Annotated in this window: 96 protein-coding genes, 8 tRNA genes, 3 rRNA genes, 4 pseudogenes and 1 riboswitch (2 of these 112 running past the window's edge); of the genes and pseudogenes, 71 read left to right on the top strand and 40 right to left on the bottom strand. The window is 72.1% G+C overall.

The window, feature by feature from the left end; genetic code table 11:
• The 5 genes from NLU66_RS13560 to NLU66_RS13540 all read left to right on the top strand — a co-directional run.
• A protein-coding gene (locus NLU66_RS13560; protein WP_259360169.1) for a hypothetical protein crosses the window boundary here: on the top strand, positions 1-821 show its 3' portion. 46 nt of this gene lie to the left of the window's left edge; 821 of the gene's 867 nt are visible here — the last part of the coding sequence; its start codon lies off the left edge, out of view; the stop codon is at positions 819-821.
• Positions 822-847: 26 nt separating this feature from the next.
• Entirely contained in the window at positions 848-2,083 is a 1,236-nt protein-coding gene (locus NLU66_RS13555) for an alanine racemase (RefSeq protein WP_259360168.1), read from the top strand.
• A 41-nt stretch (positions 2,084-2,124) separates the two neighbouring features.
• Positions 2,125-3,450, top strand: coding sequence for a D-arabinono-1,4-lactone oxidase (locus NLU66_RS13550; RefSeq protein WP_259360167.1), 1,326 nt, complete (start codon positions 2,125-2,127; stop codon positions 3,448-3,450).
• A gap of 23 nt (positions 3,451-3,473) precedes the next feature.
• Entirely contained in the window at positions 3,474-4,391 is a 918-nt protein-coding gene (locus tag NLU66_RS13545; RefSeq protein WP_259360166.1) for an inositol monophosphatase family protein, read from the top strand.
• A 77-nt stretch (positions 4,392-4,468) separates the two neighbouring features.
• Positions 4,469-4,541 (top strand) — tRNA-Ala (locus NLU66_RS13540).
• 47 nt (positions 4,542-4,588) lie between these two features.
• Here the strand turns inward: NLU66_RS13540 and NLU66_RS13535 are convergent.
• The 4 genes and pseudogenes from NLU66_RS13535 to NLU66_RS13520 form a co-directional block, all read right to left on the bottom strand.
• Positions 4,589-4,774, bottom strand: coding sequence for a hypothetical protein (locus NLU66_RS13535; protein ID WP_259362618.1), 186 nt, complete (start codon positions 4,772-4,774; stop codon positions 4,589-4,591).
• Between the two features lie 183 nt (positions 4,775-4,957).
• Positions 4,958-5,044, bottom strand: a pseudogene (locus NLU66_RS13530) (hypothetical protein); the annotation flags it as partial.
• A 76-nt stretch (positions 5,045-5,120) separates the two neighbouring features.
• Positions 5,121-5,786: pseudogene (locus NLU66_RS13525) on the bottom strand (DDE-type integrase/transposase/recombinase); the annotation flags it as partial.
• An 89-nt stretch (positions 5,787-5,875) separates the two neighbouring features.
• On the bottom strand, positions 5,876-6,475 hold the full coding sequence (locus tag NLU66_RS13520) for a hypothetical protein (protein ID WP_259360165.1): 600 nt from the start codon (positions 6,473-6,475) through the stop codon (positions 5,876-5,878).
• A 71-nt stretch (positions 6,476-6,546) separates the two neighbouring features.
• Between NLU66_RS13520 and NLU66_RS13515 the strand changes: the two are divergent.
• Positions 6,547-7,706: pseudogene (locus tag NLU66_RS13515) on the top strand (IS3 family transposase); the annotation flags it as partial.
• A gap of 631 nt (positions 7,707-8,337) precedes the next feature.
• On the opposite strand, the gene NLU66_RS13510 reads toward NLU66_RS13515, so the two are convergent.
• Complete coding sequence (locus NLU66_RS13510) at positions 8,338-9,027, bottom strand: TIGR02391 family protein (protein WP_259360164.1); 690 nt, start codon at positions 9,025-9,027, stop codon at positions 8,338-8,340.
• A 124-nt stretch (positions 9,028-9,151) separates the two neighbouring features.
• On the opposite strand from NLU66_RS13510, the gene NLU66_RS13505 reads away from it, so the two are divergent.
• On the top strand, positions 9,152-11,134 hold the full coding sequence (locus NLU66_RS13505; protein WP_259360163.1) for an SIR2 family protein: 1,983 nt from the start codon (positions 9,152-9,154) through the stop codon (positions 11,132-11,134).
• Between the two features lie 282 nt (positions 11,135-11,416).
• On the opposite strand, the gene NLU66_RS17745 is transcribed toward NLU66_RS13505, so the two are convergent.
• Positions 11,417-11,644: a hypothetical protein gene (locus tag NLU66_RS17745; protein ID WP_416232197.1), complete on the bottom strand. Its 228-nt coding sequence runs from the start codon at positions 11,642-11,644 to the stop codon at positions 11,417-11,419.
• 376 nt (positions 11,645-12,020) lie between these two features.
• Between NLU66_RS17745 and NLU66_RS13500 the strand changes: the two genes are divergently transcribed.
• Complete coding sequence (locus tag NLU66_RS13500; protein ID WP_259360162.1) at positions 12,021-12,734, top strand: hypothetical protein; 714 nt, start codon at positions 12,021-12,023, stop codon at positions 12,732-12,734.
• Here NLU66_RS13500 and NLU66_RS13495 read toward each other — a convergent pair.
• Positions 12,731-13,075 (bottom strand): helix-turn-helix domain-containing protein, encoded by a 345-nt coding sequence (locus NLU66_RS13495; protein WP_259360161.1) that lies wholly within the window; start codon positions 13,073-13,075, stop codon positions 12,731-12,733. The two genes, NLU66_RS13500 and NLU66_RS13495, sit on opposite strands and share 4 nt — an antisense overlap.
• A 312-nt stretch (positions 13,076-13,387) precedes the next feature.
• On the opposite strand from NLU66_RS13495, the gene NLU66_RS13490 reads away from it, so the two are divergent.
• Positions 13,388-13,717: a hypothetical protein gene (locus NLU66_RS13490; RefSeq protein WP_259360160.1), complete on the top strand. Its 330-nt coding sequence runs from the start codon at positions 13,388-13,390 to the stop codon at positions 13,715-13,717.
• Between the two features lie 58 nt (positions 13,718-13,775).
• On the opposite strand, the gene NLU66_RS13485 is transcribed toward NLU66_RS13490, so the two are convergent.
• Complete coding sequence (locus tag NLU66_RS13485) at positions 13,776-14,951, bottom strand: Mur ligase family protein (protein WP_259360159.1); 1,176 nt, start codon at positions 14,949-14,951, stop codon at positions 13,776-13,778.
• Positions 14,952-15,239: 288 nt separating this feature from the next.
• On the opposite strand from NLU66_RS13485, the gene aqpZ reads away from it, so the two are divergent.
• Positions 15,240-15,980: an aquaporin Z gene (gene aqpZ / locus NLU66_RS13480; RefSeq protein WP_259360158.1), complete on the top strand. Its 741-nt coding sequence runs from the start codon at positions 15,240-15,242 to the stop codon at positions 15,978-15,980.
• Here aqpZ and NLU66_RS13475 read toward each other — a convergent pair.
• The 8 genes from NLU66_RS13475 to NLU66_RS13440 all read right to left on the bottom strand — a co-directional run bounded on the left by NLU66_RS13475 (position 15,950) and on the right by NLU66_RS13440 (position 23,558).
• The gene (locus NLU66_RS13475; RefSeq protein ID WP_259360157.1) at positions 15,950-16,450 is read right to left on the bottom strand and encodes a DUF6314 family protein; all 501 of its coding nucleotides are present in this window, start codon (positions 16,448-16,450) and stop codon (positions 15,950-15,952) included. The genes aqpZ and NLU66_RS13475 overlap by 31 nt on opposite strands.
• Positions 16,451-16,454: 4 nt before the next feature.
• A complete protein-coding gene (locus NLU66_RS13470; protein ID WP_259360156.1) occupies positions 16,455-17,927 on the bottom strand; it encodes a bifunctional hydroxymethylpyrimidine kinase/phosphomethylpyrimidine kinase in 1,473 nt (490 codons plus the stop codon).
• Positions 17,924-18,583 carry a thiamine phosphate synthase gene (gene thiE / locus NLU66_RS13465; RefSeq protein ID WP_259360155.1) on the bottom strand — a complete coding sequence of 220 codons (660 nt, stop codon included), beginning with the start codon at positions 18,581-18,583 and terminating at the stop codon, positions 17,924-17,926. The genes NLU66_RS13470 and thiE overlap by 4 nt, the downstream gene beginning before the upstream one ends.
• Positions 18,584-18,588: 5 nt before the next feature.
• A complete protein-coding gene (gene thiM / locus NLU66_RS13460; RefSeq protein ID WP_259360154.1) occupies positions 18,589-19,407 on the bottom strand; it encodes a hydroxyethylthiazole kinase in 819 nt (272 codons plus the stop codon).
• Positions 19,398-19,492: riboswitch (TPP riboswitch) on the bottom strand. It overlaps the preceding gene by 10 nt.
• Positions 19,493-19,572: 80 nt before the next feature.
• Complete coding sequence (locus NLU66_RS13455; protein ID WP_259360153.1) at positions 19,573-20,769, bottom strand: MFS transporter; 1,197 nt, start codon at positions 20,767-20,769, stop codon at positions 19,573-19,575.
• On the bottom strand, positions 20,766-21,443 hold the full coding sequence (locus NLU66_RS13450; protein ID WP_259360152.1) for a GntR family transcriptional regulator: 678 nt from the start codon (positions 21,441-21,443) through the stop codon (positions 20,766-20,768). Before NLU66_RS13450 ends, NLU66_RS13455 begins: the two co-directional genes overlap by 4 nt.
• A 169-nt stretch (positions 21,444-21,612) precedes the next feature.
• Positions 21,613-22,737 carry a Gfo/Idh/MocA family protein gene (locus NLU66_RS13445; RefSeq protein WP_259360151.1) on the bottom strand — a complete coding sequence of 375 codons (1,125 nt, stop codon included), beginning with the start codon at positions 22,735-22,737 and terminating at the stop codon, positions 21,613-21,615.
• Positions 22,734-23,558: a sugar phosphate isomerase/epimerase family protein gene (locus NLU66_RS13440; protein ID WP_259360150.1), complete on the bottom strand. Its 825-nt coding sequence runs from the start codon at positions 23,556-23,558 to the stop codon at positions 22,734-22,736. The genes NLU66_RS13445 and NLU66_RS13440 overlap by 4 nt, the downstream gene beginning before the upstream one ends.
• A gap of 118 nt (positions 23,559-23,676) precedes the next feature.
• Here NLU66_RS13440 and NLU66_RS13435 point away from each other — a divergent pair, with 118 nt between their 5' ends.
• The 3 genes from NLU66_RS13435 to NLU66_RS13425 all read left to right on the top strand — a co-directional run bounded on the left by NLU66_RS13435 (position 23,677) and on the right by NLU66_RS13425 (position 25,213).
• A complete protein-coding gene (locus NLU66_RS13435) occupies positions 23,677-24,372 on the top strand; it encodes a TetR/AcrR family transcriptional regulator (RefSeq protein WP_259360149.1) in 696 nt (231 codons plus the stop codon).
• A gap of 177 nt (positions 24,373-24,549) precedes the next feature.
• Complete coding sequence (locus NLU66_RS13430) at positions 24,550-24,864, top strand: DMT family transporter (protein WP_259360148.1); 315 nt, start codon at positions 24,550-24,552, stop codon at positions 24,862-24,864.
• Position 24,865: 1 nt separating this feature from the next.
• A complete protein-coding gene (locus tag NLU66_RS13425) occupies positions 24,866-25,213 on the top strand; it encodes a DMT family transporter (RefSeq protein ID WP_259360147.1) in 348 nt (115 codons plus the stop codon).
• A gap of 31 nt (positions 25,214-25,244) precedes the next feature.
• Here the strand turns inward: NLU66_RS13425 and NLU66_RS13420 are convergent, their stop codons facing one another.
• Genes NLU66_RS13420 through NLU66_RS13410 form a run of 3 tightly spaced genes read right to left on the bottom strand, consistent with a single transcriptional unit; the run spans position 25,245 to position 27,104 of the window.
• On the bottom strand, positions 25,245-26,129 hold the full coding sequence (locus tag NLU66_RS13420) for a formate/nitrite transporter family protein (RefSeq protein ID WP_259360146.1): 885 nt from the start codon (positions 26,127-26,129) through the stop codon (positions 25,245-25,247).
• Positions 26,126-26,728 (bottom strand): cation transporter, encoded by a 603-nt coding sequence (locus NLU66_RS13415; RefSeq protein WP_259360145.1) that lies wholly within the window; start codon positions 26,726-26,728, stop codon positions 26,126-26,128. The genes NLU66_RS13420 and NLU66_RS13415 overlap by 4 nt, the downstream gene beginning before the upstream one ends.
• Before the next feature lie 40 nt (positions 26,729-26,768).
• Positions 26,769-27,104 carry a hypothetical protein gene (locus NLU66_RS13410; protein WP_259360144.1) on the bottom strand — a complete coding sequence of 112 codons (336 nt, stop codon included), beginning with the start codon at positions 27,102-27,104 and terminating at the stop codon, positions 26,769-26,771.
• 142 nt (positions 27,105-27,246) lie between these two features.
• Between NLU66_RS13410 and NLU66_RS13405 the strand changes: the two genes are divergently transcribed.
• Entirely contained in the window at positions 27,247-27,975 is a 729-nt protein-coding gene (locus tag NLU66_RS13405) for an alpha/beta fold hydrolase (RefSeq protein WP_259360143.1), read from the top strand.
• Positions 27,976-28,010: 35 nt separating this feature from the next.
• On the opposite strand, the gene NLU66_RS13400 is transcribed toward NLU66_RS13405, so the two are convergent.
• The gene (locus tag NLU66_RS13400; protein ID WP_259360142.1) at positions 28,011-28,418 is read right to left on the bottom strand and encodes a hypothetical protein; all 408 of its coding nucleotides are present in this window, start codon (positions 28,416-28,418) and stop codon (positions 28,011-28,013) included.
• 145 nt (positions 28,419-28,563) lie between these two features.
• On the opposite strand from NLU66_RS13400, the gene NLU66_RS13395 reads away from it, so the two are divergent.
• From NLU66_RS13395 to NLU66_RS13380, 4 genes are read left to right on the top strand one after another with little or no spacing between them, the layout of a single operon-like run.
• Entirely contained in the window at positions 28,564-29,616 is a 1,053-nt protein-coding gene (locus NLU66_RS13395) for a hypothetical protein (RefSeq protein WP_259360141.1), read from the top strand.
• Between the two features lie 58 nt (positions 29,617-29,674).
• A complete protein-coding gene (locus NLU66_RS13390; protein WP_259360140.1) occupies positions 29,675-30,493 on the top strand; it encodes a hypothetical protein in 819 nt (272 codons plus the stop codon).
• 41 nt (positions 30,494-30,534) lie between these two features.
• Positions 30,535-31,083, top strand: coding sequence for a LysR substrate-binding domain-containing protein (locus tag NLU66_RS13385; protein WP_137771019.1), 549 nt, complete (start codon positions 30,535-30,537; stop codon positions 31,081-31,083).
• Between the two features lie 43 nt (positions 31,084-31,126).
• Entirely contained in the window at positions 31,127-31,618 is a 492-nt protein-coding gene (locus NLU66_RS13380; protein ID WP_259360139.1) for an S-ribosylhomocysteine lyase, read from the top strand.
• On the opposite strand, the gene malQ is transcribed toward NLU66_RS13380, so the two are convergent.
• Together malQ and NLU66_RS13370 are read right to left on the bottom strand one after the other, a co-directional pair.
• The gene (gene malQ, locus NLU66_RS13375; RefSeq protein ID WP_259360138.1) at positions 31,605-33,725 is read right to left on the bottom strand and encodes a 4-alpha-glucanotransferase; all 2,121 of its coding nucleotides are present in this window, start codon (positions 33,723-33,725) and stop codon (positions 31,605-31,607) included. The two genes, NLU66_RS13380 and malQ, sit on opposite strands and share 14 nt — an antisense overlap.
• Positions 33,726-33,747: 22 nt before the next feature.
• Positions 33,748-35,352 carry a dolichyl-phosphate-mannose--protein mannosyltransferase gene (locus tag NLU66_RS13370; protein WP_259360137.1) on the bottom strand — a complete coding sequence of 535 codons (1,605 nt, stop codon included), beginning with the start codon at positions 35,350-35,352 and terminating at the stop codon, positions 33,748-33,750.
• 49 nt (positions 35,353-35,401) lie between these two features.
• Here NLU66_RS13370 and rsmI point away from each other — a divergent pair, with 49 nt between their 5' ends.
• The gene (rsmI, locus tag NLU66_RS13365; protein ID WP_259360136.1) at positions 35,402-36,253 is read left to right on the top strand and encodes a 16S rRNA (cytidine(1402)-2'-O)-methyltransferase; all 852 of its coding nucleotides are present in this window, start codon (positions 35,402-35,404) and stop codon (positions 36,251-36,253) included.
• 90 nt (positions 36,254-36,343) lie between these two features.
• Here rsmI and rpmF read toward each other — a convergent pair whose 3' ends face one another.
• Positions 36,344-36,514, bottom strand: a complete 171-nt coding sequence (gene rpmF / locus NLU66_RS13360) for a 50S ribosomal protein L32 (RefSeq protein WP_137771014.1) — start codon at positions 36,512-36,514, stop codon at positions 36,344-36,346.
• A 243-nt stretch (positions 36,515-36,757) separates the two neighbouring features.
• On the opposite strand from rpmF, the gene NLU66_RS13355 reads away from it, so the two are divergent.
• Genes NLU66_RS13355 through NLU66_RS13345 form a run of 3 tightly spaced genes read left to right on the top strand, consistent with a single transcriptional unit; the run spans position 36,758 to position 39,533 of the window.
• Entirely contained in the window at positions 36,758-37,714 is a 957-nt protein-coding gene (locus NLU66_RS13355; protein WP_259360135.1) for a TatD family hydrolase, read from the top strand.
• On the top strand, positions 37,711-38,595 hold the full coding sequence (gene rsmA, locus NLU66_RS13350; protein ID WP_259360134.1) for a 16S rRNA (adenine(1518)-N(6)/adenine(1519)-N(6))-dimethyltransferase RsmA: 885 nt from the start codon (positions 37,711-37,713) through the stop codon (positions 38,593-38,595). Before NLU66_RS13355 ends, rsmA begins: the two co-directional genes overlap by 4 nt.
• Positions 38,592-39,533, top strand: coding sequence for a 4-(cytidine 5'-diphospho)-2-C-methyl-D-erythritol kinase (locus tag NLU66_RS13345; protein ID WP_259360133.1), 942 nt, complete (start codon positions 38,592-38,594; stop codon positions 39,531-39,533). The genes rsmA and NLU66_RS13345 overlap by 4 nt, the downstream gene beginning before the upstream one ends.
• 37 nt (positions 39,534-39,570) lie before the next feature.
• On the opposite strand, the gene NLU66_RS13340 is transcribed toward NLU66_RS13345, so the two are convergent.
• From NLU66_RS13340 to NLU66_RS13330, 3 genes are all read right to left on the bottom strand, one after another.
• Positions 39,571-41,379, bottom strand: coding sequence for an ABC-F family ATP-binding cassette domain-containing protein (locus tag NLU66_RS13340; protein ID WP_259360132.1), 1,809 nt, complete (start codon positions 41,377-41,379; stop codon positions 39,571-39,573).
• Positions 41,380-41,454: 75 nt separating this feature from the next.
• Positions 41,455-42,015: a MarR family winged helix-turn-helix transcriptional regulator gene (locus NLU66_RS13335; RefSeq protein ID WP_259360131.1), complete on the bottom strand. Its 561-nt coding sequence runs from the start codon at positions 42,013-42,015 to the stop codon at positions 41,455-41,457.
• Between the two features lie 37 nt (positions 42,016-42,052).
• A complete protein-coding gene (locus tag NLU66_RS13330; RefSeq protein ID WP_259360130.1) occupies positions 42,053-42,700 on the bottom strand; it encodes a TetR/AcrR family transcriptional regulator in 648 nt (215 codons plus the stop codon).
• A gap of 143 nt (positions 42,701-42,843) precedes the next feature.
• Between NLU66_RS13330 and NLU66_RS13325 the strand changes: the two genes are divergently transcribed.
• The 3 genes from NLU66_RS13325 (at position 42,844) to NLU66_RS13315 (ending at position 45,459) form a co-directional block, all read left to right on the top strand.
• Positions 42,844-42,915 (top strand) — tRNA-Gln (locus tag NLU66_RS13325).
• A 58-nt stretch (positions 42,916-42,973) separates the two neighbouring features.
• On the top strand, positions 42,974-44,482 hold the full coding sequence (gene glmU, locus NLU66_RS13320; RefSeq protein ID WP_259360129.1) for a bifunctional UDP-N-acetylglucosamine diphosphorylase/glucosamine-1-phosphate N-acetyltransferase GlmU: 1,509 nt from the start codon (positions 42,974-42,976) through the stop codon (positions 44,480-44,482).
• Positions 44,479-45,459 carry a ribose-phosphate diphosphokinase gene (locus NLU66_RS13315; protein ID WP_259360128.1) on the top strand — a complete coding sequence of 327 codons (981 nt, stop codon included), beginning with the start codon at positions 44,479-44,481 and terminating at the stop codon, positions 45,457-45,459. The genes glmU and NLU66_RS13315 overlap by 4 nt, the downstream gene beginning before the upstream one ends.
• A gap of 103 nt (positions 45,460-45,562) precedes the next feature.
• Here the strand turns inward: NLU66_RS13315 and NLU66_RS13310 are convergent, their stop codons facing one another.
• Positions 45,563-46,114 (bottom strand): hypothetical protein, encoded by a 552-nt coding sequence (locus NLU66_RS13310; protein WP_259360127.1) that lies wholly within the window; start codon positions 46,112-46,114, stop codon positions 45,563-45,565.
• A 320-nt stretch (positions 46,115-46,434) separates the two neighbouring features.
• Between NLU66_RS13310 and NLU66_RS13305 the strand changes: the two genes are divergently transcribed.
• The 12 genes from NLU66_RS13305 (at position 46,435) to NLU66_RS13250 (ending at position 60,336) form a co-directional block, all read left to right on the top strand.
• On the top strand, positions 46,435-47,058 hold the full coding sequence (locus NLU66_RS13305) for a 50S ribosomal protein L25/general stress protein Ctc (protein WP_259360126.1): 624 nt from the start codon (positions 46,435-46,437) through the stop codon (positions 47,056-47,058).
• Between the two features lie 117 nt (positions 47,059-47,175).
• Complete coding sequence (pth, locus tag NLU66_RS13300) at positions 47,176-47,790, top strand: aminoacyl-tRNA hydrolase (protein ID WP_259360125.1); 615 nt, start codon at positions 47,176-47,178, stop codon at positions 47,788-47,790.
• Positions 47,787-51,359 carry a transcription-repair coupling factor gene (gene mfd / locus NLU66_RS13295; protein ID WP_259360124.1) on the top strand — a complete coding sequence of 1,191 codons (3,573 nt, stop codon included), beginning with the start codon at positions 47,787-47,789 and terminating at the stop codon, positions 51,357-51,359. Before pth ends, mfd begins: the two co-directional genes overlap by 4 nt.
• Positions 51,360-51,383: 24 nt before the next feature.
• Complete coding sequence (locus NLU66_RS13290; protein WP_259360122.1) at positions 51,384-52,223, top strand: MazG nucleotide pyrophosphohydrolase domain-containing protein; 840 nt, start codon at positions 51,384-51,386, stop codon at positions 52,221-52,223.
• Between the two features lie 66 nt (positions 52,224-52,289).
• The gene (gene eno / locus NLU66_RS13285; RefSeq protein WP_259360121.1) at positions 52,290-53,582 is read left to right on the top strand and encodes a phosphopyruvate hydratase; all 1,293 of its coding nucleotides are present in this window, start codon (positions 52,290-52,292) and stop codon (positions 53,580-53,582) included.
• A gap of 30 nt (positions 53,583-53,612) precedes the next feature.
• Positions 53,613-54,323 carry an FtsB family cell division protein gene (locus NLU66_RS13280; RefSeq protein WP_259360120.1) on the top strand — a complete coding sequence of 237 codons (711 nt, stop codon included), beginning with the start codon at positions 53,613-53,615 and terminating at the stop codon, positions 54,321-54,323.
• On the top strand, positions 54,320-54,910 hold the full coding sequence (locus NLU66_RS13275) for a DUF501 domain-containing protein (RefSeq protein ID WP_416232159.1): 591 nt from the start codon (positions 54,320-54,322) through the stop codon (positions 54,908-54,910). Before NLU66_RS13280 ends, NLU66_RS13275 begins: the two co-directional genes overlap by 4 nt.
• Positions 54,907-55,866 (top strand): exopolyphosphatase, encoded by a 960-nt coding sequence (locus tag NLU66_RS13270; protein ID WP_259360119.1) that lies wholly within the window; start codon positions 54,907-54,909, stop codon positions 55,864-55,866. The genes NLU66_RS13275 and NLU66_RS13270 overlap by 4 nt, the downstream gene beginning before the upstream one ends.
• Before the next feature lie 62 nt (positions 55,867-55,928).
• Positions 55,929-57,305 (top strand): NAD(P)/FAD-dependent oxidoreductase, encoded by a 1,377-nt coding sequence (locus tag NLU66_RS13265; protein ID WP_137770999.1) that lies wholly within the window; start codon positions 55,929-55,931, stop codon positions 57,303-57,305.
• A 218-nt stretch (positions 57,306-57,523) separates the two neighbouring features.
• Positions 57,524-58,279 carry a glucosamine-6-phosphate deaminase gene (gene nagB, locus NLU66_RS13260; protein WP_259360118.1) on the top strand — a complete coding sequence of 252 codons (756 nt, stop codon included), beginning with the start codon at positions 57,524-57,526 and terminating at the stop codon, positions 58,277-58,279.
• Positions 58,280-58,399: 120 nt separating this feature from the next.
• Positions 58,400-59,887 carry an NCS2 family permease gene (locus tag NLU66_RS13255; protein WP_259360117.1) on the top strand — a complete coding sequence of 496 codons (1,488 nt, stop codon included), beginning with the start codon at positions 58,400-58,402 and terminating at the stop codon, positions 59,885-59,887.
• Positions 59,884-60,336, top strand: coding sequence for a MarR family winged helix-turn-helix transcriptional regulator (locus tag NLU66_RS13250; protein WP_259360116.1), 453 nt, complete (start codon positions 59,884-59,886; stop codon positions 60,334-60,336). Before NLU66_RS13255 ends, NLU66_RS13250 begins: the two co-directional genes overlap by 4 nt.
• Before the next feature lie 106 nt (positions 60,337-60,442).
• Here NLU66_RS13250 and serC read toward each other — a convergent pair whose 3' ends face one another.
• Entirely contained in the window at positions 60,443-61,600 is a 1,158-nt protein-coding gene (gene serC / locus NLU66_RS13245) for a phosphoserine transaminase (RefSeq protein WP_137770995.1), read from the bottom strand.
• A 159-nt stretch (positions 61,601-61,759) separates the two neighbouring features.
• Between serC and NLU66_RS13240 the strand changes: the two genes are divergently transcribed.
• From NLU66_RS13240 to rrf, 4 genes are all read left to right on the top strand, one after another.
• Positions 61,760-62,506, top strand: a complete 747-nt coding sequence (locus tag NLU66_RS13240; protein WP_259360115.1) for a demethylmenaquinone methyltransferase — start codon at positions 61,760-61,762, stop codon at positions 62,504-62,506.
• Between the two features lie 579 nt (positions 62,507-63,085).
• Positions 63,086-64,604, top strand: a 16S ribosomal RNA gene (locus tag NLU66_RS13235).
• A 354-nt stretch (positions 64,605-64,958) separates the two neighbouring features.
• Positions 64,959-68,022, top strand: a 23S ribosomal RNA gene (locus tag NLU66_RS13230).
• Positions 68,023-68,139: 117 nt separating this feature from the next.
• Positions 68,140-68,256 (top strand): 5S ribosomal RNA (gene rrf, locus NLU66_RS13225).
• The 16S, 23S and 5S rRNA genes sit together here, the layout of an rRNA operon.
• Before the next feature lie 417 nt (positions 68,257-68,673).
• On the opposite strand, the gene NLU66_RS13220 is transcribed toward rrf, so the two are convergent.
• Complete coding sequence (locus NLU66_RS13220) at positions 68,674-69,585, bottom strand: hypothetical protein (protein WP_259360114.1); 912 nt, start codon at positions 69,583-69,585, stop codon at positions 68,674-68,676.
• 81 nt (positions 69,586-69,666) lie between these two features.
• Between NLU66_RS13220 and NLU66_RS13215 the strand changes: the two genes are divergently transcribed.
• The 12 genes and pseudogenes from NLU66_RS13215 (at position 69,667) to NLU66_RS13160 (ending at position 83,668) form a co-directional block, all read left to right on the top strand.
• On the top strand, positions 69,667-70,749 hold the full coding sequence (locus tag NLU66_RS13215) for a hypothetical protein (protein WP_259360113.1): 1,083 nt from the start codon (positions 69,667-69,669) through the stop codon (positions 70,747-70,749).
• Entirely contained in the window at positions 70,746-71,768 is a 1,023-nt protein-coding gene (locus NLU66_RS13210) for an HAD-IIA family hydrolase (RefSeq protein ID WP_259360112.1), read from the top strand. Before NLU66_RS13215 ends, NLU66_RS13210 begins: the two co-directional genes overlap by 4 nt.
• A pseudogene (locus NLU66_RS13205) lies at positions 71,711-72,439 on the top strand (TlyA family RNA methyltransferase); the annotation flags it as partial. The gene NLU66_RS13210 and the pseudogene NLU66_RS13205, both read left to right, overlap by 58 nt.
• Positions 72,440-72,646: 207 nt before the next feature.
• The gene (locus NLU66_RS13200; RefSeq protein WP_259362595.1) at positions 72,647-73,591 is read left to right on the top strand and encodes an NAD kinase; all 945 of its coding nucleotides are present in this window, start codon (positions 72,647-72,649) and stop codon (positions 73,589-73,591) included.
• Between the two features lie 13 nt (positions 73,592-73,604).
• Entirely contained in the window at positions 73,605-75,320 is a 1,716-nt protein-coding gene (gene recN / locus NLU66_RS13195; protein ID WP_259360111.1) for a DNA repair protein RecN, read from the top strand.
• Positions 75,317-76,486, top strand: coding sequence for a putative cytokinetic ring protein SteA (gene steA / locus NLU66_RS13190; protein ID WP_259360110.1), 1,170 nt, complete (start codon positions 75,317-75,319; stop codon positions 76,484-76,486). Before recN ends, steA begins: the two co-directional genes overlap by 4 nt.
• A 15-nt stretch (positions 76,487-76,501) precedes the next feature.
• On the top strand, positions 76,502-77,542 hold the full coding sequence (locus tag NLU66_RS13185; RefSeq protein WP_259360109.1) for a copper transporter: 1,041 nt from the start codon (positions 76,502-76,504) through the stop codon (positions 77,540-77,542).
• Positions 77,539-78,342, top strand: a complete 804-nt coding sequence (locus tag NLU66_RS13180; protein WP_259360108.1) for a hypothetical protein — start codon at positions 77,539-77,541, stop codon at positions 78,340-78,342. Before NLU66_RS13185 ends, NLU66_RS13180 begins: the two co-directional genes overlap by 4 nt.
• Positions 78,339-80,129 carry a murein biosynthesis integral membrane protein MurJ gene (gene murJ, locus NLU66_RS13175; protein ID WP_259360107.1) on the top strand — a complete coding sequence of 597 codons (1,791 nt, stop codon included), beginning with the start codon at positions 78,339-78,341 and terminating at the stop codon, positions 80,127-80,129. Before NLU66_RS13180 ends, murJ begins: the two co-directional genes overlap by 4 nt.
• A complete protein-coding gene (locus NLU66_RS13170; RefSeq protein WP_259360106.1) occupies positions 80,126-81,220 on the top strand; it encodes a glycosyltransferase in 1,095 nt (364 codons plus the stop codon). The genes murJ and NLU66_RS13170 overlap by 4 nt, the downstream gene beginning before the upstream one ends.
• 65 nt (positions 81,221-81,285) lie before the next feature.
• Positions 81,286-83,031 carry a CTP synthase gene (locus NLU66_RS13165; protein WP_259362594.1) on the top strand — a complete coding sequence of 582 codons (1,746 nt, stop codon included), beginning with the start codon at positions 81,286-81,288 and terminating at the stop codon, positions 83,029-83,031.
• Positions 83,024-83,668: an NUDIX domain-containing protein gene (locus NLU66_RS13160; protein ID WP_259360105.1), complete on the top strand. Its 645-nt coding sequence runs from the start codon at positions 83,024-83,026 to the stop codon at positions 83,666-83,668. The genes NLU66_RS13165 and NLU66_RS13160 overlap by 8 nt, the downstream gene beginning before the upstream one ends.
• 12 nt (positions 83,669-83,680) lie before the next feature.
• Here the strand turns inward: NLU66_RS13160 and NLU66_RS13155 are convergent, their stop codons facing one another.
• From NLU66_RS13155 to msrB, 3 genes are all read right to left on the bottom strand, one after another.
• Complete coding sequence (locus NLU66_RS13155) at positions 83,681-84,928, bottom strand: HRDC domain-containing protein (protein WP_259360104.1); 1,248 nt, start codon at positions 84,926-84,928, stop codon at positions 83,681-83,683.
• On the bottom strand, positions 84,928-85,554 hold the full coding sequence (locus NLU66_RS13150; protein WP_259360103.1) for a DUF3000 domain-containing protein: 627 nt from the start codon (positions 85,552-85,554) through the stop codon (positions 84,928-84,930). Before NLU66_RS13150 ends, NLU66_RS13155 begins: the two co-directional genes overlap by 1 nt.
• A gap of 141 nt (positions 85,555-85,695) precedes the next feature.
• Positions 85,696-86,133 carry a peptide-methionine (R)-S-oxide reductase MsrB gene (gene msrB, locus NLU66_RS13145; RefSeq protein ID WP_259360102.1) on the bottom strand — a complete coding sequence of 146 codons (438 nt, stop codon included), beginning with the start codon at positions 86,131-86,133 and terminating at the stop codon, positions 85,696-85,698.
• Positions 86,134-86,304: 171 nt separating this feature from the next.
• Between msrB and NLU66_RS13140 the strand changes: the two genes are divergently transcribed.
• A complete protein-coding gene (locus NLU66_RS13140) occupies positions 86,305-87,660 on the top strand; it encodes an alpha/beta hydrolase family protein (protein ID WP_259360101.1) in 1,356 nt (451 codons plus the stop codon).
• 25 nt (positions 87,661-87,685) lie between these two features.
• On the opposite strand, the gene NLU66_RS13135 is transcribed toward NLU66_RS13140, so the two are convergent.
• Positions 87,686-88,438 (bottom strand): dihydrofolate reductase family protein, encoded by a 753-nt coding sequence (locus tag NLU66_RS13135; RefSeq protein WP_259360100.1) that lies wholly within the window; start codon positions 88,436-88,438, stop codon positions 87,686-87,688.
• Positions 88,439-88,503: 65 nt separating this feature from the next.
• Between NLU66_RS13135 and zapE the strand changes: the two genes are divergently transcribed.
• On the top strand, positions 88,504-89,547 hold the full coding sequence (zapE, locus tag NLU66_RS13130; RefSeq protein ID WP_259360099.1) for a cell division protein ZapE: 1,044 nt from the start codon (positions 88,504-88,506) through the stop codon (positions 89,545-89,547).
• Between the two features lie 30 nt (positions 89,548-89,577).
• Here zapE and treZ read toward each other — a convergent pair whose 3' ends face one another.
• The 5 genes from treZ to NLU66_RS13105 all read right to left on the bottom strand — a co-directional run bounded on the left by treZ (position 89,578) and on the right by NLU66_RS13105 (position 96,473).
• Positions 89,578-91,398, bottom strand: coding sequence for a malto-oligosyltrehalose trehalohydrolase (gene treZ, locus NLU66_RS13125; RefSeq protein ID WP_259360098.1), 1,821 nt, complete (start codon positions 91,396-91,398; stop codon positions 89,578-89,580).
• The gene (gene treY, locus NLU66_RS13120) at positions 91,395-93,938 is read right to left on the bottom strand and encodes a malto-oligosyltrehalose synthase (RefSeq protein WP_259360097.1); all 2,544 of its coding nucleotides are present in this window, start codon (positions 93,936-93,938) and stop codon (positions 91,395-91,397) included. Before treY ends, treZ begins: the two co-directional genes overlap by 4 nt.
• A 79-nt stretch (positions 93,939-94,017) precedes the next feature.
• The gene (gene glgX / locus NLU66_RS13115) at positions 94,018-96,156 is read right to left on the bottom strand and encodes a glycogen debranching protein GlgX (RefSeq protein WP_259360096.1); all 2,139 of its coding nucleotides are present in this window, start codon (positions 96,154-96,156) and stop codon (positions 94,018-94,020) included.
• Positions 96,157-96,295: 139 nt separating this feature from the next.
• Positions 96,296-96,370: transfer RNA gene (locus tag NLU66_RS13110), tRNA-Val, on the bottom strand.
• Positions 96,371-96,397: 27 nt separating this feature from the next.
• Positions 96,398-96,473, bottom strand: a tRNA-Gly gene (locus tag NLU66_RS13105).
• A gap of 287 nt (positions 96,474-96,760) precedes the next feature.
• On the opposite strand from NLU66_RS13105, the gene NLU66_RS13100 reads away from it, so the two are divergent.
• The 4 genes from NLU66_RS13100 to NLU66_RS13085 all read left to right on the top strand — a co-directional run bounded on the left by NLU66_RS13100 (position 96,761) and on the right by NLU66_RS13085 (position 97,170).
• Positions 96,761-96,832 (top strand) — tRNA-Val (locus NLU66_RS13100).
• Between the two features lie 26 nt (positions 96,833-96,858).
• Positions 96,859-96,934, top strand: a tRNA-Gly gene (locus tag NLU66_RS13095).
• A gap of 67 nt (positions 96,935-97,001) precedes the next feature.
• Positions 97,002-97,075, top strand: a tRNA-Cys gene (locus NLU66_RS13090).
• Positions 97,076-97,098: 23 nt separating this feature from the next.
• Positions 97,099-97,170 (top strand) — tRNA-Val (locus tag NLU66_RS13085).
• Between the two features lie 57 nt (positions 97,171-97,227).
• Here the strand turns inward: NLU66_RS13085 and NLU66_RS13080 are convergent.
• Positions 97,228-97,935, bottom strand: coding sequence for a transporter substrate-binding domain-containing protein (locus NLU66_RS13080; protein WP_259360095.1), 708 nt, complete (start codon positions 97,933-97,935; stop codon positions 97,228-97,230).
• 82 nt (positions 97,936-98,017) lie between these two features.
• Entirely contained in the window at positions 98,018-99,907 is a 1,890-nt protein-coding gene (locus NLU66_RS13075) for a BCCT family transporter (RefSeq protein WP_259360094.1), read from the bottom strand.
• A gap of 322 nt (positions 99,908-100,229) precedes the next feature.
• On the opposite strand from NLU66_RS13075, the gene thrS reads away from it, so the two are divergent.
• The 12 genes from thrS to NLU66_RS13015 form a co-directional block, all read left to right on the top strand.
• Positions 100,230-102,230, top strand: a complete 2,001-nt coding sequence (gene thrS / locus NLU66_RS13070; RefSeq protein ID WP_259360093.1) for a threonine--tRNA ligase — start codon at positions 100,230-100,232, stop codon at positions 102,228-102,230.
• On the top strand, positions 102,227-102,787 hold the full coding sequence (locus NLU66_RS13065; RefSeq protein WP_259360092.1) for an HIT family protein: 561 nt from the start codon (positions 102,227-102,229) through the stop codon (positions 102,785-102,787). Before thrS ends, NLU66_RS13065 begins: the two co-directional genes overlap by 4 nt.
• 109 nt (positions 102,788-102,896) lie before the next feature.
• Positions 102,897-104,237, top strand: coding sequence for a PrsW family intramembrane metalloprotease (locus NLU66_RS13060; protein WP_259360091.1), 1,341 nt, complete (start codon positions 102,897-102,899; stop codon positions 104,235-104,237).
• Positions 104,238-104,324: 87 nt separating this feature from the next.
• Entirely contained in the window at positions 104,325-105,083 is a 759-nt protein-coding gene (locus tag NLU66_RS13055; protein ID WP_137770968.1) for a YebC/PmpR family DNA-binding transcriptional regulator, read from the top strand.
• Positions 105,084-105,090: 7 nt separating this feature from the next.
• Positions 105,091-105,681 (top strand): crossover junction endodeoxyribonuclease RuvC, encoded by a 591-nt coding sequence (ruvC, locus tag NLU66_RS13050; protein ID WP_259360090.1) that lies wholly within the window; start codon positions 105,091-105,093, stop codon positions 105,679-105,681.
• A gap of 26 nt (positions 105,682-105,707) precedes the next feature.
• Positions 105,708-106,328: a Holliday junction branch migration protein RuvA gene (ruvA, locus tag NLU66_RS13045; RefSeq protein ID WP_259360089.1), complete on the top strand. Its 621-nt coding sequence runs from the start codon at positions 105,708-105,710 to the stop codon at positions 106,326-106,328.
• Positions 106,325-107,413, top strand: coding sequence for a Holliday junction branch migration DNA helicase RuvB (gene ruvB / locus NLU66_RS13040; protein ID WP_416232158.1), 1,089 nt, complete (start codon positions 106,325-106,327; stop codon positions 107,411-107,413). The genes ruvA and ruvB overlap by 4 nt, the downstream gene beginning before the upstream one ends.
• Positions 107,414-107,568: 155 nt before the next feature.
• Positions 107,569-107,997 carry a preprotein translocase subunit YajC gene (gene yajC / locus NLU66_RS13035; RefSeq protein WP_259360088.1) on the top strand — a complete coding sequence of 143 codons (429 nt, stop codon included), beginning with the start codon at positions 107,569-107,571 and terminating at the stop codon, positions 107,995-107,997.
• A 48-nt stretch (positions 107,998-108,045) separates the two neighbouring features.
• Positions 108,046-109,821, top strand: coding sequence for a protein translocase subunit SecD (gene secD / locus NLU66_RS13030; RefSeq protein WP_259360087.1), 1,776 nt, complete (start codon positions 108,046-108,048; stop codon positions 109,819-109,821).
• Complete coding sequence (gene secF / locus NLU66_RS13025; RefSeq protein ID WP_259360086.1) at positions 109,818-111,068, top strand: protein translocase subunit SecF; 1,251 nt, start codon at positions 109,818-109,820, stop codon at positions 111,066-111,068. Before secD ends, secF begins: the two co-directional genes overlap by 4 nt.
• Positions 111,065-111,625: an adenine phosphoribosyltransferase gene (locus NLU66_RS13020; RefSeq protein ID WP_137770962.1), complete on the top strand. Its 561-nt coding sequence runs from the start codon at positions 111,065-111,067 to the stop codon at positions 111,623-111,625. The genes secF and NLU66_RS13020 overlap by 4 nt, the downstream gene beginning before the upstream one ends.
• A gap of 144 nt (positions 111,626-111,769) precedes the next feature.
• Positions 111,770-113,385, top strand: the 5' portion of a protein-coding gene (locus NLU66_RS13015; RefSeq protein ID WP_259360085.1) for a RelA/SpoT family protein. It continues 832 nt past the right edge of the window; the window shows 1,616 of its 2,448 coding nt (coding positions 1-1,616); the start codon lies at positions 111,770-111,772; the stop codon falls past the right edge of the window.

Here is a 113,385-nt window from a genome sequence, read left to right as displayed (position 1 = left end):
TGCTGTGGGTGCTGTACGCCCTGCCGCGCACCGCCGGCCGCCGCGACGTGATGGGCCGAGCCCGCCGGACCGAGTCCGCTCCCGTCGACGCGAAGTCCCGTGACCTCTCCGCGGCCGTCCACTCCCGCCGTACGTCCCGTGAGGTGAGTCCCCCCATGAGCCAGGACCGTCTGCTGCTGCGTCCCGCCGATCCCACCAGCCGCCCCCGCTTCGACGCGACGCCGGGGGAGCGGGTGGATCCGCTCGTCGAGGGCACCCGCCGCCGCGGCGCCATGAAGGCCGCGCTCGTGGTGCTCGGCCTCGCCGTGCTGGGCCTCACCGCCGGCGCCGTGCTCGGCGCCGTCCACTGGGTGCTCCCGCTGCTCGCGGCCGTCGTGCTCGGCGGGTACCTGGTGGGACTGCGCCGGGCCGAGCTCGAGCGCCGCACCCGCGCCCGTCGCGCCGCCGCGCTCGCCCGCCTCGAGGAGTCCGATCGCGCCGAGGCCGCCGCCCGTGCCCAGCGGCCCGCGCCCGCCGCGCCGCGCCCCGCCCCGGAGCTCCCCGCGCGCACGGCCCTCGAGGACACCGCCGAGCGCGCCCAGGAGCACGTCTCCGCCCCCGGTGAGTGGACGCCGCGGCCCGTTCCCCGCCCCACCTACGCCCTGCGCGGCGAGGTCGAGGACCTCGCGAGCCGCCACGCCGCGCACCGCGAGTCCCTACGGGCCTCGGCCGTGCCGCTCGAGCGCGACGGCGTCGAGGCGATCGAGGCGGCGGACGAGGTCACCACCGCCCCCGCGATGGACCTGGGCCTCGACGAGGTCCTCGCCCGCCGTCGGGCCTGAGCCCGCCCCACCGCCCGGGTCACCCGATGACCACCGCCGGCCCGCGGATCGCCGCGATCGCCCGCGCCCTCGACGAGGAGGGGTTCCGCGAGCGGCCGATCGCCGTCCTCGACCTCGACGCCTTCGACACGAACCTCGAGGACCTCGCCCGCCGCGCGGGCGGCACCCCGATCCGTGTCGCCTCGAAGTCCCTGCGCGTGCGTGGCCTGCTCGAGCGGGCCCTCGCCCATCCGGCGACGCGCGGCGTGCTCGCCTTCACCCTCCCCGAAGCCCTCTGGCTCGTGCAGCGCGGATTCGACGACGTGCTGCTCGCGTACCCCACGGCGGAGATCGAGGGGATCCGGCGCCTGTGCGCCCACCCCGGCGCCCTCGAAGCCGTGACCCTCATGGTCGACGAGACCGCCCAGCTGGACCTGCTCGTCGCCGCGACGAGGGACCTCCGCCCCGGGCGCGACCGGCCGCCGCTGCGCGTCGCGATCGAGCTCGACGTCTCCTACGCGCCCGCGCCCGGGCTGCGCTTCGGCGCCCACCGCTCCCCGGTGCGCACCGCCGCACAGGCCGCGGCCCTCGCCCGGGAGATCGCCGCCCGGCCCGCGCTTCGGCTCGTGGGGATGATGGCCTACGAGGGGCAGATCGCCGGGGTCACCGACACGGCCCGCGGCCCCTACGGCGCCGCCGTCCGCACGATGAAGCGGCTGTCGAGGCCCGATGTCGCCCGTCGGCGCGCCGAGGCGGTCGCGGCGGTGCGCGAGGTGGCCGAGCTCGAGCTCGTCAACGGCGGCGGCACCGGCTCGCTCGAGTCCACCGCCGCGGAGCCCGCCGTCACGGAGGTCGCCGCCGGGTCCGGGCTCATCGGCCCCGGCCTGTTCGATCGCTACCGCGACTTCACCCCGCGCCCCGCCCTCCACCTCGGGCTCTCCGTGGTCCGTCGGCCCGCGCGGGAGGTCGCGACGCTGCTGGGCGGCGGGTGGGTGGCGAGCGGGCCGCCCGGAGAGGACCGCCTGCCCACCATCGCGCACCCCGAGGGGTTGCGCTTCGCCCCGCAGGAGGCCGCGGGCGAGGTGCAGACGCCCGTCCTCGGCCCCGCCGCCGAGCGGCTCCGGGTGGGGGACACCGTGTGGCTGCGCCATGCGAAGGCCGGCGAGCCCGCCGAGCACATCAGCGGCTACGTGCTCGTGGCGGGGGCGGGCACCGACGCGGACCCGATCCGCGTCCAGGGGTGGCTGCCCACCTACCGCGGCGAGGGCGCCGCGTTCCTGTGAGCCGCTGACCTCCCGACCGTCCCGGAGCGAAGGAGCCCCGCATGCGCATGCCGCCCGTCCCGCACCGCACCTGGAGCGGCGCCCACCGCTGGGCCCCGCAGCAGGTGCTCACGCCCGGCAGCGAGGAGGAGGTCTTCGACGCGATCACCCTCGCCCGCACGCTCGGCACCACGCTGCGGGTCGTGGGCGGCGGGCACTCCTTCACGCCGCTCGCCGCGACCGACGGCGTGCTCGTCTCCCTGGACCGGCACCGGGGCCTCGTCGCCGCGGATCCCACGACGGGCCTCGTGACCCTGCGCGGCGGCACCCGGCTGTGGGAGGTCGCCGGCCTCCTCGCACCCCACGGCCTCGCCCTCGAGATCATGGGCGACATCGACCGGCAGTCGATCGCCGGCGCGATACAGACCGGCACCCACGGCACCGGCGCCGCCTTCACCGGCTTCTCCGGCACCGTGCGCGCGCTCCGCCTCGCCCTCGCCGACGGCTCCGTCGTCGAGACCTCCCCGCAGCGCGACCCGGACCTGTTCCACGCCGCTCGCCTGGGCCTCGGCGCGATCGGGGTGGTGCTCGAGGTGACGCTGCAATGCGTGCCCCGCTACCGGCTCGCGCTCACCGAGGCGACGCGCCCGCTCGCGGAGACCGTCGGCGGGTTCCTCGAGCAGTCCTCCGCCGTCGACCACCACGAGTTCTTCTGGTTCCCGCGCACCGACCGCGCGACCGTGCGCAGCAGCACGCGCCTGCCCGCCGACGCCCCCGTGCACCGGCCCGGCCGTGCCGCGGACCTCCTGCAGCGGGAGGTGCTCGGCAACGGCGCCTGGGAGCTGCTGTGCCGCGCGGCGAGCACGGTCCCGGTGCTCAGCAGGCCCGTCGGCGAGATCGCCTCCCGGGTCTTCGCCGGGTCCCCGATGACCGACGACTCAGCCGCCGTCTACGCCGCCCCGCGCCGCGTGCGCTTCCACGAGTCGGAGTGGGCGATCCCCGCGGAGCGCTTTGAGGAGGCCTTCACGGCGCTGCGCCGCCGCTTCGAGCAGGAGCGCGTGCGGGTCACCTTCCCGCTCGAGATCCGCCGCGCCGCCGCGGACGACGTCTGGCTCTCCACCGCCCACGGCCGCGACACCGTCTACCTCGCCGCGCACCGCTACCACCGCGAGGACCCCGGCCCCTACCTCCTGCTCGTCCAGCGCACCCTCGCCCCCTTCGCCGCCCGGCCGCACTGGGGCAAGATGCACTGGCTCGGCGCGCGGGAGCTTCGCGCCCTCCACCCGCGCCTCGCGGACTTCACCGCCGTGCGCGCCGCGGCGGACCCGCAGGGCCTGCTCCTCACCCCCTACCTGCGCCACCTGCTGGGAGCCGGTTCCCGTCCCTGAGCTGGACTCGTAGGCTGGCGGTGATGAACGCCGAGACCCCCGCCCCCGCGCCCACCGTCCCCGCCGTGCCCGCCCCGCAGGAGCTGCTCGCGATCGCCGTCGCCGCCGCCCACGAGGCCGCCGAGTACATCCGCTCCCTGGACCGCGACCACCTCGCCCGCGAGTACAAGACGTCCAGCCACGACATCGTCACCGAGCACGACAAGCGCAGCGAGGAGATCATCGTCGCCTCCCTGCGCGCGGCGCTGCCGAGCTGCCGGATCGTGGGGGAGGAGGGCGGCGAGCGCACCGCCGCCCAGGCCGGCCCGGAGCAGGTCAGCTTCTACGTCGACCCGATCGACGGCACGAGCAACTTCGCCGCGGGGCTGCCGCTGTTCTGCGTCTCGATCGGCGTGGCCGTCGGCGCGGGGGAGCAGGAGCGCCTCGTCGCCGGGGTGATCGACGTGCCGATCCTCGAGCAGGTCTTCACCGCGGCCGACGGCCCCGCCGCGCTCAACGGCCGCGAGATCACGCCGCGGGCCACCCACGCCGCGGCGGACGCCCTGCTCGTCACCGGGTTCCCGAGCCAGCGCATCATCGAGGAGGAGCCGGAGGTCGCCGCCCGCGCCGCGACCGATCTGCACGTGGGAGTCTCCGCCGTGCGCCATCTGGGCTCCGCCGCGATCGAGCTCGCCTACGTCGCCGCCGGCTGGGCGGACGCCACCGGCCTCGGCTCCATCAACGCCTGGGACGTCGCCGCCGGCTTCCACATCCTCGAGCGCGCCGGCGGGTCCCTGCGCACCTGGCCCGCGCTGGGCGACGCCCGGCTCCCCGCGCACCACCAGCCCGCGTACGTGGCCTGCACCGGCCAGGAGCGGATCGAGGTCTTCGACCGCCTGCAGGACGAGCTGCAGGCGGCGCGCGAGGCACGGGCCGCCGGCGCACCGAGCGCGCACGTGTGATCCTCGTCAACGGCGGCTGACCTGGTGTGCGAGCACCCTCCCGGCAGTGCTAACCTTTCCAGGTCGCTCGTTGACATGGGGCTATGGCGCAGTTGGTAGCGCGTCTCGTTCGCAATGAGAAGGTCGGGGGTTCGAATCCCCCTAGCTCCACAATGTGAAGTCTCGGGACATCGTTCGCAGATGTCTCGGGACATGCTTCACGAAGAAGGGCCCTGGTTTTCGCCAGGGCCCTTCTTCTTTGCCTGGTAGCCGCGGGTGGGGTCGATGGTGAACTCGCCGAGGATCTCCCCGCTGTCGAGGGAGGCGACGAGGACGTCGTCCCCGTGGATCAGCAGCCGCACGCGGGTTCCCTTGTTCGCGCGGCCGAGGCCCAGATGTCGCATGCGTCCGGCGTGGCGGAGGGAGACCTTGCCGTCGCCGTCGACGCGGTCGGTACGGATGGTGCTCGAGGCGGGATGGGATCGAGGCGCGGGGCGGGCTTTCGGGGTCGCCTCGTAGGTCTCTGCGGGCGTGCGTTGGCGCAGAGCGCGGTGCGGCCGCTGGGTGTTGTACCAGGTCCGGAAGGTGTCCAGCTGGTCCTGCAGTGCCGCGGTGTCGGGCTGGTGGGGGCGGGCGGAGAGCCAGCGTTTGAGGGTCTGGTGGAAGCGTTCGATCTTGCCCTGCGTCTTGGGGGTGGTTCGGTGCGCCGTTGAGCTGGCGGACGTGGAGGTCGGCCAGGGTGCTCTCGAAGGAGTTCAGCGTCTTCAGCACGCGGCGTCCCTGGGCGAAGCGGGTGGTGAAGACCATGCCGTTGTCGGTGAGCATCGCGGCGGGCGGCCCGTAGATGCCGGTCAGGTCCAGGAACGTGGCGGTCACGTCGGGCCCGGTGACCGGGGTGAACACGCGCAGGGCGAGAAGGAACCGCGCGTGGTCGTCGAGGAAGTCGAGGATCTCGACGTCGGCGCCGGTGGCGAGTTGCCAGTGGGTGAAGTCGGACTGCCACATCTCGTTGGGCTGGTTGGCTTCGAAACGGTGCCATGCGGAGCGGGGGCGCTTCTGGGGCTGCGGGATGACCAGGTTGTTCGCACGGAGGATCCGGTGGATCGTCGCGCGGGAAGGAGCAGGTTGTCCTTCGCGTTCGAGGTGCATCGAGATCGTCTCGGCGCCGGCGTCGCTGCCGTCCTGCTCGAGCTGACGGCGCAGCTCGATGATCCGTGAGACGACGCCAGCATCGGTGGCGGTGGGGCTGGAGTGCGGGCGCCGAGACCCCGGTTCGAGGGCCTCGAGGCCGCCGTCGCGATGCCGGGCCAGGAGGATCTCCACCCAGCGCCGGGAGACGCCGTAGCGGCGCGCGGCGTCGGCGGGACGAAGCCCACCCTCGATGACGGACAGCACGATCACCCGGTTCTTCACCATCACTCAGTGTGCGAACGATGTCCCGAGACATCACCCTCCCCACGCTGCGAACGATGACTCGAGACAGGTGCGAACGATGTCCCGAGACATCACCCTCCCCACGCTGCGAACGATGACTCGAGACAGGTGCGAACGATGTCCTGAGACCGGACACCCCCTAGCTCCACCAGGTAAGGCTTACTGCAATCGGCGTCCTCGTAAACGCCGTTGCCTAGGTCAAGCCAGAGTTTTTGCAAGTCAGCCAGGCCGCCCTTCGGGGCGGCTTTTGGCGTCTCAGGGCCGCTACGGCGGGCGATCTCGGCCAGAGCGGCCTGTCGCGCCTCCGCCTCAGTTCGGCCCGCCCTACGGGCCTGCCAGCCTTGCTCGGCAGCGAGCATCTCGCGGATCGGCATGCGGATGTCGTCGCCGGTGACCTCGTCAAAGGCGATGTAGAGGTGAGCGAAGAAGGTCTGGTTGAGCTTGCGCCGGAATGGATTCCTTGCGTTGCGGTAGAGCTCGTAAGGGCTCTTCAGCAGCTCGAGGTAGGCCTCGAGGTACGTTCGGCCCCGTGAGAGGTCGGCGTCGACCTTGTTGAGTTGTTCTGTCAGCTTCTCTCGTTCGCGTGCGATATCGCGGATCCGCTGCTGGGGCATGGTGTCGTCACCGGCCAGGTCGAGCAGTCCCTCCTCCTTGGTCGAGAGACGAGTCAACGGGACTGATGCGCGGGTAGGTGTCACATGATCTGTGGCGCTGGAGAGCGTTGCAGGGAAGCATGTGGACTATGCCTGCTCCCTATCCCCAGGAGTTCCGTGACGACGTCGTCCGCGTCGCCAGGAGCCGCGAACCTGGCCAGAAGCTCTCGGTGATCGCGAAGGACTTCGGGATCTCCGAGTCGTGCCTGACGAACTGGATGCGTCAGGCCGATGTCGAAGACGGTGCCCGTCCTGGAAAGACCCGCGAGGACTCGGCAGAGCTGCGGGATCTGCGTCGCCGGAATCGCCTGCTGGAGCAGGAGAATGAGGTCCTGCGTCGCGCGGCCGCCTATCTCTCGCAGGCGAACCTGCCGGGAAAAGGCTCTACCCGCTCGTGAGCGAGCTCGCCGCCGATGGGATCCCTGTCGCGGTGTCCTTGCGGGTGTTGAAGCTCTCCCGCCAGCCCTACTACCGATGGCGGAAACAGCAGGTCACCGAGTCCGAGCTGGTCGAGGCGTATCGGGCGAACGCGCTGTTCGACGCGCACCGTGACGATCCCAAGTTCGGCTACCGGTTCCTCGCCGGGGAAGCGGAAGCCGCTGGTGAGTCGATGTGTGAGCGGGCCGCGTGGCGGATCTGCCGGAACAATCAGTGGTGGTCGGTGTTCGGGAAGAAGCGCGGCAAGAACGGCAAGCGCCCGGGCCCGCCCGTGCACGACGACCTGGTCAAGCGCGACTTCACCGCCGATGACGTCAACGAGCTATGGCTGACCGACATCACCGAGCATCCCACCGACGAGGGGAAGCTCTACCTCTGTGCGATCAAGGACGTGTTCTCCGGCCGGATCGTGGGCGACTCCATCAGCGACCGGATGAAGGCCCGCCTCGCGGTGAACGCCCTGAACAACGCAGCTTCGCGACGTGGCGATGTGGCTGGTTGCATCATGCACTCGGACCGAGGATCCCAATTTCGAGCGCGGAGCTACGTGCACGCCCTGAACCGTCATCACCTCATCAGATCGATGGGGAAAGTCGGTGCTGCCGGGGACAACGCCGCGATGGAGTCCTTCTTCGCCCTGCTCCAGAAGAACGTGCTCGACCGCAAGCGCTGGCGAACTCGAGAAGAGCTGCGGATCGCGATCATCACCTGGATCGAACGTACCTACCACCGTCGTCGCCGACAGGCTCGTCTGGGCCGATTGACCCCCATCGAGTACGAGACCATCATGAACCCGACCGTCAGCCTTGCGGCCACCCTTCTGGATCTTGAGTACTATCCCTGCTCGCCAGACCTGAAGCGAATCCGAAGGGATGCTAAACGGGCGGCATGGAAGAATGTCGGCCTCTTTGAGAGGTATTCGAACCGAAGTCCTGCGGAGAGGCGTCTCTTCGTCATGTTTCACGATGAAGAGCTTAAGCGCCATCTGGAGTTCTTCGACAAGCACGCGCCAAGTATGTCTCGACGTGATCGCGAAACTCTGATCCTCAAGGCGGTCATTGGAGGCCCCTATGCTGAGCGTTATGGCAGGCTCGGCAAACGTGGACGAAGGTCGCCGCTTGGGCCGAAGCGGTTGCTCGAATATTACGACCTGAGGAAGGAGTCTTGGCAGCGCCTGGCTCCCGAAAAGACCGAGCCATCAATCGAGATGATGATTGACGCTATTCAGCTAATCGAGGATCGGGGAGAGTGGGCTCGCATTCTGGGTCTTAGTCGAATTCGACGAGGGTTAGTAATCCCTGCCAGCAGGCGGCCAAGGCAAGTTAAGGCATAAAAGCTGAAGAACTTGCGCTCGGCATCCGTTGGTCAGCCACCGTCCGATACACGCGAAAATGACAAGCTAAAGCGCGGGAACGAGGCGTAGAGCCCACCCTGAGTCGAGCTCAGGCGTTCTCTGCCCCATCGAGCCGACGGTGCAGCAGACTCGCCAGCGCCAGGTACTCGAGCGCATGCTGAGGATCCTCGTCGGTGGCGAGCTCATGGGCCTTCGGGTTGCGAATGGCCTGCATCGCTCCCCGGAAGATGGCCTGGAATCCTTCGCGCTCGTCTTCGCCGCTGCGACCGGTCGAGGTCGCGAGGTCGATCTTCGGTGATCGTCCTCCGAGCGCTTCTCCTACTAGCGCGACGCCTGACTTGTCGGCACCTGTCATGGTGCGCAGGCGCACCTCGAGCGACTTGAAGGCATCCCCGATAGCCGATGAGTAGTGGCCATCGGCGAATAAGTCACTTGAGGCCCGGACGACTTCCGGGTGTAGACCCTCGAACGAGAGTCGGCGAATTGGCGCGATCCGCTCAGGCGGAGCCTGCCCCCACACCACCTTGATATGGTGCATCTCGTCTGGTCCAAAGTCATTAACATGCACTTCCGCGGCGACCCTACGAGAGGTTCCACCGCGGGGATCAGGCAACTCAACCACGTCGCCCTCGTAGATCGCGGTGGAAACGGCGAAGAACCCGCTCTTTGACTGGATCTGGGCCTCGACATCGAGACGTGTCTCCTCGGCAGTACCTTCGTGGCGGATGATCTTCACCCGCTTGGTGCCAAGTTCTCGGAAGATGGAAGGTACGGTCAAGGCGAAACTCCTTAGGGCGAGGCGGTCTGTTGGCCAGGGTATCTCGGAGCACCGACACGCCGAGTCGCTCTCGCTATGCGTCGGCCTCGCCTCTGTTGTCGCCGCCCTTGGCTACTCTCGGACTATGGCTGAGCACTCAACAAGTCGGGATGACGCCCTCCTCTCGGCCGCCTTCTCCCTCTACTCGAACCCCGGTGCCTACGCGCTGCTGATCGGAGCTGGAGTTTCGGCATCCAGCGGGATCCCGACGGCGTGGCCTCTGCTGATGGAGCTAGTAGGCAGGATCGCTGCTCTCGAAGGTGCTGAGCCCGAGGAGCCCGACGGGTGGTATACCGAACGCTTCGGCGTTGAGCCGACCTACGAAGCGGTGCTCGAGAAGCTCGCCCCCAGTCCGCACGAGCGTCAGAAGCTCTTGCAGGGTTTCTTCACGCGGAGCGAAGAGGACGTCGCCGCGGAGACGAAGCTGCCAACGCCGGCACATCGAGCCATCGCCAGGCTGGTGCGGGCTGGTGCCGTCCGCGTCATCTTGACACTCAACTTCGACCACCTCATCGAGCAGGCGATACGGGAGGAAGGGGTGGAGCCGACTGTCATCGCCAGCCCCGGAGACATCGCGGGTATGGCTCCGCTCCACACCATGGACGCCTGCGTGGTCCACCTGCACGGGGACTACCTACACCCGACGTCGATGCGTAATACCGTCGAGGAGCTCGTCGGCTACGACGAGCAGAGTCAAGGATTGCTCGAGCGGATCCTCCAGGACTACGGTCTGATCGTTGCAGGGTGGTCCGCTCGCTACGACCCGGCACTCCGCGAGGCTATCGCCGAGAACTACTCGCCAAGATTCACGATGACGTGGATCGAGCGGAGCACATCGAGCGAGGAGGCTTCCCAGCTCCGAATGTTGAAGAAGGGCATGGCCGTCATCGCCGACGCCGACACCGCCTTCGGGCACCTCGCCGATGGAGTTGCTGCGCTCGAGGCCCGGCAGTCCAGGCATCCCCTTACCGTCCCGGTCGCAGTCGAGACGGCCAAGCGCGAGCTGGCGGGTCGTCCGGTGGCAATCGGGCTGCACGACAGAATGCGCCAGGAGCTTGACCGCCTACATAGCCGACCGGAGTTCTACGTTCGGAACCAGAGGGACGCCGACCCCTACGAGGAGCTTGTTGAGCGTGCCGAAGAGGCGACCCTGCTCCCTGCCGCCCTGCTGGCAACCTTGGCATACTGGGGGAGACCCGAGACTGATCGCTGGTGGCTCGGCGAGATCCCGCGCCTTGCTACTGGAGTTGATGGGAGTGGTGCCGTCAGGCTTCTGAATCTGCGTGTCGTGTCCGGCAGCATGCTGTTCTACGCGGCAGGGATCGCTGCCGTCGCGGCGCAGCGGTACGACCTCCTCGGCCGGCTCTTTGGAGCGCGGCGCCCCAACCGCCTGAACGGTCAGTTCGAGACGCTGGCGGCAACGGTCGATTCCTTGGCCTCGTACGAGAACCTCGAGGACAGCGCCACTCGGCTGCACCGCAAGCTCGCGCCACTACTCGAAGTGACGTTGCAGATCGGACGTGAGCCGCTTGAAGAAGCTTGGCAGACCTTCGAGCTCTTGCGAATGAGCTGGCCGGTGACCCAGCACGAGTCGTTCGTGCGCCTGAAGGGGGACTATCTGGATGCTGACCGTGAACTTCAGGAGAAGGAAAGAGCGTGGATCATTGGCGGGTCTGGTGGCACGGGTCAGCAGGATCTGCAAACAGAGCGACATGCGGCGTGGATGGAGCGTGACCGTATTCTCGGCGAGATTGGAAACGTGGCGGTAATTCATCGCCCACATATCCTGGCGAGAAAGCGCGACGCCGTCTACAACTGGGAGCCTAGTCGCTTGGCGCAGAAGCTTATTGAAGATCTTGAACTTGAAGGTGATCAGAGCCCGCTTGCGGCTAGCGGACTGTTCCAGAAGGCTAAAGATGTAGAGATTGCGTTACGAGCTGTATCAATGCACCTCGGAATCATGGCGCGCGAGGTCATGTTCGAGAGAACGCCAAGCCAGGCCGGGTTTATGCCACGGGAGATCTGGCTAGACAGCGGGTTGCCTCCGTCTCGAACGGCCTCGGCCTAAGGGTGGCTTATATGGCGCGACTGGCCATGGAAGGAATTCTCCGCCAGGGAGGATGCAGGGTCGGCCATTATTGTCAAATGATGCGCATCATGAGTTCCTCACGAGCGTGAGTTATTTCACGACTCGGATATTGCTATTAACTGAAGGGGCGTAGTAGCCGATGGGATTTGTCGAGCAGTCGCCAATCGTGGAATTGTTGACCTTCCTCGATTCGTTCCGATAGATCAATAGGCACATCTGCTCATTAGTGACGCCACAGTATCCCGGTTTTCGGACCGTGAATTAAGCGTAGTTATAGCCCTCCACGCCCGCGCTTATCGCGTTAGCTCCGGGTGTACTAATTGGATCCTTTGGTAGTTCCGAAATATATCTCGGGACGAGCTGTGACTCTAATGTAGCCCAACTTGCATCGGCTATAGTGGCCCAACTGGTGTTTATCGTGGTTTGCCCACCTACTGAACTGGGATACTTCCCATTGTCAACATAGTATAGTTCGAGCGCCTTAGCGATTGTGTTTATGTCCTACTGTCTTTGTGAATCGCGGGCGCTAGCTTGGATGTCGGTGTAGGCGACCATGCTAATTGCGGCCAGGAGTGCGATGATGACGATGACGATTAGCAGTTCGACGATGGTGAAGTCGTGGGCTTCTTGTCTTCTATTTGGGGCGCCCCCTCTGACCCCTTTTTGGTCGTGCACGTAGTGGAGATTTAAGCGTATACATAATGCATACCACTATGCGCAATGTGTCGCATACTTTCGAGTGGTGTCACGTCGTACTATTTACAACGAGGGCTTCGGGGCGGTGCGGTCGGGGGCGAGGGTGATTGGTTGGGCTGTCGGTGGTTACGAGTAGCTTCAAGTGAGCCCCCAGAGTGAGGAGACATCCATGTCGTCGAATTCCTACCCGTACCCGGTCGCGGTCGCTCGCTTCACAGAGGGCGAAGACTCTCGTGAGCCACAGAATCTGCGTGCCATCAGATGGCTCCTGCAGCAGTCCGGAGGATCGGTGGTCGTGGTGACGCCGCGAGCGGGGATCCCAAGTGAGAGCCTCGCGAGGCTGGTGGCGAAGCCCGGCGTGACGCACGTGAGCTGGCGCGGCTCCACGATGGGGTCGCTCGGGGGACACCGTGCAATCGTCGCCTGGCCGGATCGTCAGCATCTGAACGATCTGTGGGGAGTCGAGGCAGACGCGCTTGTGGTCATCGAGTGGGGCGAGCCGGAGACGAAGGAATGGATTGAAGCTGCCAATCCGGTGCAGCTGTACGCCGACCGTGTCGTGGAGCCCGCTGAGCCGGTTGGTGCGAACGATGCCGGAGAGCCACTTCCTGCAGGCGTGGAAGACGTGCTGCAGTACCTGGCCATGACAGCGGCGGAGTTCGGCACCGACATGGAGTGGCATGAAGAGCAGAAGCTCAAGGCCGACATGATGCACCGACCCGACCGGTGGAGGGTCGTCACGGTGGAACAGGTGCGGGATAGGGCTCGGGCACTTGGGCTGTCGCCGAATGATGTGGACACAATCTGCGGATACCTCCAGCGACGCAAGGATGGTCGATGGTTCCAGGTGGGCCGCTCGTACCGGGGGTTCGCATTCAACTAGAGCGTTCCCTCAGGGGAGCAGTTATCAGCGCGGACGTCCATGGGATCACGGAGGCTGATGCCCCGTCTGAGCAAGACATTGCGGATGGTGGTGGCGTCGACGTTGAGGCGTCGACCGATGGTGGCGAGTGAGTCGCCGGTGGCGTAAAGGTGTTCGGCTTGTTTGGCCTGGCCCAGGGTGAGGCCCTTTTGTCGCTTGGGCACACCCTCTCGGCGGAGAGTTTCACTGATGGTGGTGCGGTGCAGCTGGAGGTCTTGAGCGATCTGCTTCATGGTCTGCCCGGCGCGGTAGGCGTCAGCGATAGCTTCGGCTGTGTCGCGTGAGAGGCGCTTGCCTGCCACGGAGGCACGCGGAGGGCGGGGCGGACGGACAGACCGTCCCGACCCCTGTTGAGCGCGAGCTTCTGTGAGCTGGTCATGTACTTGACGGTCTGTCTCGTTTGTATTGCAGTAGGCCTGCAGGAGGCCCACATATTTTGATCACTCGAAGGGCCCCGGTTCGCCGGGGCACTTCGTCGTGCCTTCTCCTCATCGCCGCACGGACCGCGTCCGTGATCGGCACCTGTCCGGAAAAGTTCGCGGATCCCCTGGCGTGTCGGTCGCGGAGAGCGTTGGATCACAGGCGCACCACCCCGACGAGAGCAAGGAGACCCCATGACCGACGCCGATCTGACCTCCCCGTACGACCCGGACGGTGGATACGACCCCGATGGGGGCTACGACCCCGACGGCGGTTACGACCCGGACGGGGGCTATGACCCGGATGGCGGGTACGACCCTGATGGCGGGTACGACCCGGACGGCGGCTATGACCCGGACGGGGGATACGACCCTGATGGCGGGTACGACCCGGACGGCGGCTATGACCCGGACGGGGGATACGACCCCGATGGCGGCTACGACCCTGATGGCGGGTACGACCCCGATGGGGGCTACGACCCCGACGGCGGCTATGACCCGGACGGCGGCATCGGCCTCGTCTGACCCTGCTCGACCCCGTTGACGTGCGGCGCCCGCCCTCCCGGCGGGCGCCGCCGGTCGTTCAGGCTCCGTCGACCCAGGCCCTCAACAGCGCGCGGTCGTCGTGCGGCAACCGGCGCGTGCCCACGAGCTGCTCGGTCTCGTCGCCCTTGCCGGCCACGAGCACCGTGTCCCCGGGGCGGGCCATCGCGAGCGCCGCCCGGATCGCATCGGCCCGGAAGGGCACCTCGATGCACTCCGGGCAGCCGGCGCGCACCTCGGCGCGGATCCGCGCGGGCGGCTCGCGGCGCGGGTTGTCGTCCGTGAGCACCACGAGGTCCGCGAGCTCCGCCGCGATCGCGCCCATCTCCGGTCGCTTGGAGCGGTCCCGCTCGCCGCCCGCGCCGACCACGAGCAGCACCCGCCCAGCAGTGCGCTCGCGCACGCTGCGCAGGGCCGCCCGCAGTGCGCCGGGGTTGTGCGCGGTGTCGACCATCGTGCGCACGCCCTCGCGCTCGCCGATCACCTCCAGACGCCCCGGCGGCGGCGACACCCGGGCGAGGCCCTCCACGACCGCACCCGGATCCCCGCCGAGGCCGATCACGGCGGTGGCCGCGAGCAGCAGGTTCGTCACCGCGACCGCGTGCACCGTGGGCAGCACGGCCTGCCACGTCCCGTCCCCGATCCGCAGCCGTCCCCGCAGCGTGCCCTCCGCCTCGACGGCGTCGAGCAGCTCCACGTCACCGCCGCAGCCGACGGTCACCAGCTGCGCCCCGCGGTGCGCGACGGCCTCCGCGACGAGGTCCCCGTGGGCGCTGTCCGTCGCGACGACGGCGAGACCGTCCGGGCGCAGGTGCTCCGTGAACAGGCGCAGCTTCGCGGCGCGGTACGCCTCGAGCGAGCCGAGGGTGTCGAGGTGATCGCTCTCGATCCCGGTGCTCACGGCGACATCGACCGTGACGCGATCCAGCAGGCCGTCCTTGAGGATCCCGACGAACGCCTCGAGGGACACCGCCTCCGCCCCGCCGCGGGCCTCCTCCGCGATGATCCCGGGCAGGTGGTCGGGCGACCTCCGGAAGCGGGTGGGCGCGCGCGTGCCGTCGACGTGGGCGACGCCGAGCGAGTCCACGCCGGCCGCCGCCCACCCGGCGGCGCGCATCAGCTGCACCGTGGCGCTCGCGACGCTGGTCTTCCCGTTGGTGCCCGTCACGGCGCTGATCCGCGGGCGGTCCCGGTCGATCTCGAGCATCGGCAGCATGGCTGGTCCCCTCCTCGTCCTGTCCCCGGACGGCGGTCCGACGGGCGACGCCGCCCGTGCCCTCCGCCTCCCGTCCGGGAGCCATCCCATCACGGCGGGAACAGTCCGGGGGAGGGACGGACGGGATCGGGGGGATGAACGGTGAGGTCACGGACGGTCACGAAGCGGTGCCCCCCTTGTCCTGCGCCCCGGGCCGCCCTAGGTTCGAAGCGGGCCCCTCACCCACCGGCGGCACCCCGTCGGCCCTGCGACCCCCTCTCCCCGACGACTCCGCCCTGGAGGTCCCCCATGTCCGCACCGAGCACCCCCACCCTCCTCTCCCGACTCGCCGCCGAGGCCCTCGGCACCTTCTGGCTCGTGTTCGGCGGCGCGGGCTCCGCGCTGTTCGCCGCGAAGGTCCTCAGCGAGGACCAGGTCCAGCTGGGGATCGGCTTCCTCGGCGTGGCCCTCGCCTTCGGGCTCACCGTGGTCACGGGCGCCTACGCCGTCGGCCACATCTCCGGCGGCCACTTCAACCCCGCGGTCACCCTCGGCGCCTTCCTCGCCGGGCGCATCGAGGGCCGATTCGTCGGGCCCTACATCGCGACCCAGGTGGTGGCGGCGGCGGTCGCCGCGACCGCGCTGTTCGCGATCGCCTCCGGGCAGAGCGACTTCGCGATCGACACCTCCGCCGCGGGCTCCTTCGCGACCAACGGCTACGGGGACCTCTCCCCGAACGGCTACTCGCTCGTCTCGGCGCTGCTCGCGGAGATCGTGCTCACCGCGATCTTCCTGTTCGTGATCCTCGGCGCGACGGACGAGCGCGCCCCGCAGGGCCTGGCCCCGCTCGCGATCGGGCTCACGCTGACGATCATCCACCTCGTCTCGATCCCGATCGACAACACCTCCGTGAACCCGGCGCGCTCGATCGGCGTGGCCCTGTTCAACCCGGCCGCCCTCGGCCAGGTGTGGCTGTTCGTGCTCGCGCCGCTGATCGGCGCGGCGATCGCGGGTCTCGCCTACAAGCCGCTCTTCGGCGCCCGCGACTGATCCTCGCCGGCGCGGGGGCTCCCCGTCCCCGCGCCGCGCGACGCCGCGCGCCGCTCGAGCTCGCTCACGAGCAGCAGGTCCTTGTGCGGCCCCGTCACCTGCCAGGTGAGGGTCCAGCGGTCCTCGCCCGGCAGGTCGAGCCGACCCCGGTAGACGTCCGCCCCGCACAGGTGCACGAGCGGCGAGCGCGCCTGCCAGCGGTGGAAGGGCGATCCGTCCGGCAGGTGCACCGTCCAGCCGTCGTCCCCGCGCAGGATCCGCAGGGTGCGGGAGACGGGGCTGCGGCGGCCGTCCCCGCGCCGCAGCTCGCCGCTCTCCGACCAGCGCACCTCGCCGGGTCCGCACCGCTCCAGCAGCGCCGTGCCCCGCACGCTCATCCGCTCGCCGGCGGCCCGGTCCTCGATGCGCCGGCTCAGGTCCCAGGCGCCGAGGAGCTGCGTCGGCTCGGGGGTGAGGTCGGACCCGTGCATCCGCTCACCGGCCCCCGCCGAGCGGCGCCGCGAAGAAGTCCCGCTCGTGCCGCACCGAGACCAGGAAGGCGGTGCGCATCGCGGCGCGCACCTCGCTGCTCGCCCGTGCCGCGCAGGCCGTGACCAGCTCGATCGCGCGCAGCGTCTCGGCATGGAAGTCCGGATCCCCGTAGGTCGCCAGCCAGTCCCCGTAGGGATGCCCCGCCGTCCCGGCCCGGGAGAGCCGGGCGCCCACGTCGTCGTAGATCCAGAAGCAGGGGAGCAGCGCGGCGGCGAGCTCCTCGTAGCGGCCGCGCGCCGCGAGGGCCAGGAGGTGGTCCACGTAGGCGCGGGTGGTCGGATCGGGTTGGGCCGCGAAGAGCTCCTCGGGGCCCAGGCGTCCCGCGTGCAGCTCGGTCTCCGCGGCGATCGCGCCCTGGGCGGCCCCGGCCCAGAAGGCCTGCTCCTCGGCGGAGGGTGCGAGGGTCGACGCGGCGGCGAGGGCCCGCGAGTACTCCTGGAGGTAGAGCGCGTCCTGGGCGAGGTAGCGGTGGAACGCGGGGCGGGGGAGGGTGCCGTCGGCGAGGCCGCGCACCACGGGCAGCGCGTCGATCTGCGTGCGCAGCTCGGCGGCCGCCTCCCACCACTCCTCGGCGATCGTCGCCGCGGCCGGGGCATGGGTGCCGGCCGCCTCCCACAGCGCCGCGAAGTGGGAGACCGGGCCGCTGCCCCGCCCCACCTCGAGGGAGTCCGCCGCGGCGATCGCGCCCGCGAGCCAGACCTTCGCCCCGCGCACGGCGCCGGCCCAGTCCTCCCCGCGGCCGCGGAGGGTCGCGATCGCGGAGGAGAGGGAGCAGCCGGTGCCGTGCGTGTTCCGCGTCGCGATCCGCGCGCCGGGCAGTGCGGCGAGCACGCCCTCGGGGCCGACGAGGGCGTCGGGGGAATCCGGGCCGCTCAGGTGCCCGCCCTTGGCGAGCACGAGGACCTCGTGGCGGGCGGCGAGCGCCTGCGCCTGGGCGAGGGCCTGCTCCCAGGTGCTCGCCTCGGGCTGCTCGGCGAGCACGGCGAGCTCGGGGAGGTTCGGGGTCACGAGGTGCGCGTGGCGGAGCATGTCCCTCAGCGCCTGCTCGGCGGAGTCGTCGAGCAGGCGGTCGCCGCTCGCGGCGACCATGACCGGGTCGAGCACCACCACCGGAGGGCGCACCGCGCCCAGCCAGGCGGTGACCGTGTCGATGATCGTGCCGTCGAAGAGCATGCCGATCTTCACGGCGTCGATCGTGACGTCCTCGCTCACCGCCCGGAGCTGCGCGTCGAGGAAGGCGGGCGGCGGCACGTGCACCTCGCGCACGCCGCGGGTGTTCTGGGCGACCAGCACGGTCGTCGCCGCCATGCCGTAGCCGCCGTTCGCGGCGATCGACTTGAGGTCCGCCTGGATGCCGGCGCCGCCGGTGGGGTCGGTGCCGGCGATGCTGAGGACGCGGGGGACGGGACGGCTCATCGGGCGCCCTCCCAGGCGCGGCGCAGCTCCGCCGCCGCGTCGAAGGGGGAGGGGGAGGAGCAGATCGCGGAGACGACGGCCGCGCCGTCGAGGCCCGCGCGGCGCAGGTCGGGGAGGTCCGCGGCGCTGATCCCGCCGATCGCGACGGCGGGGAGAGCGGTCGCGGCGGCGACGGCGGCGACGCCCTCGACCCCGATCACGGCGGGGGCGTCCGCCTTGGTGGTGGTGCCGTGGACGGCACCGATGCCGAGGTGGTCCGCACCGGCGGCCTCGGCCTCGCGGGCCATGGCGGCGGTCTGCGCGGAGACCCCGATGACGGCGTCCGGCCCGAGGAGCCGGCGCACGAGGTGCGCGGGGAGGTCGGACTGGCCGACGTGCACCCCGGCGAGCCGCACCCCGTTCGCGCGGGCGGCGAGGACCACGTCGACGCGGTCGTCGACGATGATCGCGACCGACGGGGGCAGGGTCTCCGCGAGGGCCGCGCAGAAGGCGAGCGTGTCCCGGGTGGGGAGCTGCTTGTCACGCACCTGGACGGCCGTGACACCGCCGGCGACGGCGTCCCGCACGGCGGTGACGGGGTCGTGGCCGGCCCGCTCGAGCTGCGGGCGGTCCACGACGAGGTAGAGGGAGAGGTCGATCTCAGGAGGGGTGCTCATCGTGGTCATCGCACCTTCGCCTGGTCACGGACGTCCTGGGCGGTCAGCGCGTGGAGCCCGTCGAGGAGCCCGACGGCGAAGGAGCCCGGGTGCTCGGCGGTGCGGGCGGAGCGCTCGGCGGCGAGGGTCAGCACGGTCGTCGCGGCGACCGCGGCGACGAGGTGGTCCTCGACCACGGCGGCGAAGGCCGCGGTGATCCCGCCGAGCGCGCAGCCGGCGCCCGTGACCTTCGTGAGCAGCGGGCTGCCGGTGGCGACGCGCACCACGCTCTCCCCGTCGGTCACGAGGTCCACCGCACCGGAGACGGCGACGACGGCGCCGGTGCTGCGGGCGAGGGACGTGGCGGCCTCGTGGGAGTCGTCGGCGGAGTCGATCGAGTCCGCGCCGCGGCCGCCGGCGGAGAGCCCGGCGAGGGCGCGGATCTCGGAGGCGTTGCCGCGGATGATCGCGGGCTGCTCGGTCACGAGCCGCGCGGCGAGGGCCGTGCGCACGGGCAGGGTCCCGACGGCGACGGGGTCCAGCACCCAGGGGGTGCCGGCGGTGCGCGCGGCGGCGACGGCCTCGACCATCGCCTCCCGCTGCTCGGCGCCGGCGGTGCCGAGGTTCACGAGGACGCCGTCGGCGATCCCCGCGAAGATGCCGGCCTCCTCGGGCACCGCGACCATGGCGGGGGAGCCGCCCACGGCGAGCAGTGCGTTCGCGACGAGGTTCGTGGTGACCACGTTGGTCAGGCACTGCACGAGGGGGACCCGCGTGCGGACCTCCTCGAGGGCGGCCGCGAGGACCGCCGGGTCGGTGGGGGCAGAGGCGTGCGCGAGTGTCATGGCGACATCCCTTCGCTAGTCCGAGCTAGATCAGGTTCGACGGGTGTCATCTCAGCCCGGTCCTCGGGCACCCCGTGTCACTGCAGGCCACCGTACGTGATCGGCGCCCGCGCGGGGGCGGCGTCCGTGGCCGGGCGGCCGACGTCGCCCCCGGAGGGGAGCGCCTCAGGCGGTGCGCAGGCCGCGCCGCACGAGGAGCAGGCAGAGGGCGCAGAGCACCACGAGCATCGAGAGCGAGGCGGGGTAGGCGAGCAGCGGCAGCAGTGCGGCGAGGATCGTCGGCAGCAGGAACCCGAGGTAGGCGAGGGCGTAGTAGACGCCGGTGAGCCCGGCGAGGTCCTCTGCCGTCGCGATGCTCTGCACCTGCAGCAGTCCGGCGACGACGAGCGTGCCGTAGGCGGCGCCGAGCACCATCGCCACGAGGATGCCGAGGACCGGGCTGCCGATGGCCGTCGCGAGCACCGCGAGCAGCAGGCCCGCGCACATGGCCGCCTGGCCCACGGGCAGGGAGCGGCCGCCGGTGAGGCGGTCCAGCCGCGGCACGAAGGACTGCACGACGGCGCCGGTGCCGAGGGTGAGCACCGTCAGCGCCGTCGCGTAGAGCGTCGCGCTCTCGCCGAGGTGGTGCTGCACGCTCGCGGGGATGACCGCGTAGGCGACGCCGGCCGCGCCGAAGATCCACGGCGCCGCGGGGACCACGGCGCGGGTGAAGCGGCGGTGCCCGGCGGCGGGCACGCGGAGGTCCTGCCACCAGTGGCCGGCGGCGGGCGCGTCGGCATGACGGGTCTCCGGGGCGAGCAGGAGCAGCGGGGTCGCGAGCAGCGCGAGACCGCCGTGCACGAGATAGGGGAGGACCTCGGGGAGCGGGGCGAACTGGGCGAGCAGCCCGCTCACCCCGGCGCCGAGCGCGAAGCCGAGCGTGAGGGTGAGGGAGGGGCGGCGGGCGCCCGCGACGGCCGGGGCGCCGATCTCGTACGGCGGCGAGGAGAGCTCCTTCATCCAGGCCGTGCCGACGGACATGGCGGCGCCCACCCCGAGACCGGCGAGCACCCGGCCCAGGCACAGCAGCGCGAAGACATGGGGGCTCGCGGCGAGCAGCGCGCTGCCGAGCACGGTCGCGGCCATGCCCACGAGCATCACGGGGCGGCGGCCGTGACGGTCGGAGAGCGCGGCGGCGACGAGCAGGCCGGGGGCGAGCCCGGCGACGTAGGTGCCCAGCAGGAGGTTCGCCTGCCAGGCGGCGTAGTGGCCCACGGACTCGTAGACGTGCAGGAGCGGGGTGAAGTGGTTGCCGCCCCAGGCGAGCAGGAAGGTCGCGGGGACCACGAGCCTCCAGGGGGCGCGGATCGCGGTGCGGCTCATCGTGCGCCCCCGTCGAGCTCGTAGGCGTCCTCGACGTGCGCGCGCAGGCGCTCGGCGAAGGCCGCCGGGTCTCCCGCGGTGAGGAGCGCGGCGAGCTCCTCGTGCTCGGCGAGGAGGGCGGGCATGGTGCCGCTGCGCTCGTCGAGGACGGCCGCGGTGAGGCGGGCGAAGCGGGGGCCGAGGTCCTCGCAGATCCCGGCGACGACGCTGTTGTCCGCGGCGGCGATGAGGGCGAGGTGGAAGTCGAGGTCCGCGGCGGCGAAGGCGAGCGGGTCCTGGGCGGTCGCGGCGGCGCGCTGCTGGGAGAGCAGCTCCGCGAGCTCCTCGGCGAGGGCGGGGATGGCGTCGGGCCTCGAGAGGAGGGCGGCGCCGGCGGAGGCCTCGAGCATGGTGCGCACGGCGATCAGCTCCCGGCGCTCCCGCGGCGTGACGGTGGTGACCAGGGCGCCCTTCTTGGGGAGCAGGCGCACGAGGCCCCAGCGCTCGAGCTGCAGCATGGCCTCGCGGGCGGGGGTGCGGCTGATGCCGGTGGCCTCGGCGAGGTCGCTCTCGCGCAGCAGCTCGCCGGCGGGCAGATCGCCCTCGACGATGCGGCGGGCGGCCTCGGCGGCGGCGCGGCGGGCGAGGGTGCCCCGGTCGGGGTTCCTCCAGGGGAGGGCGTAGGCGATGTTCACGCCCCCGACCCTAGATGATGCATGCATCAAGGGATGCATTGGGGTGAGGAGTGAGACGTCGGCCGGCCGGCCGCTGCGGGCCTGCGGGCGGCCCGGATGCACCGGACCCCCGAGGAGCGGGGCTCCCCGGGGGTCCGGTGTCGAGGCGGCGGGCAGGGCCCGCCGGGTCTCAGAGGGTGCTGGCGAAGGGGTCGAAGTCCGCCGGGACCGGCGGGACCGCGCCGACCGAGCTCGCGACCGTGACGAACTCGCCCGAGGCCGCGGACTCCTCGGCCGAGAGCATGATGTCGAGCACGTGGTAGCCGAGCTCGCCGCTCGCCACATGGGGACGGCCCTCGCGGATCGCGCGGACCATGTCCAGCAGGCCCAGGCCGCGGCCCACGACCACGCCCTCCTGCGGGACCTCGATCCACTCCTGCTCCGGCGGCTTCTCGCCGAGGGCGTCGAACGGCTTCACGTAGGCGATCCGACCCTCGAACTGGTTGGGGTCGGGGACCACGAGGGAGCCCTCGGTGCCGTGGATCTCGACGATGCCCTGGCGGGCGAGCGGCGAGTCGAAGCTGACCAGGGAGGTGCCGGTCTGGCCGGCCTCGAACTGGGTGAGCACCGAGATCGTCGAGGGGACCTCGACGGGGAAGGTCTGCCCCGCGTTCGGGCCCACCTTGATCGCGCGCTCCTCGGAGGCGCGCAGGCCCACGGCGGCGACCTTCTCGACCGAGCCGAACAGGCTCACGAGGGTCGTGAAGTAGTACGGGCCCATGTCGAGCAGCGGGCCCGCGCCCTTGGCGAAGAGGAAGCCGGGGTTCGGGTGGAAGACCTCGGGGCCCTGGTACTGCATCGAGGTCTGCGCGAAGAGCGGGCGGCCGATGGTGCCCTTGGCGATCTCGCGCTTGGCGGTCTGCACGCCCGGGCCGAGCACCGTGTCCGGTGCGCAGCCGACGCGCAGGCCCGCGGCCTCGGCCTGCTGCAGCAGGGCGGCGGTGGACTCGCGGTCCAGGCCCAGCGGCTTCTCGGTCCACACGTGCTTGCCGGCCGCGATCGCGGAGGAGGAGACCTCGGCGTGGACGGCGGGGATCGTCAGGTTCACGACGACCTGTACGTCCGGGTGGTCCAGGACGTCCTGGGCCGTGCCGTGCGCGGGGACGGCGTGCTTCTCCGCCTGGGCGCGGGCGCGGTCGGTGTCGAGGTCGCCGAGGATGAGGACCTCGACGTCGGGGAAGGAGTTCAGGTTCTCGAGGTAGGTGTCGGAGATGACGCCCACGCCGATGAAGCCGACGCCGATGGGGCTGCTCATGCGACGAAGCCCCCGTCCACGAGGAAGCGGTAGCTGTTCTCGACGTCCTCGAAGACGTCGCCGGGGACGTTGTCGTACTCGATGACGGCGTACTTGACGTTCGTCGCGGCCTTGAGCGCCTCGACGGTGGGCACGTCGCCCTCGCCGGCGTGGCGCTGGTCGAGGTCCGAGGAGTTGAACTTCGGGGCGTCGGGTGCGAAGGGGTTCGAGGCCGGGGCCACGCCGTCCTTCACGTGCACGGCCACGAGACGGTCGCCGAGCTCCTCGACGAGCGCGACGACGTCCTGGCCGCCGACGAGGGCCCAGAACAGGTCCAGCTCGATCTCGACCGACGGGTCCACGAGGGAGAGGAAGCGCTGGTAGGCGGTCTGGCCGTCGAAGCTCGCGAGGAACTCCTGGGCGTGGTTGTGGTAGCCGACCTTGAGGCCGAACTCCTTGGCCTTCTCCGAGGCGGCGTTGAGGCGCTCGGCGATGTCCTTCACGCCGTCCTCGGTGATCCAGCGCTCGGTGGGGACCATCGGGTCGATGACGGTCGAGATGCCGATCTCGGCGGCGGCCTCGAAGACGACCTCGTTGGAGGGGGTGGGGATGGAGCCGTCCGGGGTCCACAGCTCGTCGGAGAGCAGCGGGGCGTGCCCGGTGGGGGAGGCGAGGCCGCTCTTGTCGAGGGCCGCGCGGATCTCCGCGGGGCGGCGGACGAAGTCGAACGCCTCGACGTTCTTCAGCCCGATCTTCGCGAGCTTGTCGAGGGAGCCGTCCATGTCCGCAGTGAACTCTGCGGCCAGGGTGTACAGCTGAACGGAGGCAACGGGAAGTGCCACGGGGAACCTGCTTTCACGCGTCATCATCGGGCGAGAACCACGCCGGGGAGGCGTGCTGGTGGAACGCTAGCACGCAAAAGCCTCCATGTGGAGGTTTTCTTTGGGTACAGTGCGGTCCATGGCAGCGAAGCACTCCCTCCCCGCGGGCCCCGATCCCGACGCACCGGCCCCCGCCCCCGATGCGACGGAGCCGGCGGACGCGGCCGCCGAGCGCGCCCCCGAGCCGATCGGCCGGCCGGGCGCGTACTCCAAGGGCGTCGCCCGCCGCCAGGAGATCCTCGACCGCGCGATCGAGGTGTTCCGCGAGCGCGGGGCCGACGGCACCTCCCTGCGCCGCATCGCGACCGCCATCGGCGTCTCCCACGCCGCGCTGCTGCACTACTTCGACTCGCGCGAGCAGCTCCTCGTCGCCGTCTACCAGCACGCCGAGACGCGCCGCGAGGAGGGGTCGGAGTACCGCAGCGGCGTGAGCGCCGCGCTCGACGCGATGATCCGCGCGGCGGAGGTCAACGTCGAGGTCCCCGGTCTCGTCCAGCTCTACTCGACCCTCGTCGCGGCCTCGCTCGAGACCGCGACCGGTCCCGCGAAGGAGTACTTCGCCCCCCGCTTCGAGAACCTGAGGGAGGAGCTCGAGCAGGGACTGCGCGCGGAGCAGGAGGCGGGCACCGTGCGGGCCGACGTCGACCCGGGGCACGTCGCCGCGCTGCTCATCGCCGCCTCCGACGGTCTCCAGATCCAGTGGCTGCTCGAGCCCTCGATCGCCCTGCGCAGCACCCTGGAGACCTTCGCGGTCATGCTCGCCCCGCCGGCCTGAGGGCTCGCGGCCGAGGTCACCGGGAGGCCCCGGCGAGGGGCGGGCCGGTCAGGCCGGTCACCACCCCTTCCGCCGCCGCGCCGGGATGGCTACCGTGGGGATCGAGGCCCCGGACGGGCCTGCGGACGAGGGAGCTGTACCCGCACCACGACAAGACGGCCACGGAGGTGACCTGTCATGTCCTGGATCCTGCTCGTCGCGGCGGGGGTGATGGAGGCCGTCTGGGCCGCCGCGCTCGCCGCCTCCCACGGCTTCACCCGCCGCGTGCCCACCGCCCTGTTCGTGGCCGGTCTCGTGCTGAGCATGGCCGGGCTCGCCGTCGCCATGCGCGACCTGCCCACCGGCACCGCCTACGCCGTCTGGGTGGGCATCGGCGCCACCCTCACCGTGATCTGGGGGTACCTCACCCACCAGGAGCGGCCCACCGTGCTGCGCGTGTCGCTGCTCGTGCTGCTCGTGGGCTCCGTGGTGGGCCTGAAGGCGGTGAGCTGACATGGCGTGGACGATCCTGCTCGCGAGCGCCGTCCTCGAGGCGGTCTGGGCGACGGCCCTCGGGGAGTCGCACGGCTTCACCCGCCTCGTGCCCACGCTCGTCTTCCTCGTCGCCCTCGCGCTGAGCATGGCGGGTCTGGGTCGGGCGACGCGCGAGATCCCGCTCGGCACCGCCTACGCCGTGTGGACCGGGACCGGGGCCGCGCTCACCGTCGGCGTCGCCATGGCGACCGGCGGCGAGGATGTCTCCCCGCTGAAGATCCTCTTCCTCCTCGGAATCATCGGTGCGGTGATCGGGCTCAAGCTCGCCCCGTCCCCGTCCCCGTCCAGGGAGTCCGAGGCGGGCTGACCCGGGCGCGGCGCGGTCCGCGCCGCGGGGATCACTCCTCCGCGGTGCGGACCAGGCAGCCGTGCCCGTCGCCGTCCGCGCCGTGCACGGCGCGCTCGCGGCGCAGCAGCTCCGCGGTGCGCACGAGCCGGGGCAGCGTGATGATCGCGAGACCGCCCAGGATGTTCAGGGGGATCACCCAGCACATCCAGACCAGCCACTGCGTGTACGGGATCGGGGCGCCCGCGTGCATCGCCGCGAAGATCACGACCGAGTTCAGGGCGCCGTGCAGCATGCCGAGCCCCACGACGAGGAAGCCCGAGAGCAGGGCGTTGGCGAGCGTCACGATGCCCTCCGAGGAGCCCTGGCCCATCCGGGTGACGAGCGTGATCGTGAACCCCGCGAGCAGGGCGAGCGCGACCGTCTCCGCGGTGGGCCCCTTCTCGAGGTAGCCGGCCGCCGTGCTCGCGAGCACGTCCTCGAAGCGGGGGAACGCGGCGACCAGGATCCAGGTGAACAGCCAGCCGCCGGCCAGGTTCGTCACGAGCGTGACGGCCCACAGCCGCAGCAGCTGGGCCCAGGTGCCGTGGCGGGCCAGGACCGCGTTGATCGGCAGCAGGAAGTCCTCGGTGAACAGCTCCGAGTGCGCGAGGCGGAGGGCGAACAGGCCGATCCCGAAGGCGGCACCGCCCAGCAGCTTCGATCCCGTCGCGTCGAGCACCGCGAGCATCGCCATGAGGCCGAGCGCCACGTCGATCCCGCCGAACAGGCCGGTGATGATCAGCGCCCGCCAGGTGCGGTGCAGACGCTCGGCGCCCTCGGAGACGGTCGAGCGGAACTCGGCGACGAGCTCGTCCTCGACCGGCTCGTCGGAGTCGCCGAGCCGGGAGCGCTCCTCGGCATCGTCCTGGCGCCGTCCTCTTCCGTGTGCGGTCATGCCCGTGCCTCCTCGTGCAGCGGTGCTCCGACGGCCCCCGGCTCCCGCCGGGCGGCCTGCCACACGTCCCGTGCGGCGTCGGCGTTCATCAGCCCGATCCCCAGCCCCACCACGATGTCGATCCACCCCGTGGCCCACCACAGGGTCGCGATGCCGGCCGCGATCAACGCGAGGTTCGCGACGGCGTCGTTGCGCGCGGAGAGCCAGGCGGCCCGGGTCAGGCCGCCCCCGCCCCGTCGGTGGCGGACCAGCAGGGCGGCGCAGCCGAGGTTCACCAGCAGCGCCCCCAGCGCGGTCACCGTCAGCGGCACCCCTCCCGGTGGGACGGGATCGAGGATCTTCGTGATCGCCATGACGATGGTGGCGATCGCCGGCAGCAGGATCACGACCGCCAGGAGGGATCCCACCCGACGTCGGCGTGCCGCGCTCCAGCCCAGCGCGATCGCGATGAGCAGGTTGATCGCCGTGTCCTCGAGGAAGTCCACGCTGTCCGCGAGGAGCGACACCGAGCCGATGGACAGGGCGACGACCGCCTCGACCCCCACATAGGCGAGGTTCAGGGCGGCGACCAGGAGGACCGTCCGGCGCAGCGAGCTCACCCGCACATGGTGACAGCTGCCGGGGCCCGATGCGCGCACCTCAGATCGGGATCGGGGTGAAGCGCCCGTGCGCCCCGCGCGTGAGCAGCAGCGCATCGAGCGGGGCGACCTCGGCGCCGCTCACCTCGAGGTGCTCGATCACGGCGGCGAGCGCGGTGCGCGCCTGCTCGTCCTGCTCCTCGCGGGAGCCGTCCTCGACGAGGAAGCGCAGCACGATCCGCCCCACGCGCCGGCCGTGCACCAGCGGGGCCTCGACGTCGGTGCGCTCGACGACGTGGCGGCTGCCGAGCGCGAGCGCCGCCTGGTCCAGCAGATCCGGGGGATGCACCCCCGGCCGCAGCGCGCCGAGCGGGACGTGGAGGCGATAGCTGGGCATGCGGCCAGCCTAGGGGCGCGGTGGTGCAGCGGAGTCCGCCCCGCCGCCGGCGGCCCGGCTCCGGGCCGATGTCGAGGCGCGGCCGGTACCCTCCACCTCGGGCGGGAGCGCCGCCCCGCCGTCGGCCCCCGGGAAGGTCACCATGACGCGGAGCATCGTCCTGATCCATGCCGTGCGCTCCTCGCGCACCATGTGGAAGGGGCAGACCCGCCGCCTCCGCGAGCGCGGGTACACCGTGATCGCCCCGGACCTCCCCGGTCACGGACGCCGGCGCGGGGAGCCCTTCACGCTCGAGGCCGCGCTCGCCACGATCGACGAGGCCGTCGCCGCGTGCGAGGAGCCGCCGCTGCTGGTGGGGCTGTCGCTCGGCGGCTTCCTCACCCTGCACTGGGCGGGCACCCGTCCCGGGCGGCTCGCCGGCGTCGTCGCCGCGGACTGCACGATCGTCCCCGGGCCGGCGCTCGCCCGGCTCTACGGCCTCTGGATCACGATGAAGGACTGGCTGCCGGGGGACTCCGACGCCCGCGTCGCCCGGGCCTTCGCCCGCCGCCACAGCGACAAGGCCGCCCGCCGCTACTACGGCGGCGGTCGCGCCCACGGCGTGGTGCGGACCGTGGTGCGGACCATCGGCTCGCTCGAGCTCCTCACGGACGTCGCCGCGATCGACGTCCCCGTCACCTTCGTCAACGGCGAGCACGACCCGTTCCGCCGGCACGAGGCGCTGTTCGTCGAGGCGGCGCGGGACGGGCGGCTCGTCGTCCTCGACGACGCCGGTCACATCGCGAACCTGTCGCGTCCCAAGCGCTTCGCGAAGGTGCTGCGGCGCGCCGCGGCCGCCGGGGCGGAGTCGCGGCTCGCCCGCGAGGGCTGAGACCCTCCCGAGCGCGGAGCGTGCCCGCGCGAGCGTCAGGCAGGCAGCTCGCCCGTGCGCAGGAGATGCGCGAACTCGCCGGCGAAGCGCTCGGCGTCCGCTTTGCGGTGCGGCATGAACGCGAGGTCGCGCCGCCCCTCCACGGCGAGCTTCACCCGGGAGAACGCCCCCGCCCGGTAGCTCACCCCCGTGACCGCGGGCGCAGGCACCTCGCGCTTGACCTTCGCGCCCTTCAGGCCCCCGGTCACCTTCACCACGAGCACCCGGCGCGCGGTCACGACGAGCACGTCGGGGAAGTCCCCGGCGACGCCCGGGAGGGCGAGCAGCACCTGCTCCTCGGGGTCGAGGACCTTCGGCACGTCGCGCTGGAGACCGGGCGAGGCGAACAGCTCGTTCCTCACCAGGGCGGTGGCATAGGACAGGGAGGCGGGGGTCGAGGCCATGCCGTCCATCGTAGGAGGGGCGAGGAGTCGGGCGCCCATGGGGAGTCCTCCCCATGGGCGGACGGCCGGAGGATCGCTACGGTCGACCTCGACACGGACACGCCGCTCCACGCCCTCGGGCCGAGCGGTTCGGAAGGGGAGCGGGATGAGCGGGTTCTTCGGTGCGGACACCGATCGGCTGCGGGAGCACGCGGGCGTGCTGCGCGAGCGGGCGCAGCGGCTCATGGAGCTGCGCGAGTCGCTCGAGCCGCTGGTCATGGACGAGTCGGCGTGGCAGGGCCCGGACGCCGATGCATTCCGCGCGCAGTGGACGGGGAGCACTGCCGCGCAGCTCTCGCAGCGGGGCGAGGAGCTGAGCCGACGCGGCGCGGACCTCGACGCGCAGGCGGAGGAGCAGGACATCGCCTCCGGACAGGACGCCGGCTCCGGGACCGGGGGAGACGGCGGCGGGAACGGCGAGGAGGGCTCCGGCCCGTTCTCGTTCCTCAAGGACCTCCTGCGCAAGGGGCAGTCCCTCTACAAGAAGGGCGCCCAGCTGCTCGACTTCCTCAAGCGGATCCCCACCGCGGCGGACGAGTTCGCGCATCTCGCCGAGGCGGGTCTGCAGAAGCTGTGGAGGGCCTCGTACCTCGACGAGCTCTTCAACGGCGGCAAGGGCTGGCAGAAGGCCGCGGAGAACCTCCTCGGCAAGCTCGGCCTGCCCTCCTCGATCGGCAGGTTCGAACCGGCGAAGTGGCTGAACAAGCTCGACGACGTCGCCCCGTTCCTCAAGACCGGCGGCAAGCTGCTCGGCAAGGCGCTGCCCTTCGTCGACATCGGCTTCGGCCTCCACCAGGCCTTCACCGCGGACAACGCCTACGACCGCTGGAGCGGCGGCATCGGCGCCGCAGGCGGCACCCTGCTCGCGATCGCCCCGTTCACCGGACCCGCCGCGCCGATCGTCGGCGCGATCGGCGCGGGACTCGGCGTCGTCTCGATCGGCATGGACGTCGGCAAGCTCGTGTACGAGAACTGGGACGGGATCACCGGGGCGGTGGGCGACGCGTGGAACGCCACGACCGGTGCCGTGAGCGATGCGGCGAGCACCGTGAGCGATGCCGTCGGCAACGCGGCGGAGTCCGTGAAGGACACCGTCAGCGACGTCGGATCCGCTGTCAGCGACGGGATCGGCAAGGTCGGCGACGCCTTCGGGTTCTGACGCCGCTCCGATCACCGTCCCCTGTCCCCGCACCGCCCCCTGACCCTAGGATCGAGCCATGCCCCAGCAGTCCCTGCGCACCGAGCGCGATGCCGCCGCCGCCTACGAGCTGCTCTCGACCGCGAGCGAGGACCCCGCCGTCCTCGCCGTCCTCACGGACGAGGAGCTCACCGCCCTCGCCGGAGCCGAGGCCGCGGCGCTCGCCGGCACCCCCTTCCTCGACGAGTCCGAGCTCGAGCGCGGCGCCGCCGCCGCGATCGCCCTGCGCTCCCTGGTGGCCCGCGGCCTGGTGCAGCTGACCGACGAGGGCCGCGAGACCGAGGGCGAGGACCTCGCGACCGGAGCGGAGCCCCGGCGCACCGCGCAGCTGGACCGCACCCTCGCCGGACTCCTCACCCTGCGCACCTCCCCGCTCGCCCTCGTGCACCTCACGCGGCGCGTCGCGGACCAGACCACCTCGCTGCTGCTCTCGCTCCATCCCCACGGCGGCGTCCTCGAGGAGCTCATCACCGCCGACGGCTTCCACCACTTCAGCCTCCCCACCCGGGAGGCCGTCCCGGCGCGGCTCGCCCGGTACGTCGACGCCGACCAGGTCGCCGCCGAGGCCGACGGCGCGACCACGACCGCGACCGCCGCCGAGCTCGACGCAGGGACCACGGAGATCTCGCGGCGGCTGCAGGACGCCCGCGCGCTGACCGTCGTCACCTCGGCCGACGGCGGGACCAGCTCCCAGCTGACCGTCGTCGCGACGACCGACGCCGTGCTCGCCATGGACACCCCGCAGGACGCCGGGGAGCGTGTCGAGGTGCGCGAGCTCGGGGCGAGCGGCCTCGAGGCGCTGCTGGCGGCCGCGCTCCCGGACCCCGCCGCCCTCTGACCCTCGCCCCGGCCCGCCGCGCCGCGCCGTACCCTGGGGACATGACCCGCCCCGTGCTGCGCGTCGGCTTCGTGCCCGGCGTCGAACCCGACCGCTTCGTGCGCCGCTGGAGGACCGGGCGCCGTGCCGCCTATCTCGAGGTGGTGCCGGTGCCGCTCTCCGGGCAGCGCCGCGCGCTCGCCGAGGGCGAGGTGGACATGTGCTTCGTGCGGCTCCCGCTCGACGCGGCGGAGGATCTCCACGTCGTCGCCCTGTGGGAGGAGCGACCGGCGATCGTCGTGGGCGACGAGAACGTCCTCAGCCTGCACGAGGAGATCTCCCTCGCGGATCTCGAGGGGGAGACCGAGATCCCCGCCGCCCACGAGGACGACGCCGCGGACCGCGTCGCCGTCGTCGCCACCGGCGTCGGCTTCACGCGCCTGCCGCTCTCCCTCGCCCGCCTGCACCATCGCAAGGACACGCGGCAGATCCCGCTCGTGGATGCCGAGCCCACCCGCATCGCCCTGGTGTGGCCGCGCGCCGCCGACGACGAGCTGCGCCAGGAGTTCGTGGGGGTCGTCCGCGGGCGCACCTCCCGCTCCAGCCGCTGAGCCCCGCAGAACCGACCCCGAGAAGGCCCGGAGAGGACCCGACATGACCGAGCAGACCACGCACGACGAGCAGTCCCGCATGAACGTCGAGAGCTTCAACCTCGACCACCGCACCGTGGCCGCGCCCTACGTGCGCATCGCCGACCGCAAGGTGCTCCCCGGCGGGGACGTGCTGACGAAGTTCGACCTCCGCTTCACGCAGCCCAACGTCGACCACCTCGACTCCGAGACGGTCCACTCGCTCGAGCACCTCATGGCCGAGCACATGCGCGACCACACCCGCGACGTCATTGACGTGTCCCCGATGGGCTGCCGCACCGGCTTCTACGCGCTGCTCTCCGGCGACCACACCGCCGAGGACCTCGCCCCCGTGCTCGCGGCGACCCTCGAGGACGTGCTCGCGGCGACCGAGGTGCCCGCCGCGAACGAGGTCCAGTGCGGCTGGGGCGCCCACCACACGCTCGAGGGCGCGCAGCAGGCGGCGCGGGCGTTCCTCGACCGTCGCGCCGAGTGGGGCACCGTCACCGCCGGCTGATCTCCTCCCGCACGGCCTGCAGCAGGCGGGCCGTGCGCGGATCCTCCGCCAGGTCGTCCACGGTCACGGGCCGCAGCGACGGATCGGCGAGCGGGATCCGCCAGTTGGGGTACTCCTCGTCGGTGCCCGGCTGGTTCTGGATGCGCCGCTCGCCCACGCAGTCCACGAGGGAGACGCCGAGCAGCAGCGAGGGCGTCCGCGCGAGATGGCGGTGCAGGGCGATCACCGTCTCCTCGGTGCTCGCGCCGGGGGCGAGCAGGCCCTCCGCACGGAGCACGTCGAGCACCCGGTCACGGGCCTCGGCGTCGATCCGCCGCTCCTCCTCCAGCGGCCGCTCGAGGAGCCCCAGCTCGTGTCGCAGCGCCACGTGGTCCCCGGCGAGGTAGCCGGCCGTCGGCGGGAGGTCGTGCGTGTTCACCGAGGCCATGCACAGCTGTCGGTACCGCTCGGGCGGCAGGGGAGCGCCGTCCTCGTGCTCGAACCACAGGATCGAGGTGCCCAGGATCCCGCGGCCGGCGAGGTACTCGCGCACCCACGGCTCGAAGGTGCCGAGGTCCTCGCCGATCACGAGGGTCCCCGAGCGCTCCGCCTCGAGCGCGAGGATCCCGATCATCGCCTCGTGGTCGAAGAACACGTACGCGCCGTCGGCCGCCTCGTTCCCCTCGGGGATGCACCACAGGCGGAACAGCCCCAGCACGTGGTCGATCCGGAGCGCGCCGGCATGGCGCATGAGGGAGCGGAGCATGTCCCGCCAGGGCCGGTAGCCGGCCTCGCGGAGGTGCTCGGGGTGCCAGGGCGGCTGGTGCCAGTTCTGGCCCTGCTGGTTGTACTGGTCCGCGGGTGCGCCGACGGACAGGCCGCTCGAGAGCACGTCCCGCAGCCGCCAGGAGTCCGCGCCGACCTGCTCCACGCCCACGGCGAGGTCGTGCATGACGCCGATCCGCATGCCGGCCTCCCGCGCGGCGGCCTGGGCGGCGGCGAGCTGCTCGTCCAGCAGCCACTGCACCCAGGTGTGGAAGGCGACGGAGTCGGCGAGCTCGGTGCGCGCCCGTTCCACCGTCTCCTCGTCGAGGTCCTGCAGGCGCGCCTCCTCGGGGGTGCCGCGCAGGCTCTGCGCGAGCGCGGACCACAGGGCGAAGTCGGCGAGGCCCTGCCCCTCGCGGGCGGTGTAGGCGTCCAGCAGCGCCTGCCGTCCCGCGGTGCGGGGAGCGGCGAAGAGCTCCTCGAGGGCGGCGAGCTTCGCGCTCAGCACCTCGTCCCGCTCGAGGTGGTCGACGCGGTCGTTCCAGGCGGCGACGGGCTCCCGCAGCAGCGCGATCCGCTGGCGGGCGTGCTCGGGCAGGTCCCGGTACTCGGGGACGTCCTCGATGCGCAGGTACAGCGGGCTCGTGAAGCGCCGGGTCACCGGGAGGTACGGGGAGGGCTCGACGGGCGGGGTGGGGTAGGAGGCGTGCAGCGGGTTCACGAGCAGGAAGTCCATGCCGTGGCGTGCCCCGGTGATCGCGGCGAGGTCGCGGAGGTCCGCGAGGTCGCCCACGCCCCAGGAGCGGGCCGAGCGCACGGAGTACAGCTGCGCCTGCACGCCGACGGCGCGGCGCGGGCCGAGGGCGTCCGCCGTCGTGACGCGCGGCGGGGTGACGACGAGATCCGCCTCCTCGCGTCCCTGCGGGGTCTGCGCGACGACGCGGTGCCAGCCCAGCGGCAGGTCGCCCGGCACGGCGAAGCGGGCGCGCCCCCGCAGGCGTCCGCCGATCTCGCGCGGTGGGGTGTTGTCCTCGGTCTGCTCGAGGTCGCGGAGGCCGCCGTCCTCGAGCTCGAGGCGCACCGTGACCGCCTCGCCGTGGTCCACGTGCACGGGGAGCGAGGATCCCTCGCCGGCCCGCAGCACGGTCGCCGGCGGCAGCGTGCGCGCCCACGGGGCGTCCTCGCGGGCGGTGCGCACGGCGGCGAGGTCGGCATCGTCGGCGACGTGGTGGCCGAGCCCGGCGAGCACGGCGACGAGGGTGTCGTCGGCGACGTCGCGGCGCACGCCGTCCCATCCCCAGTAGTCCGTGCCGACGCCGAGGTCACGGGCGAGTTCCCGCAGTGCGGAGGAGGTCAGTGCCATGCGCACATCGTAGCGGCGCGGATCACGTCCACGAGGGCAGCCACATGCGCCACTGCCACTGCTCGAGGTCGATCACCTGGCCGGTCCAGATCGGCCAGAAGAACGCGGAGACCATGACGATCAGCGTCAGCAGGGAGCCGACGAAGAGCCCGCCGGCCAGACGCCTCTCCCGCTCCGCGCCCGGCGGGCCCAGCAGCAGCCCCAGCACGTAGGCGAGGCACAGCACCACCCACGGCTCGAAGGCGACCGTGTAGAAGGTGAAGATCGTGCGGTCCATGTACATCAGCCACGGCAGGTAGCCGCCCACGATGCCCGCGAGCGCCGCGGCCGCGCGGCCGTCGCGGTGGCGGATCGCGAGGACGACGCACGCGAGGATCGCGAGGGTGCCGAGCCACCAGATCAGCGGGTTGCCGACGGAGAGGATGTGGGACGCGCAGCGTGCCACCTCGCAGCCGTGCTCCCCGTAGTCGTAGCCGCGGTAGTAGAAGTTCGTGGGCCGGATCATCAGCAGCCAGCCCAGCGGGTTCGCCTGGTACGGGTGCGGGGTGTCGAGGTGGACGTGGAAGTCGTACGCCTGGGCGTGGTAGTGCCACAGGGACCACAGGGCGTCCATCACGGCGTTGCCGCTGCCGCCGCCGGGCTGCTCGGCCGCCCACTGCCGGTCGTAGCCCTTGGTGCTCGCGAACCACCCGGACCACGAGAGCAGGTAGGTCAGCAGTGCCACGCCGACGGTCGAGAGGAAGGCCGGGACCGCGTCGAGCACGAGGCCGCCCGTGAACCAGCGCCGCTCGCCGATCGCGCGCCGTGTCCACCAGTCCCACAGCACGATCATGATCCCGAAGGCCGCGAGGAAGTAGAGGCCGGACCACTTCACGCCGCACGAGAGGCCGAGCATGACGCCGCCCACGATCCGCCAGGGGCGCACGCCGCCCGGCAGGCCGAGCGCGGGGGAGGCCTCCGCGGCCACGTGGAGGCGGGCGGCGAGCTGCGCCATCCGCTCCCGGTGCAGGTCGCGGTCGATGAGCAGCGCGCCGAAGCCCGCGAGCGCGAAGAACATGAGCACGAGGTCCAGCAGGCTCGTGCGGGACTCGACCAGGTGCACCCCGTCCACGGCGAGCAGGAGCGCCGCGATGAGCCCCACGGTCGTCGAGCGGAACAGGCGCCGGCCGATCCTCGCGACCATGAGCACGCTGATCGCGCCGAGCAGGGCCACGGAGATCCGCCAGCCCCACGGGTTGTCGGCCCCGAGCAGCTCCATGCCCAGGCCGATCACCCATTTGCCGACGGGCGGATGCACCACGTAGGCGCCGGTGTCCTCGTAGGTGTCGACCTCCCCGCGCTCCCAGGCGGCGTCGGGCTCGTCCGGCCAGTCCATCTCGACACCCTGCTGGGTGATCGTGTAGCCGTCCTTGACGTAGTAGGTCTCGTCGAAGATCAGCTCGCCGATCGAGCCGAGACCCCACAGGCGGAGCACGAGCGCGAGCCCGAACACCGCGAAGGCGGCGGCCCAGGCCCAGCGGGAGAAGGGCAGCGACGGGGCGCCCAGGCGCCGGCGGTACGAGTCGAGCACGGCGGCGGGCTCGTCGTCGATGTCGGCGCGGTGGCGCGCGTCGGGGGCCGTCTGCACCCGGACATGCTAGGTCATCGCCCCTGGGGACCTGCGGACCGGCCCTAGCATGGACCCCATGCTCGAACCCGGAGTCCTCACCCTCGCCGCCACCCCGATCGGCAACCCGCTCGACGCGAGCGTGCGGCTCCTGCGGGCCCTCGAGCAGGCGGAGCTGATCGCCGCGGAGGACACCCGTCGCCTCCACCGGCTCGCCGACACCCTCGAGGTGACCCTCACGGGGAAGGTGCTCAGCTATCACGAGCACAACGAGGCCGAGCGCACGGACGTGCTGCTCGAGGCGCTCGGGGCGGGCCGCTCGGTGCTCGTGGTCACCGATGCGGGCATGCCCGTCGTCTCCGATCCCGGGTTCCGCGCCGTGCAGGCGGCGGTCGAGGCCGGGCACCGGGTCACGGTGATCCCGGGGCCCTCCGCCGTGCTCACCGCGCTCGCGGCCTCCGGGATCGCGCCGGACCGCTTCAGCTTCGAGGGATTCCCGCCCCGCCGGGACGGGAAGCGCCACGCGACCTTCGCCCCGCTCGCGGAGGAGCGGCGCACGATGGTGTTCTTCGAGTCGCCGCGGCGCACGGCGGCGACGCTCGCCGCGATGGCGGAGGACTTCGGGCCGCAGCGGCGCGCGGCGGCCGCGCGCGAGCTCACGAAGACCTACGAGGAGGTGGTCCGGGGGACCCTCGCCGAGCTCGTCGCCTGGGCGGAGAGCACGGAGGTGCTCGGCGAGATCGTCATCGTCGTCGCGGGCGCCGAGCCGCGGGCGGCGAGCGCCGAGGAGCTCCTCCCGGTCGTGCTCGAGCGGGCGGCCGCGGGGGAGCGGCTCAAGGAGGCGGCGAAGGCGGTCGCCGCCGGGGCGGAGGGCGTCAGCTCCCGCGAGCTCTACGACCTCGCCCTCGCCGCGCGCGCCTGATCCGCGCGCGGAGCAGGGGAGCACGACGGAGCCCCCGGTCGATGACCGGGGGCTCCGTGGATGCTGCGCTGCGGGCTCGGCCCGCCGCGATCAGTCGTCGATCGAGAGCAGACCGCGCTGGTAGGCCTTGGCCAGACGACGCGGCACGGCGGCGCTGCGGCCGCGGACGGTGACCTGCACGAGGTCGGCGTTGTTCGCCTTCCACTGCGAGCGGCGGGACCGGGTGCGAGCCCGGGACATCTTGAACTTGGGCACTGCCATGGGAACGCTCCTTGACGGTCCGGAGGATGAACGAGCGAAGGTGTCCGCCCCGAGCAGCGACCCGGACCCGTATCACGAGAGGGGCGCTCGGGTGCCGGTGAGGACACGCAACGAGGAATCATTGTGCCACAGCGCCGAGGTCGGCGCCCCCTCGCAGGAGGTGAGGTGGCCCACCTGGTCGCGTATGCCGCAGGTCGGACCGGACCGGCGGGGCGCGCGCCCCGGAGATCCTACGATGAGCGCATGCCGCCAGCCGAGAACCCCCTGCCCGCTCCCGTGCGCGCCCGCGAGGACATCGACCCCCGCGGCAGGTCCCGCGACCGCTCCTGGCCCCCGGCCCCCGCGCCGCTGCCCGTGCCCGTGGTCGACAACCACTGCCACCTCGACTTCTCCGACGGCGACGAGCAGCGCGACGTCCACGAGCACGTGCGACTCGCCCGCGAGGCCGGCATCGAGGGGCAGATCACCATCGGCTCGGACATGCTCGCCGCCCGCTGGACCGCGGAGCTGCTCGCCTCCCCGCACTGCCCGCCGTCCCTGCGCGGCGGCGTCGCCGTGCACCCGAACGAGGCACCGCTGCACGCGCGCGGCCACGACCACGAGGGGCGCGCCCTGTCCTCCCTCGACGAGGCGCTCGCGGAGACCGCGGACCTCCTGCGCGGTCCCGGCATGGTCGTCGTGGGGGAGACCGGGCTCGACTGGTTCCGCACCTCCCGGGACGACGACGCGGCGCGCCGGGCCCAGATCGACTCCTTCCGCGCGCACATCGCGATGGCCAAGGAGCTGGATCTCCCGATGCAGATCCACGACCGCGACGCCCACCAGGACGTGCTCGACGTGCTCGACGCGGACGGCGCCCCCGAGCGCACGGTCCTGCACTGCTTCTCCGGGGACGCGGCGTTCGCCCGCGCCTGCGCCGACCGCGGCTACCTCCTCTCCTTCGCCGGCACCGTCACCTTCAAGAACTCGACCGGCCTGCGGGAGGCGCTCGCGGAGGTGGGCCTCGGCCAGGTGATGGTCGAGACCGACGCCCCCTTCCTCACCCCCGTGCCCTATCGGGGCCGCCCCAACTCCTCCTACCTGATCCCGCTCACCATGGCGACGATCGCCGAGGTGACCGGGGCGACCCTCGAGGAGGCCTGCACCGCGGTGAGCGCGACCACCCGGCAGGTCTACGGCCCGATCGGGGCGGCGGCATGAGCGCGGCGGAGGGCCCGGGGCCCCTGCTCAGCGCCCGCGACATCCGGGAGCTGGCCGCGGCGGCCGGCATCCGGCCCTCGAAGCAGCGCGGTCAGAACTTCGTCATGGACCCGAACACCGTCCGCACGATCGTCGAGCGCGCGGGTCTCGAACCCGGGCAGGCGGTGCTCGAGGTGGGGCCGGGGCTCGGCTCGCTGACCCTGGGCCTGTTCGAGGCGGGGGCCGATGTCGCCGCGATCGAGCTGGACCGCGGGCTCGCGGAGCTGCTGCCCGCGACGCTCGCCGCCCGGGGCATCGACGAGGAGCGCTTCCGGCTGCTCCACGCCGACGCGCTGCAGGTCACCGAGCTGCCCGTGCTGCCGCGGGCGGGCGTGCCCACGGCGCTCGTCGCGAACCTGCCCTACAACGTCGCGACCCCGATCCTGCTCACCGCGCTCGAGCGCTTCGCCTCCCTGCGCACGGCCCTCGTGATGGTGCAGACCGAGGTCGTCGAGCGGCTCTCCGCCGGCCCCGGGTCCCGCATCTACGGGGCGCCCAGCGTGAAGGCCGCCTGGTACGGGCGGGCGGAGCTCGCGGGCCGCATCTCCCGGCAGATCTTCTGGCCCGTCCCCAACGTCGACTCCGCGCTCGTGCGGCTGGTCCGGCACGAGGTGCCGCTGGGCGACGACGCGGAGCGGATCGCCGTCTTCGCCGTCGTCGACGCCGCCTTCGCCCAGCGCCGCAAGACGCTCCGCGCGGCGCTCGGCACCTGGGCGGGCAGCCCTGCCCGGGCCGAGGCCGTGCTGCGGGAGGCCGGGATCGACCCCGGCGCCCGCGGTGAGACGCTCGACGTGGACGGCTTCCGCGCGATCGCCCGCGCCGATGCGGTGGTCGACCGATGACGGTCCCGGCGGCCCTGCCGCGCCGCGTGGTCGTGCAGGCCCCCGGCAAGATCAACCTCTCCCTCGCCGTGGGGGCCGTCGACGGCCGCGGCTACCACGAGCTCGCGACGGTGTTCCACGCCGTGGACCTTCTGGAGACGGTGACCGCCCGCGCGGTCGACGGCGAGGAGCTCACCCTGGCCGTCGACTCGGACGTCCCCGGGGACGTCCCGCTGGACGGCACCAACCTCGCCCTGCGCGCGGCGACCCTGCTGCGCGAGCGCACGGGCACCCGGCGCGGCGCGGCGCTGCACGTCGACAAGCGCGTCCCGGTCGCCGGCGGCATGGGCGGGGGCTCGGCCGACGCCGCCGCGGCGCTCGTCGCCCTCGACGCGCTGTGGGGGCTGGACCTCGGTGCCGCCGCTCTCACGGAGCTCGCCGGGGAGCTCGGGGCGGACGTCCCCTTCGCCCTCCTCGGCGGCACCGCCCTGGGCCGCGGGACGGGCGGGGACCTCACCCCGCTGCGGACGGGCGGCGATCCCCGGTGGGTGCTCGCCGTCCCCGGCGGTCACCTCTCCACCCCGGCGGTGTACCGGCGCGCCGACGAGATCGCCGACGCCTCGGGACGCACCCTGCCCGCGCGCCCCGAGGTCGATGCCCGCCAGCTCGACGCGCTCGCGGCGGGGGACACGACGCTGCTCGCCGCGACCCTCTCCAACGACCTGCAGGAGGCGGCGCTGAGCCTGCACCCGGGTCTCGCCCCGGTCCTCGCCGCGCTGCGGGACGCGGGCGCCCCGGGCGCCCTGGTCTCCGGCTCGGGGCCGACGCTCGCCGCCCTCGCCCGGGACGAGGCGCAGGCCCGCGCGATCGCGGAGCGCGTGCGCAGGGCGGGCGCCGTCGAGCAGTGCCTCCTCGCCCGCGGCGGCGCGCCCGGCGCCCGGGTGCTCGAGCAGGACTGACCGCGGCCGGGGGAGGGGCCCGCCCCGGCCGGAGGGATCAGCCCAGCTGCTCCGAGAGCTCGAGCCAGCGCTCCTCCGCGCGGTCGTTCTCGTCCTGCAGCGCGGTCATCTCCGCGGTGAGCGCGGCGAGCCCGGTGTAGTCGGACTGGTCGTGCTCGGCCATCCGCGCCACGAGCGCCTCCCGCTGCGCGGCGAGCTTCCCCATCCGCCGCTCGAGCGCGGAGAGCTCCTTCTGGGCGTCCCGCTGCTCCTTGCCGCTGAGGACGGGGGAGGCCGGGGCCCCGGCGGGGTCGGGGCTCCCGGAGGCGGCCGGTGCGTCGGGCGCCACGTCGGCCGCCCGCTCCTGCTGCTCGCGCAGGGAGAGGTACTGCTCCACGCCGCCGGGGAGGTGGCGCACGTGCCCGTCGAGCACGGCGTACTGCTGATCGGTGACGCGCTCGAGCAGGTAGCGGTCGTGCGAGACGACGAGCAGCGGGCCCGGCCAGGTGTCCAGCAGGTCCTCCATCGCCGCGAGCATGTCGGTGTCCATGTCGTTGGTAGGCTCGTCGAGCACGAGCACGTTGGGCTCCTCGAGCAGGGTCAGCAGCAGGTCCAGCCGTCGCTGCTGCCCTCCGGAGAGGGCCTTGACCTGCACCTTCTGATGGGCTGTGGTGAAACCGAGTCGCTCGAGCAGCTGGCCGGGGGAGACCTCGTCCTTCCCGGCACGGAAGGTCGTGCGGTAGCGGCCGACGACGTCGCTGATGCGCTCCTCGCCGAGGTCCGCGAGCCCTTCGAGCCGCTGGGACACCTGGCGCACCGTGACGGTCTTCCCGCGCTTCACCCGCCCGCTCATCGGGGTCACGGTGCCGCGCACGAGGCCCAGCAGCGTGGACTTCCCGGCGCCGTTGGGGCCGAGGATCCCGATCCTGTCCGCCGGGCCGATGTGCAGCGTCACGTCCTCGATCACCGGCGTGCCGTCGTAGCCGGCGGTCACGTCGAGCACGTCGATGACGTCCCGGCCCAGCCGGGAGGTCGCGAGCTGCGTGAGCTCGACGGTGTCGCGCACGGGCGGCTCCCCGGCGATGAGCTCGTTCGCCGCGTCGATGCGGAACTTCGGCTTCGAGGTGCGCGCGGGGGCGCCGCGGCGCAGCCAGGCGAGCTCCTTGCGCATGAGGTTCTGGCGCTTGGACTCGATCGCCGCCGCCTGCCGGTCGCGCTCGACGCGCTGGAGCACGTACGCCGCGTAGCCGCCCTCGAAGGGGTCGACGACGCCGTCGTGCACCTCCCACATGCGGGTGCACACGGCGTCGAGGAACCAGCGGTCGTGGGTGATGACCACGAGCCCGCCGTCGCGCACGGACCAGCGCCGGCGCAGGTGCTCGGCGAGCCAGGCGATGCCCTCGACGTCGAGGTGGTTGGTGGGCTCGTCCAGCAGCAGCACGTCCCAGTCGCCCACGAGCAGCTCGGCGAGGTGGACGCGCCGCAGCTGGCCGCCGGAGAGGGCGGTGAGCTGCAGGTCCAGGTCGATGCCGCCGAGGAGCCCCGCCAGCACGTCCCGGATCCGCGGGTCCGAGGCCCACTCGTGCTCGGGACGGTCGCCCACGACGCGGTCGCGGACGCTCACCCCGGGTGCGGCGTCGTCCTGCTGGTCGAGCACGCCGACGCGCACCCCGCCGCGCACGGTGACGCGACCGGAATCGGGGGTGCGCTCGCGCGAGAGCAGGCGCAGCAGGGTGGACTTGCCGTCGCCGTTGCGGCCCACGACGCCGATGCGGTCGCCCTCGTCGATGCCGAGGGTCACGTCGTCCAGCAGGACGCGGTCGGGGAGGGCGAGGTGGAGCGACTGGGTGCCGAGCAGGTGGGCCATGCAGGAGGGTCCTCAGGGACGAAGTGACGGGGTGATGACGGGGTGGTGACGAGCGGAGCCGCGGGGCCGGGGAGGTCAGTCCCCGGGGCGGGCGTCCGCCTCGAAGGTGAGCAGCAGCTCGCGCAGCAGACGGATCAGCAGGTCCTCCTCGCCGTCACCGAGCGGGGCCAGGAGCTCCCGCTCCGCCGCGAGCAGGCTCTCCATCGCGGCGTCGACGCGCGCGGCGCCCTCAGGATGCAGCCGCACCTCGACCGCGCGCCCGTCACGGGGCGAGCGGGCCCGGGTGACGAGGCCCTTGGCGACGAGCTTGTCGAGCCGGGCGGTCATGGTGCCGGAGGTCACGAGGGTCTGCTGCATGAGCGCCCCCGCGGAGAGCGCGTCGTCCCCGCTGCGGCGCAGGGCGGAGAGCATGTCGAACTCCCAGCCCTCGAGCCCGGCCCCGGCGAACGCCTCGCGGCGCGCGCTCTCGAGATGACGGGCGAGGCGCGAGATGCGCGAGTACACCTCGAGCGGTCGGGTGTCGAGATCCGGTCGGGCGCTCGCCCACCCGCGCACGATCCGCTCCACCTCGTCGGTCGGGGCGGTCGGCGCGGCCGCTCCGGGCGTCTCGGAGTGCTCGGTGGAGGCGGAGGACATGGGCGTGAGTCTAGAGGGCGACCCGTGCCGGGACCGATCAGGCGTCGGCGCCGCCACGGAGCACGGGCTTCTTCTCCATCGCCGCGAGCCCGAACCAGGAGAGGTTCACGAGCCGCGCGGCCAGGACCTCCTTGGAGGGCTTGTGCGTCTCCAGCCACCACTGGCCCGTGTACGCGACCATGCCCACGAGCATCTGCGCGTACACCGGGGCGTCCTTCGTGGGATAGCCGCGCAGCTTGAGCTGGGCGGCCAGGATCCCCTCGACGCGGCGGGCGACGTCGCTCAGCAGCGAGGAGAAGGTGCCGCCGCTCTGGCTCACGGGGGAGTCCCGCACGAGCATGCGGAAGCCGTCCTCGTTGTCGTCGATGTAGGAGAGGAAGGCGAGCGCCGCGCGCTCCATGAGCACCCGCGGGTGCGAGCGCTGGTCCTGGAGGGACCGCTCGAGGGCCGCGAGCAGGGCTCCCACCTCGCGGTCCACGATGACGGCGTACAGGCCCTCCTTGCCGCCGAAGTGCTCATAGACGACGGGCTTGGAGACCTTCGCGCGGGCGGCGATCTCCTCGACGCTCGCGGCGTCGTACCCCTTCTCCGCGAAGAGGCGGCGACCCACGGCCACGAGCTGCTCGCGACGCTCCCGGCCGGTCATCCGGACGGAGCGCGGGCGCGGGGCCTGGTCGTTCGCCATGGGGCGAGTCTGGCACAGGCCGCGCGCTCCCGGCGGCGGTCGGGATCCGCGGCGGATAGGATCGGTGCGGCCTCGCGCCGGTCGCCGTCGGCCCCGCAGGGAGTCCCCTGCAGCCCGCCCGCGGACCGTCCGGTGCGCGTCCTTCCGCCATGGTGTAATCGGCAACACCTCAGATTTTGGTTCTGATGTTTCAGGTTCGAATCCTGATGGCGGAACGCCCTCCGCCTCCCCGTCCGGGGATGGAGATGTCGTCGATCCCGAGGAGCAGCCCCCGTGGAAAACCCCGCACCCGCCGCCGTGGTGGTCCTGGCCGCCGGGGCCGGAACCCGCATGCGGTCCCGGACCCCCAAGGTCCTGCACGAGATCGGGGGCCGCTCGCTCCTGGTCCACGCCGTGACCGCCGCCGAGGGCACCGGGCCCGGTGAGCTCGTCGTCGTGCTCCGCCACGAGCGCGACCGCGTCGCCGCCCACCTCGCCGACCACGCCCCCGAGGTCACCGTCGCCGACCAGGACGAGGTCCCCGGCACCGGCCGCGCCGTGCAGTGCGGCCTTGAGAAGGTCGCCGCCGCGACCGGGACCGTGCTCGTCACCTACGGTGACGTCCCGCTCCTCGAGCCCGGCACGCTGCGCGAGCTCGTCGCCGCCCACGAGCAGGCCGGCGCCGCGGTCACCGTGCTCACCGCGAAGGTCCCCGACCCCACCGGCTACGGCCGCATCCTCCGCAGCCAGGACGGCGCCGAGGTGCTCGGGATCGTCGAGCACAAGGACGCCACGGAGGAGCAGCGGGGGATCGACGAGATCAACTCCGGCATCTACGCCTTCGATCTCGCCGTGCTCCGCGACGCGCTGGGCCGCATCACGACGGACAACGCCCAGGGCGAGATGTACCTCACGGACGTCCTCGCGATCGCCCGCGAGGACGGCGGCTCGGTGCGCGCGCTCGTCACCTCCGATCTCATGATGGTCGAGGGCGTCAACGACCGCGTGCAGCTCGCGCAGCTCGGCGCGGAGATGAACCGCCGCATCCTCGAGCGCCACATGCGGGCCGGTGTGACGATCGTGGACCCGGCCACAACCTGGATCGACGCCGACGTCACCATCGGCCAGGACGCGATCATCCGCCCCGGCGTCCAGCTCCACGGAGCGACGGACATCGGCGAGGACGCCGAGATCGGCCCGGACACGACCCTGCGGGACACCGAGGTCGGCGCCGGGGCGAGCGTGCTGCGCTCCCACGCGGTGCTCGCGGAGATCGGCCCGGGCGCGACCGTCGGCCCGTTCTCCTACCTGCGCGCGGGCACCTCGCTCGGCGCGAAGGGAAAGATCGGCGGCTTCGTCGAGACGAAGAACGCGCGGATCGGCGAGGGCGCGAAGGTCCCGCACCTCAGCTACGTCGGGGACGCGGAGATCGGCGAGGGCACCAACATCGGCGCCGCGACGATCTTCGCGAACTACGACGGCGTCGAGAAGCACCGCACCACCGTCGGCCGCCACGTCCGGGTCGGCTCGGACAGCGTGCTCGTGGCCCCCGTCACCATCGGCGACGGCGCCGCGACCGGCGCCGGCACCACGGTGCGCAAGGACGTGCCGCCGGGGGCGCTCGCCGTGAACGCGGGCTCGCAGCGGAACGTGGAAGGATGGACCCTGCGACGCCGTGCGGGGACCGAGGCCGAGGCCGCGGCTCGTGCCGCCCTCGACGGGACGGATCCCTCCGCCGCCGACGCCGCGTCCGGAACGGCCGAGGGCCACAGCGACGACAGCAAGGAGCAGGGGCAGCGATGAGCGGAATCGTCACCACGGGGGAGAAGCGGCTCGTGCTCGCCTCCGGCAGGGCCCACCCGGTCCTCGCGCAGGAGGTCTCCCAGGAGCTCGGCGTCGAGGTCCTCCCGATGGACGCCTGGGACTTCGCCAACGGCGAGATCTACGTGCGCTACGGCGAGTCCGTGCGCGGCAGCGACGCCTTCGTCCTGCAGTCCCACCCGGCGCCCATCAACACCTGGGTGATGGAGCACCTGATCATGATCGACGCGCTCAAGCGGGCCTCCGCCAAGCGCATCACCGCGATCTCCCCGAGCTTCCCCTACGCGCGCCAGGACAAGAAGCACCGCGGCCGCGAGCCGATCTCCGCCCGCCTCATGGCGGATCTCTACGAGACCGCCGGCATCGACCGCATGATGTCCGTGGACCTCCACGCCCCGCAGGTGCAGGGCTACTTCAGCCGGCCGGTGGACCACCTCATGGCGCTCCCGATCCTCGCGGACTACGTGAGCCGGAAGTACGGCTCCGAGGACATCGCCGTCGTCTCCCCGGACGCCGGGCGCATCCGCGTCGCGGAGCAGTGGGCCAAGCGCCTGGGCGGCGTGAACCTCGCGTTCATCCACAAGTCCCGGGACCCGAAGCGGCCCAACCAGGCGGTCGCGAAGCGCGTGATCGGCGACATCTCCGGCAAGACCTGCATCCTCGTGGACGACATGATCGACACCGCCGGCACGATCGTGCAGGCCGTCGAGGCGCTCACGAAGAACGGCGCCTCCTCGGTCGTCATCGCGACCACGCACCCGATCCTCTCCGATCCGGCCGCGCAGCGCCTGCGCGACTCCGGTGTGCGCGAGGTGGTCTGCACCAACACCCTCCCGATCCCCGAGGAGAAGCAGTTCGAGGAGCTCACGCAGCTCTCGATCGCGCCGCTCATCGCCCGGGCGATCCGCGCGGTCTTCGACGACGGCTCGGTGACGAGCCTCTTCGACGGCGAGGTCTGAGGCCCCGCCCGGGACAGCCGTCGCGCGCAAGGGCCCGCATCCCAGACCGGGGATGCGGGCCCTTCCGTCGTCCGGGCCGTGCCCGGCCCGGCAGGAGCGCGGCTCAGATCAGCCAGGCCGCGCGGTCGCCGACGAGCCGGCGCCACGCGGCGCCGAGGCCCAGGTGGTCGCCCGCGCCGACGGCGGCGAGCGCGACGACGAGCACGCCGTGCACGAGGTGCTCGTCGATCACCGGGTTCGTGGTGAGCGGGAACGAGGCGAGGTACATGAGCGCGTACATCGCGGCGCCGGAGACGGCGGCGATGCGCATGCCGATCCCGAGCACGAGCGCCATCCCGATCCCGAGCAGGCCCGCCATGAACAGCACGTCGGTGACGGGGTTCAGGGACAGCCAGAACCGCCACAGGCCCGCGAACGGGTTGCCCGCCTCGATCGCCCCGCCGAGGAAGCCGGCGGTCGGGGAGCCGCCGCGGATCCAGGCGCGGTCCGCGGGCGTCGCGAAGCCGAGGCCGACGGTCTTGTCGAGGAATGCCCACAGGAAGGTGAGGCCCAGCAGGATGCGGACCACGCCGAGCAGCGTGAGACCCGCGCGGGCGGGGGCGGCGGTGCCGCGGGCGGAGGTGGCGGCGGAGGAGGAGGGGACGGCGGTGGTCATGATCTTCCCGGTGTCGGGACGGAGGCTCGCTCCGTCGGCTGTCGCTGACGTGATCGAGACTAGGGAGCCCTGCAGGTCGCAGGACGGGACCAGCGTCCCTGCCCGGAGCGCGTGCGCCGGGCACCCGAGCAGCGATCGTCGTCACCTCCCGTGCGGACCGGGCGCCGGTGCGTGCTATCTTCTCGAGGTCACTTCGGCGAGGGGACGCCCCGGGCGTCCCGTGATCGACGCGGTGCGGTCCCTCCGGCGCTCGGCGCCGGATCGGGTCCGTCGTGTCCTCGCCCCGCGATGCACGACCCCCGATCACGAGGAGAACCCCCATGGCTGAGACCCTGAACGTCGAGCTGCGCGACGAGTTCGGCAAGGGCGCCGCCCGCCGCATCCGCGCCGAGCACAAGATCCCCGCCGTCCTCTACGGCCACGGCGAGGCCCCCCTGCACCTGGTGCTCCCGGGCCACGAGACCGCGCTGGCCGCCCGCAACTCCAACGCCCTGCTGGACCTCCAGCTGGCCGACGGCACCTCGCACCTGGCGCTCATCAAGGAGATCCAGCGCCACCCGCTGCACCGGACCCTCACCCACCTCGACCTCATCATCGTCAAGCGCGGCGAGAAGGTCGAGGTCGACATCCCCGTGACCGTCACCGGCGAGCCCGTCGCCCCGGCGATCTCGGTCGTGGACCTCCAGGCCCTCACCCTCTCCGTCGACGCCCTCCACGTGCCCGAGCACGTCGAGATCTCCGTCGACGAGAAGGTCGACGGCGACCAGGTCTTCGCCGGCGACGTCACCCTCCCCGCCGGCGCCGAGCTGGTCACCGACGCCGAGCTGCTCGTCGTCGCGATCCAGATCCCGCGCGTCCAGGAGGAGCCGGAGGCCGAGGACGCCGAGGGCGCCGAGGGCACCGACTCCGAGGCTGCCGAGGAGGAGTCCTCCGAGCAGGAGTGACGATCCTCGGATCACACCGACCCGCCGGGGCGTCGCGCAGCAGCGCGGCGCCCCGGTAGGTTTCTCCCGGGGCCCCGGTATGCCGGAGGCCCCTCTCGTCATGTTCAGGAGGAGCACGTGAGCACGTCCGACCGCAGCGCGGGCACGTATCTGGTGATCGGCCTCGGCAACCCCGGGGACCGCTACGCCGCGACCCGCCACAACGTGGGCCAGATGGTGCTGGACCACATCGCGGCCGCGACGAGGTCGCGGTTCTCCGCCGCCCGCCGTGCCCAGGCCGTCGTCGTCGAGGGCAGGCTGGGCCTCCCCGGTGCGGACGAGCGGGTCGTGCTCGCGAAGCCCTCCACCTACATGAACACCTCGGGCGGTCCCGTCAAGGCGCTCGCGAGCTACTACGACGTGCCGCCCGAGCGCGTCATCGTGGTCCACGACGAGGTCGACATCCCCTTCGACTCCGTGCGCCTCAAGCGCGGCGGCGGCGAGGGCGGCCACAACGGTCTGCGCGACATCACCAAGGCCCTCGGGACGAAGGACTACCTGCGCGTGCGGGTCGGCGTGGGCCGGCCCCCGGGCAGCAAGGACACCGCGGACTTCGTGCTCTCCCCGTTCAGCTCGACGGAGCGGAAGAGCCTGGACCTGCTCGTCTCCGACGCGGCGGACGCTGTCGAGGCGCTCGTGCTGCAGGGCCTCACCGCCGCCCAGCAGCGATTCCACTCCCCGGAGGCCCGATGACCCCCACCGCCCCGCTCGCCCCGCTGCTCGACCTGATCGCCGACGGGCGCGACCTCACCGCGATCCGCGAGCTCGTCGCCTCCGGGACGGCCGACGGCAGCGGCGGCGACATGGTCGCGGCGACCGGGCTGTTCCCCTTCGCGGTCGCGGACCTCGCGCGCGCCTCCAGCGCCGAGAGCCCGCTCGTCGTCGTCACCCCGACGACGCGCGCCGCCGAGGACCTCCGCTCTGCGCTCGGCGCCCTCGTGGGCACCGAGCACCTCGCCGAGCTCCCCGCCTGGGAGACCCTTCCCCATGAGCGGCTCTCCCCGCGCGCGGACACCGTCGCCCGGCGTCTCGCGACGCTGCGGCGGATCGCGCACCCCGAGACCGAGCGTCCCGTGCACGTGCTGCTCATGCCCGTGCGCTCGCTGCTCCAGCCGATCGCCGCGGGCCTCGGCGACCTCCGGCCGGTCCGCGCCGCGGTGGGGGACACCTATGCCCTCGAGGACCTCGAGCAGGACCTCGTCGACGCCGCCTATGCGCGCGTGGACATGGTGGAGAAGCGGGGGGAGTTCGCCGTGCGCGGCGGCATCCTCGACGTCTTCCCGCCCACCGAGCCGCACCCGGTGCGCGTGGACCTCTTCGGCGACGAGGTGGAGGACGTCCGCTACTTCTCCGTCGCCGACCAGCGCTCCCTGGACCCGGCCCCGCACGGCCTCGACGCCCCGCCCTGCCGGGAGATCCTGCTGACCCCGGCCGTGCGCGAGCGCGCCCGGGTGATGGCGGAGGACCTCCCCGGCGTCGCCGAGATGCTCCAGCGCATCGCCGCGGGCATCGCCGTGGACGGCATGGAGTCCCTCAGCGCCGTGCTCGTCGAGGAGATGCAGCAGGTGGCGGATGTCCTCCCCGCCGGCGCGCGCTTCCTGCTCATGGACCCCGAGAAGATCCGCGCCCGTGCCGCGGAGCTCGTCGCGACGACGGACGAGTTCCTCGCGGCGGCCTGGTCGAGCGCCGCCGCCGGCGGCGGGCTGCCGATCGACGTGGGCGCCGCGAGCTTCGTCCCGCTCTCCGAGGCGAAGGGCCACGCCCGTGCGGGCGGCCGGCCCTGGTTCACGCTCGCCGCCTTCGGGCTCGAGACGGACGTCGACCTCACGGCCACGACCGCGGCCACGCACCCCGGCTACTCGGGGAAGCCCGGGGACGCCGCCCAGGACCTCGAGCGCCGCCGCCAGGACGGCTGGCGCATCATCGCGACGCTCGCCGGCCAGGGCTCCGCCCGCCACGCGAGCGAGAACCTGCGCGCGGAGGGCCTCCCCGCCGTCTACGCGGACCACCTCGAGGGCCCGGTCGCCGAGGGCGAGGCCGTGGTCACCGTCGGCCCGTTCCCCGAGGGGCTCGTCGACGAGGACGCGAAGGTCCTGCTCGCCTCCGAGCGCGACCTCACGGGCAAGTCCGGCGCCCGCCGCGGCGAGGAGCGGCGCATGCCCTCGCGCCGCCGCAACGTGGTGGACCCGCTGCAGCTGCGGCCCGGCGACTTCGTCGTGCACTCCCATCACGGCGTGGGCCGGTTCGTCGAGATGACGAGCCGCACCGTGGGCGCCGGGGCGAAGGCCACGACCCGCGAGTACCTCGTCATCGAGTACTCGGCCTCGAAGAAGGGCCAGCCCGGCGACCGCCTCTACGTCCCGAGCGACCAGCTCGACCAGGTCACGAAGTACGTCGGCGGGGAGGAGCCGAGCGTCAACCGCATGGGCGGCGCGGACTGGGCCAAGACGAAGTCCCGCGCCCGCAAGGCGATCCGGGAGATCGCGGACGAGCTCGTGCGCCTGTACTCGGCGCGGCAGTCCGCGCCCGGCCACGCCTTCGCCCCGGACACGCCCTGGCAGCGGGAGCTCGAGGACGCCTTCGAGTTCATCGAGACCCCGGACCAGCTCTCCGCCCTCGACGACGTCAAGGGGGACATGGAGAAGTCGGTGCCGATGGACCGGCTCATCCTCGGCGACGTCGGCTACGGGAAGACGGAGATCGCCGTGCGCGCGGCCTTCAAGGCCGTGCAGGACGGCAAGCAGGTCGCCGTGCTCGCGCCCACGACCCTGCTCGCCCAGCAGCACCTCGACACCTTCACCGAGCGGTACACGGGCTTCCCCGTGACCGTGAAGGGCCTCAGCCGCTTCCAGTCCGCGGCGGACTCGCAGGCGACGATCGACGGTCTGCTCGACGGCTCCGTCGACGTCGTCATCGGCACCCATCGCCTGCTCACCGGGCAGGTGCGCTTCAAGGACCTCGGGCTGCTCATCATCGACGAGGAGCAGCGCTTCGGCGTCGAGCACAAGGAGACGCTCAAGGCGCTGCGGACCGACGTCGACGTGCTCGCCATGTCGGCCACACCGATCCCGCGCACGCTCGAGATGGCCGTCACGGGCATCCGCGAGATGTCGACCCTCGCGACGCCGCCGGAGGAGCGCCACCCGGTGCTCACCTACGTCGGCGCCCAGGAGGACAAGCAGGTCACCGCCGCGATCCGGCGCGAGCTGCTGCGCGAGGGCCAGGTGTTCTACGTGCACAACCGGGTCGAGGACATCGACCGCGTCGCCGCGCACCTGCGCGAGCTGGTCCCCGACGCCCGGGTCCAGGTCGCCCACGGCAAGATGAACGAGCACCAGCTCGAGCGGGTCATCCTCGACTTCTGGGAGCGGGAGTTCGACGTCCTCGTCTGCACCACGATCGTGGAGACGGGCCTGGACATCGCGAACGCGAACACGCTCATCGTGGAGAACGCGGACCGCTTCGGCCTCTCGCAGCTGCACCAGCTGCGGGGCCGCGTGGGCCGCTCGAGCGAGCGCGCCTACGCCTACTTCCTCTACAACGCCACGAAGCCGCTCACCGAGACGGCCCACGACCGGCTCACGACCCTCGCGACGAACACCGACCTCGGCGCGGGCATGCGGGTCGCGATGAAGGACCTCGAGATCCGCGGCGCGGGCAACCTGCTGGGCGGCGAGCAGTCCGGCCACATCGCCGGGGTGGGCTTCGACCTCTACGTGCGGATGGTGGGGGAGGCCGTCGCGGCCTTCCGCGGCGAGTCGACCGCGCCGGAGAAGGAGATCCGCGTCGAGCTCCCCGTGGACGCGCACCTCCCGCACGACTACATCCCCTCGGAGCGGCTGCGGCTCGAGGCCTACTCGAAGCTCTCGGCCGTGCGCGAGGTCGCCGAGATCGAGCAGGTCGCGGCGGAGCTCGTGGACCGCTACGGCCCGCTGCCGGAGCCGGTGTCCCTGCTCCTGGACGTCGCGAGGTTCCGGATCGACGCCCGCGCGGCCGGCATCGACGAGGTGCAGGCCCAGGGCAAGATGATCCGCTTCGCGCACGTCGAGCCCGCGGACTCGGTCGCGATGCGCATGAAGCGGCTGTTCCCCGGGACGATGCTCAAGCCGGCCGTGCGGCAGGTGCTCGTGCCGCGGCCGACGACCGCGCGCTTCGGCGGCACCGAGCTGCGCGACCATGCGCTGCTGGACTGGGCGCGCGAGGTCATGCGCACCCTCGTGCCGGCCGCCGCCGAGCAGATCTCGCGGTCCGACGGCGAGTGATCCGCCGCGGGTAGCCTCGGGGACGTGAGCGAGCACCGAGACCGGACCCTGGCCGCACCGACCCCCGAGGCCCCCGCCGGGGCCGTCGTCCCGCGGGACGGTGCTCGGAGAGGGGAGGCCCTGCTGCGGGCGGTGGAGGTCATGGAGGCGCTGCGCGCCCCGGACGGCGACGCCTGGTCCCACACGCAGACCCATGCCTCGCTCGCGCGCTACCTGCTCGAGGAGACCCACGAGGTGCTCGAGGTGATCGACGACCCCGCGGCGCACGGCCCGGGGGCGCTGCGCGACGAGCTCGGCGACCTGCTCTTCCAGATCCTCTTCCACGCCCGGATCGGGCAGGAGGAGGAGCCCGCCTGGGACGTCGACGACGTGGCCCGCTCCTTCGTCGCGAAGATGGAGCGCCGCAACCCCCACGTGTTCGGCCCGCGGCGGGACGCCGCGCTCGAGGACCCGGCGGACGTCGAGGCGATCATCGCGCAGTGGCATGCGGTGAAGGCGCAGGAGAAGGCCGCCGCCTCGGGGAGCGCGGACGGCCCCGACCCCCGGCGCGCCTGGTCCGAGGGGATCCCGGCCGCGCTCCCGGCCCTCCAGCGCGGCGCCAAGATGGTGCACCGCGCCCGCTCCGCCGGGGCCCTCGACGCGCTGCTCGCCGCCGCGGATGCCGAGGTGGCGGCAGGGGTGCATGGTCCCGGCGGCTCCGGGACCGAGGCCGAGGACGACGAGCTCGCGCGGGCCCTGCTCGACCTCGTCGTCGCCGCGGAGGAGCGGGACACCGACCCGGAGACGGCGCTGCGCTCGCTGCTCGCCCGCGCCGATGCGCGGGTCGCCCGGGCACGCGGGGCGCTCGCGGACGGGACCGCCTAGACTGTCCGGCGGTGGGTCAGCGTCGACCGGCCATGACGGAACTTCATCCGATGGAAGGAACAGCACATGGCAGCTCTGATCGATGCCGTCCACGCCCGCGAGATCCTGGACTCCCGCGGCAACCCCACCGTCGAGGTGGAGGTCCTCCTCGACGACGGCACCTTCGCCCGCGCCGAGGTCCCCTCCGGCGCCTCGACCGGCGCCTTCGAGGCCGTCGAGCGTCGTGACGGCGACAAGGGCCGATACCTGGGCAAGGGCGTCGAGCAGGCCGTCGCGGCCGTCATCGACGAGCTCGGCCCGGCCGTCGTCGGCTTCGACGTGCAGGAGCAGCGCGCGATCGACCAGGCGATGCTCGAGCTCGACGGCACCGCCAACAAGGGCAAGATCGGCGCCAACGCGATCCTCGGCGTCTCGCTCGCCGTCGCGAAGGCCGCCGCGGACTCCGCTGGCGTCCCGCTCTACCAGTACCTGGGCGGCCCGAACGCCCACGTCCTGCCCGTCCCGATGATGAACATCCTCAACGGCGGGTCCCACGCGGACTCCAACGTCGACATCCAGGAGTTCATGATCGCGCCGATCGGCGCGGAGACCTACAGCGAGGCCCTGCGCACCGGCGCCGAGGTCTACCACCAGCTGAAGTCCGTGCTCAAGGAGCGCGGCCTGTCCACGGGCCTGGGCGACGAGGGCGGCTTCGCGCCGAACCTCGAGTCCAACCGTGCGGCGCTCGACCTCATCGTCGAGGCCATCGAGAAGGCCGGCTTCGTGCCGGGCAAGGACGTCGCGCTCGCGCTCGACGTCGCCGCCTCGGAGTTCTTCTCCGACGGCGCCTACACCTTCGAGGGCGCGAAGAAGTCCTCCGAGGAGATGGCCGCGTACTACGCCGAGCTCGTCGCCTCCTACCCGCTGGTCTCGATCGAGGACCCGCTGGACGAGGAGGACTGGGAGGGCTGGAAGACCATCACCGCCCAGCTCGGCGACACGGTCCAGCTCGTGGGCGACGACCTCTTCGTCACCAACCCGGAGCGCCTGGGCCGCGGCATCGACGAGCGCGCCGCCAACGCCCTCCTCGTGAAGGTCAACCAGATCGGCTCGCTCACGGAGACCTTCGACGCCGTCGAGCTCGCGCACCGCGCGGGCTTCAAGGCGATGATGTCCCACCGCTCCGGCGAGACCGAGGACACGACGATCGCGGACCTCGCCGTCGCCACCAACTGCGGCCAGATCAAGTCCGGTGCGCCCGCCCGCGGCGAGCGCGTCAACAAGTACAACCAGCTGCTCCGCATCGAGGAGGAGCTGGACGAGGCGGGCACCTACGCCGGTGCCGCCGCCTTCCCGCGTTTCACGCCCGCGAAGGGCTGAACCCTCAGGTCGAGGCGGTAGCCTTCGGGCATGACCTCGAAGCGACCGGGCGCCCCGCGATCAGCGAGGCGCCCGGTCCCTGCGTCCGGGGGCCGACGCGCCGGCGGCGCGCCCGGCGCCGGCCCGTCCGCCCGGGGCTCCCGGGCGTCGGGCCGCTCCTCCTCCGCGGGGACCACCAGCGACCGCCATCGCGGCCCCGCCGCGGCCTCCCGACCCCGCACCACCTCCTCCTCCGCCGCGGCGGAGGACGGTCCGGGCATCACCATCACCCGTCGCACGCTCGTGCTGGTGACCCTCGTCGTGGTCGCCCTCGCCGCGCTCGTGCCGACGATCAACTCCTACGTCGCGCAGCGCCAGCAGCTCGCGGCCCTGCACGACCAGGTCTCGCAGCAGCAGGACGAGGTCGACGAGCTGCAGTCCGAGGTCGACCGCTGGCAGGACCCGGCCTTCGTCGCCGCCCAGGCCCGTGAGCGGCTCCTGTTCGCGATGCCGGGGGAGACCCAGTACCGCCTCACCGACACCTCCGGCCGGGACGTCCCCCTCACCGAGGACGAGCAGGCCGTCGAGGCCTCCGCGAGCGGTGAGTGGTTCTCGACCCTCTGGGACAGCCTCGAGGGCGCGAGCCGCCTGACCGCGGAGGACATCCCCGACGAGACCGGATCGGACTCCCCGGAGGACGCCGAGACCACCGATCCCGCCGACACCCCGACCCCCAGCAGCACCGAGGACGCCACCCCGTGACCACCGCCCCCGCCCCCGACGCCGCGGCCCTGCCGCCGCTCCCCTTCGAGTCGCCCGCGACCGCCGAGGACCTCGCCGCGATGCGCGAGCAGCTCGGCCGCGACATGCGTGGCGTCGTCTCGATCGCCCGGCGCTGCGGCTGCGGCCGTCCCGCGGTGGTCCGCACCCGGCCCCGTCTCGAGGACGGCACGCCGTTCCCCACCTCGCTGTACCTCACGCTCCCGTGGCTGACCCTGGACATCTCGCGGATCGAGGCGACCGGGCGCATGGCCGAGCTCACCGAGCGGCTCGGCGAGGACGCCGAGCTCGCCGCCGGCTACGCCCGCGCCCATGAGCGCTACATCGCGCGCCGCGACGAGCTCGGCCGCGCCGAGGAGGTCGCGAGCGTGAGCGCGGGCGGCATGCCCACCCGCGTGAAGTGCCTGCACGCGCTCGCGGGCCAGGCCCTCGCCGAGGGGCCCGGGGTGAATCCTGTCGCGGACGAGGTCCTCGCGGGGATCCCCGGGGTGACCCCGGAGCTGGTCTGCCGCTGCGCCTCCGAGGAGGACGCCTCCGACGCCGCCGGTGCTCAGGGGACCCCCGCATGAGCGCCCCCGTCGCCGCGATCGACTGCGGCACCAACTCGATCCGCCTGCTCATCGCGCGGCGCGACCCGTCCACCGGCGCCATGGTGGACCTCGAGCGCCGCCTGGAGATGGTCCGCCTGGGGTACGGCGTGGACCGCACCGGTCGCTTCGACCCCGCGGCCGTGGAGCGCACGCTCGAGGCGGCCCGCGGCTATGCCGCGCTCATCGCGCAGCACGGGGCCCGGGAGCTGCGCTTCGTGGCGACCTCGGCGACCCGCGACGCCGCGAACCGCGACGTGTTCATCGACGGCATCCGCGAGATCCTCGGCGTCCAGGTCGAGGTGATCAGCGGCGAGGAGGAGGCGGCGCTGTCCTTCCGCGGCGCCGTGAGCACGCTGCCGCAGCTCCCCGCCGGTCCGCGCGTCGTCGTCGACATCGGCGGCGGGTCCACGGAGCTCGTCCTCGGCACCGAGGAGCCGGAGGCGCGGATCAGCCTGGACATCGGCTCCGTGCGGCTCACGGAGCGCCACCTGCGCTCGGACCCGCCCATGGCGGAGGAGATCGCGGCCGCGGCCGCGGACGTCGACGCGCTGCTCGACACGGCCGCGGAGCGCCTGCCGCTGCAGGAGGCGACGTCCCTCGTGGGCACGGCCGGCACCGTCACGACGGTCACGGCGGTCGCCGAGGGGCTCACCGAGTACCGGCCGGACGTGGTCCACGGGGCCACGCGGTCGATCGAGGACGCGGTCGCCGTGTGCGAGCGCCTGCTCGCCATGACGCGCGAGGAGCGCGGCGAGCTCGGGATCATCCATCCCGGTCGCATCGACGTCATCGGCGCCGGCGCGCTCATCTGGGCGCGGATCCTCCGACGGGTCGCCGGGGTCTCCGCGGTGACGACGACGGTGACGAGCGAGCACGACATCCTCGACGGGATCGCGCTCGACGTCCTGGACCGCGTCGAGGCCCGGGATCGCTGAGCAGACGTCCGAGGAGTGCACCCGTTTTGGAACCGGGGCCCGACGGTTCTAGGCTGGGCGACATGAACACCACCTTCGGCGGCAAGCCCCATGTCCTGATCCTCGGCGGCGGATCCGTCGGTCTGACGACCGCGTCCGAGCTGCGCAAGACCCTCGGCACGGAGGTGGCGATCACGATCGTCGACCCGCGCCCCTACATGACCTACGCGCCCTTCCTCCCCGAGGTCGGCGCGGGCAGCATCGATCCCCGCAACGTGCTCGCGCCCCTGCGCAAGATCCTCCCCGGCACCAAGGTCGTCACCGGCGGCGTCTCGGCGATCCGCAGCGCGGACAACACCGTCGTCGTCACGACCGAGGACGGCGCGCAGCTCGAGATCGCCTACGACTACCTCGTCGTGGGCCTCGGCGCCGTGCCGCGCCTCCTCCCGATCCCCGGCCTGGCCGAGAACGCGATCGGCTTCAAGCAGGTCGAGGAGGCCATCACGGTCCGCGACAAGATCCTCGCGAACCTCGCCGAGGCCGCCTCGACGAAGGACCCGAAGGTCCGCAAGCGCCTGCTCACCTTCACCTACATCGGCGGCGGGTTCGCCGGCGGCGAGGCCGTGACCGAGGCCGAGGACATGGTCCGCGACGCGCTGCGCTACTACCCCGACCTGCACGCCTCGGACATCCGCTTCGTGCTCATCGACGCGGCGCCGTTCGTGTTCCCCGAGCTCACCGAGGACCAGCGCGCCTACGTGCTGAACCAGCTGCGCGAGCGCGGCATCGAGGTCAAGCTCGAGACCTTCCTGAACTCCGCCGAGAACGGCGTCATCAAGACGTCCGACGGCGACGAGTTCGAGACCGACCTCCTCGTGTGGAACGCCGGCGTCAAGCCCAACCCGATCCTCATGGACGAGGAGTCCTCGGACCTCCCCGTCGTCACGGAGCGCGGGCCGCTCATGGGCAAGCTCGACACCCTCGCGGATCTCCGCGTGAACGGCGCCGAGGGCCCGATCGACAACGTCTTCGCCGGGGGCGACTGCGCCGCGGTGCCGGATCTCGCCTCGGGCGAGGGCAAGTTCTGCCCGCCCAACGCCCAGCACGCGACGCGTCAGGGCAAGCGGATCGCGGACAACGTCGCGCGCTCCGTCCAGGGCCGCCCGCTCGTGGACTACTACCACAAGAACCTCGGCGTCATGGCGACGCTGGGCATGTACAAGGGCGTCGGCCGGCTCATGCTGGGCGACAAGGAGATCGACGTGCGCGGTCTCCCGGCGTGGGCCATGGCCCGTGCGTACCACGTGTACGCGATGCCGACCCTGGGTCGCAAGGCCGCCGTGCTCGCGGGCTGGGCCTCGAACCTGGTCTCGCGCCGCGACATCATCGGCATCCCGCAGTCGGCCGATCCCCGCGCCGCCTTCGAGCTCGCCGCGAACTCCGGTCCCAAGAAGAAGTGACCGCCGGGCGGCAGCGCCGCCCACCCCGCCGACCTCGTCGGCACCGCTCGTGAAGGGCCCCGGACCTCGTGTCCGGGGCCCTTCCGCATGCCGGCGTCCCGTCGGTCACCTCCGTCGGCCGACGGCGAGGTGACACGCTATGCTGTGACCGAATGTGATCAGCGAATGCAGCACCCGAGCATGAACAGTCATCCTGGGTGGGGAGAGGGAGAACGGCCATGGAGATCGTCATCGCGCAGGACGCGGCCGCCGGGGCGCGCGCCGTGGCCGACGAGTTCGAGCAGGTCCTCCGGGCCGAGGACGCCCCGGTGCTGGGCCTCGCGACCGGCTCCTCGCCGGTCGCCGCCTATGCGGAGCTGATCCGCCGCCACCGGGAGGAGGGGCTCTCCTTCGCGGGTGCCCGCGCCTTCCTCCTGGACGAGTACGTGGGCCTGCCCGCGGGCCACCCGCAGAGCTACCACCGGTTCATCCGCGAGCAGCTCGTGGACCACGTGGACCTCGAGAGCGACGCCGTCCTCTCGCCGGACGGCGCCGCGGCGGACCCGGCCGAGGAGGCCGTGCGCTACGACGCCGCGATCGCCGCCGCCGGGGGAGTGGACCTCCAGATCCTCGGGATCGGCGTCAACGGCCACATCGCCTTCAACGAGCCCGGCAGCTCGCTCGCCTCGCGCACCCGCGTCGTCGCCCTCACGCGCTCGACCATCGAGGCGAACGCGCGCTTCTTCGACCGCGCCGAGGACGTCCCGCGCCATGCCCTCAGCCAGGGCCTCGGCACCATCCGTGAGGCGCGCCGGATCGTGCTCACCGCGACCGGGGAGCAGAAGGCGGCCGCGATCGCCCAGCTCGTCGAGGGCGCGGTGAGCGCCCGCTGGCCGGCGACCGTGCTCCAGCTGCACCCGCACGTGACGGTCGTCGTGGACGAGGCGGCCGCGTCCCGGCTCGTGCTCGCCGAGGACTACCGCACCGCCCGCTGATCGGCGGGCCTGCGCCCCGGGACGGCCGTCGTCGCGGGCGCGGGCGGAGGCTGGTCACAGTTCGGGGCCCCGGGCGATCCCGAGAGGGAGCGCGGAGGACGCGGCCGATACGATTCCCGCATGCAGGCTGATCCCTCCTCCGGCGGCGCAGCGAGCGTCGCGACCCGATCCCCCCTGGACCGCTACTTCCACCTGAGCGAGCGCGGGTCGACCGTCGCGCGCGAGGTGCGCGGCGGCCTCGTCACCTTCTTCTCGATGTGCTACATCGTGGTGCTGAACCCGCTCATCATCGGCACCGTGCCCGATTCGACGGGGCACTACCTGGGCGGCGGCACCGAGCCCAACCTCGCGGCGGTTGCGGCCGGCACCGCTCTCGTGGCCGGCGTGCTGACCCTCCTCATGGGCGCCTGGGCGAAGTTCCCGCTCGCGCTCGCGGCGGGCCTGGGCCTGAACGCCTACCTCGCCTACTCCGTGGTCTCCCTGCCGGGCATGACCTGGGCCGGGGCGATGGGCCTCGTCGCGATCGAGGGCGTGCTGGTGCTCGTCCTCGTGCTCACCGGTTTCCGCAAGGCCGTCTTCGACGCCGTGCCGGCCTTCATGAAGACCGCGATCAGCGTGGGCATCGGACTGTTCATCGCCTTCATCGGCCTGTACAACGCCCGCTTCATCACCCACGCCGCCGGCACGCCGGTGCAGCTGGGCAACGACGGCTCCCTCACCGGCTGGCCCACGCTCGTCTTCGTCGTGGGCCTCGTGCTCATGCTCGTGCTGTGGGTGCGCAAGGTGCCCGGCGCGATCCTCATCTCGATCGTCACGGCGACCGTGCTCGCGACGATCATCGAGGCCGTCACCGGCATCGGGGCGTACTCCGACGGCACGCTCAGCGCGGCCAACCCCGAGGGGTGGAGCATGAACGTCCCGGCGCTCCAGGGCTCCCCGATCGCCCTGCCCGACTTCGCGACGCTCTTCCAGGTCGACCCGTGGGGCGGGATCCAGGCGGCGGGCGTCGTCGGCGCCTCCGTCATCGTCTTCTCCCTGCTGCTCGCCGACTTCTTCGACACGATGGGCACCATGGTCGCCGTCGCCGGCGAGGGCGACCTGCTCGACGAGAAGGGCGACATCCCCCATTCCCAGCGCATCCTCGTCGTCGACTCCCTCGCGGCCCTCGGCGGCGGCGTCGGCGGGGTCTCCTCGAACACGAGCTTCGTCGAGTCCACCTCCGGCGTGGCCGACGGCGCCCGCACGGGCCTCGCCTCGATCGTCACGGGTCTCGCGTTCCTGCTCGCGACCTTCCTGTCCCCGCTCGTCGCGGCCGTGCCCTACGAGGCGGCGACCCCGGCGCTGGTCATGGTCGGCTTCCTCATGATGACCAACGTGACCTCGATCGACTTCACGGACCCGGAGATCGCGATCCCGGCCTTCCTGACGATCATCTTCATGCCTTTCGCCTACTCGATCACCGTCGGCATGGGCGCCGGGTTCGTCATGTACGTGATCATCCGTCTCGTCCGCGGCAAGGTCCGCGAGGTGCACTGGCTCATGTACGTCATCGCCGCGATGTTCGTCGTGTACTTCCTGCGCGGCGCGATCGAGGGCCTGCTGCTGTGAGCACGGAGGCGGGGACCGGGGAGGTCGGCGACGAGCAGCTCGCGGCGGAGCTGCGCCGCGTGCTGCTGGTCTCCTCCCGCGTGCTGCGCTCGCACACGGCCTCGGACGAGGTCTCCGCCTCGCAGTACTCGGTCCTCGCCTACCTCGAGCGCTCGGGGGAGTCCACCCCCGGCGCGCTCGCGAGCTTCGAGCACGTCTCCCCGCCGGTGATGACACGCATCCTCGCGCGGCTCGAGGAGGCCGGCCTGGTGGCCCGCACCGCCCATCCCCAGGACGGCCGGCAGGTCCTCGTCTCGCTCACGACGACCGGGGAGGAGCTCGTCCGGCGCGGCCGCGAGGAGCGGGACGAGTGGCTGCGCGGCCGGATCGGGGAGATCACCGACGAGGAGCGGCGCACGCTCGGCGAGGCGGTCGCGATCCTGCGCCGCACCCTCGTCGGCCCCCGCTGAGGAGCAGCCTCCTCCCGGGACCCGTCCCGCCACCGGATGCACGAACGGCCGGCCCCTCAGGGGGCCGGCCGTTCGTCGTGCGGGGAGGGCGCGAAGCCCGGATGTCTCAGGCGGTCGCGTCGAGCACGTGGTCGAGCACCGCGACGAGCGCCTCGACGTCGGACTCGGGCACCGCGGGGAAGGTGGCGATGCGGAGCTGGTTGCGCCCCAGCTTCCGGTACGGCTCGACGTCGACGACGCCGTGCGCACGCAGCACGGAGGTGATCGCGGTGGCGTCGATCGACTCGTCGATGTCGAGCGTCGTCACCACCTGGGAGCGGGCGGCCGGATCGGTCACGAAGGCCGTCACCTCGGGCCGACGGTCCGCCCACTGGTGCAGGAGTCCGGAGGTCGCCCGGGTGCGGGCGTCGGACCAGGCGAGACCGCCCTGCTCGAGCAGCCACTCGACCTGGTCGGCGAGCAGGGCCAGCGTCGCCACGGCGGGAGTGTTGAGCGTCTGGTCCTTGCGGGAGTTGTCGATCGCGGCCTGCAGGGAGAGGAACCCGGGGACCCAGCGGTCGGACTGCGCCTCGAGCCGGCCCGCGCGCTCGATCGCGGCGGGGGAGAGGAGCGACAGCCAGAGCCCGCCGTCGGAGGCGAAGGCCTTCTGGGGCGCGAAGTAGTACGCGTCCGTCCGGGAGACGTCCACCTGCGCGGCGCCGGCCACCGACGTCGCGTCGACGAGCACGAGCTGGTCCTCGCGGGCACCGGCGGGACGCTCCACGGGGACCATCACCCCGGTCGAGGTCTCGTTGTGCGGCCACGCGTAGGCGTCCACGTCCTCGTCGACGACGGGGCGGGGAAGGCTCCCCGGCTCCGCGGAGATCACGAGCGGGTCCAGGAGATGGGGAGCGGTGGTGGTCTCGGTCGCGAACTTCTGCGAGAACTCGCCGAGCACGAGGTGCTCGGAACGCCGCTCGACGAGGGCGATCGCCGCCACGTCCCAGAAGGCGGTCGAGCCGCCGTTGCCGAGGACGACCTCGTAGCCCTCCGGGAGCGAGAAGAGCTCCGCGAGGCCGCGACGCGTGCGGGCGACCAGCTCCTTGACGGGCTTCTGGCGGTGGGACGTCCCGAGGACGCCGCGGTAGGTGGTGCCGAGCGCGTCGACCTGCTCGTCGCGCAGTCGCGACGGACCGGAGCCGAACCGGCCGTCGGCGGGCAGCAGCGAGGTCGGGATGCTCAGCGCGCGGATCGCCTCGGCGCGGGCGGTGCGGGGATCGGTCATGGATGTGCTCCTCCGTCTCGTCGGCCCGGATGCTCTTCGGGGCGGGCCGAGGTCGAGGCCCATCCTGCCAGCGCGCCGCTCCCGGGGCGTGCCCGGTCCGGGCTCCGGGCTCCGGCGCTCCCTGCATCGCCATGGAGGTTTCCCTGGCATGATCGGGGCATGAGCCGTGCCGATCTGGACAAGAAGCCCTACGACGTCGCCGGGATGTTCGACAGCATCGCCGGTCGGTACGACCTCATGAACGACCTGGCGGCGCTCGGGCAGGTCCGCATGTGGCGCGAGCTGATGGTGGATGCCCTCGAGCTCGACGGGGACGACGCCGTGCTCGACCTCGCCGCGGGCACCGGGACCTCCTCGACCGCGATCGCGCGAGCGGGCGCCCGCGTGGTGGCCGCCGACTTCTCCCTCGGCATGATGACCGAGGGCAGGCGACGCGGGGCGCCGGTCCCCTTCGTCGGGGCGGATGCGCACCACCTCCCCTTCGCGGACGACTCCTTCGACGCGGCCGTCATCTCCTTCGGCCTGCGCAACGTCCAGGACCCCCGCCGCGGGATCGCGGAGATGACCCGCGTGGTGCGACCCGGGGGCCGGGTCGTGGTCTGCGAGTTCTCCACGCCCACGGCGCGCGTCCTGCGCACGGTCTACGAGCGCTACCTGCTGCGTGCGCTCCCTGTGGTCGCCTCCCGTTTCGCCACGACCTCGGACGCCTACGACTACCTCGCCGAGTCGATCCTCGACTGGCCGGATCAGCAGGAGCTGCGCGGCTGGTTCCAGGAGGCCGGCCTCGAGCACGTCCGCTACCGGAACCTCACCGGGGGGATCGTCGCGCTGCACCGCGGGTACGTCCCCGCAGCGGGGGAGGGGCCGACGGGCTCCTCGGCCGTCGGGGCACCGAAGGCACTCTGAGGAGCTGCCGGCCGGTCCGCACGTGCCGGCACGCAGGGGTACGCACACCGGCTGCGGCGACGGTGGATCCCCGGGGCGGCACCCCTGTCGAGGGCGGGGACACGGAACGCCCGCCCGGCCGGGCCGGTTCACGGCTCAGGTCCCCCTCTGACCTGCAGTGATGCCGGGAGCGAGAGGAAAGTGGCCGAGGCCACTCCGAAAAGGGGCCTCTCAAGTTGACCGGGCCCGGGGATCCACGTAATGTTCTTCCTTGTGCCCGGGAGATCGGGACAGCGGGAAGGCCAGAAGTGGCGGAACGCGAAATCGACTCCCACCAGGCGCTTCGGATAACTTCAGAACTGATGAGGCGCGGTTCACACCGCACCGAATTGACATGGAGAACCGGATCCCCTAAGTTATAGGGGTTGCCTCGGAGCGAGGAACTCGGAAGGGTTCTGATACTGAGTGCGCGTGCTGCTTGATATCTCAATAGCGTGTCTATTTGTTGATGCCAATATTTGATTGGCAGAATATACGGATGATTAGCAGTTACATGCTGGTTGTTTGTTTTTTTGTCAGGTTTATAGTTTTTCATGTTTTTTCATGGAGAGTTTGATCCTGGCTCAGGACGAACGCTGGCGGCGTGCTTAACACATGCAAGTCGAACGATGACGGCCGAGCTTGCTCGGTCTGATTAGTGGCGAACGGGTGAGTAACACGTGAGCAACCTGCCCTTCACTCTGGGATAACCTCGGGAAATCGGGGCTAATACCGGATATGAGCTCCTGTCGCATGGCGGGTGTTGGAAAGTTTTTCGGTGAAGGATGGGCTCGCGGCCTATCAGTTTGTTGGTGAGGTAGTGGCTCACCAAGGCGATGACGGGTAGCCGGCCTGAGAGGGCGACCGGCCACACTGGGACTGAGACACGGCCCAGACTCCTACGGGAGGCAGCAGTGGGGAATATTGCACAATGGGCGAAAGCCTGATGCAGCGACGCCGCGTGAGGGATGACGGCCTTCGGGTTGTAAACCTCTTTCAGCAGGGAAGAAGCGAAAGTGACGGTACCTGCAGAAGAAGCGCCGGCTAACTACGTGCCAGCAGCCGCGGTAATACGTAGGGCGCAAGCGTTGTCCGGAATTATTGGGCGTAAAGAGCTTGTAGGTGGCTTGTCGCGTCTGCCGTGAAAACCCGAGGCTCAACCTCGGGCGTGCGGTGGGTACGGGCAGGCTAGAGTGTGGTAGGGGAGACTGGAACTCCTGGTGTAGCGGTGAAATGCGCAGATATCAGGAAGAACACCGATGGCGAAGGCAGGTCTCTGGGCCATTACTGACACTGAGAAGCGAAAGCATGGGGAGCGAACAGGATTAGATACCCTGGTAGTCCATGCCGTAAACGTTGGGCACTAGATGTGGGGAACATTCCACGTTTTCCGCGTCGTAGCTAACGCATTAAGTGCCCCGCCTGGGGAGTACGGCCGCAAGGCTAAAACTCAAAGGAATTGACGGGGGCCCGCACAAGCGGCGGAGCATGCGGATTAATTCGATGCAACGCGAAGAACCTTACCAAGGCTTGACATGCACCGGACGACTCCAGAGATGGGGTTTTCTTCGGACTGGTGCACAGGTGGTGCATGGTTGTCGTCAGCTCGTGTCGTGAGATGTTGGGTTAAGTCCCGCAACGAGCGCAACCCTCGTTCCATGTTGCCAGCGCGTAATGGCGGGGACTCATGGGAGACTGCCGGGGTCAACTCGGAGGAAGGTGGGGACGACGTCAAATCATCATGCCCCTTATGTCTTGGGCTTCACGCATGCTACAATGGCCGGTACAAAGGGTTGCGAAACTGTGAGGTGGAGCGAATCCCAAAAAGCCGGTCTCAGTTCGGATTGGGGTCTGCAACTCGACCCCATGAAGTCGGAGTCGCTAGTAATCGCAGATCAGCAACGCTGCGGTGAATACGTTCCCGGGCCTTGTACACACCGCCCGTCAAGTCACGAAAGTCGGTAACACCCGAAGCCAGTGGCCCATCCTCGTGAGGGAGCTGTCGAAGGTGGGATCGGTGATTGGGACTAAGTCGTAACAAGGTAGCCGTACCGGAAGGTGCGGCTGGATCACCTCCTTTCTAAGGAGCTACACCAATGATTGGTGGCTGTCTGCTCACCCGCGTGTGGTGAGGATGGTTGCTCAAGGGTGGAACATCAACGAAGAGGCACTTCGCCGGCGGTGACCGGCTCTAGTACGACCCCGAGTGGGTCTGGAACGAGCGGGGGAGTCGTTGGTTTGAGGTGGAGGCACGCTATTGAGTTGTGAGGCTGCACGCAGCCCTGGCACTGGTCTTCGGGTCGGTGTGGGGTGTGTGGCTGGTCCTCCCCTGCATGGTCGGCGCGGTTGCGTTGGTGGTGTGGGTGTGGGGTTGTTTCTTGAGAACTACATAGTGGACGCGAGCATCTTGTAAGCAATTTTAGTGTCTTTGTGTTGCCAAGTCTTAAAGGGCACACGGTGAATGCCTTGGCAAGAGGAGCCGATGAAGGACGTGGGAGTCTGCGAAAAGCCTCGGGAAGGTGACAACCGACCTGTGATCCGAGGATGTCCGAATGGGGAAACCCACCAGGGGTCATGCCCTGGTACCCGCCACTGAATGTATAGGTGGTGTGGAGGGAACGCGGGGAAGTGAAACATCTCAGTACCCGCAGGAAGAGAAAACAAATAGTGATTCCGTGAGTAGTGGCGAGCGAAAGCGGATGAGGCTAAACCGAGCCTGTGTGATACCCGGCAGGGGTTGCAGGTTGGGGGTTGTGGGACGTGCTGGACTGTTCTGCCGGACGGTCGACGTGAATGTGTGATGGTAGTCGAAGTCGTGTTGAGTGCGACGGCGTAGAGGGTGTGACCCCCGTAGACGAAACTGTTGCATGGCGTTGGGCGCTGTTCCCGAGTAGCACCGGACCCGTGAAATCCGGTGTGAATCTGCCAGGACCACCTGGTAAGCCTGAATACTACCTCTTGACCGATAGCGGACAAGTACCGTGAGGGAAAGGTGAAAAGTACCCCGGGAGGGGAGTGAAATAGTACCTGAAACCGTGTGCTTACAATCCGTCGGAGCCTTACGGGGTGACGGCGTGCCTTTTGAAGAATGAGCCTGCGAGTTAGTGGTCGGTGGCGAGGTTAACCCGTGTGGGGTAGCCGTAGCGAAAGCGAGTCTGAACGGGGCGTTCAGTCGCCGGCTCTAGACCCGAAGCGAAGTGATCTATCCATGGGCAGTGTGAAGCGCGGGTAAGACCGCGTGGAGGCGCGAACCCACTTCAGTTGAAAATGGAGGGGATGACCTGTGGATAGGGGTGAAAGGCCAATCAAACTTCGTGATAGCTGGTTCTCCCCGAAATGCATTTAGGTGCAGCGTTGCGTGTTTCGTGCCGGAGGTAGAGCACTGGATAGGCGATGGGCCCCACCGGGTTACTGACCTTAGCCAAACTCCGAATGCCGGTACGTGAGAGCGCAGCAGTGAGACTGTGGGGGATAAGCTTCATAGTCGAGAGGGAAACAGCCCAGAACATCAGCTAAGGCCCCTAAGCGTGTGCTAAGTGGAAAAGGATGTGAAGTTGCTGAGACAACCAGGAGGTTGGCTTAGAAGCAGCCACCCTTGAAAGAGTGCGTAATAGCTCACTGGTCAAGTGATTTTGCGCCGACAATGTAGCGGGGCTCAAGTACACCGCCGAAGCTGTGTCATTCCGGTTCTGCCGGGATGGGTAGGGGAGCGTCGAGCAGCCAGCGAAGCCGCGGGGGAACCCAGTGGTGGAGGCTGTTCGAGTGAGAATGCAGGCATGAGTAGCGAAAGACGGGTGAGAAACCCGTCCGCCGATTGATCAAGGGTTCCAGGGCTAGGTTAATCCGCCCTGGGTTAGTCGGGACCTAAGGCGAGGCCGACAGGCGTAGTCGATGGACATCGGGTTGATATTCCCGAACCGATCGTAGGAGGACCCATACCGAGGCAGTCGATGCTAACCACCCGATCAGTCCTCTTGCCCTTCGGGGTGAGGGATGCTGTGAGGCTGGGAACCAAGGTTGTAGTAGGTCAGCGCGAGGGATGACGCAGAGAGGTAGCTTCCGCGGACTTAATGGAATAGTCCGTCTAAGCGTGCAGCCCGACCCCGGGTAATGCTGGGGTCATCAAGGGTCAGACGTGAAGGGGATCCCGTATGGGCGTAGGTGAGTGATCCTGTACTGCCAAGAAAAGTTCCGGCGTGACGAATACGGTCGCCCGTACCCTAAACCGACTCAGGTGATCAGGTAGAGAATACCAAGGCGTTCGAGAGAATCGTGGTTAAGGAACTCGGCAAAATGCCCCCGTAACTTCGGGAGAAGGGGGGCCTGAAGGGTGAGAGCCCTGAGGGCCGCAGAGACCAGGGAGAAGCGACTGTTTACTAAAAACACAGGTCCGTGCGAAGTCGTAAGACGCAGTATACGGACTGACGCCTGCCCGGTGCTGGAAGGTTAAGAGGACCGGTTAGCTCTTTGGAGCGAAGCTGAGAATTTAAGCCCCAGTAAACGGCGGTGGTAACTATAACCATCCTAAGGTAGCGAAATTCCTTGTCGGGTAAGTTCCGACCTGCACGAATGGCGTAACGACTTCTCCACTGTCTCAACCGCGAACTCGGCGAAATTGCATTACGAGTAAAGATGCTCGTTACGCGCAGCAGGACGGAAAGACCCCGGGACCTTTACTATAGTTTGGTATTGGTGTTCGGAACGGCTTGTGTAGGATAGGTGGGAGACTGGGAAGCATTCACGCTAGTGAGTGTGGAGTCATTGTTGAAATACCACTCTGGTCGTTCTGGATTCCTAACCTCGGTCCGTGATCCGGATCAGGGACAGTGCCTGATGGGTAGTTTAACTGGGGCGGTTGCCTCCCAAAAAGTAACGGAGGCGCTCAAAGGTTCCCTCAGCCTGGTTGGCAATCAGGTGTTGAGTGTAAGTGCACAAGGGAGCTTGACTGCGAGACAGACATGTCGGGCAGGTGCGAAAGCAGGAACTAGTGATCCGGCACCTCATTGTGGAATGGGTGTCGCTCAACGGATAAAAGGTACCCCGGGGATAACAGGCTGATCTTGCCCAAGAGCTCATATCGACGGCATGGTTTGGCACCTCGATGTCGGCTCGTCGCATCCTGGGGCTGGAGTTGGTCCCAAGGGTTAGGCTGTTCGCCTATTAAAGCGGTACGCGAGCTGGGTTTAGAACGTCGTGAGACAGTTCGGTCCCTATCCGCTGCGCGCGTTGGATATTTGAGAAGACCTGTCCCTAGTACGAGAGGACCGGGATGGACTGACCTCTGGTGTGCCAGTTGTTCTGCCAAGGGCATGGCTGGTTGGCTACGTCGGGAAGGGATAACCGCTGAAAGCATCTAAGCGGGAAGCCTGCTTCAAGATGAGATATCCGTGCCCCTTGTGGGTGAGAGGCCCCCAGTAGATGACTGGGTTGATAGGCCAGATGTGGAAGCACAGCAATGTGTGGAGCTGACTGGTACTAATGGCCGATGACTTATCAACATCAAAGTTTTTGTTTGCTGGTGTTCGCGTCCACTGTGTGGTTCTGGAGAAGCAACTCCTGCCATCGCGTCCCCGTGTGGGGGTGTGGTTGGTCAGGGCTGGTTGGTCTCGCCGTGTTACGGCGGTCATAGCATCGAGGAAACGCCCGGTTCCATTCCGAACCCGGAAGCTAAGCTCGATTGCGCCGATGGTACTGCACTCGGGAGGGTGTGGGAGAGTAGGTCGCCGCCGGACATCTTCATCGGGAAGGGTGGAGGACGTCGCTGGGATGCTCGTTCGAGTGTCTCGCCGTCCCCCGCCCTTCCCTTTTTTCATGCCCACTTCCCGGCGCTGCATTCGTGTCGGAGTCCCACGGCAGGGTGAAGGCGTGCCCCAGGGCGGCGCTGCGGCGTGGGCCGGCGCCTCACAGGTGGTGCCACCGACAGATCGGAGGCGCCGTACTGAGCGCCCGATAGGTGTCCTTGTCCTCGAGCGCGCCGGTCGCGCCGCGCGGCTCGGTCACCTCCTGCGGGCACGTCCCCGACAGCGAGGACGTGGGCTGCCGGGGTGCTGCGGACCTCGGTCGCAGAGCCGTGGCGACCGCTGACCATGCCGCGCGGGCGCCGTGCCCGCGCTGTGACGAGGGGCTGTGACCGGCGTCGTCACGGCCCGTCACACCCTGGTGAGAGCAGTCACGGGAGGCGGGGTTACCCACGCGTCGGGTCTGCGGGGTCCCCTACAGTGGGGGCGCGGAATCATCAACTGAAGAGGGACGGTCGCGTGGCTGAGCACAGCAGGAATGAAGGCGACCGCGGGGACGGCCAGCAGCGCCGGGAGGCCCGCGGTTCGTCGCAGGGAGCCCGGGACCAGCAGCGCCGCGACGGGGATCGCGGACGTCGTCCCGGGGGCCAGGACCGCCGCGACTCCGACCGTGGGTACCGAGGCTCCGATCGACCGCGCCGCGACGGAGATCGTCCGTTTCGCGGCGACGACCGCCAGCGCAAGGACGGGGACCGCCCGTTCCGCGGCGACGACCGCCAGCGCCGTGATGGGGACCGCCCGTTCCGCAGCAACGATCGACCGCGTCGCGAGGGTGAGGGCTCCTTCCGCGGCAGTGACCGCCCGCGTCGCAATGGTGATCGGCCGTACCGCAGCAATGACCGTCCGCGTCGCGATGGCGATCGGCCGTACCGCGGCGACGATCGACCGCGCCGTGAGGGTGACCGTTCCTTCCGCAGCAACGACCGTCCCCGCCGTGAGGGCGAGGGATCCTTCCGCGGGAACGATCGGCCGCGTCGTGACGGTGATCGTCCCTTCCGCAGCAACGATCGTCCCCGTCGCGATGGCGATCGTCCCTTCCGCAGCGATGACCGTCCCCGTCGTGACGGCGATCGTCCGTTCCGGGGCGACGACCGTCGCGGGCAGCAGGCACGCGGAGAACGTGGACCGTGGCGGGAGAACGGTGGCCGTCAGTACCGCGAGGAGCGTTCGTCGCGCCGCGGCGACGATCGCCGAGGGTCCTGGGAGGACCGCGGCGGTCGCCGTGACGACGATCGCGGCCGGCGCCCGTCCCGCGACGGGCACGGCTCGCGGGAGGACCGTGGATCGTGGTCCGGCGGCTCCCGCTCGTCCCGCCCGGGGCAGGAGGCGCGTGCGCAGCGCCCCGTGGAGCCGGAGATCCCCGAGGGCATCACCGGCGCGGAGCTCGACAAGGAGATCCGCGGCGAGCTCCGCGGCCTGAGCAAGGAGACCGCGGAGCGCGTCTCCCAGCACCTCGTCGCCGCCTTCGCGCTCGAGGAGGTCGCCCCGGAGATCTCGCAGGAGCACGCCCGCTTCGCCGCCCGTCTGGGCGGTCGCGTCGGCGTCGTCCGCGAGATGAACGGCATCCTGGCCTACCGGGCCGGCGACTACAGCACGGCCGTGCGCGAGCTCCGCACCTCGCTCCGCATCACCGGCCGCACCGATGTGCTCCCGATGATCGCGGACGCCGAGCGCGGCCAGGGCCGCCCCGAGCGAGCCCTCGACATCGCCGCCTCCGACGAGGCCGCGGGTCTGGGCGTCGATGCGTCCATCGAGCTGATGATCGTCGTGGCCGGAGCCTACGCGGACACCGGCGACGTCGAGACGGCTCTGCGCACGCTCGACATCCCGGCGCTGCGCCACAAGGTCAACGGCCGCTGGCAGGTGCGGCTCTGGGTCGCCTACGCGGATCTCCTCGAGCTCGCGGGCCGCGGGGACGAGGCCCACCGCTGGCTCGTCCTCGCCGCCGATGCGGACACCGAGGGTCTGACCGATGCGGGGGAGCGCCTGGGACGTCCGGCCCCGGAGGTCGCACCCGAGCCCTCCTGGGAGGACGACGAGCAGATCTCCGTCCTCGACGCCTTCGACGCGGAGGCCGAGGAGCGCGAGCGTGCCGAGGCCGAGGAGCGGGAGCGCGCCGAGGAGGGGGACGAGGCGACCGCCGAGGCCGAGGCCGACGCCGAGACTGATGCCGTCGAGCTCGAGGGCGTCGATGACGCCGGGTCCGACGGTGCTGGCGCTGTCGACGACTCGGACGGCGCTGATGCTGCCGACGCGGGTGCCGACGTGACCGATGAGCCGGAGGCCGACGAGGACCCGGAGGACGGGACCGACCCGGGGACCGCGGTGTCCGTCGACGGTGATGACGCGACGTCGCCTGACGCCGAGTCGGACTCGTGCCCCGAGGACGAGGCGGAGCAGGCCGAGCAGGCTGAGGGGGCCCGGTGATCCGCAGGCCGGACCTCTCCCTGCTCGAGCAGTACGACGCCTTCCTCTTCGACCTCGACGGCACCCTCATGCACGGTGCCCGCCAGATTCCCCACGCCGGGGACGCCGTGGAGGCCGTGCGCGCCGCGGGGCACCACGTCGTCTTCGCGACGAACAACGCCTCCCGCACCCCCCGGCAGGCCGCGGATCACCTCGGCGTGGTCGGCATCCCCGCCCGGGCCGAGGAGTTCGTGACCTCCCCCCAGGTGGCCGCGCGGCTGCTCGCCGATCGTGTCCCCGCCGGCGCGACGGTCCTGGTCGTCGGCGGTCCGAGCCTCGCGGCCGAGGTCGAGGCCGCCGGCATGGTCCCCGTGGAGGAGGACCGTGAGGACGTCGCCGCCGTCATCCAGGGCTGGAGCCCGGACCTCGGCTGGTCCCGCCTCGCCGAGGGTGCCTACGCGATCCGCCGCGGAGCCGTCTGGATGGCCACCAACGTCGACGCGACGCTCCCCACCGAGCGCGGCCTCGCTCCCGGCAACGGCTCCCTCGTCGCGGCGCTCCGCCATGCGACCGGGGCGGAGCCGCTCGTCGCCGGCAAGCCCGAGCCGGGCATGTTCACCGTCGCCGCGCAGCAGGTCGGCGCGCGTCGGCCGCTCGTGATCGGTGACCGCCTGGACACCGACATCGAGGGCGCGAACCGGGCCGGCATCGACGCGCTGCTCGTGCTCACCGGCGTCGACGGCCTCGAGGACGCACTCCGTGCCGATCCGGTGCGCCGGCCCACCCACGTGCTGCCGGACCTCGAGCGCCTCGGCGCCCCGTTCGCCCTGCCCGTCGTCGAGGGGGACCGCGCGCGCTGCGGCGCCGTCGGCGCGACCTGGACGGACCAGGGGGACATCCGCCTGGACCACGGCGACATCGCCGACGACCGCCTGCAGCGGGCCGTGCTCGCCCTGCTCGCCGTGCACTCCGCCGAGCAGGCGTGGACGGGTCGCCTCCTCGACGCGCGGGGGACCGCCCTCGGCCCGATCCCGCGGTGAGCGGGGAGCGGCTGGACCGGGCGCTCCTCGCGGCCGGCCTCGCCCGCTCCCGCACCCACGCCCGGCGCATCGTCGAGGAGGGGCGCGCGCGGATCGACGGGACGCCCGCGAGCAAGGTCTCCCAGCAGGTGCACGCCGGTGCGGCGCTGGCCGTCGTCGACGTCCCCGACGGCGTCGAGTACGCCTCCCGCGCCGCCCACAAGCTGCTCCATGCGCTCGAGGAGTCCGGGGTGGACCCTGCGGGTCTGCGCTGCCTCGACGCCGGTGCCTCCACGGGCGGCTTCAGCGACGTGCTGCTGCGCCGCGGTGCCGCGACCGTGGTCGCCGTGGACATCGGTCACGACCAGCTCGCCGACCACGTCCGCGCGGACGACCGCGTGATCGTCATGGACGGGACGAGCGTCCGCGACCTCACCCCGCAGCTGATCGGTGGGGAGGTCGACCTCGTGGTCGCCGATCTCTCCTTCATCTCCCTGCGCACCGTCGTCGCCGCCCTCGCCGGGGCGGTCCGCGAGGGCGGGGACCTGCTGCTCATGGTCAAGCCGCAGTTCGAGGTGGGACGGGAGGCGCTCCCGCGCACGGGCGTGGTCACCGATCCCGCCGCGCGCGAGCAGGCCGTGCTCGGTGTGGCCCGTGAGGCCGCGCTCGCGGGGCTGCGGCCGCTCGCCGCCCGCACGAGCGCCCTCCCCGGGCAGGACGGCAACCGCGAGTACTTCCTGCACCTGCGCCGCACCGGCGCGACCTGCGGGCTCGACGCCGAGGCCTATGACATGATCGGGGACGCCGTGCACGGTGAGGACCGCTCCGCGAGGAGCCGTGGTCCCCGGCGCGCGGCCGGCCACCAGCCCCCCGCAGCACATCCAGGAGGACCCACGAGCATGAGACGGTTCCTCCTCTACGTGCACTCCGGGCGCGCCTCCGCGCTCACCGCGATGCTCACCGTCCTCGCCGAGCTCGGCAACCGCGGGGTCCGCGCCGTGATCATCGACGAGCAGTACGACGAGATCCGCTCCGCGCCCGCGAGCGCGCTGCCCCCGACCCTGCTCGACATCCTCGACTCCGAGGAGGTCGACGTCGTCGACGCCGTCACCGCGGCGGACATGGTCGAGCTCGGGATCGTCCTCGGCGGCGACGGGACCATCCTGCGCGCCCTCGAGGTGGTGCGCGAGGCGGGGGTCCCCGTGCACGGCGTGAACCTCGGGCACGTCGGCTTCCTCGCCGAGAGCGAGGTCGCCGAGCTCTCCACGACCGTGCGCCGGCTCCTCGACGTCGACTACGAGATCGAGGAGCGCGCGACCCTCGACATCGTCGTGCGGGACTCCGCCGACCACGTCCTGCACACCGACTGGGCGCTGAACGACGCGAGCCTCGAGAAGGCGGACCGCCAGAAGATGATCTACGTGGTCATCGAGATCGACGGCCGCCCCGTCTCCTCCTTCGGCTGCGACGGCGTGCTCCTGTCCAGCCCCACCGGCTCCACCGCCTACGGCTTCAGCGCCGGCGGGCCGATCGTCTGGCCCGAGGTGGACGCCTTCCTGCTCGTCCCGCTCGCCGCCCACGCCCTGTTCGCGCGCCCGCTCGTGCTGGGCCGCTCCTCCGAGGCCGCGATCGAGATGACGATCGACAACCGCGACGAGGGCGTGCTCACCCTCGACGGCCGCCGCGTGGTCGACATCCACGCGGGGATGCGCATCGAGGGCAGGCTCTCCCCGCGCTCCGTGCGTCTGGTGCGCCTGAAGAACACCCCCTTCGCCGATCGCCTCGTGGAGAAGTTCCAGCTCCCCGTCGTGGGCTGGCGCGGCCGCGTGGGCCGGCAGGTCTGACCGGGGTCGCCGCGTGCTGTCCACCCTCCGCATCCGCCACATCGGCGTGATCGACGACGCCACCCTCGAGTTCGGTCCCGGCTTCACCGCCCTGACCGGCGAGACCGGCGCCGGCAAGACGATGATCGTCACCGGTCTGACCATGCTGCTCGGCGCCCGGCTCGACCGCGGACGCACCGAGGTCGCCTCGACCGTCGACGGCACCCTCGCCCTCGCCGGCCATGAGCGTCTCGCCGCGGCGCTCGACGAGCTCGGCGCCGAGGACGAGGACGGCGAGGTGCTCGTGGTGCGCCGCGTGACCCGCGACGGCCGCTCGCGCGCGCAGCTCGGCGGGGTCCCCGTTCCCATCGGCACCCTCGCCGACCTCGTGGGCAGCGCCGTGACCGTCCACGGCCAGTCCGACCAGCAGCGACTCCGCGACCCCGATGCGCAGCGCGAGGCGCTGGACCGCTTCGCGTCCAGCACGCTCGGGCCGCTGCTCGAGCGTCACCGCGCCGCCTGGGCCGAGCGCTCCGCCGCCCGTGCCCGCCTCATCGAGCTCGACGAGCTGCTCGCCGACCGCGAGCGCCGCGGCGCCCGCCTCCAGGAGGCCCTCGAGCGCATCGAGGCGACCGACCCGCAGCCGGGGGAGGACGACGAGCTGCGCGCTGAGCTCGAGCGGCTCGGGAGCGCCGAGGAGCTGCGCGGGGCCGGCGCGACCGCCGCCGAGGCCCTCGTCGGCGACGACGGCCCCTCCGCCGGCGCTCTCGTCGACATCGCCGCGGAGGCCGTGGGCCGCGCGGCCCGCACCGACCGCACGCTCGAGCCGATGCTCGAGCGCCTCGACGCGCTCCGCATCGAGATCTCCGACCTCGCCTCGGAGCTGTCCCTGTACGCGGAGGGGATCGACGCATCCCCCGGGCGGGTCGACGCCGCGAACGAGCGGCTCGCCGAGCTCACCGCCCTCGTGCGGGACCTCGGCGCCCTCCTGCCGGGCCCCGACGGCCCCGCCGAGGACGTCACCGCCCTGCTGGCGACCTCCCGCACCGCCGCCGTGGACCTCGACCGCTTCGAGGGGGCCGAGGCCGAGCGCGCCTCGCTCTCCGAGCGGCTCACCCGGCTCGAGAGCGAGCTCGACGACGCCGCGACCGATCTGACCGCGGCGCGCACGGCCGCCGCGGCGGAGCTCTCCGCCGCCGTCCAGGAGGAGCTGCGGCTGCTCGAGATGCCGGACGCCGCCCTCACGGTCGAGGTCACGGAGCAGGCCCATCGCTCGCACGGGCGCGACGCCGTCGCGATCCTGCTCGCCCCGCACCCCGGGGCGACGCCCCGCCCCGTGGGCAGCGCGGCCTCCGGCGGCGAGCTCTCCCGCGTCATGCTCGCCCTCGAGGTGGCGCTCGCCTCCTCGCGCGAGGACCGCACCGCCGCCCCCGTCTTCGTCTTCGACGAGATCGATGCCGGGATCGGCGGCCGGGCCGCGCTCGCCGTCGGCCAGCGCCTCCAGCAGCTCGCCCGCCACGCCCAGGTCATCGTCGTCACCCACCTCCCGCAGGTCGCGGCGCACGCGAGCACCCACCTGCAGATCGTGAAGTCCTCGGCGGAGGGCTCCACCAGCTCGACCGTCGAGGTCCTCGACCGCGGCGAGCGGATCCGCGAGCTCGCCCGCATGCTCGCGGGCGACGACCACTCCGACCTCGCGCTCGCCCACGCCGAGGAGCTCCTCGACGATGCCCGGGCGGGCGCCCGATGAGCCCGGCCGTCTCCGGCACCGCGAGGCTCGGCCGCCGCACCAAGGACCTCACCCAGCGGCTCGAGGCCGGCGACATCGCCGTCATCGACCACGAGGACATCGACCGCGTCGCCGCCGAGGCCCTCGTCGAGCGTCGTCCCGCCGCGGTGATCAACGCCGCCGCGTCCACCTCGGGGCGTTACCCCAACGCCGGTCCCCGGATCCTCGTCGAGGCGGGGATCGTGCTCGTCGACGCCGTCGGCCCCGGCCTCTTCGAGACCCTCCGGGACGGCGATGCGATCACGATCGAGAACGGCGCCGTGCACCGGGACGGCGAGGTGGTCCTCCACGGTGCCGCCCAGGACGACGCGACCGTCGCCGCCGCCCAGGAGGCGGCCCGCGAGGGGCTCTCCGAGCAGCTCGAGCTGTTCGCGGAGAACACGATGGAGTACATGCTCCGCGAGCGGGACCTGCTGCTGGACGGCGTGGGCGCCCCCGACGTGCGCACCCCCCTGCACGGCCGCTCGGTGCTGATCGTCGTGCGCGGCTACCACTACAAGGAGGACCTCGCGACCCTCCGGCCCTTCATCCGCGAGAACCGGCCCGTGCTCATCGGCGTCGACGGCGGTGCGGACGCGGTCCTCGACAGCGGCCTGCGCCCCGACATGATCATCGGCGACATGGACTCCGTCTCCGATCGGGCCCTGCGTTCCGGGGCGGAGCTCGTCGTCCACGCCTACCGCGACGGCCGCGCACCCGGCCTCGAGCGGCTGAGCGAGCTCGGCCTCGAGGACCGCGCGGTCGTGTTCGCCGCCTCCGGCACGAGCGAGGACATCGCCATGCTCATGGCCGACGAGAAGGGCGCGAGCGTGATCGTCGCCGTCGGCACCCACGGCACCCTCGAGGAGTTCCTGGACAAGGGACGCGCCGGGATGAGCTCCACCTTCCTCACGCGGCTGCGGATCGGGTCCAAGCTGGTCGACGCGAAGGGCGTCTCCCGGCTGTACCGCCAGCGCATCTCCACCCTGCAGCTCGTGCTGCTCGCCCTCGCGGGCCTCGTCGCCCTGGGCGCCGCCCTCTGGTCCACCGAGGGGGGCCAGGCGCTGTTCCAGATCGTCGGCGCCCGCCTGGACGGGCTGCTGTCCGCCTTCACCCTGCTGTTCGAGCCCCGGCCCGCCGGGCCGTAGGAGGGAACCGATCCCGTGATCGACTTCCGTTATCACCTCGTCTCGCTGATCTCCGTGTTCCTCGCCCTCGCGGTGGGGATCGTGCTGGGAGCGGGGCCGCTGCGCGACACCCTCGGGGACCAGCTCTCCGGGCAGGTCGAGCAGCTCCGCACCGAGCAGGACACCCTGCGCGGCCAGGTCGACGAGCTCGAGGCGAGCAACGACCAGCTCGCCTCGTTCATCAGCGGCGTGGGACCCCAGATCGTCTCCGGCGCCCTCGCCGGCCAGGACGTCGCCGTCATCACCGACGACGACTCCACCCGCAGCTCCGTCTCGGCGCTCGGCACGCTGCTCGAGGACGCGGGCGCCGGGACCACCTCCCCGGTCGCTCTCGGCGCGACGCTCTGGGACCCCGCCGAGGGCGACGCCCGGGACGAGGCCGTCGCGGACGTCGAGGAGATCGCCCCCGGAGCGCTGATCAGCCAGGGGACGGACGACGCCACCGCGCCGACCTCCTCGGAGCAGCTCGCGACCCTCGTGGTCACCCTGCTCTCCGCCGACGACCCCGCGGGGCTCACCGACTCGCAGCGCGAGCAGCTCTGGCAGGTGCTCCAGGACCACCAGCTGGTGACCCTCGCCGACGGCGTCCCCGGCACGGTCGACGCCGTCGTCTACGCGAGCGCGGACCCGGCCGAGTTCACCGTCGAGGCGGACGACGAGACCACCGCGACCGAGCGCGCCCAGGGGCAGCTCGCCGCGCAGTCGGCCCTGCTCGCCCGGCTGGTCGAGGACGGCGTCCCGGCAGTCGTCGCCGCCGTCACCCCCGCGAACGATGCCTCCACCGGCATCCTCCGCACCGTGCGCGGTGACTCCCGCTTCACGACGCTCTCGACGACCGACCGGCTCCAGGAGGCCGACGGTCCCGTCCTCGCCGTCCTCGCGCTCGTCGAGCAGACCCGCGGCGGATCCGGCGCCTACGGCACCACGACAGACGCGGACGCCCGCCTCCCGCAGCTCCCGGAGACGCAGGGGATCGGCACGGACACCGGCGCCTCCGACGGCGGGGGTGAGGGATGACCGGGGGACCGCTCCGCGCGGAGCTCGAGCGCACGAACTACGCGGGCCGCACCGTGACCCTCGCCGAGGGCGCGGCCGTCGTCGGTGCGACGACCCTGCTCTCCCTCCGCGCCGGCCGCGCGGACGCCCTCGTGATCGGCGCCATCGGGGCGCTCGGCCTCGCCGACGACCTCATCGAGCCGCGACGTCGCCGCGCCGGGCTGTCCGTCGAGAAGGGCCTGCGCGGCCATCTCGGGGCGCTGCGCCGCGGGCGCCTCACCACGGGCGCCGCGAAGGCGATCGGCATCCCCGTGGTCGCCGGCATCGGGGCGCTGCTCGCACCGGGGCCTCGCCGGCCGGTGGGGCTGATCGTCGACGCGGGCATCGCCGCGGGATCCGCGAACCTCGTCAACCTGCTCGACCTCCGCCCGGGGCGGGCGCTCAAGGTGGTGCTCCCCGCCGCCGCGCTGCTGGCGGCCGTGCCCGCTCGCGACGGCGCGGAGCGGGATGACCGCGAGCGCAGCGGCGCCGCGCTGGCCCTCGCCGCGCTGCTGCCGGGGCTCACCGCGCTGCCGGCGGACCTGGGGGAGCGCGGCATGCTCGGCGACGCCGGGGCCAACGCCCTCGGCGCCGCCACGGGGGCCGCCGCCGCCCGCCGCCTGCCCGCGCCCGCGCGCGTGGCCCTGCTCGCCGGCATCGTGGCCCTCACCGCGGCGAGCGAGAAGGTCAGCTTCAGCGCGGTCATCGATCGCACGGCGACGCTGCGCCGGATCGACCGCTGGGGGCGCCGCCCGCTGCCCGGCGACGAGGGGACCCGATGAGCGCCGCCCCTGCGCCGCACGCGGCCGAGCCCGCGAGGGACGTCGGGCCCGGTGCAGCGTCCCTCGGCCGGACCGTGCTGCGCGGCGCGGGGATCATCCTCGTGGTCACCCTCGCCGCGCGCGTCGCCGGATTCGTGCGCTACCTCGTCTTCGGGGCGAGCGTCGGCGCCGGGGACGTGGGCACCGCGTACTCGACCGCGAACCTCCTGCCCAATGTGCTCTTCGAGGTCGTCGCGGGCGGCGCGCTCGCCGCCGTCGTCGTGCCGCTCGTCGCGGGGCTGGTCCCCGAGCGCGACCGTCCGGCCGCCGCGGAGGTCGGCACCGTCGCCGCGGAGCGGGCCGACGGCGCCCGCCGCGCGGACGCCATCATCTCCGCGCTGCTGGGATGGGCGCTGCTGCTGACCGTCCCGGTCGCCGTCGTCGTCTCCCTGCTGGCGACCCCGATCGCGGGGTACCTGCTCGCGGCCGACGGCACCGGCGCCTCCGGGGTGGCGCTCGGGGCACGCCTGCTGCGGATCTTCTCGGTGCAGCTCCCGCTGTACGCCGTCGCCGTGGTGCTCGGCGCCTACCTGCAGGCGCGCCGGCGGTTCTTCTGGCCGGCGATGATGCCGCTCATCTCCTCGCTCGTGGTGATGGGCGCCTACCGGGTCTACGCGCTGCTGGTCCCCGCCGTGGCGACCTCCACCACGATCTCCTCGGGCGCCGCCGCCTGGCTCGGCTGGGGGACGACGGCCGGCGTCGCCGCGATGGCCGTCCCCGTCGCCGTGGCCGCCCGCCGCTCGGGCCTGCGACTGCGCCCCACGCTGCGCATGCCCGAGGGGACCGGTCGTCGCGCCCTGCGGCTCGGGGCCGCCGGTCTCGGGGCCGTGGGCGCCCAGCAGGCCGTCATCGCACTCGTGATGGTGCTGGCGATGCGCGCCGGCGGCACAGGCACGCTGCCGGTCTTCCAGTACGCCCAGGCGCTGTACCTGCTGCCCTTCGCGATCCTCGTGGTGCCGCTGGTCACCGCCGGGTTCCCGCAGCTGTCCGAGCTGCGCCTGGTGGGGGACACGATCGGCTTCGCCCGCGCCACGACCGCCGGGCTCCGCTCCGTCATCGCGGCCTCGGTGCTCGGCGCGGCGGCCCTCATCGCCGCCGCACCCGCGCTCGAGCAGTTCTTCCGGCTCGTGGACCGCGCCGGCGCGGGCGGCGTCGGCTCCGCGACGGCCGCCCTCGCCCTGGGACTGCCCGGCTTCGCCGTGGCGACCCAGTGCACCCGCGTGCTCTCGGCCGCGCTGCGCGCCCGCGACGCGCTCCTCGTGGGCTCCGCGGGCTGGGTGGTCGCGGCGCTCCTCATCGTGATCCTCGTGCTGCCCTCCCCGGGGCGCACGAGCGCCATGGCCGCCACGGCCTTCGGCCTCGCGATCGCCGGCGGCATGGCGCTCTCCGCCCTCGTGGGGCTGGGGCGGGTGAGCGACCTCGTCGCCCCCGGCGGCCAGATCCCGCAGCTGCGCCGCATGGCGATCGTGGCGCCGCTCGCGATGGTCGTCGCCTCGGTGCCGGGCCTCCTCGTCGCCAAGGTGCTCGTGACCGCGAGCACCGGGACGCTCGGCGCGGTCGCGTCGGGGGTTCTCGCCGCGCTGGTCTCCGCCCTGATCGCGGCCCCGCTGCTCGCCCTGGGGGATCCGCTGCTCGCCCGTTCCGTGATGCGCCGCCTGCGACGTCGCGGCGACGGCGCGCGCGAGGCCGGGACGTCGGCCACGGGGGCAGGGCCGGGGGAGCGCACCGACGAGGACACCTCCGCATGAGCCTCCGGGTGCTGCTCGTGCGCCCACGGGCGAGCGGCGGGCTCGCCGCGCACGTGGACCAGGAGCACGCTGCGCTCGAGGAGGCCGGCGCCGAGGCCCACGCCTCGGCGGCGGTGATCGGCGAGCGCCCCTCCCCGCGCGCCGACGGCGCTGCGCTGCGCGTGCTGCGCCGCGAGATGACCGCACTGCGCGCGGCAGGACCGTTCGCCGTGCACGCGCACGGACTGCGGGCCGGCGCCCTCGCGGCGCTCGCCGTGCGGACCCTGGGACCTGCTCGCGGTGCGGCACCGGTGCGGCTCGTCGTGACCCTGCACAACCGCACCGTCGGCGGCACGGCCGTCCGCGCCATGGGGGCGGTGCTGCTGCGGATCCTCACGAGCCGCGCCGACGTCGTCCTGGCGGTCTCCCCGGATCTCGCCGAGCAGGCCGCCCGCGCCGGGGCGCGGAAGGTGCTGCACGCCGTCGTCCCGGCTCCCGCCGTTCCCGCAGGCACGTCGGGTTCCACCGATCCCGTCGATCGGGCCGGTCCTGATGATCCCGCCGGCGCCGACCGGCCGCTCGACGTGCTCGTCATCGCCCGCCTCGCCCCGCAGAAGGGGCTCCCGGACCTCCTGGACGCCGTCGCAGCCATCGAGCGGGACCCCGGCACCCGGGGCCGGGTGCGCGTCGGGATCGCCGGCGACGGGCCGCTGCGGCAGGCGCTCGCCGAGCGGATCGCCGCGGAGCGCCTGCCGGTCGAGCTGCTGGGACGCCGGGACGACGTCCCCGCGCTGCTCGCCCGTGCGGACCTCGTGGTCTCCGCGGCGCGCTGGGAGGGGCAGCCGGTCGCGCTCCAGGAGGCCCTCCGCGCCGGCCGCGCGATCATCGCGACGGATGCGGGCGGGACCCGCTGGGTGACGCAGGAGGCCGCGACACTCGTGCCCGTGCGCGACGCTCCGGCCCTCGCATCTGCGATCCTGGAGCATCTCGACCCGGCGGTCCGCCGCCACCGGGAGCAGGCCTCGCGGCAGCGGGCCCGCTCCCTCCCCGGAGCACGTGACATGACCGACCAGCTCCTCGACGTCCTGGCCCCCCGCGATCCCCGATGGTAGGTTGACAGTCCGTGGCAGATACCAGCGTGAACACCCCCCGAACCGGTACCGGACCGATCCCCAGGATCGGCCAGAGCGCCTCGACGAAGCCGTTCCGGAATCCCGGCACCTCCAAGCACATCTTCGTGACCGGGGGTGTCGTCTCCAGCCTCGGGAAGGGCCTGACGGCCTCCTCGCTCGGCATGCTCCTGCGCTCCCGCGGCCTCGCGGTGAAGATGCAGAAGCTCGACCCGTACCTCAACGTGGACCCGGGCACCATGAACCCGTTCCAGCACGGCGAGGTCTTCGTGACCGAGGACGGCGCCGAGACCGATCTCGACATCGGCCACTACGAGCGCTTCCTCGACGAGAACCTCGGCGCGAACGCGAACGTGACCACGGGCCAGGTCTACTCGAACGTCATCGCCAAGGAGCGGCGCGGCGAGTACCTCGGCGACACCGTCCAGGTCATCCCGCACATCACCAATGCGATCAAGGAGTCGATGCGCGCGCAGGCCGGTGAGGGCGTGGACGTCATCATCACCGAGATCGGCGGCACCGTCGGCGACATCGAGTCCCAGCCGTTCCTCGAGGCCGCCCGCCAGGTGCGCCAGGACCTGGGCCGCGAGAACGTGTTCTTCGTGCACGTCTCGCTCGTGCCGTTCATCGGCCCCTCCCAGGAGCTGAAGACCAAGCCCACCCAGCACTCGGTCGCCGCGCTGCGCTCGATCGGCATCCAGCCCGACGCGATCGTGCTGCGCGCGGACCGCCAGCTGCCGACCTCGGTCAAGGCGAAGATCTCCTCCATGTGCGACGTCGACATCGACGCGGTCGTCACCTGCGCGGACGCCCCCTCGATCTACGACATCCCCCACGTCATCCACGACGAGGGCCTGGACGCCTACGCGATCCGCCGTCTCGACCTGCTCAGCCACGACGTGGACTGGTCGCAGTGGGACTCCCTGCTCCAGCGCGTCCACCACCCCCTGCACACCGTCGAGGTGGCGCTCGTGGGGAAGTACGTCGACCTCCCCGACGCCTACCTCTCGGTGACCGAGGCCGTCCGCGCGGGCGGCTTCCACCACAGCGCCAAGGTCGCGATCCGCTGGGTCGAGTCCGACTCCTGCGCGACCGCCGAGGGCGCCGCCGCGGCGCTCAAGGGCGTCGACGCGATCGTCGTCCCCGGCGGGTTCGGCGTGCGCGGCGTCGACGGGAAGGTCGGCGCCCTGCGCCACGCCCGCACCCACGGCATCCCCGCACTGGGCCTGTGCCTGGGCATGCAGTGCATGGTCATCGAGTACGCCCGCACGGAGCTCGGCTGGGCCGACGCCCACTCCTCCGAGTTCGACCCGACGACCGCCCACCCGGTCATCGCGACGATGGCGGAGCAGCAGGACATCGTCTCCGGCGAGGGCGACCTGGGCGGCACGATGCGCCTGGGCTCCTATGACCACCAGCTCACCGAGGGCTCGCTCGCGGCGACCGTCTACGGGTCCACCCGGGTCGCCGAGCGCCACCGCCACCGCTACGAGGTCAACAACGGCTTCCGCGAGGAGATCGAGAAGGCCGGCCTGCGGATCTCCGGCGTCTCCGCGGACCGCTCGCTCGTGGAGTTCGTGGAGCTGCCCGTCGAGGAGCACCCGTACTACATCGGCACCCAGGCCCACCCGGAGCTGAAGTCCCGTCCCACCACGGCGCACCCGCTGTTCGCGGGTCTCGTCGGCGCGGCGATCGACGCCCAGAAGGCCACCCGTCTGCTCGAGGTCGACCCGGTCGAGGCGGACCCGGTCGTCGGGATCGACGACGCCGCGGCGGACGCCGAGGATGCCTGACCAGCACGAGGGGCAGGTCCCGCAGGAGCTGCGGGACCTGCCCGCTCCCCGACCCGTCGCCGAGCGCACTCTGGTGCACCACGGCATGGTCTGGGACCTGGTGCGCGACACGATCGACTTCGCACCGGGCGTCCGCTTCGACCGCGAGTACGTGTGGCACACCGGTGCCGTCGCCGTGCTCGCGGTGGACGACGCCGACCGGGTGCTCATGATCCGCCAGTACCGCCACCCCGTGGGCCACGAGCTCTGGGAGATCCCGGCCGGTCTGCTCGACCTCGACGGCGAGGCACCGCATCTGGCGGCCGCCCGCGAGCTCGCCGAGGAGACCGGCACCGAGCCGCTGTCCCTCTCCACCCTGGTGGACCTGCGTCCCAGCCCCGGCGGGAACGACGAGGTCATCCGGGTCTACCTCGCCGACGGCGTCCGGTCGAGCGAGCAGGAGTACGAGCGCACCCACGAGGAGGCGGAGATCGTCACGCGCTGGGTGCCGCTCGCGGAGGCGGTCACCGCCGTGCTCGAGGGCCGCATCACGAACGGCACGACCGTCTCGGCGCTGCTCGCGCTGCAGGCGGCCCGGACGACGGGCACCGCCCTCCGCCCGGCCGACGCCCCCTTCATGGAGCGCCCCGGGCGGTGAGCCCGGGCGGGCTCAGGCCTGCTCGACGAGCGCCCCTCGGATCACCGGCGCGGCCAGCTCGACCTGCCACGGCCTCGCCCCGAGGGCGAGCAGCTCCTCCTGGACCTGGGCGACGTCGCCCGGGGTATCGTGCTCCCAGGTCCAGGTGCGCAGCACGCCCGGCTGGAGGAGGTTCTCGGTGGGCACCTGCAGCTCCTCCGCCCGCTCGCCGACGGCCGTGCGCAGCAGCTGGTACCGCTCCCAGACCTCGGGGTACTTCTTCGACCACAGCTTGTGGGGCGGGGGGTAGGACGCCTCGGAGCGGTCGGGCAGGTGCGCGGCGGGGAGGTCGAGGCCCGAGCGGGCCGCCTTCCACCAGGTGTCCTTCTTGCGCAGCGGCGCGGGCAGCGAGCGGTCGAAGGCCTCACGGCCGCGTGGGGACTCCTTGGCCGCCGCGACGATGTCGCGGTCCTTGATGACCCGGTGCGGGGAGAGGTCCTCGCGGGAGGCGATCTCGTCGCGACGCTCCCACATCGCGCGCGCTGCCGCGAGCTGCCTGGTCGATCGCAGCCCGCCGATGCCGTGCAGTCCCCGCCAGCTCGAGGAGCGGGTGGGGCCCTGCTCCCGGGTCGCCTCGTGGGCGAACTCCTCGCGGGCCCACTGCTCCTTGCCCGCCTCGCGCAGGCGCGCCGCGAGCACGTCCCGCACCTCGACGAGGACCTCGACGTCGAGCGCCGCGTAGACGAGCCAGCTCTCCGGGAGCGGACGCTTGGACCAGTCCGCGGCGGAGTGCTCCTTGGCCAGCGAGAGACCGAGGGTGTCCTCGACGACCGCGCCGAGGCCCACACGCTCCATGCCCAGCAGGCGGGCGGCGAGCTCGGTGTCGAAGAGGGAGCCGGGACGCAGGCCCAGCTCGGCGAGGCTCGGGAGGTCCTGGCCCGCCGCGTGGAGGACCCATTCGCGCTCCGCGAGGAGCATGGGGAGTGTCGAGGGCATCGTGAAGGCGAGCGGGTCGATGAGCGCGGTGCCCGCGGCCTCGGTGCGCAGCTGGACGAGATAGGCGCGCGAGCTGTAGCGGTAGCTCGAGGCGCGCTCGGCGTCCACCGCGACGGGCTCGTCGGGGGCGCTCGCCGCGGCCTCGCACCAGGCGAGGAGCGGCTGGATCCGGTCGATGACGGGCACGAGGCCGTCCCGCGGCGCGGTGAGCGGGGTCGGGGCGGGGCGCTCGGCGTCCTCGGCCGCGGGGTCCGGGGTGGTCTGGTCGCGGACGGGACCGGTCATCATTCTCCTGGGGAGGGGGCAGTGCTGGGGGAGCCCGGGGAGCGGGGTGCGCGCGCCCGGTGGCTCGGGGCGATCGGGGCGACGCGCGCCGGGGCGGGCGGCAGGCCCCCCGCGGCGGCGAGCATCGCGGTCCAGGCGTCGAAGTGCGGGGCGAGGTCCTCGCCGGCCGGGGTCCACGAGACACGCATCTCGACGTCGACCGTCGAGGGGCGCGAGGCGAGGGAGCCGTAGGACTGCGAGACCACGCGGGTCGCCGTGCAGCCCAGCTCGCGGGACTCGGCCTCGTGCAGCTCGAGGGACTCGGTGACCCAGGACCAGGCGACGTCGCCGAGCATCGACTCGATCGCGAACTCGGGCTCGAGCTGCGCCTGCACCAGCGCGACCATGCGCACTGTGCCGTCCCAGGCCTCCTGGCCCTCGGGGTCGTGGAGGATGACCAGGCGCCCGCTCGCGAGCTCCTCGTCGTGGACCACGATCTCCGCGGTCGCCGCCCACGCGGAGGGCGCCATGCGGGAGGGGGCGGGGATCTCCCGCCATTCCAGCTCGGGGCGCAGCGCGGTGGCGGTCATCGCCGCGACGGCGGAGCGGAAGGCGTCGTCGCCGGGACGGAATCGATGCACGGACACGCGTGGGAGCGTATCCGGACGCACCGGGCGCACGGCGCAGGCGCGCCGCCCGCCGGGGAACCGGCTCCCGCGGTCCTGCTCGCGGTCACGGGAGCGGCGCCGGGCCCGGCCGCGGAGGCGAGGTCCCGGCACCGATCCGGCTCAGGCGCCGGCGGCGTCGTCGGAGTGGACGAGGCTCACCGAGTTGATGCAGTACCGCTCGTCCGTCGGGGTGGGGAAGCCCTCGCCCTCGAAGACGTGGCCCAGGTGCGAGCCGCAGCGGGCGCAGCGGACCTCGACGCGTCGCATGCCCAGCGACGTGTCCTCGAGGAGCTCGACGGCGTCGGAGTCCGCGGGGGCGTAGAAGGCGGGCCATCCGCAGTGCGCGTCGAACTGGGTCTCGGCGGTGAACAGCTCGGCGCCGCAGGCGCGGCAGGCGTAGGTGCCGGCCTCGCGGACCTCCTCGTACTCGCCCGTGAAGGGGCGCTCCGTGGCGCCCTCGCGCAGCACCTGGTACGCGGCGGGGTCGAGGCGCTCGCGCCACTCCTCCTGGCTGATGGCCACGGGATAGGGACGGGATCCGATGGGCTGATGGGACACGGGGTCCTCCGATCTGCGGGAGCGGTCGCGGCGGGCGGTGGGAGCGCCGTGGGGCGGCTCCGGGGGAGCGGGACCGGCCGTGCGCACGAGGTCGAGGACGTGCAGGTCGGGGCCGATCGCTCCCAGCGGGCGCCCTGACTCGATCCTAGGCCGATGTCTAGACTGCTGGGCATGAGCCGCGACACCTCCGGGACCACCCTCCGCCACCGTGAGCAGGCCCCCCAGGAGCACCGCACCTCCCTGCTCCCGCACATCCGCTGGGCGGACGCCGCGGTCGTCGGAGGGATCGGCGCCGCCGGGGCCTTCGCCCTCAGCGCCGGGCTGCTCGCCCTCGGCGCGCGGGTCATGGCGCGGCTCCCGCTCGTGCCCCAGATGGGGATCCGCCAGCGGCCCGATCTCGCGGTCCGCGCCGTCTTCCCGGACCGCGTCCACCTCGACGAGTCCTCGGAGTCGCGCCGGGCCGGGTACCTCGCCCTGCGCCAGGGCGGGGGCGGCGTGCACCTCCGGCTGGGCCCCGTGGAGGGACGCCCGACGCCGCGCACCGTCGCCCGTCCCGTGCTCGCGCGGGACACGGACGCCCCGCTCCAGGTCGCGCGCACCAACGTCAACGGCTTCTTCTGGGCGGGCACCCCGTGGACGGCCCACGGCCTGCCCACCGAGGACGTCCAGGTCGACTCGCCGGTGGGGTACATGCCGGCGTGGCTGGTGCGGCCGGACGAGGCGGCGGGCTCCGCCCCGGGCAACGCCGACACCTGGGCGATCTTCGTGCACGGCCACGGCTCGACCCGCGGCGAGTCGCTGCGCAGCATCCCGCTCCTGCACCGCCTGGGGCTCACGACGCTCGCGATCACCTACCGCAACGACGCCGGCGGCCCGGCCTCCGCCGACAGCATGTACCACCTCGGCTCGGACGAGTGGGAGGACACCGAGGCGGCGATCGAGTACGCGCTCGCGAACGGTGCCCGGCGCATCGTGCTCATGGGCTTCTCGATGGGCGGCGGCATCGTCCTGCGCACCTCCGTGCGCTCCGCGCACCGCGAGGCGATCGCGGCGCTCGTGCTCGACTCCCCGGCCGTGGACTGGCAGGACATCCTCATCTACCACGCGACGGCGCTCAAGGCCCCGCGGCCCATGCGCAGGCTCGCGCTGTGGATGATGACCTCGAACCGGGGCGCGCGCATCGTGCGTCTCCACGAGCCGCTCGCGCTCGCCGAGATGACCCCCGACTTCTACGGCCGCACCCTGCGCCATCCCACGCTGCTCTTCCACGCGCTGGACGACGCGACGGTGCCGCCCGCCCCCAGCCGCCGGCTCGCCGCGCTGCTCCCGGACCTCGTGCGCTTCGAGCCCTTCGAGGGCGCGTCCCACACCCGCGAGTGGAACCGGGACCCCGGCCGCTGGGAGCGGATCCTCGCCGAGTTCCTCGTGGACACGCTCGATCTCGGGGTCGACGTCGGCGCGCTCGAGCTCCCGCTGCGGGACCCCGCCTCGCCGCCGCTGCCGCAGTCGGTCGGCACGCGGGTCTGAGCGGACCCGGGAGACCGGGGAGCGCTCAATCCCGTCGCCGCCAGCGCGGGATCATCGCCTCCTCGCCGAGCAGCAGCGAGTCCAGCGTCCAGCGCTGATCGCGGGGCGCCCCGTCGATCACGTGCGGCGAGCTCCCTCCCACCGTGCGCGCCGTGACCGAGAAGCACAGCTCGTCGAGCCGTCCCGCGGCGGCGAGCGTGCCCAGGGTGCCGGGGCCGCCCTCCGCCTGGATCGCGAGGAGCCCGCGCCCGGCGAGGACGTCGAGCGCCTCGACCGCGCCGGCGGCGGGGAGCACCTGCTCGGCCGGCAGCCCCGACCTCTCCCGGGCGGCGTCGAGGCCCGTCGGCGGGGTGAGGAGCAGCAGCGGCCAGTGCTCGTCCAGACCGTCCGGCAGCTCACCGGTCGTGGAGAGCACGGCGAGCACGGGGGTGCGCGCACCGCCCGGTCGATGACCCCCGCCGGTGAGGTGCGCGTCCTCGGCCGGGTGCGTGTAGTCCTCGGCCCGCACGGTTCCCGCGCCCACGAGCACGACGTCCGCGAGGGCGCGCAGCACGCCGAAGACGAGCGAGTCGTCGGGATTGCGCAGCGGGCCGCTCGTGCCGTCGGCCCCGGTCACGGAGCCGTCGATCGTCGTGTTCATCATGGCGCGCATGCTCGTGCGGCCGGTTGGCGGCGCGTACAGCTCGGCGAGCGCGCGCGCCCCGGCGGCGTCGTCGTCGATCCGGAGGGGGCGGGGGAGGAGGGCGCCGTCGCGCCGGACCAGCTGCAGGGAGCTCATGCCCCGATCATCCCGCACCTCGCCGTGGACCGGGACAGGTCCCGCGCGCCCCTACACTGGCCCGCGTGACCGCTGCCCTCGCCGACCGCCGCCCCGAGCCCACCCTGGACCGCCTCCTCGCGGACCTGGTGCCGCCGCCCCGGTTCGCGCAGGCGCGTCTGGAGACCTATCGCCCGGACCCCGAGCACCCCTCCCAGCAGCAGGCCAAGGAGCGGATCACGGCGTTCGCCGCGGCGCTCTCCCGCCCGCGGAAGGCCGGCCTGCTCTCTCGGCTGCGCCGCCAGAGCGCCGAGGCGCGCGGCATCTACCTCGACGGCGGCTTCGGCGTGGGCAAGACCCACCTGCTGACGTCCCTCTTCCACGCGGTGCCCGGCGAGCGGGTCTACGGGACCTTCGTGGAGTACACGGATCTCGTGGGGGCGCTCGGCTTCCAGCGGGCCGTGGACCTGCTGGGCGAGAGCGTCCTCGTGTGCATCGACGAGTTCGAGCTCGACGACCCCGGCGACACGCTGCTCATGACCCGCCTGATCCGTGAGCTCTCCGACCGGGGCGTCGCGGTCGCGGCGACCTCGAACACCCTGCCGGAGGCGCTCGGCGAGGGACGCTTCGCGGCCCAGGACTTCCTGCGCGAGATCCGCTCCATGTCCGAGCGCTTCGACGTCCTGCGCATCGACGGCGAGGACTACCGGCGCCGGGACGGGATCCGCGAGATCGCGGCGCTCCCGGCCGATCGGGTGCGCGAGCACGCCGCGGCCCGGGAGGGCGCGACCCTCGACTCCTTCGACGACCTGCTCGACCACCTCGCGACCCTGCACCCCTCCCGCTACGGCGCCCTCATCGACGAGGTGACCGCGGCGCACGTGACCGGGCTGCACGTGCTCAGCCATCACCACCATGCGCTGCGCTTCGTCGTCCTCGTGGACCGGCTCTACGACCGGGAGGTGCCGATGCTGCTCTCCGCGGAGGACGACGCCGGCGTGGTGCCGACCCTGTTCACCGAGGAGCTGCTGCGCAGCGGCTACCGCAAGAAGTACTACCGCTCGCTCTCGCGGCTCGCCTCGCTCGCCCACGACGGGCTCGCCCTCGCCGAGGAGCCCGCGGCGCGCTGAGCCGGGCCAGGGCCCCGGGGTGCCGGCGGTTCAGGCGGTGCGCACCACGAGGACGCCCGGGCCGTCGAGCCCCGTCCCCTCGGTGCCGTCGGCCCCTCCGGCGTCGGCCCCGTCGGCCTCACGGAGCGGCTCGCCGAAGCGGGCGAGCACCTCACCGGGGACCGGGAGGGCCGCGCGGCCCTCACCCCGGTGGGCGAGCACGGCGACGTCGCCGCGGCGCAGGAGCACGGTCTCCTCGGCGAGCACCTCGACGCTCGTCGCCCGCAGATCGGGGTCGCGCAGGGCGGGCAGGTCGCGGCGCAGGCCGATCAGCGTGCGGTACCACGCGAGCATCCGCGCGTGCTCGTCCCGGGAGCGCTCCTCCCAGCGCAGGATCGAGGCGGTGAAGGTGGCGCGGTCCTGCGGGTCGGGGACCTCCTCCGCCCAGCCCATCCGCGAGAACTCCTCGGTGCGGCCCGCGGTGACGAGGCGGCCCAGCTCCTCGTCGTGGTCGGTGACGTAGGCGAAGGGGGTCGAGGCGGCCCACTCCTCACCCTGGAACAGCATCGGGGTGCCCGGTCCCAGGAGGATCAGCGCGGCCGCCGCGGCATGCCGCCGCGGGTCCAGGCCGTGGTGGATGCGGTCCCCGGCGGCGCGGTTGCCCACCTGGTCGTGGTCCTGGAGGAAGGTGACGAAGGAGCGGGCGTCGTAGTCCGCCGAGGCCGGGTCGACGGGGGCGCCCCAGTCCTGCCCGCGGAAGCTCGAGTAGCCGCCGGCATGGAGGAACACCCGCGTCAGGACCGTCGCGAGCACCTCGGCGGAGCCGAAGTCCCCGTAGTAGCCCTCCCGCTCCCCGGTGATCCAGGCGTGGACGCCGTGGTGGACGTCGTCCGCCCACTGCATGTCCATGCCGAGGCCGCCGCGCGCGACCGGGCTCACGGTCGCCGGGTCGTTGCGGTCGGACTCGGCGACCAGGAGCAGGGGACGGCCGACCTCGCGCTCCCAGCCCTCCACGGCGCGCGCGAGCTCGGCGAGGAAGGGGAGCGCGGAGTCGTCGTGCAGCTCGTGCACGGCGTCCAGCCGCAGTCCGTCCAGGCCCATCCCCACGAGCCACTGGTGGGCGGCGCCGATCAGGAACGCCCGGACCTCCGGCGACCCCGGCTGGTCGAGGTTCACGGCCTCGCCCCAGGGCGTGTGGTGGCGGTCGGTGAAGTAGGGGCCCTGCAGGCCGAGGTAGTTGCCGGCGGGCCCCAGGTGGTTGAACACCACGTCGAGCAGCACGGCGATCCCGCGCCGGTGCGCGGCGGCGACGAAGCGGGCGAGGGCCTCGGGACCCCCGTACGCGGCGTGCACGGCGTAGAGCCCCACGCCGTCGTAGCCCCAGCCGCGGTCCCCGGGGAAGGCCGCGAGCGGCATGAGCTCGACCGCGTCCACCCCGAGCTCCACGAGCTCGTCCAGACGGTCGATCGCGGAGTCCAGGGTGCCGCCGCGGCCGTCCGGTCCGGGGGTGAAGGTCCCCACGTGCAGCTCGTACAGGACGCGTCCCCGCAGCGGGCGACCCTCCCAGGGGGAGCCCTCCGCGGCGAGGGTGCCGAGCGCGGCGAGGTCGACGACCTCGCTCTCGCCGTGGACGCCGTCGGGCTGGGACAGCGAGCGCGGATCGGGGATCCAGGGTCCGTCCCCGTCCAGCCGGAAGGCGTAGCGCTCGCCGGGGCGGGCGGGGGAGTCCGGCAGCGTGTGCCAGCCCCGCTCGTCCCGTCGCAGGGAGCAGACCTCGCCGTCGCGGCGGATCTCGACGTGCTCGGCCGACGGCGCCCAGATCGCGTGCCCCCCGGCGAGATCGTGGGAGACGGGCGGCGGCGTGCGGGTCATCGTCCCGCCCCCTCCGCCTCGCGGACCAGCAGGGCGACGGGCAGCTCCTCGAGCAGCTCCCGCAGCGGCACGAGTCCGCCGTCCATCGACCGCCCGCTGAGCAGATCCCGCCAGCGGCCCTCGGGCAGGGAGAGCCGCGCATCGCCCCAGCCGCCGCGCTGGGCGAGACCGTGCGCGAGACGGGTGGCGACCGTGACCGCCTCGAGGGGCCCCTCGTCGACGCCCCGGCCGAAGGCGACGGCGTGGGAGGTGGTGGTCGGCAGCGGACGGTAGGCGGCATGGCGGCCGGCGAAGAGCTCCGGCCGCTCCCGGCGCAGGCCCAGCGCGCGGTGCGTGAGCCAGAGCTTCTCGTCACCCACGCCGTCGGCGCCGGCGCCCTCGATCATCCGCTCGAGCCGCGCCGCATGGGCCGCGTGGTCGACGGGACGGCGGTTGTCGGGATCCACGAGGGACAGGTCCACGGTCTCGTTGCCCTGGTAGACGTCCGGCACGCCCGGCATCGTGAGCTGGACGAGCTTCTGGCCCAGGATCGCGGCCCGCTGGGCGGGGAGGGTCCGGCGGGTCCAGTCGGAGAGGATCGCGTCCACCTCGGGGGAGGCGAGCGCCGCCCGCGCGAGGTCCTGGACCTCCTGCTCGTAGGCCGGATCCGGCTCGGTCCAGCTGGTGCGGGTCTTCGCCTCGCGCATCGCCTTCTCGAGATAGCCGGCGAGGCGCTCCTCGGTGATCCGCGGGGCATCCGCCCCGGGCAGGTCCCAGCACGCCGCGAGCACCTGCCACAGCAGCAGCGCGATCGCGCCGTCCACCCGGTCGCCGCGGGATCCGGCGGTCGCCTGCTCGAGCGCCTGCACCGTCACCGCCCAGTCGAGCGGCGCCTCCGTGAGCACCGCGAGCCGGGCGCGGACGTCCTCGCTGCGCTTCGTGTCATGGGTGGACAGCGTGGTCATGGAGTCCGGGCGGGTGCGGACCATCATCAGGGCGTGGTCGTGGAGGTCGTCCGGCTCCACCCCGATTCGGTCCGGGTCCGCACCGACCTCCGTGACGGGCAGGAAGCGCGGATAGCGGTAGAAGGCGGTGTCCTCGTGGGCCTTCGCGTGGACGGGCCCGCAGGTCTGCGCGAAGCGCACCACCACCTCGGCGCGGTCGGCGCTCGCCGTGCGTCCTGCGCTGCCCACCTCGTCGCCGCACACCAGGGCGACGACCAGCTCGAGCGCCGCGACGACGTCCTCGTCCTCCCCGAGCGCGATCCGGGCGCGCGCGGCGGCGTGCTCGATCACGGCCCGCTCGGCGCCCGGCGCGGGCTCCCCGGGCACGATGTACGCGCGGTAGCGGTCCATCGAGCCCAGCAGCGCGACGACGACCTTCTGGAGGTTGCGCCGGGTCGTGTCGCGCAGGCGGATGTCCTCCTGGCAGATCCGGTGGATGAGGGAGGTGAGCCGCTCGATCTCCGCCCACAGGCTCGTGGACACGACGAGCCGGGTCGACTCCTCCGCGACCTGGTCGAAGCTGCGCTGGTCGCCGGTCATCCGCTGCCAGAGCTGGGTGAGCCCGAGCGCGCCGCGCGGGTCGTGGAACAGCCCGCCCACCCGCCGCAGGGCGTCGTAGCCCGTCGTCCCGTCGCACGGCATGTCCCCGGGCAGGGTCTCCTCGCCCTCGAGGATCTTCTCCACGACGGTCCAGGCGGCCCCGCTCGCCGCCTCGAGGTCCCGCAGGTACCCACGGGGGTCCGCGAGGCCGTCGGGGTGGTCGATGCGGTAGCCGTCGATCACGCCCTCGCCCTGCAGCCGCAGCAGCGTCGCGTGCGTGGCCTCGAAGACCTCGGGCAGCTCGACCCGGATCGCTGCGAGGGTGTCCACGTCGAAGAAGCGGCGGTAGTTCAGCTCGTCGTCCGCGACCTTCCAGTACGCGAGGCGGTACCACTGGCGCTCGAGGAGATCGGCGAGGCCCAGGTGCTCGGTGCCCGCCGCGAGCGGCAGGACGTGGTCGACGTAGCGCAGCACCTGCTCCTCGCGGGCGCTGCCGTCGCCCTGGGGGATCATCGCGGTCCCGACGGAGAGCTCGCCGTCGGCGAGCACGGAGCCGATGGGCCGCCCGAGCACGGGCACGAGGATCCCCTGCCCGGCGGGGTCGAGGTCGAACCAGTCGGCGAAGGGGGAGGCGGGGCCGTCCCGCAGCACGGACCACAGGGCGTGGTTGTGCCAGATCGGCGTCGGGATCGCCATGTGGTTCGGGACCACGTCGACGATCAGCCCCATCCCGTGGTCGTGGGCGGCGGCCGCGAGCCGGCGCAGCGCCTCCTCCCCGCCGATCTCCTCCGAGACGCGACGGTGGTCGACGACGTCGTAGCCGTGCATCGACCCGGGGGCGGCCTGCAGCACGGGGGAGCAGAACACGTGGCCCACCCCGAGCCGCGCGAGATAGGGCACGAGCGCGGCGGCGTCGTCGGCCGTGAACCCCGCGTGCAGCTGCAGGCGGTAGGTCGAGGTGGGCGGTGCCGGACGGTCCACGGCGGGGACGGCTCCGGTGCGATGGGCGGTGGTCACGATGTGCCTCCCGGGGATCGATGGTCCGGCGGCTCCCCGGCCCGGTGCCGGGGAGCGCTCCTCAGCCGTGCGGGCGGTCTCAGCCCTGGTCCGTGCCGGCGGGGCCCTCGATCGCCGGCCGCATGAGCAGCAGCATCGAGTGCGCGGGGCGCGTGATCGTGGTCCCCGCGGCCAGCTCGGCGTCCACCTCGTCCTCGCCGTCGGTGCCGAGGACGGTGGTCCACACGGGGCCGTGGTCCTCGCCCGGGAGCGTGAACTCGACCCCGTTCCCGGAGGCGTTGAACAGCAGCAGGGCGGAGTCGTCGACGATCTGGGCGCCGCGTGCGTCGGGCTCCGGGATCGCGGAGCCGTTGAGGAACACCGTGAGGCACTTGTTCTCCGCGGCGTTCCAGTCCTCGTCCGTCATGGGCGCGCCGTCGGTGCCGATCCACTGCACGTCGGGGAGGCTCGAGGCGGAGCCCTCGCGCACCACGCCCTGCAGGAACCGGCGACGGCGGAAGATCGGGTGCTCGCGGCGCAGGGCGATCGTCCGCTGCGTGAACCAGAGCATGTCCATCTGGTCCGGCTCGAGCTCCCAGTGCATCCAGGAGATCTCGTCGTCCTGGCAGTAGGTGTTGTTGTTGCCGCCCTGGGTGCGGCCCATCTCGTCACCGTGCAGGATCATCGGGACCCCCTGGCTGACGAGCAGCGTCGCCATGAGGTTCTTCGCGCGGCGCAGGCGGAGGTCGAGCACCGAGCGGTCGTCCGTCGGCCCCTCCGCGCCCGAGTTCCAGGAGCGGTTGTGGGACTCGCCGTCGTTGCCGCCCTCGCCGTTGGCCTCGTTGTGGCGCTCGTTGTAGGAGACGAGGTCGCGCAGCGTGAAGCCGTCGTGGGCGGTGACGAAGTTGATCGAGGCGATGGGGGTGCGCCCGGTGTGCTGGTAGAGGTCCGAGCTGCCGGCCAGGCGGGAGGAGAACTCGCCGATCATCCCGGCCTCGGAGCGGTGGAAGTCGCGCACCGTGTCGCGGAAGCGACCGTTCCACTCCGACCACAGCGGCGGGAAGCCGCCCACCTGGTAGCCGCCCTCGCCGAGGTCCCAGGGCTCCGCGATGAGCTTGACCTGGGAGATGATCGGGTCCTGCTGGATGATGTCGAAGAACGCGGAGAGCCGGTCCACCTCGTGCAGCTCGCGGGCGAGCGTCGAGGCGAGGTCGAAGCGGAAGCCGTCCACGTGCATCTCGGTGACCCAGTAGCGCAGCGAGTCCATGATCAGCTGCAGCACGTGCGGGGTGCGCATGAGCAGGGAGTTCCCGGTGCCCGTGGTGTCGTAGTAGTGCGCCCTGTCCTCCTCCACGAGGCGGTAGTAGGACGCGTTGTCGATGCCGCGGAAGGACAGGGTGGGGCCCATGTGGTTGCCCTCGGCGGTGTGGTTGTAGACCACGTCGAGGATGACCTCGATGCCGGCCGCGTGGAGGTTCTTGACCATGGTCTTGAACTCCTGGACCTGCTGGCCCCGGTCCCCGGCGTAGGCGTACTCGTTGTGGGGCGCGAAGAAGCCGATGGTGTTGTAGCCCCAGTAGTTGCGCATCCCCTTCTCGACGAGGTGGCCGTCCTGCACGAACTGGTGCACGGGCATGAGCTCGACGGCGGTGACCCCGAGCTCGGTGAGGTGCTCGATGATCGCGGGGTGCCCCATGGCGACGTAGGTGCCGCGGATGGACTCGTCGACGTCGGGGTGGAGCATCGTCAGGCCCTTGACGTGCGCCTCGTAGATCACGGTGTCGTGGTACTCGTGGGCGGGGGAGTGGTCGCTGCCCCAGTCGAAGTAGGGGGAGACGACGACCGAGTGCATCGTGTGCGCCGCGGAGTCCTCCGTGTTGCGCGCCTCGGGGTCCTCGAAGTCGTAGCTGTACAGCGAGGGATGGTTGCTGGCCATCCCCGAGATCGCCTTCGCGTACGGGTCCAGCAGGAGCTTGCTGGGATCGCAGCGCAGGCCGGCGGCCGGGTCGAAGGGGCCGTGCACGCGGTAGCCGTAGCGCTGCCCGGGCTGCACCGCGGGCAGGTAGACGTGCCAGACGAAGGCGTCGACCTCGGTGAGCTCGATGCGCGTCTCGGTGCCCGCGTCGTCGAGCAGGCACAGCTCCACGCGCTCGGCGGCCTCCGAGAACAGGGCGAAGTTGGTGCCGGAGCCGTCGAACGTGGCTCCCAGGGGATACGACTGACCGGGCCAGATCTGCATGGGCACAGGCTAGCGGCACGCGACCGGGGAACTCCCGTGAGCCGCACTCCTGGTCGGTTCCGCCGCCGAGTCGTGACCGGAGGCGGCGCGGGGAAGGCCGGGGACGACGAAGGCCCCGGCATGAGCCGGGGCCTTCGGGTGGTGGGCGATACTGGGATCGAACCAGTGACCTCTTCCGTGTCAGGGAAGCGCGCTACCGCTGCGCCAATCGCCCGGTGCGCCCTGGGGCGCGGGGGAGGGATGGAGCGGACGACGGGACTCGAACCCGCGACCCTCACCTTGGCAAGGTGATGCTCTACCAACTGAGCCACGTCCGCACATCGGCCAGGCCGACGAAGAGCAACATTAGACCGACCTGCGGGTCGAGGCAAACCGAGGGGCCCGGTCGTGGCCGAGGTCACCGTCCCGCGCCGTCGCCCCGCCTGCGCCGCGCCCACGCTGTCCCCGCGGAGCCGGCGGGCTCGCCACCGGATGCGCCCCGGGACCGACGGGAGCGGCGAGCGGGAGGGGCGTCGTGACGACGTAGGTCACATCGGATCTGGTCCGGACCTCGTCGAGGAGCGTGTAGGCTGTTCCAGGTCCGCTCGAGAGAGCAGGCCCCCGAGGGCGATTGGCGCAGGGGTAGCGCGCTTCCTTCACACGGAAGAGGTCACTGGTTCGATCCCAGTATCGCCCACGCAGGATCCCTGTGGATCCCGCACTGCGGACGTGGCTCAGTTGGTAGAGCATCACCTTGCCAAGGTGAGGGTCGCGGGTTCGAGTCCCGTCGTCCGCTCCACAGGGACGGCGCGCCCGACGAATCGTCGGACGCGCCGTCTCCGTATCGCGGGTGCACCGCACCCCGCGGTGGGTTGGCCGAGAGGCGAGGCAACGGCCTGCAAAGCCGTGTACACGGGTTCGAATCCCGTACCCACCTCCACCGCGTCCCCTGGGACGCGGAGCGGGCGATTGGCGCAGCGGTAGCGCGCTTCCCTGACACGGAAGAGGTCACTGGTTCGATCCCAGTATCGCCCACCGACACGAGCCCCCGGCCGGGAGTCATCCCGGCCGGGGGCTCGTCCGCGTCCGGGGTCAGCGGGCGGGAGTCGCCGCGAGCTCCGGCGGTCGGCCGTCGGCGACGAGGGACCGCGCCACGAAGCCGGAGTCGAGCAGCTCGCGCACGGTGCCCGACAGCGCGTCCAGGTCCGCCGCGGGCGTCGCCGCAGGGACGGCCACGCACTGCGGGATCCGCAGGAAAGCGGGCTCGAGCAGGCGCCAGCCGGGGGCGTCCCGGAGCGCGGCCGTGAGCGGCTCCCGGATCCCCGTGATCACGTCGAGCGCCGGATCCTCGCCCGGCAGCGGGTGCTCGGGGAGGGGGACCAGCTCGGCGTTGCCGACCGTGCGCGCGAGATGCAGGTGCAGCGCGGAGCCCCGCTTGGTGCCGATGCGGAGCCCCGGGCGGTCGGCCTCGTCGGCGACCGTCGCCGGTGCGGCCCCCGGGACGGCGAAGCATCCCTCGATCATCACGTAGGGATCCGTGAAGGCGAGCGTCCGGGACCGGTCGGGGTCGTGGGCGAGGAAGCCGAGATCCGCCGCGCCCGCCTCAAGGGCCTCCACGGCGTCACGGGCGGCGGTCACCGCCCGCAGCTCCACCGTGCGGCCGGCCCGGCGGCCGAGCTCCCGCGCGAGGTCGACGCTCACGCCGCGCGGGTCCTCCGGGTCGCCGTGCGCGAGCACGGCGTTGCCGAGGTTGATGACCGCTCGCAGCGGTGCGCTGTCCGTTCTCCGCCCGTCGTCCACGACACGACCCTAGGCCGGGGCCCGGGACGGGACGAGCCCCGGACCTCGAGGAGGTCCGGGGCTCGCGGCGGAGCGGGGGCGGTCAGGCCCGCGCGGGGCCGTCCTCGGCGGACGGGTCCGCGTCGGCGATCGGCTCCGCGGCCGCGGACGACGCCGCCTCCGCGGAGGAGGAGGCCGGCGTCGCCGAGCGACCGTCGGCCAGACGCTTCGCGTCCTCCGGCGTCACCTCGACCACGGCCTCGACCGTGTGCAGGGCGAAGGGCTCGCCGTCGTGCTCGTCGATCGCGGACTCGACCGCGTCCTCGAGCACGTGCCGCGCGAGGCGGTTGCGGATCATGAGCGGGTCCTTCGAGAGGTCCTTCCAGATCGCCACGCACAGCAGCAGCATGACCAGGACGAACGGCAGCGAGGACACGATCGTGATGTTCTTCAGGCCGTTGAGGGCCTCAGCCGGCTCGTCACCGCCGGCCAGCAGCATGATCGCCGCGACGGCGCCGGTCGCGACGCCCCAGAAGACGACCGCCTTGCGGGTGGGCTCCTCCGCGCCGTGCTCGGAGAGGCCGCCCATGACGATGGAGGCGGAGTCCGCGCCGGTGATGAAGAAGATCGCCACGAGCACCACGGCCAGGACCATGAGGATGATGGTCACGACGCCGGGGACGGGCAGCGCGTCGAGGGTCGAGAACAGGATCGTGTCGAAGTTGATGTCCGGCACGCCGTCCACGACCTTCGAGAGCATCGAGCCCTCGTCCTGGGCGCGCTCGGCGCGCTCCTGGATGCCGATCGCACCGCCGCCGAAGATCGAGAACCACAGCAGGGAGACGACCGACGGGACCAGCAGCACGCCGACCACGAACTGGCGGATCGTGCGGCCGCGGGAGATGCGGCCGATGAACAGGCCCACGAAGGGGCACCAGGAGACCCACCAGGCCCAGTAGAAGACGGTCCAGCTGCTCATCCACTCGGCGAGCGACTCGTCTCCGGCGGCCGCGGTGCGCGAGGCCATCTGCGGGAGCTGGTCGATGAAGCCGCCCACGGCGTTCGGGATGACGTTGAGGATGAAGAGGGTCGGGCCGCCGATGAAGACGATGACCGCGAGGACCACGGCGAGCACCATGTTGGTGTTGGAGAGGAGCTGGATGCCCTTCTCGATGCCGGAGACCGCGGAGGCCACGAAGCACGCGGTGAGGACCGCGATGATGAGGACGAGGACCGGGGAGGTCACCTTCTCCATCAGGCCGGTGGAGGTGATGCCGCCGCCGATCTGGAGGGCGCCGAGGCCCAGCGAGCAGGCGGAGCCGAACAGCGTCGCGAGGATCGCGAGGATGTTGATGATGCGGCCGCCCACGCCCTCGGAGACCCGCTCGCCGAAGATCGAGGCGAACATCGCGGAGAACAGCTGGGCGCGGCCCAGGCGGTAGGTGCCGTAGGCCATGCCGAGGCCCACGATCGCGTACATGGCCCACGGGTACAGGGTCCAGTGGAAGAGCGTCGTGCCCATGGCGGTGGTCATCGCCTCGGGGGTCTGCGCCTCGACGGTGCCCGGCGGCGGGGACATGTAGAAGAACAGCGGCTCGCCCACACCGTAGAAGATGAGGCCGATGCCCATGCCGGTCGCGAACATCATGGAGATCCACGAGGCGGTCTTGAACTGCGGCTCCTCGCCGTCACGGCCCAGCGGGATGCGGCCGAAGCGCGAGAACGCGACGACGAGCACGAAGATCGTGAAGACGGAGGCGGCGATGACGTACAGCCAGCCGAAGTTGCCGATGACCCCCGCGAGGGCGCTGTCCGCGACCGCGCCGAGGCCGGCGGGGGAGACGAGTCCCCAGATCACGAAGGCGATCGCGAGGACGGCGGCGACGCCGAACACGATGCGGTCGGTGCCCTGGGTGTGCTTCCGTCTGCGCCGTGGCTTCGCGTCGCGGAGATCGTCGAGGAGCTCCTTGGTCGTCTGTGTGTTCTGACTCATGGGGAACGTCGCCTCGGGCGGCCGCGATCGGGGATCGGCCGGAGGAGGGACGACTCCTTCCTGGGGTCGGGGATGTCGTTCCTGGCCACCATAGCGGCGGCCGAAACGGTCAGAAGCGGCGAAAAGGGAGGTCGGTCCGGTCCGGGGCATGTCTGACGTGCACCGATTCACCCCGGGGGAGTGATGCCGGTCTCATCGTCCCGGGCGTGGTGAGGGCCCCGTCGGCCCGGATCGGGGTCGTGGTCGGAGACGGTTCCCCGATACCATCGGCCGCGGAGCCGGCATCGTCGGCCGGCTCGACCCGCACACCAAGGAGCATCCCGTGGCCCAGATCGCCATCACCCTCGACGGTTCACCCCAGCGGATCGAGGAGGGGACCACGGGCACGACGCTCTTCGAGGGCGCCGCCTCGATCGTCGCGCTGCGCATCGACGACGAGCTGCGCGACCTCGCCACGGCGCCCGTCGAGGGCCAGACCGTCGAGGGCGTCGACATCTCGAGCCCCGACGGCCTCTCGATCCTGCGCCACAGCACCGCCCACGTGCTCGCGCAGGCCGTGCAGAAGGTCAACCCCGAGGCGAAGCTCGGCATCGGACCGCCCATCACCGACGGCTTCTACTACGACTTCGACGTCGCCGAGCCCTTCACCCCCGAGTCGCTCAAGGCGCTCGAGAAGGAGATGGGCCGCATCGTCAAGGAGGGCCAGCGCTTCGTCCGCCGCGAGATCAGCGACGACGCCGCCCGCGCCGAGGAGGCCGCCGAGCCCTACAAGCTCGAGCTGATCGGCCTGAAGTCCACCGCCGACGACGCCGGCGAGGGCGCGAGCGTCGAGGTGGGCGCCGGTGGCCTGACCATGTACGACAACGTCAACCGGCGCGACGAGGTCGTCTGGACGGACCTCTGCCGCGGCCCCCACCTGCCCACCACCAAGCTCATCGGCAACGGCTTCGCGCTCACCCGCTCCGCCGCCGCCTACTGGCGCGGCAGCGAGAAGAACCCGATGCTGCAGCGCGTCTACGGCACCGCCTGGCCCACCAAGGACGAGCTCAAGGCGCACCAGCAGCGGATCGCCGAGGCCGAGCGCCGCGACCATCGTCGCCTGGGCAGCGAGCTGGACCTCTTCTCCTTCCCGGACGAGATCGGCTCGGGCCTGCCCGTGTTCCACCCCAAGGGCGCCATGATCAAGATGGAGATGGAGGACTACTCGCGCCGTCGCCACGTCGAGGCCGGCTACTCCTTCGTCTCGACCCCGCACATCACGAAGAAGAACCTCTTCGAGACCTCCCGCCACCTCGAGTGGTACGCCGAGGGCATGTACCCCCCGATGCACGTGGACGAGGAGGTGGACGCCGACGGCAACGTCACCAAGCAGGGCCAGGACTACTACCTCAAGCCCATGAACTGCCCGATGCACAACCTCGTCTACCGCTCCCGGGGCCGGTCCTACCGCGAGCTCCCGCTGCGGCTGTTCGAGTTCGGCAGCGTCTACCGCTACGAGAAGTCCGGCGTCGTGCACGGCCTCACCCGCGCGCGCGGCTTCACCCAGGACGACGCGCACATCTACACCACCCGGGAGCAGATGAAGGAGGAGCTGACGAGCCTGCTCGGCTTCGTCCTCGATCTCCTGCGCGACTACGGGCTCGACGACTTCTACCTCGAGCTCTCCACCCGCGACCCCGAGAAGTCCGTGGGCGACGACGCCACCTGGGAGGAGGCGACCCGCACCCTCGAGGAGGTCGCCACCGCGTCGGGCCTCGAGCTGGTCCCCGATCCGGGCGGCGCCGCCTTCTACGGCCCCAAGATCTCCGTCCAGGCGAAGGACGCGATCGGTCGCACCTGGCAGCTCTCCACGATCCAGCTCGACTTCTTCGAGCCCGAGCTGTTCGAGCTCGAGTACACGGCGACCGACGGCTCCCGCCAGCGGCCCGTGATGATCCACCGTGCGCTGTTCGGGTCGATCGAGCGCTTCTTCGGCGTGCTCCTGGAGCACTACGCGGGCGCGTTCCCCGTGTGGCTGTCCCCGGTGCAGGTGGTCGGCGTGCCCGTCGCCGCCGAGTACGCGCCCTACCTCGAGGAGATCGCGACCAAGCTCCGCGAGCGCGGCGTGCGCGTCGTCGTCGACGACTCCGACGACCGCATGCAGAAGAAGATCCGCACGCACACCAAGGAGAAGGTCCCCTACCTGCTCATCGCCGGCGGCGAGGACCAGGAGAAGGGTGCGGTCTCCTTCCGCCTGCGCGACGGCAGCCAGGACAACGGCATCCCCGTCGACGAGGCCGTCGAGCGGATCGTCGCCGCGATCCGCGACAAGGCGCAGGTGTGAGCGAGGCCCCCGAGCCCGCCGTCGAGGACGCCCGCGGCTTCGCGGGCGTCCCCGACACCACGCAGCGCCTGTGGACCCCGCACCGGATGGCGTACATCGGCGGCCAGGACAAGCCCGAGGACCCGGACGACGCCGAGCAGTGCCCGTTCTGCTCCGCACCGGGCCGCGGCGACGAGGACGCGCTGATCGTCCATCGCGGCGAGGTGGCGTACGTGATCCTCAACCTGTACCCGTACAACACCGGCCACCTCCTCGTGTGCCCGTACCGCCACGTCGCGGACTACACGGATCTCACCGAGGCGGAGGTCGCGGAGGTCGCCGCCCTCACGCGGACCGCGATGCGCGTGGTGCGCGAGGTGTCCTCGCCCGCCGGGTTCAACCTCGGCATGAACCAGGGCGAGGTCGCCGGGGCGGGCATCGCCGCGCACCTGCACCAGCATGTCGTGCCGCGCTGGATGGGGGACGCGAACTTCCTCCCCGTCGTGGGCCGCACCAAGGCGCTGCCGATCCTGCTCGCGGACACCCGCGCGATGTACGCCGAGGCCTGGCCCGCCTGAGGGCCGGGCGTTCGCCGGGCGGGACGGGGCGCTGGGCTACGATGCGACAGGTCGACGGGCGCGCCGGGGGAGGCGCGCCGCACCACCGCGGCGGGAGGAGACCGGAGCGATGAGCACGATCCCTGCGCCGCCGCGCGGACCGCAGCCGGGCCCCGTCGGGCCCGGCCCCGCGACGGCGGGGCCGTCGGACGGGTACGGGTACGACGTCCAGCGGGTCGACCCCCAGGGGCCGGGCCGCCTCGCCGAGCCCCGCGGCCAGGAGCGCCGACCGCGCCGCGCCTGGGTGCAGCGCCTCTACTGGATCCTCTCCCTCCTGGGGCTCGCCGCCACCGGGGCGGCCGTCTGGTTCTTCGTCATCCGCCCGCTGGGGCTCGGGACCTCCCTGGTCGCCTTCACCTCGGCGCTCGTGCCCGTCACGATCGTGCTCACCGCCGTGTGGTGGGTGGACCGGTACACGCCGCAGCCACGGATCACGCTCGTGTACGCCTTCGTCTGGGGCGCCGCGGGCTCGGTGGCGCTGACCTTCGTCATCGGCGGCGTCTTCACGGAGCTGGCCCTGCCGGAGGCGGAGGCGGGATCCGCGACCGAGAGCTTCCTCGGCGCCGCCGTGCAGGCCCCGCTCGTCGAGGAGTCGATGAAGGCGCTGGGCCTCGCGGCGCTCCTGATCTGGGGGCGGCGCTTCCTGGGCGGCCCGATCGACGGCGTCGTCTACGCCGTGCTGATCGCCGCGGGCTTCGCCTTCACCGAGAACATCCTCTACTTCGGCCGCTCCTTCCACGAGGCGCAGGCCGCCGGGACCGTCGACGTCTTCTGGCAGACCTTCCTCCTGCGCGGACTGCTCTCCCCCTTCGCCCACGCCTCCTTCACGGCGCTGTGCGGGCTGGGGCTCGGCATCGCGGCCGAGCGCCGCTCGCTCATGCTGTACTTCGGGCTCGGCCTGGGCGGCCTCTCCCTGGGCATGTCCCTGCACGCGCTCTGGAACGGCTCGAGCTTCTTCCTCGAGCCGGATCCCGAGCACCCGCTCGCCGGCTTCCTGCGCTACTACCTGACCGTCCAGGTCCCGATCTTCCTGCTGCTCGTCGCGATCGTGCTCTTCCTGCGGCTGCGGGAGAAGCGGATCCTGCGCCGCCAGCTCTCCGAGTACGGCCGCGCCGGCTGGTTCTCCCCGGCGGAGGTCGAGGTGCTCATCTCCATGCGGGGCCGTGCCCGCGCCGAGCGCTGGGCCGCGCGCCACGGCGCCGTCGCCCGGATGGCGATGCACGACCTCATCCTCGCCTCCGTCGAGCTGGGCATGGAGCGCCACGGTGTGCTCCAGGGCCGGCCCACCGAGCGCACGCGCCGGCGCGAGCGCGAGCTGCTCGAGCGGATCACCGTGGACCGCCGCCAGGTCTCCGCCCTCGAGCGGCCGGTGGTGCGCGGCGCGGGGACCTCCGCTGCCGTGCCCGTATGATGGTGCGGCGGTCCGCACCTCCCGCGGGTCCGCACGCGCTCGGCTCACCGTGCGCGGGAACTCGCTGATTCCTTCGAGAGGGGACCGATGTCCGGGCACTCCAAGTGGGCGACCACGAAGCACAAGAAGGCTGCCATCGATGCGAAGCGCGGCAAGCTCTTCGCCAAGCTGATCAAGAACATCGAGGTCGCCGCGCGTGTGGGCGGTCCCGACCTGGCCGGCAACCCCACGCTCTTCGACGCCGTCCAGAAGGCGAAGAAGTCCTCCGTCCCCAACGACAACATCGACCGCGCCGTCAAGCGCGGCGGCGGGCTCGACGGCGGCGGCGTCGACTACCAGACGCTCATGTACGAGGGCTACGCCCCCGGCGGCGTCGCCCTGCTCGTCGAGTGCCTCACGGACAACAAGAACCGTGCGGTCTCCGAGGTGCGCCTCGCCTTCACCCGCAACGGCGGCAACATGGCGGACTCCGGCTCGGTGTCCTACATGTTCAACCGCAAGGGCGTCGTCACGGTGCCCAAGGAGGGCAACACGGAGGACTCCCTGCTCGAGATCGTCCTGGACGCGGGCGCCGAGGAGATCACCGACGAGGGCGAGACCTTCGAGATCCTCTCGGAGGCGAGCGACGTGGTCGCGGTGCGCACGGCGCTCCAGGAGGCCGGCGTCGACTACGACAGCGCCGAGGCGCAGTTCGTGCCGAACCTCCGCACCCCCGTGGACCTCGAGGGGGCGCAGAAGGTGTTCCGCCTCATCGACGCGCTCGAGGACAGCGACGACGTCCAGAACGTCTACTCCAACGTCGACATCCCCGAGGACGTCGCCGCGCAGCTCGACGCGGAGGACTGATCGCGAGATGAGCCTGCGCGTCCTCGGCGTGGACCCCGGGCTCACGCGCTGCGGCTACGGAGTGATCGACGCGGGCTCCGGCCGCAGCGCCTCCCTCGTGGACGTGGGGGTCGTGCGCACCTCCCCGGAGGACACGATCGACGTGCGCCTGCTCGCGATCTCCCGCGGGCTCGAGGCCAAGATCGAGGAGCACGCCCCGGACGTCGTCGCCATCGAGCGGGTCTTCGCCCAGGCGAACACCCCGACGGTGATGAGCACCGCGCAGGTCACGGGGGTCGCGATCGTGCTCGCCGCCCAGCGCGGCATCCGCATCGCCCTGCACACGCCCTCCGAGGTGAAGGCCGCCGTCACCGGCAGCGGGCGGGCGGACAAGAAGCAGATCCAGGCCATGCTCGTGAAGCTGCTGCGGCTGGACGCCGCGCCGCAGCCGGCGGACGCCGCGGACGCCGTCGCGATCGCGCTCACCCAGCTGTGGCGCGGGCCGGGACCGGTGCGCCGCGACGCGAGCGGCGGGGCGCGCACGAGCGCCCAGGCCGTGTGGGCGGAGGCGGAGCGAGCCGCGCGGCGCGCCCGGGACACCTCGACCTCCCGCTTCTGATCGAACAGCTGTTCTAAGGTGGTCGCGTGATCGCAACCCTGACCGGGACCGTGGCCTCGATCGGCCTGGAATCCCTCGTGCTCGACGTCCACGGTGTGGGCTACCTCGTCCGCACCACCCCCGCCGCCCTCGCGCAGACCCGCCACGGCGCCGAGCTCACGCTGCACACCGAGCTCGTGGTCCGCGAAGACTCGATGACGCTCTTCGGCTTCCCGTCCGCGCAGGACGCCGACGCCTTCCGCGTCGTGCAGTCCGTGAGCGGCATCGGCCCCCGTCTCGCGCTGTCGGTGCTCGCCGTGCTCTCCCCGGAGGACCTCGCCCGCGCCGTCGCGGAGCAGGACGTCAAGAGCATCACCCGCACCCCGGGCATCGGCCCCAAGGTCGCCAGCCGCATGATCCTCGAGCTCGGCGGCAAGCTCGCCCTCCCCGCGGAGCCCGAGGGCGGCGCACCCGTCGGTGCACCGGCCCCCGCCGCGTCCGCCGCCGTGGACGCCCAGGTCGTCGAGGCGCTCGTGGGGCTGGGGTGGCCGGAGAGGTCCGCCGCCGGGGCCGTGGAGCGCCTGCGTGCCGAGGCCGGTGAGGAGACGGAGATCGAGCCCGCGTCCCTGCTGCGCACCGCTCTCCAGTCACTCGGCGGTGCCCGGTGACGGTGGAGGGAGCGGACGGGATCGACGCGACCGCCGACGTCCCCGAGGAGGACGGCGTCGCGCTCACGAGCGCGACCTCCGGCGCCCTCGAGCGGGCGGCCGAGGCGGCCCTCCGGCCGCGCCGGCTCGCGGACTTCGTGGGGCAGGAGGTCGTGCGGGAGCAGCTCTCGCTCGTCCTGGACGCGGCACAGGCGCGCGGTCGCGCCCCGGAGCACATGCTCCTCTCGGGCCCTCCCGGCCTCGGCAAGACCACCCTCGCGATGATCATCGCCGCGGAGCTCGGCGCCCCGCTGCGGATCACCTCGGGGCCGGCCGTCCAGCACGCGGGGGACCTCGCCGCGATCCTCTCCTCCCTCGAGGAGGGTGAGGTGCTGTTCATCGACGAGATCCACCGCCTCGCACGCCCCGCCGAGGAGATGCTCTACATCGCGATGGAGGACTTCCGTGTCGACGTGATGGTCGGCAAGGGCGTCGGGGCGACCTCGATCCCGCTCGAGCTGCCGCCGTTCACGGTGGTCGGGGCGACGACCCGCGCGGGGCTGCTGCCGGCACCGCTGCGGGACCGCTTCGGCGTCGTCGGGCACCTGGACTACTACCGCGCCGAGGAGCTGCACCGCGTGGTGCTCCGCAGCGCGGGCGAGCTCGGCGTGGACATCGAGGGCGGCGCCGCCGCGGAGATCGCCTCCCGCTCCCGCGGCACGCCCCGCATCGCGAACCGGCTCCTGCGCCGGGTGCGCGACTGGGCGCAGGTGCGCGGCACGGGGGACCTGGACCTGGGGGCCGCCCGCGCCGCGCTCGCCATGTACGAGGTGGACGAGCGGGGCCTGGACCGCCTGGACCGCGCGGTGCTCAGCGCCCTGTGCCAGCGCTTCGCCGGGGGACCGGTGGGGCTGTCCACCCTCGCTGTCGCGGTGGGCGAGGAGACGGAGACCGTGGAGACCATGGTCGAGCCGTACCTCGTGCGGGAGGGGTTCCTCGTGCGGACCCCGCGGGGGCGGGCCGCGGCGACGGCCGCCTGGGAGCACCTCGGGCTCGAGGCGCCGCAGGGCGGCTCCGGCGCCGCCCCCATGCTCGGCAGGTTCTGAGCCGCGCCCGCCTCGCGGCACGGGAGCGGGGGACCTGCCGGCGGGACTCCCACCGGACTCGGAGGGAGCGGCGGGTACAGTGGTCCGGTCAGCCGTCCGCGGCCGGTGGAGCCGCGTCACGTGCGCGGGCTGCCCGGTCCGTCGAGAGGAACTTCGTGGATCTCCTGCCCCTCCTGCTCATCTTCGCCGTCATGCTCGTGCCGCTGATGTTCATGTCCAGCCGTCAGCGCAAGGCCCAGCGCGAGCAGCAGGCGAAGGTCGCCCAGCTCGGCGTCGGCGATGAGGTCCGCACCCACTCCGGCTTCTACGGTCTGATCGTCGAGGAGTTCGACGACGTCGTGATCCTCGAGTCCGAGAACGGCGCCCAGACCAAGTGGGCCCGCCAGGCGATCGCCGGCGCCGTCGCGCCGACCGAGGACGCCGCCGAGGACTCCGTCACCGAGGACGGCGCCGTCGTCGAGGGGACCGCGACCGACGCGGACACCGCCTCCGATGCGCCCGTCGAGCACGTCGAGGAGGGCACCGTCCCCGGCGTCACCGCCCGGGACACCGACACCACCACCGACGGCCGTCGCGACGCCTGAGGCGCCCCTGCGCCCCGGCTCCCGCCGCACACCGAGGAACCCCGCTCCATGCCCGTTCGTCGCATAGCCCTCACGGCGCTCGCGGTGCTGATCCTGCTGCTCGGCGGCGGGATCGGCGCCGGGGTGCAGTGGGGCGGCTGGAACGCCGCCCCCAAGCTCGCCCTCGACCTCGAGGGCGGCACGCAGATCATCCTGCAGGCCCAGACCACCGACGGCTCGACGATCGACCGCGACGCCATGGAGCAGGCGCGGCAGATCATCAGCCAGCGCGTGAACGCCATGGGCGTCGCGGAGACCGAGATCTCCGTGCAGGGCGGCACGAACATCGTCATCGACGTGCCGGGCACGCTGGACCAGGCGACGTCCGACGCCCTGCGGCAGACGGCCGCGATGTCCTTCCGGCCGGTGCTCGGCGCGGTCGCCCCCGAGGGGGACGGCAGCGCCCTGCCCTCCGACGGCGGCGGTGCCTCCGACGCCGGAGGCGACAGCGGCACGGGCGAGACCTCGAGCGCGCCCGCCGATCCCGCGCAGGGGCAGTTCACCGGGGCGCTCTCCTCGGACCAGACCCTCGCGGACCAGGCCGGCACCGATTCCGGTGAGCCCGACGCCTGGTCCCTCGACCAGCTCGATGCGGACGTCCAGGCCGAGCTCGGCGCCGTCGACTGCACCGATCCCTCCGCGCAGCAGGAGCGGATCGCCCAGGCGAAGTCCGACGAGCCGATCGTGGCGTGCGCGCCCGACGGCTCCGCGAAGTACCTGCTGGGCCCCGAGGTCGTCCCCGGCTCGGCGGTCGAGGACGCGAGCGTCGGCGCCGAGACCAGCTCGACCGGCCAGGCGACCGGCTACTACCTCGTGAACATGCGCTTCACGGACGCCGTCGGCCAGGACTTCGCGGACATGACCTCCGCGCTGTACAACGGCCAGGGCGCGACGAGCGCCTTCGCGATCGTGCTCGACGGCCTCGTGATCTCCGCGCCCACGGTCGAGGAGCCGTCCCCGGGCGGCGAGGCCTCGATCTCGGGCAACTTCACCCAGGACCAGGCGTCCCAGCTCGCCGACCAGCTGAAGTTCGGCGCGCTCCCGATCCAGCTCGACGTCGCCTCGGAGCAGCAGATCTCCGCGACGCTCGGCGCCGACCAGCTGACGATGGGCCTCATCGCCGGCCTGATCGGTCTCGCTCTCGTGGTGCTCTACGCCTTCCTGCAGTACCGCGTGCTCGCCATCGTCACCACCTCGAGCCTCGCGATCATGGCGGTGCTGACGTACGCGGTGCTCACCGTGCTCTCGAACCTCCCGGAGATCGGGTACCGCCTCTCCCTCGCGGGCGTCGCCGGCCTGATCGTCGCGATCGCCTTCACCGCGGACTCGTTCATCGTCTACTTCGAGCGCGTCCGTGACGAGATCCGCGAGGGCCGCGGCATCGTCGCGGCCGTCGACCACGGCTGGGACCGAGCCCGGCGCACCATCCTCGCCTCCGACGCCGTCAACCTCGTGGCGGCCGTGGTGCTGTACGTGCTCTCCACGGGCGGCGTGCGCGGCTTCGCCTTCGTGCTGGGTGTGACGACCGTGCTGGACCTCGTGGTCGTCTTCCTCTTCACCCATCCGATGCTGCAGGCCCTCGCCCGCACGCGCTTCTTCGGCAAGGGGCACCCGATGAGCGGGCTGGACCCCGCGGTGCTGGGACGCTCCGTGCCCGCCTACGCGGGCCGCGGCCGCCTCCGGGACGCCGAGGGGCGTCGCGAGACCATCGCCGAGCGGAAGGCGCGGCTCGCCCGCGAGTCCGCCGAGGAGTCCGGCGCGACCGAGCAGGAGGACGAGCGATGAGCGCGACCCTGGCCCAGCTGGGCAACTCCCTCCACGACGGCAGCCGCTCCGTGCCCATCGTCCGGCGCCGACGCCTGTGGTACCTGATCAGCGTCGCCGCGGTGCTCCTGCTCGGCACACTCGCCGTGCTGCGCGGCCCCAACCTCGGGATCGAGTTCACCGGCGGCTCCGAGTTCCAGATCTCGGGGGTCCAGGACACCTCCCAGACCGCCGCCCGCGACATCGTGCGCGAGCACGTGCCGGACTCCGAGCCGAAGGTGACGGTGCTCGGCGGGAGCACGGTGCGCGTGCAGACCGAGCAGCTGGACTCGTCGCAGACCTCCTCTCTCGCCGCCGACCTCGCCGCGGGCTACGACGTGGAGTCCTCCGCGGTCTCGACCTCGTACATCGGCCCGGTCTGGAGCCAGGACATCACGCAGAAGATGCTCCGCGGCATCCTCGTGTTCCTGGTCCTCGTCGCGATCGGCATGGCCCTGTACTTCCGGGACCTGCGGGCCTCCGGCGCCGCGATGATCGCCCTGATCCACGACATGCTGCTCACCGCGGCCGTGTACGGGGTGGTGGGCTTCGAGATCACGCCGAGCACGGTGATCGGCTTCCTGACGATCCTCGGCTACTCGCTCTACGACACGATCGTCGTCTTCGACAAGGTGCGCGAGAACACCGCGGGGATGCGGGTGCTCAACGGGCCCGACTACGCCGACCGGGTGGAGCTCGCCGCGAACCAGACCCTCGTGCGCTCGCTGAACACGTCCGTCGTCGCGCTGCTGCCCGTCGGCTCGATCCTCGTGATCGGCGCCTTCGTGCTGGGCGCCGGCACCCTCAAGGACATCTCGCTCGCCCTGTTCGTGGGCATCCTCGTGGGCACCTACTCCTCCGTCTTCCTCGCCCCGGGGCTGCTCGTGGACCTCCACCGGCTCACCTCCCGCTCGCCGCGCGAGCCCGTCGCCCCGGCGCGCCGCACGACGCTCGCCGAGCGCCGCGCCGCCGAGCAGCGGGCGACGGCCGACGGGGCCGGGACCGGCCCCGTCCGCGAGGAGGGGACCGACGAGGCCCTCGACGACGAGCCCGCCGACGGCGAGGGCGCTGTCGAGGAGCTCACGGCCGAGGACCCTGCCTCGCAGGGCGACGTCACGTCGGTCTCCGAGGACGACGGGTCGTCCCCGAGCGCCGCCCCCGCCCGCCGGGTGCAGCCCCGCCGCAGCACCCGCAGCGGCCGATCCCACTCCCGACGAGGACAGCGATGAGCACCCACCAGGACGCCCCCGGATCCGCGCGGCTCGCGGAGATCCTCGCGACCCGCATCGACGAGTACCCCGACTTCCCGGCGCCGGGGGTCCTGTTCCGCGACATCACCCCGCTCCTGCGGGACGCCGGCGCCTTCCGCGAGATCATCGCGCACTGGCGGGCGATGATCCCGGAGGGCGTGGAGTACGTCGTGGGCACCGAGGCGCGAGGCTTCGTGCTCGGCGCCCCCCTCGCCTTCGAGCTGGGCGCGGGCTTCATCCCTGTGCGCAAGGCCGGCAAGCTCCCCGGTTCCCCGGCGAGCCTCCGCTACGACCTCGAGTACGGCAGCGCCGAGGTGCAGATCCCCGAGGGGTCGCTCCCGGCCGGCGCCCGCACGCTGGTGGTCGACGACCTGCTCGCCACCGGCGGCACGGCGGCGGCCACGATCGAGCTCACCCGGAGCTTCGGCGTCGAGCTCGTGGGGGCGTCCTTCCTGATCGAGCTCGAGGGCCTCGGCGGTCGCGAGAAGCTGCCTGCCGACGTCCCCGTCACGACCGTCTGGTCGATCCCCGACTGACCGCTCCCGGTCGGCCCTGGCCGAGTGCCCCTGGAAGGCCCGGCCGGGCACCCGCGGCGGGCCGGCCCGGCGACCGGGGCGGACGACGGTCATCGGCACGATGACCCGCGCGTAGACTGACAGGCCACGGTCAGGAGGAGCGCGATGCAGGACAGATCACCGCAGGACGGGACGTCCGTGCCCCCCGAGGTCGACGGCGGCGCCAGCGCGACCCGCTCGGGAGGGCCGGGGACGAGCGCGGCCTCCTCCCCGTCGAGCCCGTCGCCGTCCGGGCGGAGCACCTCCTCCGTCCCGCGGCGCTCCCGCTCCCGGCTGTCGTTCTTCGGCGGTCGCGGCGGTCCGAGCGTCGATCCGCTGCTCGCGCCCCTGCTCGACACGATGGCCTCCGTGAGTCCCAAGGAGGACACCGCGCTCGTCCAGCGCGCCTTCACCGTCGCCGAGGCCGCCCACCGCGGTCAGATGCGCAAGAGCGGCGACCCGTACATCACGCATCCGGTCTCCGTCGCGACGATCCTCGCGGAGCTCGGCTCGCCCTCCGAGGTCGTCGCCGCGGCGCTGCTGCACGACACGGTGGAGGACACCGACTACTCCCTGGACCGGCTGCGCTCCGACTTCGGCGACGTCATCGCGGTGCTCGTGGACGGCGTCACCAAGCTCGACAAGGTGACCTACGGCGAGGCCGCGCAGGCGGAGACCGTGCGCAAGATGATCGTGGCGATGAGCCGCGACGTGCGCGTGCTCCTCATCAAGCTCGCGGACCGCCTCCACAACGCCCGCACCTGGAAGTACGTCCCGGCCGCCTCCGCGGAGCGCAAGGCCAAGGAGACGCTCGAGATCTATGCGCCGCTCGCGCACCGGCTGGGCCTGAACACCATCAAGTGGGAGCTCGAGGACCGCTCCTTCCAGGTGCTCTATCCCAAGGTGTACGAGGAGATCGTGGCGCTCGTTGCGCAGCACGCCCCCGCCCGCGAGCAGTACCTGCGCACCGTGTCCACGCAGATCCACGAGGACCTGCGCAAGGCGCGCATCAAGGCGGAGGTGACGGGCCGCCCGAAGCACTACTACTCGATCTACCAGAAGATGATCGTGCGGGGCCGGGACTTCGCGGACATCTACGACCTGGTGGGCGTGCGCGTGCTCGTGGACTCGGTGCGGGACTGCTACGCAGTGCTCGGCACGCTGCACGCGCGCTGGTCACCGGTGCCCGGCCGTTTCAAGGACTACATCGCGCTGCCGAAGTTCAACCTCTACCAGTCGCTGCACACCACGGTCATCGGGCCCACCGGGAAGCCGGTGGAGATCCAGATCCGGACCTGGGAGATGCACCGCCGCGCCGAGTACGGCGTCGCGGCGCACTGGAAGTACAAGGCGATGGCGGGCGGCGCCGCGGCGGCCGCGAAGCCCGTCGCGAGCGAGAGCGCCTGGCTGCGACAGCTCATGGACTGGCAGAAGGAGACCACCGACTCCGGCGAGTTCCTCGACTCCCTGCGCTTCGAGATCGCCTCCCAGGAGGTGTACGTCTTCACCCCGAAGGGGGACGTGCTCGCGCTCCCGCAGGGGTCCACGCCCGTGGACTTCGCGTACGCGGTGCACACCGAGGTGGGGCACCGGACGATCGGGGCCCGCGTGAACGGGCGGCTCGTCTCCCTGGACTCGACGCTGAGCACGGGCGACGTGGTCGAGGTGTTCACCTCGAAGTCCTCCGAGGCGGGGCCCAGCCGCGACTGGCTCGGTTTCGTCACCTCGCCCCGCGCCCGTTC

Origin of the sequence: Brachybacterium sp. NBEC-018 (assembly GCF_024860185.1) — a bacterium.
Classification (GTDB): Bacteria; Actinomycetota; Actinomycetes; order Actinomycetales; family Dermabacteraceae; genus Brachybacterium; species Brachybacterium rhamnosum.
This window is presented reverse-complemented; position numbering and strand designations above follow the sequence as displayed.

Excerpts from the sequence above, each read along its gene's own strand:
- rsmI (WP_259360136.1), top strand. The coding sequence starts at position 35,402 with ATGGACCCCATGCTCGAACCCGGAGTCCTCACCCTCGCCGCCACCCCG.
- NLU66_RS13340 (WP_259360132.1), bottom strand. The coding sequence starts at position 41,379 with ATGGCCCACCTGCTCGGCACCCAGTCGCTCCACCTCGCCCTCCCCGAC.
- NLU66_RS13345 (WP_259360133.1), top strand. The coding sequence starts at position 38,592 with ATGACGGTCCCGGCGGCCCTGCCGCGCCGCGTGGTCGTGCAGGCCCCC.
- NLU66_RS13135 (WP_259360100.1), bottom strand. The coding sequence starts at position 88,438 with ATGAGCTCCCTGCAGCTGGTCCGGCGCGACGGCGCCCTCCTCCCCCGC.
- NLU66_RS13395 (WP_259360141.1), top strand. The coding sequence starts at position 28,564 with ATGAGCGGGTTCTTCGGTGCGGACACCGATCGGCTGCGGGAGCACGCG.
- NLU66_RS13160 (WP_259360105.1), top strand. The coding sequence starts at position 83,024 with ATGCCTGACCAGCACGAGGGGCAGGTCCCGCAGGAGCTGCGGGACCTG.
- NLU66_RS13310 (WP_259360127.1), bottom strand. The coding sequence starts at position 46,114 with ATGACCACCGCCGTCCCCTCCTCCTCCGCCGCCACCTCCGCCCGCGGC.
- NLU66_RS13170 (WP_259360106.1), top strand. The coding sequence starts at position 80,126 with ATGAGCCTCCGGGTGCTGCTCGTGCGCCCACGGGCGAGCGGCGGGCTC.
- NLU66_RS13500 (WP_259360162.1), top strand. The coding sequence starts at position 12,021 with ATGTCGTCGAATTCCTACCCGTACCCGGTCGCGGTCGCTCGCTTCACA.
- thiE (WP_259360155.1), bottom strand. The coding sequence starts at position 18,583 with ATGAGCACCCCTCCTGAGATCGACCTCTCCCTCTACCTCGTCGTGGAC.
- NLU66_RS13505 (WP_259360163.1), top strand. The coding sequence starts at position 9,152 with ATGGCTGAGCACTCAACAAGTCGGGATGACGCCCTCCTCTCGGCCGCC.
- NLU66_RS13335 (WP_259360131.1), bottom strand. The coding sequence starts at position 42,015 with ATGTCCTCCGCCTCCACCGAGCACTCCGAGACGCCCGGAGCGGCCGCG.
- NLU66_RS13075 (WP_259360094.1), bottom strand. The coding sequence starts at position 99,907 with ATGAGTCAGAACACACAGACGACCAAGGAGCTCCTCGACGATCTCCGC.
- NLU66_RS13240 (WP_259360115.1), top strand. The coding sequence starts at position 61,760 with ATGAGCCGTGCCGATCTGGACAAGAAGCCCTACGACGTCGCCGGGATG.
- rsmA (WP_259360134.1), top strand. The coding sequence starts at position 37,711 with ATGAGCGCGGCGGAGGGCCCGGGGCCCCTGCTCAGCGCCCGCGACATC.
- NLU66_RS13255 (WP_259360117.1), top strand. The coding sequence starts at position 58,400 with ATGCAGGCTGATCCCTCCTCCGGCGGCGCAGCGAGCGTCGCGACCCGA.
- secF (WP_259360086.1), top strand. The coding sequence starts at position 109,818 with ATGAGCGCGACCCTGGCCCAGCTGGGCAACTCCCTCCACGACGGCAGC.
- NLU66_RS13155 (WP_259360104.1), bottom strand. The coding sequence starts at position 84,928 with ATGACCGGTCCCGTCCGCGACCAGACCACCCCGGACCCCGCGGCCGAG.
- NLU66_RS13280 (WP_259360120.1), top strand. The coding sequence starts at position 53,613 with ATGACCTCGAAGCGACCGGGCGCCCCGCGATCAGCGAGGCGCCCGGTC.
- murJ (WP_259360107.1), top strand. The coding sequence starts at position 78,339 with ATGAGCGCCGCCCCTGCGCCGCACGCGGCCGAGCCCGCGAGGGACGTC.
- NLU66_RS13055 (WP_137770968.1), top strand. The coding sequence starts at position 104,325 with ATGTCCGGGCACTCCAAGTGGGCGACCACGAAGCACAAGAAGGCTGCC.
- glgX (WP_259360096.1), bottom strand. The coding sequence starts at position 96,156 with ATGCAGATCTGGCCCGGTCAGTCGTATCCCCTGGGAGCCACGTTCGAC.
- NLU66_RS13445 (WP_259360151.1), bottom strand. The coding sequence starts at position 22,737 with ATGAGCAGCCCCATCGGCGTCGGCTTCATCGGCGTGGGCGTCATCTCC.
- steA (WP_259360110.1), top strand. The coding sequence starts at position 75,317 with ATGAGCCCGGCCGTCTCCGGCACCGCGAGGCTCGGCCGCCGCACCAAG.
- secD (WP_259360087.1), top strand. The coding sequence starts at position 108,046 with ATGCCCGTTCGTCGCATAGCCCTCACGGCGCTCGCGGTGCTGATCCTG.
- thiM (WP_259360154.1), bottom strand. The coding sequence starts at position 19,407 with ATGACACTCGCGCACGCCTCTGCCCCCACCGACCCGGCGGTCCTCGCG.
- NLU66_RS13420 (WP_259360146.1), bottom strand. The coding sequence starts at position 26,129 with ATGACCGCACACGGAAGAGGACGGCGCCAGGACGATGCCGAGGAGCGC.
- NLU66_RS13200 (WP_259362595.1), top strand. The coding sequence starts at position 72,647 with ATGAGACGGTTCCTCCTCTACGTGCACTCCGGGCGCGCCTCCGCGCTC.
- NLU66_RS13140 (WP_259360101.1), top strand. The coding sequence starts at position 86,305 with ATGAGCCGCGACACCTCCGGGACCACCCTCCGCCACCGTGAGCAGGCC.
- NLU66_RS13545 (WP_259360166.1), top strand. The coding sequence starts at position 3,474 with ATGAACGCCGAGACCCCCGCCCCCGCGCCCACCGTCCCCGCCGTGCCC.
- aqpZ (WP_259360158.1), top strand. The coding sequence starts at position 15,240 with ATGTCCGCACCGAGCACCCCCACCCTCCTCTCCCGACTCGCCGCCGAG.
- NLU66_RS13425 (WP_259360147.1), top strand. The coding sequence starts at position 24,866 with ATGGCGTGGACGATCCTGCTCGCGAGCGCCGTCCTCGAGGCGGTCTGG.
- NLU66_RS13550 (WP_259360167.1), top strand. The coding sequence starts at position 2,125 with ATGCGCATGCCGCCCGTCCCGCACCGCACCTGGAGCGGCGCCCACCGC.
- NLU66_RS13400 (WP_259360142.1), bottom strand. The coding sequence starts at position 28,418 with ATGGCCTCGACCCCCGCCTCCCTGTCCTATGCCACCGCCCTGGTGAGG.
- NLU66_RS13390 (WP_259360140.1), top strand. The coding sequence starts at position 29,675 with ATGCCCCAGCAGTCCCTGCGCACCGAGCGCGATGCCGCCGCCGCCTAC.
- NLU66_RS13180 (WP_259360108.1), top strand. The coding sequence starts at position 77,539 with ATGACCGGGGGACCGCTCCGCGCGGAGCTCGAGCGCACGAACTACGCG.
- NLU66_RS13485 (WP_259360159.1), bottom strand. The coding sequence starts at position 14,951 with ATGCTGCCGATGCTCGAGATCGACCGGGACCGCCCGCGGATCAGCGCC.
- NLU66_RS13475 (WP_259360157.1), bottom strand. The coding sequence starts at position 16,450 with ATGCACGGGTCCGACCTCACCCCCGAGCCGACGCAGCTCCTCGGCGCC.
- NLU66_RS13490 (WP_259360160.1), top strand. The coding sequence starts at position 13,388 with ATGACCGACGCCGATCTGACCTCCCCGTACGACCCGGACGGTGGATAC.
- NLU66_RS13355 (WP_259360135.1), top strand. The coding sequence starts at position 36,758 with ATGCCGCCAGCCGAGAACCCCCTGCCCGCTCCCGTGCGCGCCCGCGAG.
- NLU66_RS13410 (WP_259360144.1), bottom strand. The coding sequence starts at position 27,104 with ATGCCCAGCTATCGCCTCCACGTCCCGCTCGGCGCGCTGCGGCCGGGG.
- NLU66_RS13455 (WP_259360153.1), bottom strand. The coding sequence starts at position 20,769 with ATGAGCCGCACCGCGATCCGCGCCCCCTGGAGGCTCGTGGTCCCCGCG.
- NLU66_RS13020 (WP_137770962.1), top strand. The coding sequence starts at position 111,065 with ATGAGCACCCACCAGGACGCCCCCGGATCCGCGCGGCTCGCGGAGATC.
- NLU66_RS13385 (WP_137771019.1), top strand. The coding sequence starts at position 30,535 with ATGACCCGCCCCGTGCTGCGCGTCGGCTTCGTGCCCGGCGTCGAACCC.
- NLU66_RS13265 (WP_137770999.1), top strand. The coding sequence starts at position 55,929 with ATGAACACCACCTTCGGCGGCAAGCCCCATGTCCTGATCCTCGGCGGC.
- NLU66_RS13470 (WP_259360156.1), bottom strand. The coding sequence starts at position 17,927 with ATGAGCCGTCCCGTCCCCCGCGTCCTCAGCATCGCCGGCACCGACCCC.
- NLU66_RS13405 (WP_259360143.1), top strand. The coding sequence starts at position 27,247 with ATGACGCGGAGCATCGTCCTGATCCATGCCGTGCGCTCCTCGCGCACC.
- nagB (WP_259360118.1), top strand. The coding sequence starts at position 57,524 with ATGGAGATCGTCATCGCGCAGGACGCGGCCGCCGGGGCGCGCGCCGTG.
- eno (WP_259360121.1), top strand. The coding sequence starts at position 52,290 with ATGGCAGCTCTGATCGATGCCGTCCACGCCCGCGAGATCCTGGACTCC.
- serC (WP_137770995.1), bottom strand. The coding sequence starts at position 61,600 with ATGACCGATCCCCGCACCGCCCGCGCCGAGGCGATCCGCGCGCTGAGC.
- NLU66_RS13060 (WP_259360091.1), top strand. The coding sequence starts at position 102,897 with ATGAGCACGATCCCTGCGCCGCCGCGCGGACCGCAGCCGGGCCCCGTC.
- malQ (WP_259360138.1), bottom strand. The coding sequence starts at position 33,725 with ATGGCACTGACCTCCTCCGCACTGCGGGAACTCGCCCGTGACCTCGGC.
- NLU66_RS13380 (WP_259360139.1), top strand. The coding sequence starts at position 31,127 with ATGACCGAGCAGACCACGCACGACGAGCAGTCCCGCATGAACGTCGAG.
- NLU66_RS13330 (WP_259360130.1), bottom strand. The coding sequence starts at position 42,700 with ATGGCGAACGACCAGGCCCCGCGCCCGCGCTCCGTCCGGATGACCGGC.
- NLU66_RS13555 (WP_259360168.1), top strand. The coding sequence starts at position 848 with ATGACCACCGCCGGCCCGCGGATCGCCGCGATCGCCCGCGCCCTCGAC.
- treZ (WP_259360098.1), bottom strand. The coding sequence starts at position 91,398 with ATGACCCGCACGCCGCCGCCCGTCTCCCACGATCTCGCCGGGGGGCAC.
- rpmF (WP_137771014.1), bottom strand. The coding sequence starts at position 36,514 with ATGGCAGTGCCCAAGTTCAAGATGTCCCGGGCTCGCACCCGGTCCCGC.
- NLU66_RS13305 (WP_259360126.1), top strand. The coding sequence starts at position 46,435 with ATGGCTGAGACCCTGAACGTCGAGCTGCGCGACGAGTTCGGCAAGGGC.
- NLU66_RS13315 (WP_259360128.1), top strand. The coding sequence starts at position 44,479 with ATGAGCGGAATCGTCACCACGGGGGAGAAGCGGCTCGTGCTCGCCTCC.
- NLU66_RS13435 (WP_259360149.1), top strand. The coding sequence starts at position 23,677 with ATGGCAGCGAAGCACTCCCTCCCCGCGGGCCCCGATCCCGACGCACCG.
- ruvC (WP_259360090.1), top strand. The coding sequence starts at position 105,091 with ATGAGCCTGCGCGTCCTCGGCGTGGACCCCGGGCTCACGCGCTGCGGC.
- NLU66_RS13535 (WP_259362618.1), bottom strand. The coding sequence starts at position 4,774 with ATGCGACATCTGGGCCTCGGCCGCGCGAACAAGGGAACCCGCGTGCGG.
- NLU66_RS13430 (WP_259360148.1), top strand. The coding sequence starts at position 24,550 with ATGTCCTGGATCCTGCTCGTCGCGGCGGGGGTGATGGAGGCCGTCTGG.
- mfd (WP_259360124.1), top strand. The coding sequence starts at position 47,787 with ATGACCCCCACCGCCCCGCTCGCCCCGCTGCTCGACCTGATCGCCGAC.
- NLU66_RS13270 (WP_259360119.1), top strand. The coding sequence starts at position 54,907 with ATGAGCGCCCCCGTCGCCGCGATCGACTGCGGCACCAACTCGATCCGC.